Genomic DNA, 113,584 nt, shown 5'->3' with positions numbered 1-113,584 from the left:
CACGCGGGCGCCGCGGCGGCCGCCATGGCCAACCTCGACATCATCGAGCGCGAGAACCTGCTGGATGCCAGCAAGAACCTGGAATCGCTACTGCACGAACACTTCTCGCCACTGGCCGCGCACCCGCGCGTGACCGAGGTCCGCAGCGGCCTCGGCGCGGTCGCCGCGGTGCAGCTCGCCGACCCGGCCGAGGCCCCGGCGATGGTCCGTTCCTTGCGCGCGCAGGGAGTATCCGGCCGCGCCGCGGGACAGGGCGCCCTGCAGATCTCCCCGTCTTTCGTGATCACCGAGGAACAGGTCGCCGAGATGGCGGCGACCTTCACCCGAGCCCTGGGCTGACCCGGCCAGGATGCTGTTCGCCACCGCGGCCGGGCCGATCGGCAGGGGCAGCGGTGGGACAGTCGAGGGGCAGTGGTGGTGGCGGGAGGGCGGTGGCCGGGGGCGGCGTGCGGTGCGAGCATGGAGGGACGGCCGGTCGGAGGTGTGGGCGTGGGCGCTTTCATGGTGGAGTACGGCGCACTGCGCTGGGGCGTGACGGCGGCGTTCGCAGTGACGGCCGTGCTCGTGGCGGCGCGGTTCGTGGCGGCCACCTCGGAGTCGAATTGCCATGGGGAAGTGGCAATTCCGGTATCTCCGGCGGACCGCGAGGCCGACGCCGCCCACCTGCTCATGTGCCTGGTGATGCTGGCGATGCTGATGTTCCCGGTCGCGGCGGCGCCCGCCGCGGTCCAGGGCGTGCTGACGGCGATGCTCGTCGTGTACGGCGCGTTATTGGCCGGGCGAGTGCTGCGGCGCCGCGATGCCGGGTCGCGCGCGGCGGTTCCACCGGCGGCCCCGCTCGTCTACCACGTGATCGCCGCCGGGGCGATGCTGTGGGCCATGTCGGGCCACACCCACGGCGCCCACCACAACGCACCCCAACTGCCGATGATCCTGTTGGCGGCGCTGTTCACCGCCGACGCCGCCCTCATGCTCATCCCGGCCACGAAAAACCTACTGCCGCACGTATTCCCACATCAGCCGGGCCGCTCGGCCGTCATCCCGCACCTCGTCATGGACCTGGGCACGGCCTACATGCTGCTCGCCGCGGCCATCGGCTGAAAGGCTCGCTTACAGCACAACGGGGTGGTCGGCGACCGTGCGGCCGCCGAGGCGGACCCAGCCGTCGGAATCCCATTCGGTGAACAACTGGGAGCCCTGGCCCTGGGTGATGATCAGGCCGCGGCGGAGCTGGGCGGTGAGGGCGATGGCGGCGGCGCCGGTGGCCTCGTCCTCGGCGATGCCCATGGCCGGGGCGAACATGCGGGTGCGGACGGCGCCGCGGGCCTCGTTGGTCCAGGCCCAGACGTAGTGCTGGCCGTCGGGGAAGTCGGCCGGGTCCAGTGTCGCGACCAAGGCGGGATGGTCGAATTCGTGGAAGCGGAATGCCGGGGCCCACTCCGCACGGGCCTGCACCCAGGTCAGCCCCTCGACCGGAGTGACCGCGACCGGTCCGGCCGGCACCTCCAGCACCTTCACCGGCGTGCCCTGCTCCGACAGCCACCACGCGGTGCCGACGGTCGGGTGCCCGGCGAAGGGCAGTTCGATGGCCGGGGTGTAGATGCGCATTCGCGCACTGTCCTGGACAGGCGGCTCGACCACCACCGTCTCGCTGTACCCGGCCCGCGCCGCCAGCGCCTGGTGATCGACGTCGACGACATCGGCCGCGCGGGCGATGCCCAGCGGATTACCGAACCGTCCCGTCGCGTCGGTGAAGACCCGAACCACCTCGACCTGCGTACCGTCGCTTTCGAGTGCGCCCATGGTCGTCCAGCCTACCCGCGGCAAACCCGCCCACCGGGCCCGCGAGTGACGAGCATCTCGATCGGATATCGGCGATCATCGCCGCCGCCGCTCGCCGGGCGCCGGGTGGTTCGCGCAGGCAAAAGTGCCCTGCCCCAAGTGGTTCGGGGCAGGGCACCATGCGTACTGCGTCAGGCGTTGGCGGTGGCCAGGGCCTCGGTGGTCTGGACGGCCTGGCCGACACCGGCGACGATCGCGGCGGCACGCAGTGCCTCGAAGATCGCCTCCCGGGAGACGCCTGCCTCCCGGAGGGTGTGCTCGTGTGCCTCGAGGCAGTGCTGGCACCCGTTGATCGACGAGACCGCGAAGGACCACAGTTCGAAGTCCGCCTTGTCGACCCCGGGGTTGCCGATGATCTGCATGCGCAGGCCCGCGCGCAGGTCGTCGTAGCGACCGTCGAGGAAGGCCTTGCCTCGATAGAACACGTTGTTCATGCCCATGATCGAGGCCGCGCCGAGGGCGGCGTTGTAGGCCTCCGCCGACAGGGTGTCGGCGGCCTCCTCGGCGATCTCGCGCAGCGTGCTCGCCGAGCGGGTGGCCGCGGCGGTGGCGAGCAAGGTGCCCCACAGCTGCTGCTCGTTCAGCACGGTGGACCGCGCGATCGAGGACAGGTTGAGCTTGAGGTCCTTGGCGTACTCGGGAAGCGAGTTCTTCAGGTTCTCGACAGACAAGTAATGCTCCTGGGTCAGACGCTCGCGGCCAGCAGCTCGCCGGCGTCGATGGTCGGGTCGCCCTTCTTCCAGTTGCACGCGCACAGCTCGTCGGACTGCAGCGCGTCGAGGACCCGCAGCACCTCGTCGACGTTGCGGCCGACCGAACCGGCGGTGACCGACACGAACTGGATCTCGTTGTTCGGGTCGACGATGAAGGTGGCACGGTCGGCGACGCCGTCGGCGTTCAGCACGCCGGTCGCGGCGGCCAGTTCACGCTTGATGTCCGACAGCATCGGGAACGGCAGCGTCTTCAGATCCTCGTGCTGCGCCCGCCACTGGAAGTGCACGAACTCGTTGTCGACCGAGGCGCCCAGTACCTGCGCGTCGCGGTCGGCGAATTCGTCGTTCAGCTTGCCGAACGCGGCGATCTCGGTCGGGCAGACGAAGGTGAAGTCCTTCGGCCAGAAGAACACGATCCGCCACTTGCCGGCGTAGTCGTCGCTGGAGACCTGGGTGAAGTAATCGTCGGGCTGCTGAGCATTCACCTTGGACAGATCGCCACCGATCACCGCGGTGAGGTTGTAGGCGGGGAACTGGTCGCCGATGGTCAGCAGGGCCATGCTTGCTCCTTCTTCGTTTGTCGGGAATGCCGTGCGAAGTCTTCGCGGTTGATCTTGCCCGGAGGCCGGTAAAAGGTAAAGGTGATCAGTCGCACTACACTGATAGGCGTGACTGATCAGACTTATCAGCCCACCCTGTCACAGCTGCGTGCGTTCGTGGCGATCGCCGAGTATCGCCATTTCGGCACCGCGGCCGCCCGGCTATCTGTGAGCCAACCCACGTTATCGCAGGCGTTGGCATCACTGGAAAACGGGTTGGGACTGCAGTTGATCGAGCGCAGCACGCGCCGCGTCCTGGTGACCGCCGCGGGCAAAAGGCTACTGCCACAAGCGATGGCGACCTTGGAGGCGGCCGACCGGTTCGTCGCGTCCGCCTCGGGGGACGGCCTCGGCGGCACCCTGCGCCTCGGTCTCATCCCGACCGTCGCGCCGTATGTGCTGCCGCGCCTGCTACCCGAGTTACGCAGGCGGCTACCGGCATTGGTGCCGCACGTGATCGAGGACCAGACCGCGCGGCTGCTCGACGGGCTGCGTACCGGGGTGCTCGACGTGGCGCTGCTGGCGCTGCCGAACGAGGCGACCGGGCTGGTCGAGATCCCGCTCTACACCGAGGAATTCGTGCTGGTCACCCCGCGCGGTCACGAGCTGGCCGGGCAGACCGGCGTGGCCCCGGCCGCCCTGGACAACCTGCCGCTGCTGCTGCTCGACGAGGGACACTGCCTGCGCGACCAGACCCTGGACCTGTGCCGGTCGCAGGACGTGCGCCCGGGCCCGGTCGGCGATACCCGCGCGGCATCGCTGGCGACCGTGGTGCAGTGCGTGGCCGGCGGACTGGGCGTGACGCTGATCCCGGAGATGGCGGTGGCGGCCGAGACCGCCCGGGGCACATTGGATATCGCGCGATTCGCGCAACCCGCGCCGGGGCGCACACTCGGCCTGGTGTTCCGCGGGTCGACCGCCCGCATCGAGGACTACGAGCAACTGGCGGAGATCATTCGCGCGCACCGGCCGGTGTGAGCAGTTTCCGCTGCCAGTGCGATTGACCAGCGGCGGAGCGTCTGACACGCTTCCGACGTGCGGATTCATCATCTCAACTGCGGCAGCATGTCCAAGGGCATGGTCGATCACTGCCTGCTCCTCGAGACCAAAGCGGGTCTGGTCCTGGTGGACACCGGGTTCGGGCTCGACTGCGTGCGCGATCCGCGACGCCTGGTGGGCCCGAGCCGGCATTTCCTGGGCGCGCAGTTCGCCGAGCACGAGACGGCGATACGGCAGATCCAGGGCCTCGGTTACGACCCGGCGGATGTCCGGCACATCGTGCTCACCCACCTCGACCTCGACCACGCCGGCGGGCTGGCCGACTTCCCCGAGGCCACGGTGCATGTGCACGGGCCGGAGTTCCGGGCGGCGACGGCGGGCCGCACCGCGTCGGAGCGGATGCGGTACCGGGCCGCGCAGTGGGCGCACGGACCGCGCTGGATGGTGAACGAATTGGATACCGGTGACGAGTGGTTCGGGTTCCGCGCGGTGCGCGACCTGCCCGGCCTGCCGCCCGACATTCTGGTGGTGCCGCTGGCCGGCCACACGCGCGGGCATGTCGGCGTGGCGGTCGACACCGGCACCGGCTGGCTGCTGCACGCGGGCGACGCGTTCTATCTGGACAGCGAGATCGACCCGGCCGGGCCGCGCACGCCGCTGCTGTGGCAGCTGTACGAACTGGGCTCGATCGTGCGCGGGGCCTACCGCGAGAATCGGCGCCGGCTGGTCGACCTCAATCGCGAGTACGGGCATCAGATCACCATCTTCTGCTCGCACGACCCGCACGCGTTCGCGCGGTTGTCGGGGTCGACGGTGCGTCCGGCGGGCTGATCTCGGCTTCCAGCAATCATGCAGCGTGCGTGAATTGTCCGGTGTGGGCCACGAAGCCCACGCTCATGCGGTTATGTGGCACTATGCGCTGTCGTGAGGGAGGTCACGCCCCTTTCTGCCGCGACGGCCCGCCGGTATTCGGCACAGTGGACGCATGGGATGCAGGCGCGGGACCGGGACTGTGGTGAGAGGTGTGGCAACGAGGCAGCGAACCGCAGGGTTGTCGCGGTGGGCGGCATGACCGCCGCACCACGGGCGCGGCGGTCGCCTCGGCTGGACGGCGTGCGGGATCGGCTGTTCGTCTATGGCACGCTGCAATTCGCCCCGGTGCTGGAGGGATTGCTGGGCCGCACACCGGATCACGATCTCGGCGTGGCGCCCGATCAGCGGGTGGCGGCGCTGCCGGGCCGGTTGTATCCGGGCCTGGTGGCGCAGCCCGGCCGCATGGCGGGCGGGCTGGTCCTCAACGGGCTGACCCCGGCCGAATGGGAGATCATCGACGCGTTCGAGGACGACGAGTACGAACTCCGCACGGTCCCGCTGATCGGATACGACAAGCCGGTGCCGACCTACATCTGGACCGCCGACGTCACCCGAAACGACTGGCACGCCGAGGTTTTCGCCACCGACCATCTCGATCGCTACTTGACCCGGCTCGCCCGCTGGAGTGGCGGCTCCGAATCGGGCCGATGAATCTCGTGCACCCGTGACTTGGCCCGTAAAGCACTGGGGCTCATGCCCCGATGTCGTTTGAAGGCGGCGCTGAAGCCGAAAGCGTCGGCATAGCCCACGTTTTCGGCGATCCGTGCGATGGTGAGATCCGTATCGGAGAGCAGCACCTCGGCCTCGTCCATGCGGCATTCGGTGAGGTAGGTCAGCGGCGGACGGCCCATCACCGCGGTGAAGCGCTTGGCGAAAAGCGCTCGGGAGACGCCGGATTCGGCGGCGAGCGCCGACACCGTCCACCCTTGGGACGGGCGATCGTGGAAGGCCTGTAGCGCGGGCGCCAGCACCGGGTCGGACAGGCCGCGATACCAGCCGGGCGCGTCGGCGCCGGCGCGATCGAACCAGGTGCGCAATGTGCAGACCAGCGCCCAGTCGAGCAGCCGATCCATCAACGCCTGCGAACCCGCCGAGCGCGACGCGGCATCGGCGGCAGCGGACTCGAGCCAGTCGCAGACCTCGGTGTCCTCGGTGACCACCAGCACCGGCGGCAGGGCGCGCAGCAGCCGTTCGTGACGGTGGCCCGAGGCGCGGTAGGCGCCGGCGATCAGGGCCGTCGCCCCGTTCGGGTCGTTGCCCCAGCGGATGCCGCCCAGATCCTGCGCGGTGCAGTCGACATCCGGTGTGAAGCAGGCTATTTCGTACTCGACGGGCGGGCGGTGGGGATCCTCCGGGCAGTCGGCGAGGCGGAAGGGCTCGGGGCCGCGCACGATGGCGGTGTCGCCCACTCCGACCGCGCGCCGGGTGCCGTCGGACAGGATCAGCGTGCCCGCCCCACGCAGCACGCTGATCATCGTGAGCGGCGCGCGATCGGCGAAACGAATGGTCCACGGCGCTTCCAGCACGGCGTGACTGACCACCGAACCCTCGGCCCGGATACCGCCGAGCAGCGAACTCAAAGGATCCACGACCGCCATCGTAGACGATCGTCTATGAATCGAAGCGTTTCTCCCATGGATCATCCACACGAGCGCGGGTGTACTGAAACGGACATATCACCGCGAGTTCAGGAGAAACCGTGCAGCACAACGGTAGTGAGACCACCCGGACGGCCCTCGTGGTCGTCGCGCACCACCGGACCGATTCGCTCACCGCGCACACCGCCCGGCGCACCACCGCGCAACTCGAGTCCGCGGGCTACCGCGTCGACCTGCTCGACCTCGAGTCCGAGGGCTTCGACCCGCGCATGACGGTGGCCGATCAGCCGGACTGGGGCAACCGCGACAAGGAGTACTCGGAGCAGGTGCACGCGCACATGCGGCGGGTGCTCGCCGCCGAGGTCGTCGTCGCGGTCTTCCCGGTGTACTGGCAGGGCCTGCCCGCCCTGCTGAAGGGCTGGATCGATCGGGTGTGGAACTACGGATTCGCCTACGGCCGCAGCAAACCCAGGCTGGCGGGCAAGCGCATGCTGTGGCTCGGCCTGGCGGGCGCCACGTCCGACGATCCCATCATCGAAGGTATGCAGCGCGTCTTGGAGACCGCGCTCAACGAGGGCATCGCCTACTACTGCGGCTTCACCTATTCGGCCGTCGGCCTGCTGCCCGACGCCGAGGAGCGCCCGCAGCGCCTCGACGCCGCGGGCAATCTGCTCGTCGGTGACGCGGTGACGGGCGCCGAGCGCGAGGCCCAGTACGCCGAATTCGACCGCCGCGCAGCGGAATCGGTGCAGAAGTTCCTCGCGGCGGAGGCGGTGGCCGCCTGATCAGGCCGCGACGGCGGGCTTCAGGACCTCCTCGCACCACTGCCGGAAACCGGTGGGTGTGCGGTACTCGGTCAGGGCCGCCTCGGCATCGTAGATGCCCTGGTCCACGGCATTGCCCATATCGAGAAGGCCTTGCGCCCACGCGTCGGAGAGGCCGTTGCGGGTGAGGTTCGCCTTGAACGCCTCGGGGTCGACCTGCTGGTAGCGCACCGGCCGGCCCAGCACCTCGGACACGATCTCGGCCATCTCGTCGGACGACAGGTCCGCCGGGCCCAGGATCGGGACGCTCGACTGCCCGGTCCAGGAATTGTCGAGCAGCAGTTCCGTCGCGACGGCCGCGATGTCGCGGGTGGAACACTGCGGCGCCTTGCGATCCCCGGACGTCGGTCCGAAGAACATGCCCTGGTTCTTGATCGGCTCGACCTGGCGGAGCAGGTTCTCCATGAACCCGGGCGGGCACAGCGACCGGTAGTGCACACCGGTGCTCTCCACCAGGTGGTCCATGGCGAAGATGGCCGAGATCTGTCCGGCGTTGCGCGCGGTGGCGCGGCCCAGGCTGGAGACCGCGACGACGCGCTCGATCCGCTTCGCGGCGATCGCCTCGCACAGGGGACGGGTGAATTCGAGGACGTGGCCCGCGATGCTGTCGGCCCGGGGATTCGGCGGCACCACCCAGAACACGCTGTCGGCGCCGGTGAACGCCTCGGTGACGACGCCGGAATCGGCCATCGAGCCGCGCACTATCTCCGCCTCCGCTCGGGCCCGCGCGGACAGCCGGGCGGGATCGCGAGCGATCACCCGGACCGGTCGCCCGCTGTCGAGGACGGCATCGAGAACCTGGTGGCCGATACTGCCTGTAGGTGTCGTGACGACGATCATGCACATCTCCTGAGTGAGGAACGAAAGTAAACTACACCGTACCGTTTACTTTGCGGGAAGGGAAGAGGCATGGCGAGGCGCGGTAGCGAGCTGCGAGAACACATCCTGTTCACGGCGAAGGAGGTCTTCCTCGAGCTGGGCTACGACCGGGCGTCGATGGATGTGGTGGCCGCGCGCGCGGCGACGTCGAAGCGGTCGGTGTACGCGCACTTCGAGAACAAGGACGCGCTGTTCCGGGCGGTGATCGAGTTCGTGCGCGAACTGCACCTGGACAAGCTGAAGGAGCCCGGCCACTACAGTGCGGACACGGTGGAGGCGGTCACCCTGTTCTGTGGCCGCTTCCTGCAGACCCTGCTGTGGCGGCCCATCGTGCGCACCTGCCGGTTGGTGATCACCGAGGCGGAACGGCTGCCCGACGCGTCGGCGCGGTACCACGAGACGATGTTCACCGACACCGGTGTCCGGCTGGCCGCGTATATCGCGGAGCGGCAGGGTGTTTCGGAGTCGGAGGGGGCGGCGGTCGCGGGCCGGATGCTGGCGCGCGCGGTGTATCCGGCCTTCGTGCGCGCGCTGTTCGGCACCGAGAAACTCACCGACGAGTTTCCTCGCGAGGAGTCGATCGCCGCCGACGTCGATCTGACGCCGATTCGCGATACGGCCGCCGGTTTACTGGGTGAACCCGCTTCCTAGAGTAGTGTTACGGGTCACAACACAGCCCGCACTCTGCATAGTTGGTGCCCATTCGGTAGGGCGCACTTTGCGCATATTGCTTAACTTTTGGTCTGTCTATTGTTCATTCAGCGCTGCAGAGACAGGATGACGGCGACGAATGCTCAACTAGGGAGGCGCCCGATCGGCGCCGAACGGACGGGTGGATCAGATGACCGAACTCGCCGACCGCGAAGTGTTCACAGCACCGTACGACCTCGCCGACCGCTACCGCGTCGGTGCGGGGACGGTCGTCCTGACCGGCGTGCAGGCGATCGCCCGGCAGCTGGTCGAGCAGCATGTGCGCGACCTGCGCGCGGGGCGCCGGGTGGGCACGTTCGTCTCCGGGTATCAGGGTTCGCCGCTGGGCGGGGTGGACCGGATGCTGACGGGGATGCCGGAGGTGCTGGCGGAGCACGACATTCGCTTCGTACCGGGGCTGAACGAGGAACTGGCCGCGACCGCCGTGTGGGGCAGTCAGGGGCGGCTCCCGGCGGGTAACGCCACCCACGACGGCGTGGTGGGGGTCTGGTACGGCAAGGGACCCGGGCTGGACCGGGCGACCGACGCACTGCGGCACGCGAACATGTACGGCGCCGATCCGAACGGCGGGGTGCTGCTGCTGGTCGGTGACGATCCGGCGGCGAAGTCGTCGACCGTGCCCGCCGTCTCGGAGCGGTCGCTGGCGGCGCTGAACATCCCGGTGCTGTTCCCGCGCAACGCCTCCGAGGTCGTCACCATGGGGCTGCACGGAGTCGCGCTGTCGCGGGCGTCGGGATGCCTGGTGGCGTTGAAGATCGTCGCGGATGTGGCCGACGGCGCGTGGACCGTCGACGGTCGGGTGGGCGAGGTCGACACCGTGGTTCCGGAGATCGAATGGGAGGGAAAGCCTTTCAGCTATCGGCAGCGTCCGATGGCGGCGCCCGCGGACAGCGTGCCGGCCGAGGCCGACCTGTACGGTCCGCGCTGGGAGATCGTCAAGGCGTACAGCACGCGCAACGAACTCGACGTCATCGAGGTGAATCCGGCGCGGGCGACGGTCGGGATCGCCGCCACCGGAACCACATTCGACGCCGTCCGGCAGGCATTGCTGGACCTCGGTGTGGACGACGACGCGCTGACGCGGGCCGGAGTGCGACTGCTGCGCATCGGCATGCCCTATCCGCTTGCCCCCGAACGGGTCCGCGAATTCGCCGCCGGACTGTCCCGGATCATCGTGGTCGAGGACAAGACGGCGTTCGTCGAGACCCAGCTCCGCGACATCCTCTACGGCGCCGCCGACGCACCGCAGATCATCGGCAAGCGCGACCGGGCGGGGCGTCCGCTGTTCGCCCAGGACGGCGAGCTGACCGCGGGCCGGATCGCCGACCCGCTGCGCCGGGCGCTGGACGGCTGCGTCGACACGAAACGCCCGCTGCCGCAGCCATTGTCGCTGTCGGTGCTGCCGACGAAGCGGGCCGCCTACTTCTGTAGCGGCTGCCCGCACAACCGGTCCACCGCCGTCCCGGAGGGCTCGCTGGCCGGCGGCGGTATCGGCTGCCACACCCTGGTGACGATGTCGAGCCGCGCGGACAGCCGGGTGACCGGCCTGACCCAGATGGGCGGCGAGGGCGCGCAGTGGATCGGGCAGGCGCCGTTCACCGATGTGCCGCACCTGTTCCAGAACATCGGCGACGGAACGTATTTCCACTCCGGCCAGCTGGCCGTGCAGGCGTGTATCGCGGCGGGGGTGAACATCACCTTCAAGCTGCTCTACAACGATGTGGTCGCGATGACCGGCGCCCAGGACGCCGAGGGCGCGCTCGCGGTGCCGCGGCTCACGCACAAGCTGAATCTGGAAGGCGTCCGGCAGATCATCGTCTGCGCGGACGAACCGAAGAAGTACCGCAAGCGGGATCTCGCGCCGGGCGCCCGGCTCTGGCACCGCGACCGGCTCGACGAGGCACAGCGCATGCTGCGCGAGATCCCGGGCGTGACCGTGCTGATCTATGACCAGCACTGCGCCGCCGACGCGCGCCGCAAGCGCAAGCGCGGCGCCCTGCCGGTGCGGCGCACCCGGGTGATCGTCAACGAGGCGGTGTGCGAGGGCTGCGGCGACTGCGGAACGAGGAGCAACTGCCTGTCGGTGCAGCCGGTGGACACCGAATTCGGCCGCAAGACGCGCATCGACCAGACCTCCTGCAACACCGACTACAGCTGCCTCGACGGCGACTGCCCGTCGTTCGTGACCGTGGAACTGCCCGATCCGGCCCGGGCGCCCCGGCGCGAGCGGGCGCGGCCCGAACCGCCCGAGGTCGACGACATCGCCTGCGCCGCACCATCGTCCACGCAGAACGTCTTCCTGGCGGGGATCGGCGGCACCGGCATCGTCACCGTGAATCAGGTGTTGGCCACCGCCGCGCTGCGCGCCGGGTACGAGGTGGCGAGCCTGGACCAGATCGGACTGAGCCAGAAGGCCGGGCCGGTGGTGTCGCATCTGCGGTTCGCGCCGGGTGCGCTGGAGCCGTCGAACCGGCTCACGCCCGGGTCCGCCGACTGCCTCATCGCCTTCGACCTGCTCACCGCCGCGGACCCGAAGAATCTCGCCTACGGGTCCGCGCGGCACACGCTGTCGGTGGCGTCGACGAGTCGCACGCCCACCGGAGACATGGTGTACGACAAGTCCGTTCGCCATCCGGAGACCGAGGCGCTACTGGCGCGGCTGGACGGGGTATCACGCACGGTGCGTTCGTTCGACGCGCTGGCCGCCGCCCGGACGCTGTTCGGCGACACCGCCGCCGCCAACTTCCTGCTCGTGGGCGCCGCCTACCAGCTCGGCGGGTTGCGGTTGCCCGCGACGGCGATCGAGGAGGCCATCGAGATCAACGGCGTGGCGGTCCGGGCGAATATCGCGGCGTTCCGCTGGGGCCGGGCGGCGGTGGCGCGGCCCGCGGAATTCGCCGCCGCGACCGCGACCCGGAATCCGCGCCGTGCCGCGGGCGATGTCCCGACCGATCTGTTCGACGGGCTCACCGCGACGGGGGAGACGCGACGGCTGGTCGAACTGCGGGCCGTGGAGCTGATCGGCTTCCAGGGCGTGCGGGTCGCCCGCGATTACGTGCGCGTGATGGAGCGGGTCTGGCAGGCACAGCGCCGCGTCACCGAGCGCACCGAGTTCAGCGAGCAGGTGGCGCGCGGACTGTACAAATTCACGGCGTACAAAGACGAGTACGAGGTGGCGCGCCGCCTGGTCGATCCGGCATTCCTGGACGAGGTGCGGGCGCAGGTGCCCGGCGGCGCCCGCCTCACCTACCGCCTGCACCCGCCGGTGCTGCGGGCGCTGGGCCGCACGAAGAAGATCGGCATCGGCCCGCGCGGCCGGGTCGCGCTGCGCGTGCTGGCCGAGGGAAAGCGGCTGCGCGGCACCAGGTTCGACCCGTTCGGCCACACCCGCGTGCGCAAGGTCGAACGTGCTCTGCTGGCGCATTACACCGGGATGGTCACCACGCTCGCGGACACCCTCGCCACCGACTACGACCGCGCGGTCGAGGCGGCCGCCCTGCACGATGTCGTCCGCGGCTACGAGGACATCAAGCTCGCGAATGTCGACATCTACCGGGACCGCCTGCAGGAGTTGGGGATCGAGGGGCCGGACCTGCCGTAGCGGCCTCGGAAAAGCCTGGCCGTGCGCGCGAAAAAGCCACGCCGACAGCGCTTCTCATCGCATACTGAGAGTCGATGCCGGTGCGTGGAGCCGACACCACGCACCGGCCTCGACCTGTGCCCACGGGGGCGCGGCGCACAAGCGAAACGCCCGCCCGGACAAGCTATCCGGGCGGGCGTGCCGCGAATTCCGCGCGACCGCGGAGTCAACCGACGGCGGCGCCGATCCGTAGCGCGTGCGGCTCGATCGCGCCGCGCACCAAGGCCCGCTCGTCGATGGTCGCCGCGCGATACGGCAACCGCGACAACCTCTCGGTCATCACCGCGACCGGATCCGCGACCGGCTGGGCCACACCGAACAGGAAGGTCCACTCGTGCTCGTCGGAGCCGTAGGGCACGACGGTGTCGAACAGTTCGCGGAAGCGCTGCCACGACCGCTTCAGGGTTTCGTTGCGCCACATGGTCGCGCAGCCCGCCTGCGCGGCCAGCACGCCGCCGTCGGACAGCAGCGCCCGACATCGGCCCAGGAACTCCTCCTCGTACAGGCGGTTGTGCTGGGCGTCCTCGACTCGCTCGTCGGGCAGATCGATGACGATCACGTCGTAGCGCACGCCCTCCGCCTCGGCCCGGCCCAGGAAGTCCCAGCCGTCGGCGTAGTGCATCCGGATCGGCCCGGTCGCGGCCACCGCCGTCGCCAGATCGGCCTCGGTGTAGCCGTAGGGCAGGTGCTTCGCGCACAGCTCCACCTCGAGCTGGTCGATGTCGACGTGATCGACGCGCGACGCGCCCGCCGCCACCGACATCTGGCTGGCCACCCCCTCGCCCGAACCGATGATCAGCACGTTGTCCAGCTTCGCCGCCAGTGCGTACGCCGGCACCAGCATGGCCTCGTGGTAGGTCAGCTGGGAGAACTCGGTGGACTGGCGATCGTCGTCGGAGAACAGCGAGACGCCCTGTTCGGTGCGCGCGATCACCATGTGCTGGAACGGAGTTCGGGTATCGACCAGGACATCCTGGAGGTCCCAGACCCGGGTCAGCCCGGCGCCCACCGGTTCGTGGATGCGCCGCGCGCTGTGGCCGCGCTGGATCACCTCGGTGTGCACCGTCCGCGGCGACAGTTCCGCCGCCAGCAGGTCGACCGCCCGCCTGGCCCCGGCGCCGATACTCCCGCAGGTGAACACGTCGACGAAGATGTCGCCGGACTCCGGATAGGTATGGATGGACGCATGCGACTCCGACAGCAGAGCCAGCACCGTGACACCCATCGGCTCGAACTTCTTGTGCACCACATCGCAGATCGTCACGCCCGCGGCGAGCAACGATTTTCGAAGTGCTGCCTCGAGGCGTTCGAGATCGTCGCACAGTGCTACGTCGACACCACCGAACTCGGCCAGCACGTGCCAGCCGGTGAATTCTGCCGTCATGGGCAAACTCACTCTCGCTCAGCGCCGATGACATGAACAGTCAAAGGCGGAAAACCGTTGAAGGACACCGACGAATAGCTCGCCGTATAAGCGCCGGTATCGAGGATCCGAACGGGATCACCGGCACGCAACGTGGTCGGCAGCAGGACCCGTGTGCGTTGATAGAGTACATCGTCTCCGTCGCAGGTCGGACCGGCGATCACGGCCTCGTCGCAGGGGTCACCGTCTCGTAAGGTTTCGATCCGGTAGGCGATGTACTCGTTCTCGGTTTCGGCCATGCCGTTGTAGCGGCCGATATCGAGGTATACCCAGCGCCGCCCGTCCGGCGCGACGCGGACGTTCACGACCTCGGCGTGGATCACGCCGGCATTGCCCACCAGGGCGCGGCCGGGCTCCACCACCAGGTCGGCGTGCTCCGGGAGGTGGCGCGCCGCCGCCGCGGCGATGGTCGCGGCCAGCTCGGACAGCGGCGGGGCCGGATCGGCGTACGAAATCGGCAGTCCGCCACCGATATTCACCGAACGTACCGGAATGTCCTTGACCGCCAACGCTTCCGCGATAGCGCCCGCCTGTTCGATGCCGATCTGCCACGCCGCCGGGTCCAGTTGCTGGGAGCCGACGTGGAAATACGGGCCCACCGGACGTAACCCCAGGTCGCGGGCGCGAACCAGGAGCCGGACGGCCTCACCGGGCGCGCAGCCGAACTTCGCGCCGAACGGTGTCCGCGACTGCGGCGCGGCGGCCAGGAAACGGCACTCCACCTCCGCGCCCGGGGCGTGCGCGGCGATGCGGTCCAGATCGTCCTCGGTGTCGAAGGCGAACCGGCGCACGCCCGCGGCGTGCGCGGTGGCGATGTGGCTCGCCTTCTTGAGCGTGTTGCCGTAGGACAGCGCCGCCGGGTCGATGCCCAGGCTCAGGCCCTGCTCGATCTCGCCGACGCTGGCGACGTCGAACTCCGCGCCCAGGGAATCCAGCAGCCGGATGAGCTCCGGAACCGGAGAAGCCTTGACCGCGAACCGGATTCGCGCCGTGGGCAGTGCCGACCGCAGGGTGTGGAAGTTCTCGCGCACCCGGGCGAGATCGATGACGAGAAAAGGCGACTCGGGCGCGTTTGATCCGAACAATCTAAGGGAACTCTCTTTCTTCTGGGCAGCCTCCCGCCGCGGGCAGCGAGCGAGAGAGTATCAGCGGAGGGCCGGAGAAATCGGGACGGGTCTTCGGAGCGCGGACAGGGTTCCGGCGGGGATCATCCGGCCGTCACCGTCACCTCGTCGAACACCACTTCGCCGGCGGCGTCGGATTCGGCCAGGTCCACGATGGCGTCGACGGACCAGCCGTGGTCGTCGGCCGGATCGTCGAGCACCTGGCGCACATGCCAGAAGCCGGGCCGCTGCTCGACCTGGAACAGCCGCGGTCCGCGCGCGTCGGGGCCGGTGCCGATCTCCCCGTACTCGGCGAAGTAGGGCGCGAGGTCGCGCTCCCAGTCCGGGCCGTCGTCGAGTTCGGCCAGGGTCTGCCAGCGGTGCAGCGCCGCCAGTTCGACGCGGCGGAACACGGCGTTGCGGACGAGCACCCGGAACGAGCGCTCGTTGGCCGAGATCGGCCGTACCGTCTCCGCGCCGAACGCCAGCTGTTCGGCATCGATCTCCGCGCCCGGATCGGTGAGCTGCTCCCACTCGTCGAGCAGGCTCGAATCCACCTGGCGGACCAGTTCGCCGAGCCACTCGGTCAGATCCTCGAGTTCCTCGGTGCGGGCGGTCTCGGGCACGGTGCGGCGCAGCGCGCGATAGGCGTCGGCCAGGTACCGCAGCACCATGCCCTCCGAGCGGGCCAGCTCGTACTCGCTCACGAGTTCGGCGAAAGTCAGTGCGCGCTCGATCATTTCGCGCACCACCGCCTTCGGCGACGGGCTGAACTCGGACATCCACGGATGGCCCGCGCGGTAGGTCTCGAAGGCCGGCTCGATCAGTTCGGCGAGCGGTTTCGGCCAGGTGATGTCCTCGATGAGCTCCATGCGCTCGTCGTACTCGATGCCGTCGGCCTTCATCTCCGCGATGGCCGCGCCGCGCGCCTTGTGCTGCTGGGCGAGCAGCAGCTGACGCGGGTCCTCCAGCGTGGATTCGATGATGGACACCACATCCAGTGTGTAGGTCGGCGCGTCCCTGTCAAGTAGCTCCAGCGCGGCCAGGGCGAACGGTGACAGCGGCTGATCGAGGGCGAAATCGCGCTGCAGGTTGATGGTCAGCCGGGCGCGGCGGCCATACTCGTCGGGCTCGTCGAGTTGCTGGACGACCCCGGCGTCGCGCAGCGCCCGATACAGCCGGATGGTTTTCAGAATATGTTTGCGCTGCGCGGGCCGCGGCTCGTGATTGTCCTCGAGCAGGTGCCGCATCGAGGCGAAGCAGTTGCCAGGGCGCGCGATCACGTTGAGCAGCAACGAATTCGTGACACGGAAGCGCGACACCATCGGCTCGGGCTGCGCGGCGACCAGACGATCGAAGGTCTCCTCGGACCACGACACGAAGCCCTCGGGAGGCTTGCGCCGCTGCACTTTTCGCTGTTTCTTCGGGTCGTCGCCGGCCTTGGCCAGCATCCGGGTGTTCTCGACCTCGTGCTCGGGCGCCTGCACCACGACCGTGCCGGTGGTGTCGTATCCGGCGCGCCCGGCCCGTCCCGCGATCTGATGGAACTCGCGCGCCTTGAGGCGGCGGGTGCGCACGCCGTCGAATTTGGTGAGCCCGGTGAGCAGCACCGTCCGGATCGGCACGTTGATACCGACGCCCAGCGTGTCGGTGCCGCAGACGACCTGCAGCAGCCCCTCCTGGGCGAGGCGTTCCACCAGTCGCCGGTACTTGGGCAGCATGCCGGCGTGGTGGACGCCGATCCCGTGCCGGATCAGCCGCGACAGCGTCTTGCCGAAGCCGCTGGAGAATCGGAACGAGCCGATCGCCTCGGCGATGGCGTCCTTCTGTGCCTTGCTCGCGAAGTTGACGCTGGTGAGAGCCTGCGCGCGTTCCAGGGCGGCGGCCTGGGTGAAATGCACGACGTAGACGGGGGACTGATGGGTGGTCACCAGTTCCTCGAGTGTCTCGGTGATCGGCGTGCGCCGGTAGGAAAAGGTCAGGGGGACAGGGCGTTCCGAACCCGCGACGATGGCGGTGGAGCGGCCGGTGCGGTGTTCCAGGTCGCGGGCGAAGAAGTCGACCTCGCCGAGCGTCGCCGACATCAGCAGGAACTGCGCCTTCGGCAATTCGAGCAGCGGCACCTGCCAGGCCCAGCCGCGGTCCGGATCGGCGTAGAAGTGGAATTCGTCCATCACCACCTGGCCGACGTCGGCGGCCGCGCCCTCGCGCAGCGCCAGGTTGGCCAGGATCTCCGCGGTCGCGCAGATGATCGGGGCGGTCGGGTTCACGGCGGCGTCGCCGGTCACCATGCCGACCCGGTCGGCGCCGAACACCTCGCACAGCGCGAAGAACTTCTCGCTGACCAGCGCCTTGATCGGCGCGGTGTAGTAGCTGCGTTCGCCGCGGTTGAGGGCGGCGAAGTGGGCGCCGACCGCCACCATGGACTTACCCGATCCGGTCGGCGTCGCGAGGATGACGTTCCCGCCGGTCATCAGCTCGAGCAGCGCCTCCTCCTGCGCCGGGTACAGCGTGAGGCCCTGCGCGCTGGTCCAGTCGGCGAAGGTTTCGTACAGCCAGTCCGCGTCCACGTCGGGCACGACACGGTCGGGGATCAGATCGGACAGCTGCACGTGCCGCAACGTTACCGGGACAGCCCCCGGCCTTCGCAAACCGCGTACTTACCGCAGGTCGCCGCCCTCGGAACCGTCGCCGTCGCCGAGACCGGACTGCTCGGCCAGGAAACGCTCGAATTCGGCGCCCAGCTCGTCGCCGGTCGGGAGGTCGGCCTCGCGGGCGAGCAGGCTCGACTGGCGCTCCTGTGCGGTGACGAAGCTGTCGTACTGCCGCTCCAGCGCGTTCACCACCGTCTCGACCTCGGTGTTCCCGGCGATATGCTCGTTGACCTGTTCCCGCACCCGGGCCGCGGCCTCACTGAGCGCCGCCAGCGGCAGCTCCAGGTCGGCGTTCTCCGCGACGTTCTCCAGCAGCGTCTGTGCGGCCTCCGGATAGGCGGTCTGCGCCAAGTAGTGCGGCACGTGCACCGAGAATCCGATGGATTCGTGGCCGTGCTGCGCCATCCGGTACTCCAGCAGTGATGACGCGCTGCCCGGCACCTGCAACTCGCCCGGCCAGCGCTGATGCTCGCCGATCAGGTCCCGGTCGCTGGCGTGGGCGGTGACGCCCAGGGGCCGTGTGTGCGGGATGGCCATCGGGATGGCGGACAGGCCGATGGTGCGGCGCACGCCCAGCTGCTCGGCCAGCAAACGGGTGGCCGTGACGAATTTCTCCCACCGCAAATCCGGTTCCAACCCGGCCAGCAGCAGAAACGGGGTGCCCGCGGTGTCGCGCAGCGCCCACAGATTCAGCTCCGGGTCGGCGTAATCGGAGAAGTGATCGGTCTTGAACGTCATCAGCGGCCGCCGCGACCGGTAGTCGAGCAGTTCGTCCACGTCGAACGAGGCGACCAGCTCCGACTCCAGGCTCTCGCGTAGATGCGTGGTCGCCAGGCGTACCGCGTGACCGGCGTCGGTGAATCCCTCCAACCCGTGCACCAGCACCGGACCAGCGCCGTCGGCGGACGACAGCTGCGGAGCGGGGAACTCCAGCTCGTACATTCGCGACTCGTAGTCCATCGCGTACTCCTTCCTGCGTGGTCCGCCCGCATCCGGCGCGCCGGGGCGACCGTTCCCGACGTGAAATCCGTCGTCACGGGGTGTCGTCCGGGCTTGTCGTCACAACCGACGGCGGATGTGAGGTCGCGGACCACCTTCATTGTCTCTCATGTTCTTCGGAGGCCGCGCCGGGTGGGGGCACCACTGCCTCCAACAACCGGCCGGGGGCGGCTCGCATTCCCGCGCGGGCATCGCGGCGTGGCGGTTCCGGCGAACGGCGAGTGTTGGGCATAGTGAGTCGGGTGATCGTGCCGGACTCGCCTGGCCCGCGGCCGCGTCTCGAGGATTGTGCGGTCGCGCGCGCAGTGGGCGGCGTGCTGCTGGCGGGGCTGCTCGCGGGCTGCGGGTCGACGGTGGCGGGGCATCCGGAAGCACTGCGGCAGACCACCATTACCCGGCACGTCGGCACCGCCCTGCCGGCGCTGCTGCCCCGTCCGGACAGCTTCCCGGCGGGGTATACGGCCGTGGTGCTACCGGCCGACCAAGCCCGCAAGGCGGTCGGCGATGTGGTGGGCATACCCGCGGGCGCCCACGCCGATCCCGAGGACTGCGCTCCCGCGCCGCCGCGGTTCGGCGCCGATCGCACCGCGGTCGTGGTCGGTACGCACGGCGAGACCCGCGCCACACTCACGGTCGAACTGTCCCGCTCCGATCAGCCGCTGACCGCGCTGCGCGAGCAGTTGGGGCGCTGTCACGCCGTGCGCGTGCAGCGCGGGCCGCTCGCGAACGCCGTTGTCACCCAGCTGGATCCGGCTCCGGCCGTGGCCGCCGACGACGCGCTCGCGGTGCGCCGCACGGTGTCCGGGCCGATCGGCGGGCCGGGGCTCACCCAGTCGATGCGCACCCGGCTGGCGCAGATCGGCGACGTGCGCGTCAACGCGACCTATATGACGTTCGGGGACGGCGCACCCGATACGGCCGCGCTGGATCACGTGTTCGGCGTCGCGGTCGGGAACGTCGGGAAGGGCTGAGTGCGGTAGCTGTCGCGGCGTGATCGTGTCGGCCCGTGTACACGGCGCGCCGCGGGGGTACGTTCGTGATCATGGCCCCACTCGGTACGACCGATCTGGACGTATTCCCTCTCTGCCTCGGCGGCAACGTCTTCGGCTGGACCGCGGACCGGGACGGTTCGTTCGCGGTGCTGGACGCCTACGCCGAGGCCGGCGGGAACTTCGTCGACAGCGCCGACGTCTACTCGGCCTGGGCTCCCGGGAACAGCGGCGGCGAGTCCGAGACCGTCCTCGGCGCGTGGGTGGCCGCGCGCGGCAATCGCGACCGCGTCGTGCTCGCCACCAAGGGCGGGCGGCTGGCCCCGTTCGACGGGCTGTCCTCGAAGGCAATCCACGGCGCGGTCGAGGCGTCGCTGCGGCGGCTCGGCACCGAGTACATCGACCTGTATTACGCGCACTACGACGACCCGGAGACCCCGGTGGCCGAGATCGTCGCCGCCCACGACGCGCTGGTGCGCGCGGGCAAGGTGCGGTACGTGGCGGTGTCCAATATGAGTCCCGACCGCATCCGGGAGGCGCTGGCCGTGGCCGATCGGGAGGGTCTGGCCCGGTACGTGGCCGTGCAGCCGCACTACAACCTGATGGAGCGGACCGGCTTCGAACACGACGTGCTGCCGCTGGCCGAGGCCGAGAATCTCGCGACCGTGCCCTACTACGCGCTGGCCAAGGGCTTTCTGACCGGGAAGTACCGTCCGGGCGCGGAGGTGGACAGTCCACGCGCTCAGGGCGCCGCGGCCTATCTCGACGAGCGGGGCGCGCGGGTACTGACCGAGCTGGATCTCATCGCCGCCGCCCACGGTGTCTCGGTCGCCGCGGTCGCGCTGGCCTGGCTGGCCGCGCAGCCCACCGTCGCCGCTCCGATCGCGAGCGCCCGCACGCCGGAACAGCTGGCCGATCTGCTGCCGGTGGGGGAGTTGCGGTTGTCGGAGGAGGAGTTGGCCGCGCTGAACGCCGTGTCGGACTGACATCTCGGCACCGTCTTCCGCCCCGGTCTGCGAATGTGGTTGCCCGCGTGGACTATAGCAAGGACGGATGACAGAACGGCGTGTGCTCGGGCCTCGGCAGCCGTGTCCTCCACAGGCCGCGGGTTGTCCCCAGAGCGAATGAAAGCCCAGTTCGGCGCTCTGGAGGCGGGGCGGGGCCGGAGCACGCTGGGCCACATGACATCTCCCGCCGATCCCGCATCAGCAGGCAACGACTCCGCCTCCGGTGCCGAACGCCGCAGTTCCCCTCACCCGCCCCGAGGCCACTCCGGATCGGGCGCGAAGACTCCGTCTGCCGGGCCGGATGCCGTGACGGCACCGCTGTGGGAATGTCCACGGCTGCGGATAGACGAGGCGGGCGAGTTCGTCGCGGCCGTCCCCGCGCTTCTCGGATTCGTGCCGCGGCGGTCGCTGGTGGCGTGCCTGCTGCAGGAGGATCCCGATCGGCCCGGTGTGGTCCACCTCGGCGCACTGGCGCGGCACGATCTGGATGTGCCAGGCTGCGGGGCCTGGCTGCGGGTGGCCGGGCAATTGGCCGCGATCTGCGCGCAGGAGCGCGCGGCCGGTGTGCTCGCGCTGATCGTGGACGACCGCGCCGCCCCGCCGCTGGCCGGGCGGCCCGGTCCGCGCGCGGCACGGCATCGCGACCTGGTGCGCCTGCTCGCCGGTGCGCTGCACGCCGAGGACATCGAATTGGCCGACGCCTGGGCGGTGCGCGAGATCGCCGCCGAAAGTCCGTGGTGGAGCCTGCTCGATCCCGCCGGCACCGGAGTGCAGGCCGATCCGGCGGCGTCGCCGATCACCCTGGCGCACGTGCTCGACGGCCGCCCGATCCGGTCGTCACGGGAGGAGATGACCGCCGTCGTCGCGCTCGACCCGCAGTCCCGGGACGCGGTGGCCGAAGTACTCGGTGAGGTCAGCGGGACCGCGCGGGAGCGCTACCGGCAGGCGGTGTGCCGGTGCGAACCGGCCTCGTATACCCGTTCTGCCCTGGACCTGGTGCTGCGGCGGATCTCGGACATCGACGACCCCGACGGCGGGATCGGCCCGGCCGAGATCGCGGAAGTCGCTGTCGCCCTGCGGGACCGCGCGGTCCGCGACGCGACCTTCGCGCTCGCCCTGGGCGACCGGGCTCCCGCGGCCGAGGTGTTGTGGTCGATGGTGTGCCGGTCGCTGACCGGTCCGGACAGGGCCGAGGCGGCCACCCTCCTCGGATACAGCGCGTATGTCAACGGCGACGGTCCGTTCGCCGGGGTCGCGCTGGAGGCGGCGCTGGACGCCGACCCGCAACACGGTCTCGCGCAATTGCTCGACACCGCGCTGCGAACCGGCATGCGCCCGAGCGAGATACGCAAACTCGCCCTGTCCGGGCTGGCCAAGGCCGCCGAACTCGGCGTCGAACTCCCCGTCGACCCGTCCCGGTGCGGGCCGTGACAATGGTTGTGCGCCAGGGGATTACCGCGCGCTGTGGGCACGGTCGCCGAGGGCGCGCAGGAATTCCCAGGCGTCGGCGACGATTTCGTCGAGATCATTGTGCCGCGGCATCCAGCCCAGTTCGGCGATGGCGCGTTCGCTGGAGGCGATCAGCACGGCCGGATCACCCGGCCGGCGCGGGGAGTCCACCGCGGCGATCGGGCGTCCGGTGACCTGCTCGCACGCCGAGATCACCTGGCGGACCGAGAAACCGGTGCCACTGCCCAGATTGAAGATGCGGTGTTCGCCCGGCCGCGAATCGGCCAGCGCCAGCAGGTGCGCCTGTGCCAGATCGCGGATGTGGATGTAGTCGCGGATGGCGGTGCCGTCGGGGGTCGGGTAGTCGGTGCCGAACACCGAGATCGACTTCCGATGGCCCAGCGCCGTCTGCAACACGAGGGGGATGAGATGCGTTTCCACCACCCGGTTCTCGCCGAGCCCGCCGTAGGCGCCGGCGACATTGAAATAGCGCAGGCTGGTCGCGCCCAGCCCGTGCGCCACCGCATAGGAGGTGATGGCGTGATCGATGGCCAGCTTCGACGCCCCGTACGGGTTGGTCGGCCGGGTGGGCGAATCCTCGGTGATCGGCACCTGTTCCGGCTCGCCGTACACCGCCGCCGTGGAGGAGAACACCAGCCGCGGAGTTCCGGCGCGGCGTATCGCTTCCAGCAGGGCCAGCGTCTTCACCACGTTGCCGTGCCAGTACTTCTCCGGCTGCTGTACCGATTCGCCGACCAGCGACTGCGCGGCGAAATGCAGTACGCCGTCGAAGGATTCGGACTCGATCAGCTCCACGCCGACGGTCGCGATATCGCCGTCGACGAACTTCGCTCCACTGGGCACCCCGTCCGCGTTGCCGGTGGACAGATCGTCGACCACCACCACCTCGTGGCCGTCCTCGATCAGGACCTGCGCGCACACTCCGCCGACGTAGCCGGCGCCGCCGGTTACCAGAAGTTTCATGCCTCAGACCAGCCTTACCTGGACGGCGTGCGCCATCTCGTCGGACAGTTCGTAACCCTCGTGGCCCGGCACCGAGATGATCACCACACCCGGCTTGGTCTCTACCGTCACGCGCGCGTCGGGCACCACGCCGGCCTCGCGCAGCTGGCCGATGACATCGGGGTCGGTCTGGATGTGCTCGGACAGCCGCCGCACCACCACCGCCGACACCTGGCCCGCGGGCAGGTCCGAGAGCCGGATCAGCTTCTCCTCGTCGGAGGAGTTCGGGATGACGCCGAGTTCGTCCAGGCCGGGGATGGGGTTGCCGTAGGGGGAGGTGGTGGGGTTGTTGAGCACCTCGACGAGGCGGCGCTCGACGTCCTCGCTCATCACATGTTCCCAGCGACAGGCCTCGGCGTGCACGTTCTGCCAGTCCAGGCCGATCACGTCGACGAGGAGCCGCTCGGCGAGCCGGTGCTTGCGCATCACCGCGACGGCCATGGCACGGCCCTTGTCGGTGAGTTCCAGGTGCCGGTCACCCGCCACGGTCAGCAAACCGTCGCGCTCCATCCGAGCGACCGTCTGACTCACCGTCGGGCCGCTCTGCTCGAGGCGTTCGGCGATCCGCGCGCGCAGCGGTGTGACGCCTTCCTCCTCGAGGTCGTAGATGGTACGGAGATACATCTCCGTGGTGTCGACCAGATCCTTCACCTGTTACCCCTTCGTCGGCACGAATTCTACCTACGCGCGGCTGCGATCCCGCGCGTCAGCGTATTTCGCGGGTTCCGCGGCAACCCGGAGGGCTCCGGCGTGCCCTCGGTGCGCGCCCGCCGCGGCACACGTCCGCGCTGTCTTGCATTTCTACTGCATGACAACGACAAATTGGGTCCGCTGCTTCCCCGTGTTCGGCTCGGGCCCGCGACCGACCCGGACCGGGCCGGGGCGTGCATTAGCGTGGCAATCATGGCAAGCGACGCCACCGTGGTGTGGACCGACCGGTTCCTGGACTACAGCTGGACCCCGGCGCACCCCATGAAGCCCGCTCGCCTGCGCTTCACCATGGCCCTCGCCCACGGGCTCGGACTGCTGGAGGGCATCGAGACGCTGTCGCCCGATCCGGCGGCCGAGGCCGACCTGCTGCGCGTCCACGTGCCCGCCTACCTCGACGCCGTCCGCCGGGCCCGGCCGGTCCCGCCCGGCAGCGGGCCGCCGGTGTCGCCGCCGTTCGGGCTGGGGTCCGACGACAACCCGGTGTTCCCGCGCATGCACGAGGCGGCCTCGGTGATCGTCGGCGGCACCCTCGCGGCCGCGGGCGAGATCGCCGCGGGGCGCACCCGGCGGGCGGTGAGCATCGGCGGCGGCATGCACCACGCGATGCCGGACGCAGCGGCGGGGTTCTGCATCTACAACGATGTCGCCGTGGCCATCTCGTGGTTGCTGGACCACGGGTTCGACCGCATCGCCTATGTCGATGTCGACGTCCACCACGGCGATGGCGTGCAGCGAGTGTTCTACGGCGATCCACGGGTGCTGACCGTCTCGATCCACCAGCATCCGGCCACGCTGTGGCCCAACACCGGCTGGCCCGAGGAGTCCGGCGGCGGCGCCGCCGAGGGCACCGCGCTCAATCTGGCGATGCTGCCCGGCACCCGGGATTCCCAGTGGCTGCGCGGTTTTCACGCCGTCGTGCCGGGCGCGCTGGCGGCGTTCCGGCCGCAGATCCTGATCAGCCAGTGCGGTGTCGACACCCACCGCGAGGACCCACTGGCCGACCTGGACCTGACCGTCGACGGCCAGCGCGCGGCGTTCGCGGCCATGCGCGACCTCGCCGACCGGTATGCCGATGGCCGCTGGCTCGCCGTCGGCGGGGGCGGCTACGGGCTGATCCGCGTGGTGCCGCGGGCGTGGACGCATCTGCTCGCGACCGCCCTGGACCGGGACATCGACCCTGGCACCGAGATTCCGGACGACTGGCTGGAACAGGTGCGCGCCTACGCACCGGCCGTGCGGCCGCCGCACACCATGAGTGACGGCGGTGACACCGCCTTCGCGCGCTGGGACGGCCCGGGCGGCGCCCCCGAGACCGGCGACGCCCGGGTGGACCGCGCCCAGCGCGCCGTCGACACGGCCGTGCTGGCCACCCGCCGAGCGACATTCGGACTGCTGGGCCTGGACCCGGAGGATCCTCGTGACTGAACCCGACCGACCCGACACACCACGGGAACCGCCGCCTCCGCCGCAGCACTGGGTGGCCGACGTGCTCGCGGCCGACGGCGGCGTCGTGCGTCTGCGCCCGATCACCCCGGGCGACGCCGAGGCGTTGCAGCGGTTCCACTCCGGTCTCTCCGACCGCACGCGTTACCTGCGGTACTTCGGCCCGTACCCGCGCATGACGCCGAAGGACCTGTACCGCACGACCCACGTCGACTACCGCGATCGGGTCGGTCTGGTGGTCGAACTGGGCGAGACCATCATCGCGGTCGGGCGCTACGAACTGCTGTCGGATCGGGACGGGCCGCGCGCGGCCGAGGTGGCGTTCGTGGTGGCCGACGGCCATCAGGGCCGCGGGCTGGGCTCGATCCTGCTGGAGCACCTGGCCGGTGCGGCCGCCGAGAACGACATCGCGACCTTCGTCGCCGAGGTGCTGGCGGAGAACAACGCGATGGTGACGGTGTTCCGCGACGCGGGCTACCAGGTGCAGCGCAGCCGTGACGGTTCGGTGCTGCATCTGGAATTCGCGATCGATCCGACCGAGGCGCTGCTGTCGGTGCGGGATTCGCGCGAGCGGGCCTCCGAGGCGCGCAGCGTCGGCAATCTGCTCAGCCCGGGATCGGTGGCGGTCATCGGCGCCACTCCGTCCGCGGGGCGAGTCGGCGGCGCGGTGCTGGCGAATCTGCTGTCGGGGGTGTTCCAAGGGCCGGTGTACCCGGTTAATCCGAATCGCGGTTCGGTGCGCGGGGTGCGCGCTTACGCGACGGTGCGCGACATCCCCGACGAGGTCGACCTGGCCGTCGTGGCCGTGCCCGCCACCGAGATCCAGTCGGTCCTCGACGACTGTATGGCCAAGGGGGTCAAGGGCCTGGTCGTGCTCACCGCCGGATTCTCCGAGACCGGCCCGGCCGGATTCGCCGCGGAACGCGATCTGGTCGACGCGGTGCGCGGGCACGGCATGCGCGTCGTGGGCCCGAGCGCGCTGGGCATCGCCAACACCGATCCCGCGGTGTCGCTGAACGCCACGCTGGCCTCGGTGCTGCCCGGCCGCGGCCGGGTCGGGTTCTTCTGCCAGTCCGGCCCGCTGGGCGCGGCCATCCTGGGCGAGGCGGCCGCCCGCAAACTGGGCCTGTCGACCTTCGTCTCCGCCGGCAACCGCGCCGACGTCTCCGGCAACGACCTGCTGCAGTACTGGGATACCGACCCGGACACCGATGTGGTGCTGCTGTATCTGGAGACCTTCGGCAATCCGCGCAAATTCTCCCGGATCGCGCGGCGGGTGGCGCGCAGCAAACCCATCGTGGCCGTCAGCAGCGGCCGCAACGCCACTCGCACGGTCCCGGTCAGCGCGCTGGAACGCTCGGTGGAACGCGACCTGTTCGCCCAGGCGGGAATCGTGCAGGTGGACACCATCTCCGAACTGTTCGACTGCGCGATGCTGCTGGCCTACCAGCCGCTGCCGAGCGGTCCGCGGCTCGCGGTGATCGGCAACAGCGCCGCGCTGGGCTGGCTGGCGGTCGACGCGGCCCGCGGCGAGGGGCTGGCCGTGCGCGCCCCGACCGATCTGGGACCGCAGGCCGCGCCCGCCGATTTCCTGACGGCGGTGGCGGCGGCGATGGATTCGCCCGATACCGACGCGGTGATCGTGATCTTCGCCCCGCCGGTCCCGGTCTCGGTGACGGCCTACGCGGAGGCGATCCGCACCGGCGCGCAGACGGGCACGAAACCGGTGCTCACCACGTTCGTCGCCGATCACGGCATGCCGAATCTGCTCACGGTCCGGGGCGCGGGCGGCACCGTGGAGCACGGGTCGATCCCGTCGTATCCGGATCCCGAGCGGGCCGCGCGGGCACTGGCGCGGGTGCGCCGCTACGCCGACTGGCGCACCCGGCCTGCCTCGCTCATTGTGCGACCCGCCGACGTGGACACCGAACGCGCCCGGAATCTGGTGGGGGAGTGGATGTCCCGCGCGCCCGAGGGTCATTGGCTCGGCGACCTCGAGGCGGTCGACCTGCTGGCCTGCTACGGCATCCGGGTGGTCGAATTCCGCGAGGTGCGCGACGAGGACGGTGCCGAGCACGCGGCCGCGGAGCTGGGATATCCGGTGGCGGCGAAGGCGACCGGCGAGCTGTGGCGCAACCGCCCCGACCTGACCGGCGTGCGCCTGGACCTGTGGCGGCCCTCCGCGGTGCGGCGCGGCTACACCGACCTGGCCGAGGTCTCCGGCAACGAGGTGGTGCACATCCAGCGCATGGCGACCAAGGGCGTGGGGTGTGTCCTGCGGGTACAGGACGATCCGTCGTTCGGCTCGGTGATCAGCTTCGGCCTCTCGGGCACCATCATCGACCTACTCGGCGACCGGGTCTACCGCGCCCTCCCGCTCACCGAGGCCGAGTCGGTCGCCCTGATAGACGCGCCGCGTGCCGCCCCCCTGCTGGACGGACAGACCGGAGTCCCGGGCAAGACCATCGGCGAACCGGTCGACAAACCAGCCCTCGCCGAACTGGCCCAACGCATCTCAGCACTCTGCGACGACCACCCCGAAATCCGCGAACTCTCCGTAGAACCAATCCTCGCCTCCCCCGAGGCGCCGAAATCCTCTACGCCCGAGCCAGAATCGGCCCCGAACCCAGCCGCTTCGACATAGGCCCGCGCCGCCTGGCCTAACCCGCACCGAACCCCGCCCGCACTGAAACCAAGGGCGCCGACGCCGGCCGAATAGCTGCGAACAATGAGGACTCGCACGCTTGCGGAACTCGCGGGTCGGCACCGGCTATTGCGGGGCATACCGGTGATCGAGTCCACAGCGCGCGGCCCCCGCCATCCCGGCGTGACCGGTGCCACCCTGGTGCCCGGGCGCCGATGGTCGATACTGGCCCTATGCGCGAAGATCAGATCGAGGCTGCCACCGCGCCACTGCGGGACGACATCCGTTTCCTGGGTGCCGTCCTGGGCGAGACGATTCGCGACCACGAGGGGCCCGAGGTGTTCGACCTCATCGAACGGGTCCGGGTGGAGGCGTTCCGGGTGCGCCGGTCCGAAGTGGAGCGCAGTGCAGTCGCGGATATGTTGCGCGACACCGACATTCGCGTGGCCCTGCCATTGATCCGGGCCTTCAGTCACTTCCTCCTGCTGGCCAATCTGGCCGAAGACCTGCAGCGCGACCGCCGGCGCGCGGTGCACGTCGCGGCGGGGGAGCCGCCGCAGGAGTCCAGCCTCGCCGCCACCTACCGCAAGCTCGACGCCGCCCGGCCCGACGGCGACGCGGTGGCCGAGCTGCTGTCCGACGCGCTGATGTCGCCCGTGATCACCGCCCATCCCACCGAGACGCGCCGCCGCACGGTCTTCGATGTGCAGGCCCGCATCACCGAACTGATGCGCCGCCGCCAGCGCTACACCGCGGCGGAGCCGGAGTACGCCGAGATCGACACCCAGCTCCGCCGCCAGATCCTGCTGCTGTGGCGCACCGCCCTGATCCGGTTGGCGCGTCTGCGTATTCAGGACGAGATCGAGGTGGGCCTGCGCTACTACGACCTGACCCTGCTCGAGGTCATCCCGCGTATCAACGCCGAGGTCCGCGACGCGCTGCGCGCCCGCTGGCCCGGCCGCGACCTGCTCGGCCGCCCCATCTTGCGCCCGGGCTCCTGGATCGGCGGCGACCGCGACGGGAATCCCAACGTCACCGCCGAGGTGGTACACCGCGCTACCCATCGCGCGGGTGCTGTCGCGATCGGTCACTATTTGAAAGAGCTTGTGGGACTGGAGAAATCGCTGTCACAGTCGGCGCGTCTGGTGCCGATCACCCCCGAGCTGGCGGAACTGACCGACGCCGGTTTCGACGATTCCCCGCAGCGCGCCGACGAACCGTACCGGCGGGCGCTGCGCGGCATCCGGGCGCGGCTGACGGCCACCGCGCTCCGGGCGCTGGGCGAGGTACCGGGCGAAGGCGTCGGTCCGGTGGACGACCGGGCCGCGCAACGCACAGCCCGTCCCTACACCCTCCCACAGGAACTGCTCGACGACCTGAACACCGTCGACGCCTCGATGCGAGCCTCCGGCGACGGGCTGCTCGCCGACGACCGCCTCGCCGGATTACGCGGCGCGGTCGAGACTTTCGGCTTCCACCTCCAGGGCCTGGACATGCGCCAGAACTCCGAGGTGCACGAACAGGTGGTCGCGGAACTGCTCGCCTGGGCGGGAGTGCATCCGGACTACGCGAGCCTGCCCGAGCCGCAGCGCGTCGAACTGCTGGCCGCGGAACTGAGCACCCGCCGCCCGCTCCTCGGACCGACGGCACGACTCAGCGAGCTGGCCGCAAAGGAACTCGGCGTCCTGCGCGCGGCGAAAGCGGCCCTCGACGATCTCGGTCCCGACACCGTGCCCAATTCGATCATCAGCATGTGCACCTCGGTCAGCGACGTACTGGAGGCCGCGCTGCTGCTGAAGGAAGCCGGCATCCTCGACCCGGGCGACGCGGACGCTCCGCCGACCAGCCCGACCGGCGTGGTGCCGCTGTTCGAAACCATCGACGACCTGCGGCAGGGCGCCGACACCCTGGTCGCCGCGCTGGAGGTGCCGGCCTACCACCGGCTGGTCGCGGCGCGCGGCATGCAGCAGGAGGTCATGCTCGGATACTCCGATTCCAACAAGGACGGCGGCTACCTCGCCGCCAACTGGGCGCTGTACCGCGCCGAACTCGATCTGGTGGAGGCGGCGCGCAAGACCGGTATCCGGTTGCGGCTGTTCCACGGTCGCGGCGGCACGGTCGGTCGCGGCGGTGGCCGCAGTTACGACGCCATCCTCGCCCAACCGGCCGGCGCCGTGCGGGGCTCGCTGCGCCTCACCGAGCAGGGCGAGGTGATCTCCACCAAGTACGCCGAGCGCGGCACCGCGCATCGCAACCTGGAGGCCCTGGTCGCGGGCACACTGGAATCCACGCTGCTGGACGTCGAGGGCTTGGGCGCGGACGCCGAACCGGCCTACGACCTGTTCGACGAGCTGGCCGAGCTGGCGCGGCAGGCGTACGCCCGGCTGGTGCACGACACACCCGGTTTCGTCGACTATTTCCGCGCGTCCACCCCGATCGCCGAGGTGGCCGACCTCAATCTGGGCAGTCGCCCCGCCTCCAGAAAGCCGACCAGTTCGGTCAGTGACCTGCGCGCGATCCCGTGGGTGATGGCCTGGAGTCAGTCGCGAGTGATGCTGCCCGGCTGGTACGGCACGGGTTCGGCGATCGAGCAGTGGGTGGGCGACGACCCGCAGCGCCTCGCCACGCTGTCCGACCTGTATCGGCGGTGGCCGTTCTTCCGCACGGTGATGTCGAACCTGGCGCAGGTGATGGCCAAGGCCGACCTGGACATCGCCGCCCGCTACGCAGAGCTGGTGGAGGATACGGCGTTGCGCGCCACCATCTTCGGCATGATCCGCGACGAATTCGACCGCACCGCCCGCATGCATGCCGCCGTCACCGGCAGCGATCAGCTGCTCGCCGACAATCCCGCTTTGGCCGAGTCGATCCGAAACCGCTTCCCCTATCTGGAACCGCTGAACCAGATGCAGGTCGAGCTGCTACGGCGTCGCCGCGCGGGCGACGACTCGGAACTGGTGGAACGCGGCATCCTGCTCACCATGAACGGCCTGGCCACGGCGCTGCGGAACTCGGGATAGACCAAATCCACTGAGTAAGCGCCGACCGGTTCGCGCTGTGCCCGGAGGGGACGGGCCGCGCGGCCGCCGGTCGGCGCTCGTGATGATCACCAACCCACGTGATCATCGCGGGGGTGCTGGGCCGGATTCCGGACGGCCCAGCGTCTGTGGGGGGCTGTCATCGCCCCGGTTCGCTCAGCTGGCGTAGGCACGCAGGCGATCGGCGCGCTCGCCCTTGCGCAGCTTCGCCATGACCTCGCGCTCTATCTGGCGCACTCGCTCGCGGGACAGGCCGAACAGCTTGCCGATCTGGTCCAGCGTGCGCGGCTGGCCGTCGTCCAGGCCGAACCGCAGCCGGATGACCTGCTGCTCACGCTCGTCCAGGGTGGCCAGCACGCTGCGCACATCGCGGTGCATCAGCCCGGCGATGACGGCGCTCTCGGCCGAGGTGGCCTCGGAGTCCTCGATGAAATCGCCGAGCGGGGCTTCTTCGTCACTGCCGACGGGCATGTCCAGGCTTACCGGGTCGCGGCTGTGGTCGAGCAGATCGGCGATCTTCTCCTCCGGGATGCCCGACTCGGCGGCCAGTTCGGCGTCGGTGGCCTCGCGGCCGAGCTGCTGGTGCAGTTCGCGCTTGATCCGGGCGAGCTTGTTGACCTGCTCGACCAGGTGCACGGGCAGCCGGATGGTGCGGCTCTGATCCGCCATGCCGCGGGTGATGGCCTGCCGGATCCACCAGGTGGCGTAGGTGGAGAACTTGAAGCCCTTGGTGTAATCGAACTTCTCCATCGCGCGGATCAGGCCCAGGTTGCCCTCCTGGATCAGATCCAGCAGCGGCATGCCGCGACCGGTGTAGCGCTTGGCCAGCGACACGACCAGGCGCAGGTTCGCCTCGAGGAGATGCTGGCGCGCGGCTTGACCGTCGCGAACCAGGATCGCCAGGTCCCGCTTGCGGGTGGCGGACAATCGCTTGCCCGTTTCCAACAGGTGCTGGGCATAGAGGCCCGCCTCGATGCGCTTGGCCAGCTCGACCTCGTCGGCGGCCGTGAGCAGCGCCGTCTTGCCGATCCCGTTCAGGTACACCCGTACCAGGTCGGCGGCGGGGCTCTGGGCGTCGAGGTCCTGTTCGCTGGCGCGCACTCCAGTGGTGGCGGGGCTTGTCATGACTTGCCTCCTGTCGGTGGTGTCTCACTCCGAACAACGGACCCGACACTGGGAAAGTTCCCCGCCACAGTCCCGGTAAACCGCAGCTGAGCTGCGGGTTTCACCGCTTCCATCTGAGAAGTTCCTAAGAAGCAAGTGGTCCGGGAACGTCGGGTGCGCGCTGTTGCCCGACGGCTACCCCCGAGGCCCGTGACTACACGGGGCGGATCAGGCCGTGCCGCACCAATCCGGTCGTGATGGAGAGGGCCGCGGCGCGCAATTCCGATGTGGCTGTGGTGCCGGTGTGGCCGATTGCCAGCAATTCGACCAGTTCTTCCAACGGCAGGCCGTCCGCGCGCATTCCCGCCAGCAGGGCGGCGGCGGTGTCGTCGATCTCGTGCTGCCAGCGGGGTCCGTTGCCGCGGTGCAGCCGGACCACGGCCGGTTCCCAGCCCTCGGTCCCGGGCAGGAAGACGCGTTCCAGCGCGGTGGCGGGGTCGACCTCGAATCGTGAAGTCCAGGCACGGTTTTCGTCCGCAGCGACCGCGCGCAGCCAGGCCGATCGCCGGAAGTACGCGGTGGCCTCGGCGCCCAGCGGGTCGTCGAAGCCGTGGGTCAGGTCCTCGGCGAGCACCTCGGTGGGCCCGTCGACCGCGCGCAGGTAGACGAATCCGAATCCGATGCCCTCGACCTCCGCCGCCGCGAACGCGTCCAGCCAGCGCTCGGCTCGCCGTTGGGCCTGCGGGTCGCGTGGATCCAGCCCGGCATCGCGCAGCCAGGTTCCGACGTAGAGGGCGGGGTCGGCGACGTCGCGCTGCACGATCCAGGCGTCGACGCCGTGGTCGGGCAGCCAGGATGCCACCCGGGTGCGCCAGTCCTCGCCGGCCACGTGCACCCACGAGGCCAGCATGGCCGCGGTGCCGCCCGGGTTCAGCAGTTCGGGCGCGCGGGAGACGACCAATTCACTGGCGCCGTCGAGCGCCAGCCCGGAGTCGCGGTAGGTGTGCTCGACGCGGGCCGGGCCGACCACGAACGGGGGATTCGCGACGATCTGGTCGAAGCGCCGCCCGGCGACCGGCTCGAACCAGGCCCCTTCCAGCAATTCGATATCGAGGCCGTTGAGCGCGGCGGTCGCCCCGGCCAGCCACAACGCGCGCCTGCTGACGTCGGTGCCGGTGACCGTGTCCGCGTACGCGGCGGCGTGCACGGCCTGCACGCCGCAGCCGGTGCCCAGGTCCAGGACGGTGCCGACCGGCGCGGTAGGGGTGGCGCGCAGCAGCGACAGCGAGGCCTGCCCGACGCCGAGTACGTGGTCGGCGCTCAGCGTGCGCCGCCGCATACTGTCGTCCAGGTCCGACAGCACCCAGCGGGGGCCGGCGCCGAGATCGAGCGGACGCAGGTCGAGGGCGGCGCGGATCTCGTCGCCGTCGCGGTCTAGTAGTCCCGCGGCGATCGCGCGGTCGATTCCGACGGGTGCGAGGGCCGCACTCGCCTCGTATTCCGGGACCGGATCGCCGAGCAGCAGCAGCCGCACCAGCGTGCCCAACTCACCGGCGTCACGGGCGGCCCGGCGCACCGGTACCGGCTCGGAACGTCCGAGCGCGGTGTGCGCGTCCTCGCCCAAGACCTCGAGCAACGTGTCGGCGTCGTAGCGGACGCGGGACAGAGCGGTGCACAGATCCGGGGCGAGGTGGGCGAGCGCGGATCCGGTGCCCGTTGCGCGGTCCTCCCGGGCAACCTCGTGGAACACACCTGTCGGATTCGTCGGCATGACCGAAAACTCTGCCATCGACCCAGCCAGGACTCCGTGCTGGCCCGCGTTCCCGCCTGTGTCGGCCGCTTGTCAGTTCGGCACGCGTCCGCCTGGCACCGCAGATCGCGGCTGTCATCTGAACCGCTCATCACCCCGGCAGGTTTGTGGCCGGGGCCGTGATTCGCTCCGGCTGCGGGCCGGATCGGAAGGTCTTGCGGTAGGCGAGCGGGGGGACGCCCAGTTCGGCGCGCATGTGGTGGCGTAGGGACGCGGCGGTGCCCAGACCGGCCGCGCGGGCGACCTCGTCGATCGGGAGGTCGGTGGATTCGAGCAGGTGGCGGGCGTGGCGCAGGCGTTGTTGAAGGAGCCAGGCCCCGGGGGCCAGGCCGGTTTCGGCTTTGAAGCGGCGGGTGAAGGTACGGACGCTCATCCGGGCGTGCGCGGACAGGGCGGACAGGTCCAGGTCGTGGTCGAGATGACGCAGCGCCCAGGCTCGAGTAGGTGCCGTGCCGTCGGAGCCATCCTCGGGCACGTGGCGGTCGATGTACTGCGACTGGCCGCCCTCGCGCCATGGCGGCACCACGCAGTAGCGCGCCACCCGGTTGGCGACCTCGCTGCCGTGATCGGTGCGCACCAGGTGCAGGCACAGATCCAGCCCGGCCGCCAAACCCGCTGAGGTGCACAGGTTTCCGTCCTCGACGAACAGCAGGTTCTCGTCCAGCCGCACCCGCGGGAACAGTCGCCGGAAGTCGTCGGCGAACGACCAGTGCGAGGTCGCCCGCCGGCCGTCGAGCAGTCCCGCGGCGGCGAGGACGAACGCGCCGGTGCAGATGGAGACGATCCGCGCGCCGGGCCGGATCGTCGCGAGAACCCCTGCCAACTCCGGCGAAAGCGTTCCGTGCCGACGCGGGCCCGGCATTTGCGTACCGGGCACGATCACCGTGTCGGCAGCCGCCACCCAGTCCGGACCGGCCTGCGGGACGATCGCATAACCCATCGTGGTGGGCACCGCGTCGGTGCTCAATCCGCAGATCCGCACGTCGTACAGCTTGGTCCCGTCGGCGGTCGCCGCATTGCCCAGCACGGTCGGGGGGATCGTCATATCGAACCCGACCACCGGTGCCAGCGCGAGCACCGCCACCCGATGCTTGCCGGTCATGGCTGCGCCACCTTCGCACCGCGCCGATGTATCCGAGTCGGCGCTGGTGTCGAACTCGGGATTGTCCGGGCAGGTGGTGCACGGTGGGCGGGGATGTGTGGTTGCGGGAGGTTGCTCACTGCGGCAACCGCCCCGTGACCGGATGACGGCCGGTGAGGCAGTAGACACCGCCCGTCGGGTCGTGCATCACCGCCCAGTGCGCGCCGCGGGACACCCGGCGAGCGCCGAGCGTCTCGTGCCAGGCGGCCGTGGCGTCGATATCCGCGCAGGCGATGTCGATGTGCCCGGTGGACGGACCCTCGGTGTCCTTGCGCTGCAGCAGGATTCGGATAGGCAGCGGCTCCGGCACGGTGATGCCGGTGAACTCCCGTAGGGCGCTGGGTCGCGCCGGCCAGCCGGTCAGCGCGGTCCAGAACCCGACCTCGCGATCGAACGCGCTGGGTGGGATATCCAGGCACACCTGGTCGAGGCGGCTGAGTACGCCGTCGTTCCCGGTGATCGGGGCGGGCGCCGCGCTGCCGTCGCCGGTGGTCAGGCAGAACGCCGCGCCGCTCGGTGAGCGCATCGACAGGAAATGGCCGCGATCGGCGACGAGCACCGCGCCCACGCCGAGCGCGTGCCGGCGGGCGGCGTCGAGATCCTCGACATCGAGATCGAGGTGAGCACCGCCGGGACCGCCGACACGCTGGCCGCGCACACACGGGTCGCCCTGGGACGGCAGCAGCGTGACGAATTCACCGTCCACGCCGTGCGGCTCGGACAATCGCGTGCCCGTCACGGCGGTCCAGAAGGCCATCGCGGTCTCGAAGCGATCGGTCGGCCGATCGATGAAGGCACAGTTCCAGCGAATCATTCGGTCCTCCCAGAGAGTGGCCAGATATTGACGGATTGTGGCATTCAGGCCACTCGTCGGGCAACCGGTCGTACCGCAGGATCTTTGGGTGACCGAATTGCGAGACCCCGCCGACGCGGTTACCCCCGTGCGGCGCAAGCGTTTTCCTCTCCCGCATCCGGCCTGGGCGGTCGCGGCGGCCGGATTCGTGGCACTGATCGGCGCGGCCGGATTCCGGTCGGTGCCGAGCGTGCTGATGGATCCGCTGCACGAGGAGTTCGGCTGGTCGCACGGCGCCATCGGCTCGGCGGTTTCGCTGAATGTCCTGCTGTACGGCCTGATTTCGCCGTTCGCGGCGGCGCTGATGGACCGGTTCGGCATCCGCCGCGTGGTCGCGAGCGCCCTGCTGCTGGTGGCGGCGGGCAGCGGCCTGACCGTGTTCATGACCGAATCGTGGCAACTGCTGGCGACCTGGGGTCTGCTGGTGGGAATCGGGGTGGGCTCGATGTCCATGCCGTTCGTCGCCACGATCACCGGCCGGTGGTTCGTGCGTCACCGCGGGCTGGTCACCGGCGTACTGACCGCGGCCGGGGCGACCGGGCAGCTGGTCTTCCTGCCGCTGATCTCCGCGCTGGCACAGGCCCACGGCTGGCGGGTGCCGTCACTGGTGGTGGCGGGAACCGCGCTGGCGGTCGTCCCGCTGGTGCTGCTGTTCATCCGCGACTTCCCGAGCGACGTGGGCGCGCGAGCGTACGGCGCTGAACCAGGCAGCGCCGCGGGGGTGCGGACGGCGGTGTCCGGCGGCGCGGGACGCGCGCTGACGGTGCTCGCGAGGGTCGCCCGGACGCCCCAATTCTGGCTGCTGGCAGGCGGTTTCGCGGTGTGCGGGGCGTCCACCAACGGACTCGTCGGCACCCATTTCGTCAGCGCCGCACACGATCACGGCATGCCGCCGACCACCGCGGCGGGCCTGCTGGCCGTCGTCGGAATCTTCGACGTGGCCGGGACCATCGCCTCCGGCTGGTTCACCGACCGGGTCGACTCGCGCTATCTGCTGGTCGCCTACTACTCGCTGCGGGGGCTGTCGCTGTTGATCCTGCCCGCGCTGTTCGCGCCCGACACCCGCCCGAGCATGTGGGTTTTCATCATCTTCTACGGCCTCGACTGGATCGCCACGGTCCCGCCCACGGTGGCCCTGTGCCGCAAGCACTTCGGTGAGGACGGGCCCATCGCCTTCGGCTGGGTGTTCGCCTCCCATCAGGTCGGCGCCGCGCTCGCCGCGACCGGCGCGGGCGTCATCCGTGACCTGCAGGGCAGCTACGATCTGGCCTGGTATCTCGCCGGTGCGCTGTGCGGCGCCGCGGCCGTGATGTCGGCGGTGATCCGGCGCGGCTCAGCCGTCGATCGACCGGTGGCTGCCTGACTCGAGGGCCTTGGCGGCGCGGCGGCCGTCCCAGCGACTGGGTTCGTCCTTGCGGCGCGGCGGGCGGTCGTTGGCGATCAGCACGGCGATCCACGGCAGCGGGATGGACACCCCGATGATGGCCAGCGATATCAACGGGTTGGCCCACAGTCCGTAGGCGATCGCCGCGAGCACCAGGCACGGTATGCGGAACGCCATGATGATCGTGTACCGGCGCACCCGGTCACGATGCTGTTGCTCCAGCGACGGAGCGGCCTCGGTGATCAGGGCAGGGCGCTGGTCCTCGCCCGGGAAATAGCCGCCGGACGGGCGCGACGGGCGGGGGACCGAACCGGGTGGACGCATCTCGAACTCGGGGCGAACCTCATCGTCGCGGTCTTCGGCTTCAGGGGATTCGCCGTCACGCTGCATACCTCGAGTCTTCCACTCGACGCCACCGATTGCACACACGGACCGGCGCGGCTGGCATCATGGACCACGTGAGCACTGACACCCTCGTGCGTCCGGATACGACCACCGACGAGTCGACCACCGACGACACCCCCAAGTACTTCCACTACGTGAAAAAGGAAAAGATCGCCGAGAGTGCCGTCATGGGCACCCACGTGGTAGCCCTCTGCGGCGAAGTCTTCCCCGTCACCCGCTCCGCCAAGCCCGGCTCTCCCGTCTGCCCGGAGTGCAAGCGGATCTACGAGCTGATGAAGAAGGACTAGGTTTTTTCGCTCGTCAGGGGCCCTGGTTGGTTGACCAGGGTTGGCCCAAAGCGTCACTTGGTGCCACTTCGCTCACATGCGGTTGATGGTGGCCACCCCGCGCCCGGATCGCCCTCGCTGCCCTGCAACTCGCAGCCATCGACGGCTTGACGGCGCCCTAGGACACGGGGTGGGGGCGTGGGCTACTTGTCGAAGGCGTCCTTGATCTTCTCGCCGGCGTCCTTGATGTTGGACTTCGCCTGGTCGGCCTTGCCCTCGTTCTCCGTGTCGGCATCGCCGGCCGCTTGGCCGAACTTCTCCTTCGCCTGTCCGGTCAGATCGTCGAGCTTGTTCTTGGCCTTGTCCGTGGCGCCCATTGCGGTCTCCCTTCGTGCGGAGTCCGGTGGCAGTTGCCGCCGGCCTGCAACCGTCATTGCCCGGGGAGCCGTCGTCAAACACCGCGGCGGCGATCGGCTCACCCCGCACGGCGAGTAATCGTGATCGACACTTTCATGTCGCCTCACCGCAGTCGGCGGTGGACTGATTGTCGGTGTGGCTGGCTAGGATTCGCGTCGTGTCCCGGACCTTCGATGGCGGTTGTCTCTGCGGCAATATCCGGTTTTCCGCGACCGGCGACCCGGACTTCCCGCATCTGTGCTCGTGTTCGCACTGCCAGCGGCTCTCGGGCGCGCCGGTGCGCTGGTCAGCGACCGATGCTGTCGAGTTCGGCCACATCCTCGTCGGAGAGGCGGAGCCCGGCTCCGGCGATGTTCTCGCGCAGGTGAGCGGTGGACGAAGTGCCGGGGATGAGCAGGATGTTCGGCGAGCGCTGCATCAGCCAAGCCAGCGCGATCGACATGGGCGTCGCCGCCAGTCGGTTCGCGACCTGTGAGAGAGCCTCGGACTGCAGCGGCGTGAAGCCTCCCAGTGGGAAGAACGGCACGTAGGCGATGCCCTCGGCGGCGAGGTGGTCTACGAGGTCGTCGTCGTGGCGGTGGGCGAGGTTGTACATGTTCTGCACGCACACGATCGGGGCGATGCTGCGCGCCTGGGCGACCTGCGTGCCGGTGACGTTACTGACACCGAGGTGGCGGATGAGTCCCTCTTGCTGAAGGTCGGCAAGCGTCTCGAATGCTTCGGTGATCGAGCCGGGTTGGGGGCCCTGAGCGTCGCCCATGCGCATGTTGACCAGGTCGAGGATCTCGACTCCGAGTGATTGGAGGTTCTCATGGACCTGCTTGCGCAGCTCTTCGGGGCGCCGGGCAGTGGGCCAGGCGCCCTGGGCGTCGCGGGTGGCACCCACCTTGGTGGCGATGAACAGCGGTTCCGGGTAGGGGTGCAGCGCTTCGCGGATCAGCTCGTTCGTGATGCGCGGCCCGTAGGCATCGCTGGTGTCGATGTGGGTGATCCCGAGGCTGATCGCCTCGCGCAGCACAGCCAGGGCGCCGTCGTGGTCGGCGGGCGGGCCCATGACCCACGGGCCGGCGAGTTGCATCGCGCCGTAGCCGAACCGGGTGACGGGCGAGTCACCCAGCGTCCAGGTTCCGCCGGGAAGAGGTGCGGAGGGCGTGTTCATCGTGGCGCCTTTCATTTCATGCCGGGGGTGGTGTCTCCAGCCCCCTTGCATCAGTATTGGAGAGGAACTTCCTGCCGGGAAGTAGGCACTCTGAAGTGCGTAACAACCCAGAAGGCGAGAGGCGAGATCAGTGGCAACGACGAAGGCCGACAAACAAGCGCAAGCCAAGTCGGAGTACAACGCGTTTCTGGCGGTGTGTCCCAGCCGTCAGCTCCTCGACCGGATCTCGGACAAGTGGGTCGTGCTGATCCTGTGTGCACTGGGCGGTGACACACCCGGTGGATCGAACACTCCGAAGGCGATGCGCTACTCCGAGCTGGCCCGGCTACTGGCCGGCGTCAGCCAGAAGATGCTGACCCAGACCCTGCGGGCGCTCGAACGCGACGGCTTGCTCATCCGAACCGTGACACCCACCGTCCCTGTCACCGTCACCTACGAGCTGACCGACCTCGGCCTCTCACTCCACCACCTGACACGCGGGCTCAGACAGTGGGCCCAGACCCATATGGAACACGTCCTCGCCCATCGCGAGAGCCACGACACACGAGCCTCCTAGCATGGCAGCCCTGTCTCCGCCACCGGCCCGACCATGCGTGTGGTGCAGCGGACGCGGGTCAAGTCGAGCCCGCATTCACCGCGGAACCGTCCTGATCCCCGACCAGAAGCACGACGACAACGCCGCGGCCCGGCTGTTCGAACGCCTGCAGCGCGCCGCGCGCCCTCGTCGCCCACGCCTACGAAACCGGGTCCGCCGACGCCACAGCATCGACACCGTTGACGGGGGCCGGAAGCCACCGAGCAACTCCACGCCGAGTCGGATGCCAAGGCTTGGCAAGCCGCTCGACCCCGTGCTGGATCTGTGGAACCAGCACACGATCTCGTTCACCGCTGCCCGAACTCGCCGCTGACACACGCGGGAGTTCATTGACAGTTTTCGTGGCGAAAAGCTACTGACATCTCAGTCGCGAGGCGCGGCAGCACGGTGGCCGGTGAGAGGCGCTGTCCATGATTTGGGACTATTGACGCCTTAATAGTTCCGCGGAACTATTACAGGGGCGGTAGTTCCATTGTGTCAGGATTGGACGGTGACCAGACCAGGTGCCCCGCTGTCCCACTTGCTGACGCGCGCTGTCGGCTCCATAGCGCACGCCGCGCCGGCCGGTGACGAGACCGAGGCCCGGGTGCTGGACGCGGCCATCGCGGTGCTGGCCCGCAAGGGCACCCGTGAGGCGACCATGGATGACGTCGCGGCCGAATCGGGGGTGGGCCGTACCACATTGTTCCGGCGATTCGCCGGTAAGGACCAGTTGTTCGAGCGTGCTCTGGCTCGTGAGTTCAGCCGCATGCTGGATGGGCTGACCGAACGAATCGCGCTGGTCACCGACCCCACCGACCAACTGGTCGAGGGATTCGCCGCCTTCCTCCACCTGGTCCACCGCCATCCGCTGTTCGGCGTCGGGGACCCCGAGCGCCGCGCCGAGTTGGTGCAGGCGCTCGATCACGGCGACCCGTCCCTGATGCGGTGGGGTCATACCGCGGTACGGACCCACCTCGCCGCCGCCCAGTCCGCCGGTGCGCTGCCCCCCGGCGATCCCGATCGCCAAGCCGACGCCGTGGTCCACCTGACCCTCGGTTACGTCGCGGCCCCCAGCCTCGTCGACGACCTCGCCGACCTCGCCGCGATCGAGCGCCTCGCGCGTATCGCCATCACCCCGATCCTCACCGGCACACCACCACCAGCGTCGCCCCGCACCCGCAAACGCCAACGCGCTCAACCGAACTGACCGCCGGCACCTGTCGGCCCGGCCCGGCCGGTGAGGACCACATCACCGACAGTCCGTCGGTGATGCGCGGACACGCGCTAGTTCGTACCCCCGATCGAAGGAGCAACAATGAGTGGAAACTCGTCCGGAACAAGGGCGTTCCGGCACGGCCTCCTTGCCGCTGCCGCGGTGCTGACCGCCGTCCTCGGTGCCGTGGTACCCGCACACGCCGATCCACTTCCCGCGCAGCCGTATCCGGTGTCGAACCAGTTCCTGCTCGACGCGATCCGGGCCGCGCTGCAAGGCGGCGGAGCGGCCAGCCCGCCGGGGACCAACAACTGGGCGTGCACGCCCACAGCGCAACACCCGGAGCCGGTCGTCCTGGTCCACGGAATTCTGGCCAACCGCAACAACAACTGGCAGACCTACGGTCCTTTGCTGGCCAACGCGGGTTACTGCGTGTACGCGCTGACCTACGGTGGCCCGGGCGGCGATCCCGACGGGTTCATCGGGGGACTGGGATCAATGCGTGACGGTGCGGCGACTCTCGACGCCTTCGTCGACCGCGTCCGCCGAGCTACCGGCGCGCCGACGGTCGCGATCGTCGGGCACTCGCTCGGCGCGACCATGCCCTACTGGTACCTCAAAGCCGGTGGCGGCGCCGGGAAAGTGTCGAAGATGATCGGGCTCGCCGGCGCGGTACAGGGCTTCGACCGCAACATCGTGACCACCGGCTCGGCCGACATCGTCCAAGGAGAGGGGCAACCGGACTCGACGTTCATGCGGGAGCTGCACGACGGCGGAATCGCGGTACCCGGAATCGCCTACACCCAGATCGTCACCAGGTACGACGAAATCCTGCCCTACACAGCGGGTCTGATCGAGGAACCCGGCGTCGCGAACCACATCGTGCAGGACCTGTGCCCCCAGGACTACGCCGACCACCTGTCCATCAACTCCGACCCCGTCACCGCCCGACTGGTCCTCAACGCCCTCGACCCCGGACATCCGCAACCGGTGGAATGCACCCTGGTCCTGCCCGCGATCGGAGTTCCCCCACCGGCCCCGGGCAATAAAACCGGGCAAACACCGACGAACGCGGCTCGCACGACAGCGTCCATCCAGCTTCACCACCGCATCGCTCATGCGTGACCGCGCGAGCTACAACCCGTTCACCCTGATCCGCAGCCTGGTCGCGCTGCGGAACTCGCCGTTCGTGGAACCCGCTGTCCGCCAACGACTCCGCGCCTACAACAGGCCCGGGTTTCATCCAGACGATTTCGACAACAGCGAGTTGCTCCGACACTGGACAGCCGAATTGTTCAGTGAGAGAGGCACACTCGTCGACCACCTCGTCACCAACAACCCTCTCGCCGGGCGACACCGTGACGTCGCCGACGACAGCGCCCGCAACCCCTAGAAACAGCGTCAGCATACGTCTGCACGAACGGTGGTTCGAGACACCGAACGAAGAACGCCGAAGGCTAAACTCGGATAACTCTCCCTCACCGGCGAAGGATCCAACATCGGCCGCGACCGCGGCCAAGCCGTGAGCTCGGACTACGCGAGCCCCTTCCCGATCATCGCCGCGCTACTCAGCAGTGTCGTGCTCACCGCAGGCGACGACGTATCCATGGACTACGAACGAGAACTGGCCGCCATCTACGAACGCGACTGACTTCCACACCACCACACGAGGTGTGGACTTCGGTGATCTCCCTGCGAGGCGCGGCCCGCACAAGACACAATGGGACTGCGCTCAAACCGCACCCGGCCAGTGCTGTCCGGAAAGCGTTGGCCCGGTGGGTTTCTCGCCCACCTTCGGTATTCGAAGGAGTTCGGGTATGGATGTCGCGACGGTGGACTTGTCCCGCGATGATCCCGCGGCACGGCGCGAGTCGCGGGCTCAGTTCCACGGCTATTCGCGGGTGGGTGGTGAGCACACCCGTGGTCGACCGGACTGGCGGGAGCAGTTCGATGCCGGCCCGGAACGACCACCGCTGGAACTCGGACCCGGAGATCCTCGGTATCTGCGTTTGATCGGGCCCAATCAATGGCCGACCGCACTGCCGGAACTGCAGGCCGGGGTGCATCGCGTGCTCAGCCCGCCCGGTGGCCGGGACCGCTTCAGTGCGGCATTCTTCCTCGCACCACGATTGGACGCAGTGGTCGATCGCTGGTGCCGGGCGGTGTCATGAACACGACCGCGTTGCTGACCGCGCATCTCGCCGGCCTTGCCGAAACGGGAGAGCTGCCACACGCCTACCGCGAGTTCCGTGAATCCGGTTTCACCACAACGGGTTTCCTGGGCCTCGAGACGGTCACAGCGGCCGTCCGCGCGGAAGCCGAAGCGCTGATCACCTCGCACGGAACTCGTCGCGAGCTACGATTCGCCGAAACCGGACATACGCCACGCCGCATGCGTAATGTGCGCCGCAGCGAAATCCATCGACACGGCGCCGTGATTCCCGCCCTCTACGAATCCGAGAGCCTGCGCCAGGCCCTGGCCGTAATCACCGGTGAACCGGTATGCGCTGCCCCTACGAGCCCGAGCAATTCGTGATCACCGAGCTGACCGAATCCGGCGATACCCACGGATGGCATTGGGACGACTACAGTTTCGCCCTTGTCTGGGTCCTGGACTGCCCACCCGTCGAGGACGGCGGATTCGTGCAATACGTGCCGAATACGGTGTGGGACAAGGAAAGGCCGCGTCTGCACCGCCAGTTCATCGGTCGGCCGATCCTGTCCGCGGAGTTGCGCCCGGGCGACCTCTACCTCATGCGCACCGACACCTCCCTGCACCGGGTCTATCCGCTGTCCGGCGGGCGCCGACTGATCCTCAACATGGCCTTCGCCGCCCACCGAGACCTCACCAAAACCCTCAGTCACGAAACAATGGACACGTTGTGGGCGACGCCATGAGGATCCCCGAATTCGGCGGACTCGGCGAGGGTCACGTCGCCACGCTCGCACACCCGCACGGTGTTCGCCGACGATCTGGCCACCGCACCCGCGGTGGCCCGAGCGCTCGCCGCGCCCGAGGTGCTCTCGGCCAACTGGCGTACCCGCGTACCGAGGACGTGCTCGCCATACCCTCGTTGTGCCCGCACAACATTCACGACGCCCTACCGCCCGACTACGCCGGATTCGGCTCGGTGAACTGACTGCTGAAAGAATATCCACACGCGGTGCTCACTACGTCCGCCCCACCTCGGCCTCTACTGTGGTCGCATGCGTTCACCGATCACGGGCACCGCCGCCGGGGTGCCGTTCACCGCGTTACCGCCTTCCCGCGAAAGTGCCACGGCATTGATCATCACCTGGCACATGCTGGACGCGCCGAGGTCGGATGCCGCCTTCGCCGCCGCGTTGCCGATGAACGACGTGCCGGCGTGGCGAGTGCATCTCGGTATGCCCATGTGCGGGCCGCGCATGGTCGACGGTAGTACCGACGCCATCGTGGAGTTGGCCACCAAGGACCCGTTGATGCTGTATCTACATCCGTTCGTCCGGCAGGCGGTCGAGGAATTCCCGGCAGCGCTGGAATCGCTGCGCGCTCAGTTGCCGGTCGACAACGGGCCGATCGGTGTGCTCGGCGGCTCCCTCGGCGGTGCGGTCGCGCTGCGGATTCTCGCCGACAGCGAGATTCCGATCTTCGCCGGCGCCCTCGTGAATGCCGCCATCCGGATGCGGTCGGTCGTCGACCTCTTCGGCGACTATCCCTACGACGCCGAGTCCGAAAAGATTGTCGACACACTGGATTTCATTCCCCGGGCCGAAGCCATCGCCGAGCGCGCACCACTGCTGATCGTCAGCGGCGAGGACGACCACCCGGCACTGCGCGCCGACGCGTTACAGCTGGCGGACGCACTGGGCAACCGGGCCGAGTTGCTGTCCATTCCCGGATTGGCACACCCACTCGCCGACGAGCCGGGCATCGAGCCCGCACCCCAGTCGCCGCCGGCCCGCGAGGTGGACGCGAGCCTGACCGAATGGTTCCGGCGCCGGCTCGCAGCGGCCACCTAGGCGACGGCCGTCCCCATGCCGGGTCGCCCTGGCATATTGCGGAACTGCGAAGCGCTGCGGACGCGCCGGGCGGGCTGATGGTGCTCGATCCCGGGGTCGACGACGCCACGAATTGGTATGTAGCACAAGCCGGTGGACGCGGCACGCCCTCGACGCCGACAGCGGCGCGTGGGGTCCGGTGTTCATCTTCTGGGACTCCAGCGACACTGTGCGCCTTGCCGAGTCGCTGCCGGACTTGCTCATGGAGCTCGCCGGCGACTCGCTGGCGGCATGGACCGAGTCGGGTGGTGACGCGAGCAAGTTCGCCGACGTCTATGCCGATCGAGCGGGCATGCGGCACGACCACGAAAACGACATCGAGCCCGTGGCGGCCGCCGCGCTGCGGAGCGGGTCGGATGCGGCACTGGCGGCCATTGCCGGAGGGCTGCCGGATGATGCCGTGATCGCCGATCTGCGCGGTGTGTCAGGAAAGGCCCGAGTCGATGTCTACCCACTCGACTCGCACTTCGAGTTCCGACGCGCGGCATTAGGCCGGGTGCTCATGGGCGTGCCCTGGGACGAGCGAACCATCCGCACTCTCGAAGGCGAGTAGGCGGCGTGCGGATTCGGGTAGCCCTGGAACCCGAACCGTTCACCGTACGACTGCCGGTTGCGCGACCAGCGCTTATCGTGTGTGTCTGCACGAGCCCGTCTATGGTCTTTCCGGCGGGGGTATGAGGAGCGGGGACTTCAGCGGTGGACGAACAGCGACGTTCGGAATGGGTCGCCCAGTGGCACGACGCCCTGGGCATCCTCGGCGCGGCCATGCGGCGGCCGCGGTTACCGATGATGTTGGGTCGCTTGGTCGACGAGTTCACCGCGGCGGTGGATGCCGAGCCGTTCGACGGTGCCGCCGGTGCCGGTATCGGGCGCGCGCTGGCTCGGGCGCTGCCGTGGGATCCCGCGGTGCCGGTGTTGTCGGCACCGCTGCTGGCACAGATCGCTGTCGCGGCCCGTCGCCGGGATGGGGCGGTGCGGGCCGCGGGCGTTCTCGCCGCGCTGGCACGCGGATACGAGCAGGCCCGAGCGGCAGCGCCGCCGGAAGACGCCGGTGCCGTGGAGGCGGACCGGGCCGCCGCCGACCGGTTCCGGGTCGTATTCGACAACACCGCGGTCGCGATCGGTATCGCCGACACTCGCGGTGTCCTGATCGACGCGAACCAGTGTCTGGCGGCGATGCTCGGAGCGCCGGTCGAGACGCTGCGGGGGATGCCGGTGCATCATTTCGCGCATCCGGACGATCTCGAAGACATCCATGCGCGGGTGTTCGGTGAACTCGTCGCGGCGCGCAAAGGATCGGTCCGGATCGAGGGCCGGGGCCTCGCACCCGCCGGGGACACCCGATGGGCCGCGTTCACCGTCACCTACGTGCCCGGCGGCGACGGGCAGGACGACTATCTGCTGGCTGTCGGCGAGGATGTCACCGAACGCCGCCTGCTGCAGGACGAACTGCGCTGGCAGGCCCTGCACGACCCGCTCACCGGTTTGCCCAACCGGCGGCATCTGCTCGAACTCCTACACGCAGCCGCGGGTGCGGCGACCGATAACGCTTGTGCGGGATTGTGTTTCGCCGATCTCGACGACTTCAAACAGGTCAACGACACCCACGGTCACCGTGCCGGCGACGAGGTATTGCGCGCGGTCGCCGCCCGGTTGCGCCGGCATCTGCGCCACCACGGCTGCACCCTCGCCCGGTTCGGTGGCGACGAGTTCGTGGTGTTCCTGCCGCCACCGGTCGACGAGGCGCGGCTCGCGGCCATCGCCGCCACCCTGCGGTCCGCGCTGACCGTTCCGGTCGTCATCGACGAACTCCGGATCGCTTTGTCGCTCAGCGTCGGTGCCGTCCTTGCGCCGGTGGCGCACACCGCGGCCGACGCGCTCCTCGACGCGGCGGACCGACGGCTCTACCTCGCCAAGACCCGCCGTCGGCACCGTCTCCAACACGCACCGACCTGACCCTTCGCTCGAAACACGGCAGGCCCGGTCACCATCGAAACATACGCCGGATGTGCCCGATCATGGTGAATATGGTTGGAAGGGAGTGCTATTCGCTGTATCGCAACCTGGGACGCGTCAACTTCGCGTGCTGCGCACCCCGAAACCCGCGCGGCGGGACCGCGCAATCCAGCCTCGACGCCCGGCAACCGCAGTTCGCGATACCACGCAAGGTCATCAAAGGCGGGTCGTTCCTGTGCGCTGACAGTTACTGCCGCCGGTACCGCCCCGCAGCGCGTCGCCCTCAGATGATCGACACCGGTATGAGCCACATCGGATTTCGATGCGTCAGCACCAGCTGAGAAGTTGTCATGGTCGCTTCTCGGCTCAGCGGATGCGCAGTGGCAGGCTGTGATGGCGGCGCACGAAGATGCTGGGCACCCACACCGGCGGGTCATCGTCGATCAGGCTGATGGAGGTGCTGCGTTCCAGCAGCGCCGTGATGGCGATGGTGGCCTCCAGCTTGGCCAGCGCCGAGCCGACGCAGAAGTGGATGCCCTTGCCGAACGCCAGCTGAAAGCGGGCAGCGTTGCGGTCGATATCGACGAGGTCCGGCTCGGTGAACACGGCGGGATCCCGGTTGGCCGCGCCCCACAGCAGCAGCAGGTGGCTCCCGGCGGGCAGCGCCACACCACCGAGTTCGGTGTCGGCGGTGACGTGGCGGTGATGAGCGCGGAACGGGGACTCCAACCGCAGCGCCTCGTCCAGGAACGCCCCGATCCGGTGTGGCTGTTCGCGCAGCAGTCCCGCCAGCTCCGGATCGGTGGCGAGGATGCGTGCCGCGCCGGCGAGCAGTCCCGCGGTGGATTCCCCGCCCGCGCCGACCAACTGCACCAGAATCAATACCCCGGCCTCGTGCGGCAACTCCCCGGCCTCGACCGCGGCGGCCAGGACACCCAGCAGGTCATCGGTCGAGTTCGCCCGCGCCGCAGCGGTTTTCGCCGTGGTCAGCTGTTCGTTCAGATAGGCGGTCAGCTCCGCGGCCGACATGACCACGGTGGCCAGCCGGTCGGCCGCCAGTACCCCGCCCAGCATCTCGGTGCTGTCGTAGGCCCAGTCCAGCAGTTTGGCGACATCGGTGGCGGGTAGGCCGATCGCGGCCGCCACCAGGGCGAGGGGGAGTTTGTCGGCCATGCCGGTGGCCCAGTCGATACGGCCGTCGCGCAGGTGTTCGGCCCACAACTGGTCGACCAGCCCTTCCACGGTCGGCCGCATCGCGCGAATTCGCTTGGACAGCACCGCCGAGACGAGCCTGCGGTGCAGCTTGTGGTCCGGGTCGTCGGCGGTGGCCAGCACATGAACGGCCCGCCTGCCGTGGTCCATATCGAAAACCGCCGCGCCGCCACCGGGCTGCTGGATCAGCGCCGCGGTCAGATTCGAGGAGAACTCCGCGCTGCGCGCCGTCACCTCCGACACCAATTCCCAGGTGGAAATCAGATAGAAATCGGTGCCCGGCACCCGATACACCGGCGCCTGCGTTCGCAGGCGGCGATACATCGGATACGGGTTCTCGAGATATGCCGGATCGAAGATGTCGATCTCGCTCGCCGAGCGCACTGCCATACACACTCTCCCTGCCGGAAACCTGTTGCCGACGCCACGCTCGCAACCCCTGGCACGACTGTCAACAGCCATATCGGGCTGAGACATCGAGAGCCCGCTACCGATCGAGGCATGTGGGTGGCCGGAGAACAAAACTGCCTTGATCTCGGGTTATCGTCCCACATCGGATGAGACATATAATCCGCAGTGTCTCGAGCTGAGACTGTTGATCGGCATTATGCGATTCCGGGAGTTCATATGGCAGACCGACGTACCGATTGGCTCGCCGGTGGCGACCGGCGTTCGATCGCCCGCGAGCGGATCCGCGCCGCCGCCGCGGAACTGTTCGTCGAACGCGGCATCGCCGATGTCGGGCTCGATGAGATCGCCGCCCGCGCCGGATGCTCGCGCGCTACCGTCTACCGCCACGCCGGCGGCAAGGGCGACCTCGTGCGAGCCGTCATCAACACCTCTGCCCGCACCATCGCCGACCGGGTCGCCGCGCACGTCGCGACACTGCACGGTCGCGAGCGCATCGTCGAGGGCATCATCGCCTCGATCCGCGCCATCCGCGCAGACCCCACCCTCGCCCACTGGCTGGCCAACATCCGCGCCGGCGGCGCCGACGAATACCTCTCCACCGCACCCGAACTCGGCCACATCGCCATCGCGCTCACCGCAACCACCCCCGACGAAGAAGCCGCCCGATGGATCGTACGAGTCGTACTCGCACTACTCGCCTGGCCACTTCCCGACCCCGCCGCCGAACGCCACCTGATCGAACGCTTCGTCGCCCCCACCCTCGACTCGCGACCCGAGGCAACCACGCACCCGGTTTCATCCGCCAGGGACATCGATCGTTGAGACCGGGACCAGCGGCACGGGGTCACGACGACCCCCTCCACCACTCTTTCCACGATTGCGGTGTGTGGTTGGGCGCGGTATATATGTGGACATAAGTTAATGATCATTCTCATGACATCCGGGTTCGGACAAGGGGGTTCGTGGCGGGTCGCCATCGCACGCGAACGCGAGGAGACGTCAGTAACATGTCTACGAAACCCTCATGGCCGTCGGCTGCTCCCGGAGTGATCGTCGGTGAACACCGGATCGGGCGGCGCTCGTTTCTGCAGGCGGCGGGCGGCGCGGTGAGTGCGGCCGGGTTGGATGTGATGCTCGGCGCGCCGTCCGCGGCTGCCCGGCCGGGTGGCGGGCGGAATACCGTCGCTGTGTTCGGCGGCGGGGTGGCTGGTCTTACGGTCGCACACGAGCTTGCCGAGCGGGGCTTCTCCGTCACGGTGTACGAGCGAAGGCGCTGGGAGGTAAGGCGATAAGCACGGCGGTGCCCGGCACGGGGCAGTCCGGTCGCCGTGACCTTCCCGGTGAGCACGGCCACCGTGGTTACTTCGGGTTCTATCGGCACCTGCCGGATACCCTGCGCCGCATACCATTTCCGGGTAATCCGCGTGGTGTGTACGACAACCTCACGGTGGTCGATTACGTGATGCTGGCCCGGGACGGTGGTCGATTCGGCCTCGGGGTGCCCGCCGGGATCTCCAATACGTTCGCCGACCTCGACGGGTTTCGGCAGGCTGTCCTCGGATCGCTGCAGGTTCTCATCGACATCCCGCCGCACGAGCAGGCATACCTGGCCGAGCGCATGCTGATGTATTTCACCAGTTGCGACGAACGCCGCTTCGAACAATGGGAGTTCCTCACGTGGTGGGATTACCTGCGTGCCGAGACCAAATCGCTTGACTATCAGCGGCTTTTCGCGGCACAGTCGCAGATCATCGAAGCACTGAAGGCCGAGGTCGGCAGCGCGCGCACCGTCGGCTCGGGCCTCGAGGCGCTGTTCTATTCCGAGCTCGACTATCCCGGTAGCGATGGTCAGCTGAACCGAATCATGAACGCGCCCACCAACGACGCGTGGATAGACCCGTGGGAGCGGTACCTGCGAAGCCAAGGTGTCGAGTTTCGGCTGCCCGCGGAGATCACCGGGCTCGCGGTTGAGGGTAACCGGATCGCCGCTGCCCGCATCAACGGTCCGCGCGGACCGGAAACGATCAGTGCAGACTGGTTCGTTCTCGCCGTGCCGCTCGAGCGCGCTCAGCCGATTGTTTCCACGCCGAACCTGCTGGCCGCGGACCCCGCGCTCGCGAAACTGGCGCAGTTGCAGACGACCTGGTCGGCGGGCATACAGTTCTATCTCGATAGGGAACTCCCCGGTACCGCTGGGCACATCGCCTACATCGACTCGCCCTGGAGGCTGGTATCGATCTCCCAATCACAGTTCTGGCGCGAGGATTTCGCCTCGAACTGGGGGAGTGGCGCCCAGCGGGAGTCCTTCTCCGTGGTGATCTCGGACTGGACCGATACGCCCGGCATGCTGTACGGCAAACCCGCCAAAGACTGCACGCCCCAGCAGATCGCCGAGGAAACGTGGGCGCAGATGAAGACGCACCTCAACGGCGCCGGCGCCCCGATCCTGACCGACGACCTGATCGAGTCGTACTCCCTCGCACATTCCATCGTCGACCCGGGCACCCCGCAGGCTCGCAACGACGAGCCCTTCTTCCTCAATACCGTTGGCTCATGGCACAATCGGCCGACTGCCCGGACCGCGATCCCGAACCTGTTCCTGGCGTCGGACTACGTGCAGGCGCCGAGAAACATCGATTTCGCATCGATGGAGACGGCCAGTGAAGCCGCTCGCCATGCGGTGAACGCCCTGCTCGACGAAGCGGGATCGCGCGAGCATCGCGCGACCCTGTTCGACGGTTACCGGCCGCGGGAAGTGGAGGCATTCAAACGAGCCGACCTCGCCCGCTACCGAGCCGGCCGGCCTCACGTACTCGATCTGGAATAACCCGATACCCACCCGGCGACCGTGCCGTCGGCGGAATAATCCCGGCGTCGGACCAGAACCGGATCGTGCGGGCCGACAATCCGGTACGTCGTGCCAGCTGTCCGATCGTGTACCGCTCGGTGTCGTCGTGCATGGCACCAACCTGCACCTTCCACCCACTGCAAGGTCAAGTCGACATCGGCGGTCAGGTCAGAACCAGGTGGCGCTGAACGGCCGGGCGACGGTGACGAAGAGGTCGTCGGCGGCGTCGATCGCGCCGGGCCGGTGCTCGGTGACGCGACCGGCCGAGGCCAGCTGCCGCCAGGTGGAGCCGCCGAGATAGACGGCGGCCAGCGCCGCGACATCGGTGGTGAGGTCGGCGGGCAGGTCGACGCGGCGGGCGCCGTCGCCCGCGATGCGGTAGGTCCCGGTGTTCGCGGTGAGCAGGTCGTCGTCGACGGTGAGGACGATCGGGTCGGCATCGCGATAGGTGCGGCGGGACAGGGCGACCGGCACATCGACCAGCCGCAGCCAGGTCTCGTCCCGCACCTCCGACACCGTCACCGCGCGTTCGTCGGTCAACAGGTGACGCAGCGGATCGTCCGATGCCACGGCCGACAACACGATCCTGTCGATGATGTCGCCGGCCAGTAGATGCCGGATCAGTCCCGCGTACGACTGCGGTGTGGTGGCGACCAGATCGTCCACGACGACAACGCGTTCGGAACTGCCGCGCGCCCAGCCCGGTGTGTGGAGCGTGTGGTAGCGGGCGAAACCGTCCTCGCTGCCGGGACCTCCGTGCACGACGGCGTAACCGGTTGTGCCGGAGAACAATTCCTGCAGCCGCCACCAGTACGGTGGCCGGTCGATCGCGCCGGGCCACGAAATCGCTGCGTTCGCATAGATTTTCGGCAGCGAATCCCACATCCGGCCGGGATCGAGGAACCGCACCGGTCCGGACGGGGGCACGGTGTCGCGCAGCTGTGCCCGGCGGCGATCGATCTCCACCCGCGCGGCCGAACTCGCCACGCCGTAGCCGAAGCGCTCGTAGATACCGCCCTGGGAAGCGCGCAGGGTGGCGACCGCCTCGCCGCGTGCCGCGAGATCGGCGAGCTGATGGCGGAGCAGAGCGCTCACGACGCCGCGCCGGGTATGGGTCGGCAGCACTCCGATGTGGGTGACGGCCGCGTGCGGAATCCGATCTCCGCCTCCGCGGAGAGCACGGTGATATCGATCGTCATGGCGTAGTCCCCTGGCTCACGTGGTGACAGCCCTTGCCGAGGTCAGATGCCCGCGCAGCGTGGTGGGTTCGTACTCCTCGCGGAACAGTCCGCGCGACCGCAGGAGTGGGACGAGTTCGTCGGCGATCACCTCGAGGCTGTCCACCAGGATGTCGGGTTGCAGGTTGAATCCGTCGCAGGCGTAGCTGTGATACCACTCCTCGATTCGGTCGGCGAGCTGCTCCGGCGTACCGACGAAACCGCCGTGGCCCGAACCGGAATAGCGGGTTTGGCGCAAATATTCGCGCACCGTGGGCCGGGTCTGGCGGATCTGTTCCAAGATGGAATCGCGGAAACCGATGCTGCCGGTGAAGAATTCCGGATCGGCGGGGCCGCGCAGCACCTCGGGCGGGAACGGCTCATCCAGTTCCAAGGCGCCGACGTCGACGCCGATGGCGTGCGAGAGCCACCCCGCCGCGTACCGGCTCGGGCTGGTCTCGTACAACTCGTCGACCCGGCGGCGGGCCTCCTCCTCGGTGGAACCCAGGGTGAGCAGCAGCCCGGGCATGATCGCGACGTCACGGGGGTCACGCCCGGCGCGAGCCGCGCCCCGCTTGACCGTCCGGTAATGCTCGCGCGCGGTCTCCGGGGTGATCTCGGCGGTGAAGACGCCGTCGGCATAACGAGACGCGAGGTCGCGGCCGCCGGGTGACCCGCCGGCCTGGAACAGCACGGGCAGCCCCTGCGGGGAGGCCGGGGCGCGGAACTCGCCGTCGTAGTGAAAATGCTCGCCCTCGTGCCGGATTCGCCGGCCGGTGCCCGCCGCGGACCAGAGTTTCCGCGCCAGGTCGGCGAATTCCGCGGCGCGCTCGTAGCGACGGCTGCGGGCCACCACCCGGTCGAGGCCGAAATTGGCGGCCGAACGGTCGTCGCGGGTGGTCACGAGATTCCAGCCCGCCCGACCGGCCGAGAGATGGTCGAGGGTGAGCAGGCGCGCGGACAGTTCGACCGGATCGTTGAATGTGGTCGAGGCGGTGGCGATCAGCCCGATGTGCTCGGTGGCGCGGGCGACGTGGGCCCAGACGACGGTCGGATCGAGCCGGATCGGGTTGGCGTCGTAGGCGGGGTCGCCGAGAGCGAGTGCGTCGGCCAGGAACACGGCGTCGAGGCGGGCGCGTTCGGCGAGGGTGCCGATCCGCTCCCAGTACTCCGGAGCGAGGAAGTCGTCGGTTCCCAGCAGCGGAGAGCGCCATGCCGACGGAATGTAGCCGTAGACAAGGACATTGAGCCCGAGCAGAACGTGGCCGGAGCGCGTGCCGGACATCGTCACGCCCCCTGGCCCTGTGGCCTCAGGAACGCGTTCGATCCTCCCGGCGGGGGTGTGCCGTTGACGTAGTAGTCGCCGAGCACGCGTTCCTTGAAGACCCGCGGGTTGTGCGAAGCGAGTGTGCGCGCGTTGCGCCAGTGCCGGTCCAGGCCCGCGGAGATCGCGGTCGCGGAGGCGCCGAGGGCGTCGAAGACGGTGCCGGTGACCTCGAGTGCGGCCTCGATGACGACGGTTTGCGCTTCGTGGGTGCGCACCGTGGCCTCTACCAGCGCGGCGTCCTGGTCCCCACCCTCGAAGCGGGCGAGGGCGACGGCGTCCAGGGTCGCCGATTGCTTCTCGAGGGCAGCGTCGGCGGCGAACACCCGGGTGGCGAGCAACCCGATCCGCTGCTGCAGCAGAACGTCCTGTGCCGGAACATCATTCGTGCCCAGCGGATAGTTCCTGGTGCGCTTGCCCAGCGCCGCGGCACCGTCACGGAACGCCGACCGCGCGATGCCGGTCAGCACCGCCAGCAATGCCGTCTGATAGAAGAGACCCTGGTAGGCGAAGCGCTCCTCGGCGGGGAAGAGGCCGTGCTCGTCGACGACGGCGTCCCGGTATCGTGCCGATCCGCTGGCGGTGGTCTGCTGTCCGAAACCCTCCCAGTCGTCGACCAGCGTGACGCCGGGCTGCTCCCGTGCGACGAGTGCGGTGATCAACCGGTCGTCCTGGTCGCGGCCGATGACGTCGAGCCAGTCGGCGTACAAACTGCCGGTGGCGTAGTACTTGTCGCCGCTGAGGCGCGTGACGCCGTCGGCGGTGCTGATCCGGGTGCCGATGTCGGTGAACCGGGCATTGTTGGCCTCGGTCCAACCGCCGCCGACGAATTCGCCGCGCCGGAAACGCTCCAGCCAGACCTCGGTGGCCGGGTGCTCGGGGGAGTTCAGCCGATCTTCGACGAAGGCGAGATGGTTGCGAAAGACATGCGCGACATTGGGATCCGCGGACCCGAGCTCGGCGAGCAGGAGGAACAGCTGCCGCAGGCTCGCGCCGTCGCCGCCGTGTTCGCGCGGTACCCGCAGCCGGGAGAAGCCGGCGTCCACCAGCCAGCGGACCTGGTCGTACGGGAATTCCCGGGCGCGCTCGCGGGCGGGGTTGCCCGCGGCGATCCGGTCGAACAGGGGCCGGTAGGTGGCGGTGAGCGCGGCGTAGTCGGCGTCGGGGCGGGTCAGCAGCGATCGCAGATCGGCTGATGCGGGTGCTGCCATCGGGTGGTCCCTTCGGGTCGGGTCGGTCAGCGGTAGGCGGCCGGTGTGGGAGCGGGGAATGCGGGCTCGGCGGTCGGCAACGGGTCCGCGGGCGCGGCGAGGCCGAGCGCGTCCCGCAGGGTGATCCGGTCGCCGTTCGCCCGATCGGGACGGCCGATCAGATCGACGGTGGTGCGCAGCAGTCGTTCGGCGGACCGGCCGGGCGGCAGGGGATCCGCGGTGCGCAGCAGGATCCCGTCGGCCCCGGCGGCGAGCAGGTGCGCCGCGTCGCCGGGCGCGTCGGCGGAGACCTCGACCAGCGTACGAGGACCGTGAGCCGTTGCGGCGGTGGCGATCTCGGGACGGTGAAGTCCACCGAGCACGACGAGATCGGCGAGGTCCGCGGGTCGGTCCGCGCCGGTCGGGTCGGTGCTGTACCAGCCGAGCACCGGCGCGCCCTGCACCGAGGCCGGAATGCTCATCGGCCCCGCCGTGGTGGCGGCGCCACGGTGGTCGACCCGGCGAATCCGGTGGGACCGCACCAGGATTCCGGACTTCTTGTCGCCGACGATGCTGTCCCGCGGCCAGCTGTGCCACAGTTCGGTCAGCGCGCGGGCGGTGTCGGCGGCGGTCTCGGGGCCCAGCGCGGCCCGGTGCCCGAGCCCGGCTCCGCTCCACGCGTCCGGGGTGCGTCCGCGTGGATCGTGCGTGCCGAGCAGGAGTCCGGCCCGGCCCCGGCTGAGCTGGTCCAGCGACAGCACGCGGCGGGCGAGGTTGTAGGGCAGGTCGATGTGCGCGGCGGCGGCCACCACCACCGCGGGCCCGCCCGTCGCGGCGAGCGCGGTGGCCAGCAGGCTGGGATCGAGATCGCCGGCGGGTGCGCTGGGGTCGGGCACACCGAGCCGATCGATCCCGATCACCGCGAAGACGGCTGGATGGCGTCGCCAGGCCGCCAGCAATGTCGGGTCGGTGAGGATCGCGGACGCCTCGGCGGTGGTGGGCGCGGGCACGACGAGCGGGTGGGCGCCGGGAACTGTCATGGGACCTGTGCCTTTCCACGGCCGAGATCGGCGGCGAGCAGTGCCTTGGTCGCGGCGGAACGCGTGCTGTGGGTGAGATCGTCGGTATCGAACTCGTCGGCGAGCTTGCCGTCGGCGAGCACCCCGATCCGGTCGCTGACCCACTCCACGAGCCCGAGCCCGTGGCCGATGAATACGCAGGTGAGCTGGAGCCGCGCGCGCAGTTCCAGCAACAGGTCGATGATCTCGGCCTGGGTCGACACGTCCAGGGAGGAGGTCGGTTCGTCCAGGATCAGCAGTTCCGGCTCGAGGGCCAGTGCCCGTGCGATGCAGACGCGCTGGGCCTGCCCGCCGGAGAGTTCGTGGGGGTGGCGCTCGGCGAATGCCGCTGGGAGGCCGACCAATTCGAGCGACCGCGCTACCGCCTCCGCCGCCGTTCGGCGGTCCCGTCCGTACCGGCGCAGCGGTCGCGCGATCTGTTCACCCACGCGCACACTGGGATTGAGGGAGCCGACCGGATCCTGGAACACGTACTGCAATCGCGCGCGCAGCGGCCGTAGGGCCGCCGGTGACGCGCCGGCGATGCGATGGCCGTCGAAGACCACCGTGCCCTCGGTCGCGGGCAACAGCCCGCCCATCACCCGCCCCAGGGTCGATTTGCCGGACCCGGACGGCCCGATCAACCCGTAGACCTCGCCGCGCCGCACCGCGATCGAGACGTCGGTCAGCGCTGGAACCTCCCGTTTCGGCAGCCCGGTGCCCAGCCCGCCCACGCTGAAGCGCTTCGACACCGACTCGAGTACCAGCAGCGGCTCGGTGGCGATCGGCGGTGGAGCCCAATCATGCTGTGCTGGTGCGGTTTCGGCGGACAGTCGCCGTGGCCCGGTCCGGTTCGAGAGAGCGGCCCGTTTACCGAGCCGCGGCACCGCCGCGAGCAGCCGCCGGGTGTAGGGGTGTTCCGGCGCGGTGAGCACGGCTTCCCGAGTCCCCTGCTCCACGACCCGGCCGCCGGAGAGCACGACCACGCTGTCGGCCATATGCGCGACGACATCGAAATCGTGGGTGATCAGCAACAGCGACGACCCCGTCGCGCGCACGACATCGTGCAGCAGATCCAGGATCTGGCGCTGCACCACGGTGTCGAGCGCCGTGGTGGGTTCGTCGGCGATGAGCAGGGCCGGTTCGCCGAGCGCCGCCAGCGCGATCGCCACCCGCTGCCGCATGCCGCCGCTCAGCTGGTGCGGGTAGGAGGCCAGCACCCGTTGCGGGGCATCGAATCCCACCCGCTCCAGCCACGCGGCCGCTAGTTCTCGTCGCGCACTGCGGGATTCACCCGGCCGGTGCCGGACGATCACCTCGTCCAGTTGCGCGGCGATCCGGTGCGCGGGATCCAATGCGCCCAGCGAATTCTGGAACACCATGCCGATGCCGGTGCCGCGATACGCCGCCCGTCTGCGCTCCGCGAGCGGAACGAGGTCGACCGGTTCCCCGGTGCGCCCGTGGAACCGGACGGTGCCCGCGGTGACCTTCGCCGCCCGCGGCAGCAGGCCGATGATCGCGGCGGCGGTGAGGCTCTTACCGGATCCGGACTCTCCGACCAGCGTGAGAACCTCGCCGGAGCGCAACGCGAAGGAGACCCCGGAGACCGTGGGGGCGTCGAGATCGTCACGGGGAAAAGCGATATCGAGCCCGTCGACCTCCAGCACGGTGGTGGCCGTCGGGCCGGCGACGGTGTCGGGTTCGGTGAGGGTCATCGGCCGGCCCGCCCGAGACGCGGGCTCCACAGGTCGTGCAACCCGTCGCCGAGCCAGTTGCAGGCCAGGGCCACCACCATGACCGTCAGCCCGGGAATCACGGCCACGTACATGTGCCCGGACAACACCACTTTCGCGCCGGAGGCGATCATCTGCCCCCAGTCGGGCGTGGGTGGCTGCACGCCGATACCCACCGCGCTCAGACTCGCGGAGAACACCACCATGGTGGCCACCAGACCCGTCGCGTAGACGACGATCGCACCGGCCACGTTCGGCAGCACTTCGCGCACCATCAGCGTCGCACGCGTGGCGCCCAAGGCGATCGCGGCTTCCACGTACTCCCGGCCGGTGTGCTGTTTGACCTCGGTGAACACCACGCGGGTGACGTACGGGACGACGGCGAAGACGATGGCGACCACCACGACCGCGGGACCCGGGCTCAGCACCGCGGCCAGCGCGACGGCGACCAGGATAACGGGAAAGGCGAACAGCATGTCGACGATCCGCATCACCACGCCGCTCACCCGCGGGCCGGAGAAGCCGGCGAACAGCGCGGCGGTCGAGCCGAGCACCGTCGCCGTGGCCACCGCGGCGGCGGCGAGCAGCAGGGAGGTGCGGCCGCCCCAGAGCAGCCGGCTGAGCAGATCACGGCCCAGCTCGTCCGTGCCGAGCAGATGCCCGGCGCTGCCGGGGGACAGGAACTTCGCGGCCGGATCGGTGGCGAGCGGATCGTAGGGAGCCAGCACCGGGGCGAGCAGTGATACCACCACCACCGAACCGATCAGGACGGCCCCGATCACCAGTTGCGCACCGTATCGCCGTCCGCCGCGGCGCTGGGACCGCGCGGTGCGCGGGGTGAGAGCGAATGTCATCGGGCACCACGCAATTTCGGATCGAGCGAGTCGACGATCACATCGGTGATCAGGTTGACCAGCAGGTAGCACAGCGCCACCAGTACTATCCCGCCCTGGATCACCGGATAGTCCTTGCCGTTCACGGCATTGACCAGCTGGGTGCCGATACCGGGCCAGTTGAAGACGATCTCGACGAAGAAGACGCCGGCGATCAGGGTGCCGATCTCGAGACCGGTGATGTTGACGATGCTGGGCAGAATATTGCGAACGACGTTCTTGCCGTAGATCGTTCGCAGCGGGACGCCCTGCGACCGGAACGTGCGGACGTAATCGGTGACCGTCTCCCGGATGACACCGATCCGCACGAATCGAGCCAGCACCAGCATGGAGATCAGCGCCGCCGACACCGCGGGCAGCACCAGATGCTGTACCAGATCCGGGAATCCGCCGCCGCCGCGCGAGCGCATCCCGCTGACCGGGAACCACCCCAGGTGCAGTGCGAACACGCTGATGAGGACGAGGCCGAACCAATAGACCGACAGATTGCTGCCGATCTGGACCAGCAGCATGACGCCACGATCGATCCAGGTGCCGTGGAAGAAGCCGGCCAGCATGCCGATCAGGGAGCCGAGCACCACGCACACCAGGGTGCCGGCCGCCGTGAGGATCAGGGTGTTGCGGAACGGCGGGATCAGCATGTCGAACACCGGTGTGCCCAGCGCCAGCGACAATCCGCCGCCGTCGGCGAACAGGTTCTTCACCCAGACGAAATACTGTTCCCACAGCGGCAGATTCAGCCCGTAGGTGGCGCGTAACTCGTCGAGCTGCGCGGGGGTGTAGCGCGAGGCGAACTGGGATTCGACCGGGTCGCCGGGGGTGAGCACGCCGAGCAGGAACGCCAGCACGGAGACCAGTATCAGGATCGGCACCATGTTCAGCAGCCGGAAACCGATGTGGCGCAACAGCTTCATCGTGAATCCGTAAGCCGGACCGGGGCCAGGTCGTACCAGTTCGTGGCAGGGAAGACGAAGCCCTCGACGTTCGGGCCGGTGGCGTAGAAGCGGTTCTGGTTGACCACGGGGATCACCAGGGCATTACCGCGGAACTGCTGTTCGGCCCGGCGCCACAACCCGATTCGCGCATTCGCGTCGGAGGTGTGCAGCGCGGTCCGGATCGCCGCGGTGACGTCCGGGTACCGGGCGGGATCGAGGCCGCGGTTCTGTAAACCGTTGTAGGCGTTGTGCAGCCACTCCGCGTCGGTCTCGCCGAACTCGTCGATGCTCAGTCCGTCGCCGGGCTGCGGGCTGTAGATGCGGGCCGAGTAGTTGACCCGGTCCAAGCTGACGATGTCCAGCTCGACCCCGATCTTCTTCAGACTCGCCTGCAACCACTGGGCCAGATTGTTGTTCGCCACGTCGATGACCAGGTTGAAGCGTAGCTGTCCCGGCCCGAACCCGGCCTCCGCCAGCAACTTTCGGGCCAGATCCGGGTCGTACGGGAAATCCCGGACGGCCGGATCATAGGCCTCGTTGCCGGGCGGGAGGATCGAGTACTGCGGGGTCGCGTAACCGTTGTAGACCTCCCGCGCCAGCGCTTCCCGGTCGATGCCGTGGGTCAGGGCACGGCGGACCCGGTCGTCGCCGAACACGGGATTGCGGAGGTTGAAGGTGAAGTACATGACCTCGGCGCCGGTGCCGCGCGGCACCCGGAATCCGGCGTCCTCGAGGGGGCGCACGTCGTCGGGTGGCACATAGCTGATCAGGTCGACTTCGCCGTTGCGCAGCGAGGCGACGCGGGTCTGGTTGTTCGGGATGATCCGGAAGGTCAGCGTGTCCGGGTTCGGTCGCTGCGCCCAGTATTTCTCATAGCGCTGCAATACGATTCGGTCGCCGATCGCCCGGGAGACGAAGCGGTACGGCCCGGTGCCCTCCGGATGGTCGGCGAATCCGTTGTTGCCGTACTTCTCCCACACCGCCGGATTGCCGATGGCGAGGGTATACATCGACTGCGCCAGAATCCGCGGGAATCCGAGGAACGGCTCGGCGAATTCGAAGGTGTAGGAATGGTCGCCGGTCGGGTGCGCCGCGCGCAGGGTGTCGAACCACACCTTGACCCGGCCCGCGCCCTCCTGGTCGAAGAACTCGTAGTTGCGGTCCCAGACCCGGCGCACATTCTTGTCCAGCGCCGCCGCGTCGAACGGGCTGCCGTCGTGGAAGGTGACGCCCTGGCGCAGCCGGAAGTTCCACACGCGGCCGTCCGGGCTGTGGTCCCAGTCGGTGGCCAGCACCGGCACCAGTCCCGAGGTGCCTGTCGTCGCGGTGAGGTCCTCGCCGACCAGCGGCTCGAAGATGTGGCGGGAGACACGGTAGGTCTCCCAATACACCTGCCGGTGCGGATCGAGGCCGCGCGGTTCCAAATACAGGCCGGTGATGAATTCACCGCCCGACCCGCCGCCGTTTCCGCCGGATGTGCACCCGGTGAGCAGCACCAGCGCCGCGAGCCCGGCCGCGATCACCGCGATCCCTTTGTTTCTACGCACGGGTTTGCACACTCTCCTCGACCGGTATCGCCCCTCCGGCCGAGTACCATAACCTCGCCGGCGAGCGGTATCACGGCATCGAATCAGCGTGATTCGTTCTCTCTCCGCAACATTCGCGTCCGCCCCGCACTCGATCGGGAGATGGCAGGCTTCCGATACTCGATCAGATTCCCCCTTCCCCTAACGTGCCGGGTGCCGGCCGGGTGATTTCCGGCCGCAGGGCCGGGACTTCCGGAGCCAGGCGCCGGGACTTTCGCCCTCTACCATGCGGTAAGCCGGACGACCGTGGCTGTTCGGCCGCTACTCTGGGGGAACTGTTGAGGTGCAGGGGAACTCGCAGCAATTGCCGGTCTTTCGAACTTTCGAGGGGTGCGCTGATGCGCTGTCCGAGATGCCATTACGAGAATCCCGACGGTTACGCCTATTGCGGCGGCTGCGGGCGCAAACCTTCCGATATCACTGCGGCGCGGCCGGAGCCCGAGACGGCTGAAAGGAATGTGGAGGCGACGAGATACCTTTGTGCGGCAATGCATTTCGATAGTGCGCTGGCGCGGATCGTGGTCGAGAACGTGTTGGAGGAGCCCCGCCGCGCCGTGGCGCAGTCACCGGCCGTCGATCTGGACGCGGTGTGCCGCCACGCGGTGGCGGCGCGGCGGCGCCACACCGTGCGCGACATCGCGCTCGCGGGGCTGCTGATCGGGTTCATCGTCTATACGGTCGTGGGCCCCGGGCTGTCACTGGGTTTGGGCGTGGTGTTCGAGCTCTTCGACGCGGTCTTGGGTGGAGTGGTGTATCTGGCGGTACTGGGCTGGGGCATCGTGTTCGCCGAAGGCTATCTGGCGCGGTGGGGTGCTACGGCAAGCAGCTTGCGGCACAAAGCATTCGGATCTGCCGGCACCCCACCTGTGCGTGGCGCCCTGGCTCGCGGCCAGATGCCGCACGTATCGCGCAATGCCGACGGCAACATCACGATCTATCAGGGCTACAACCCGTTCCTGGGCCACGGCTGGAGTGTGCGCGGCTGGTCGTTCGCCATCGACATCACCAAGCCCGGCCGTGCCGACGACCCGGTGGACACGTTCACCGTCGCCGACCTGTACCAGCGACTGAACAAGTCGATCACCGACCTGGATGTCCCCGGGATCCGGGTCTACGACCGGCTGTTCGTCAACGGCGCCGACGCCCACCACGACGACCGGTTCGTGCCCGACCCCGAGGACTGCCCGGTGGATTCGATCGACGAAGCCACCATGACAGCACTTATGGCGCATCCCGAAGACCACGCGCGCCCGTACCTGGCGACCGAAATCATCGGCTGGAACGGCGAATTCGTGTGGTCGGCGTTCATCCGCCTGGTGATCTCCGATACCTCGCTGTTCGTCGAGGTCAACTACTGTGTCCTGCCACCGCTGCGCGAGATCTACCACGAAATCGACGATCTGCTGCTGCGGCCGGCGCTGAAGCCGGTGCTGCGGCTGATGTGGGGCAGCCTGCGCGCACTGCCGCGGCTGGCTCTGCGATGCATCCCGAACTCTCTGCACTATGTGTTGGGGCCGTGGCGTTTCCGGCGCAAGCTGCGCCGCCAGCTCGACGAGATCGAGCAGTCGTTTACCTTCGACCACGGGGCTGTCATCAGCATCCGGGAAGCCGCCAGCGACCTGCGCCGCCACAAAGGGCAGCTTTCCTTGGGATACCAGCGGCACTTCCAACTCCTCGACGAACAGATGTACACGAAGACGGTGGAGAAGCGAGTCATCGACACCCTCGGCGACTACCTCGCCGAACACAACATCGCTACCGCGGAGCTGCGCCGTCGGGCCGAACAGATCGTGAATTCGAACGTCTCCATCGGCGGTGATGTGAACCTCGTGAACTCGGCTATCGGCGGCCAATCGGCGGTCGTGAGCATGGCGGCCACTCACAGCGGCCGTAAACCCACGGAGTCCTAGGAGGATTCGATGAACACCAACGACGGAGTCCACATCGACGGCGACGTAACCGCAACCGGCTCGGTGATCGCGGGCCGCGACGGATCGGTAATCGCGCACAACACGGTCTCCCACACCGCGGCACCGGCCACACTCGATGACCTACGCGCCGGGCTCACCGAATTGCTGGCTCAGGTCCGTGCATCGGAGAACCTCGAGGACCGCGAGACGATCGTGACCACCATCGAGCATGCGGCCGAAGAAGCGGGGAAACCACGGCCCGAACGGCGTCTGCTGGCTGCATTTCTCGACGTGATCGGGGACGCGGTCGCCGGACTCGGCGCCGCCTCCGAACTCGCCGGCGCCCTGCGCACAGCGGTCGACACCGTGTTCGGCAGCTGACAGCACTGCGAGCGGACGGGGGAGCGCCGATGCCGACCTGCTGGAACTGCGGACACGAACTCACCGGCTCACGGCAGCGCCATTGCACCGCCTGCGGTTCACCGCTGTGCTGGCACTGCGGCCACGCCGTCGACGACCTCGATCGCCGATACTGCACCGACTGTGGTTCGCTCCTGCCACGCACCGCACCACCGGGCAAGACGCCGCGGCGGCGCCGGACCGCACGGCTACCCACCGCGGCCCTGGTACCGGCAATACTCGCCCTCCTCGTCCTGGCCGTGGTCACCGGCGCGATCCTCGCGCGACATAAGTCCGGCTCGCAGCCCACGGCAGATGTCGATCGCCCGGCGAGCACGACGATCTGGCGCTACCCCTCCAGCATCCGACCGCAGCCGGTGACCACCACTCTCACGTCCATCACTCCCGCCCTGTCGGGTCCCGCCGCGGTGGTGTGGAACTACTTCGACGCAGCGAACCGCCACGACTACCTGGCCGCATGGAACCTCGGCGGCCACAACCTCGACACCAGCTACGAGCACTTCGCCGCCGGATTCGCCACCACCGCCCGCGACAAGATCACCATCGGCACTGTCACCGGCAACCAGGTCGACGTGATTCTCGAAGCCACCCAGACCGACGGCAGCCACCGCGGCTACACCGGCTATTACCTCGTAGACAACGGCGAAATCGTCGGTGCCCGTATGAGTGAACAGTAGGGACGCGGCACCCGGGTTGGTGTCGTAGATCTTTCAGTGTGGTGGGTTGTGCCGAATGTGTCGGTGCCACAGCGCATTCTGGTCCGACACATCTCAGGTAAGGCACCGTGCGCGGGTCACGGCTAAGGAACGGCGATTTCGATGTCAGCGACTGGAAGATGCGGGCGGTCTGTCGTGAGAGACAGGACTACCCTGCCGGGACCGGTCGGCAAATCGAGTTCCTGCGATCCCGTCTGGAATGTCGCATTGCCTCGCACCACACTTGTAAAGGATCCGGTCTCACCGCTGTCCAGGTTGCGCCAACCCACCGTGACGCCGACCGTGCACGGCTGACCGAATGTGGGTGTCCAGAGGACGAATTCGACGTTGCCGCCCAGCACTCCATTGCGGTTGTAAGGCGTCGATACGTAGCTGTTGACCTGACCCAGGCAAATACTGCCTACGGTCATGAGGTTGGCGAAGTTCGCCGATGTTGCCGAGGCTTGCCCGGCCGCACCGACACTCAGCGTGGTGACCGTGGCGAGTGCCATCACCACACCCACTACCTTCCTCCGAATATGCATCTACTTCCCTTCTGTGCGCGATCGCCTTTTCGGTCTCTGTCGCGGTCGCATAGGTGTGGTGGTTGAGCTGTTCCCGTGACGCCGGAAGGCCAGACATCCCCTCCCTCCAGCAATCGTGATTGCTTACGTACCTGCCCACGCATCGGTATTGCGTACAACCAAGTTGGCCGGACTCCGGAGGCAAGGCGCACCCGGTGGGCGGTGCTGCCGATGATCCGGCGGTCATCACCTCTTCGCCACCACGCGGGGATGAACGCAGCGCATAGCCGAGTTCGTCGATCGGGTCGCCGCGCAGGGTCGAATCGGCCCGGCGGTGTCGCGCGGGGTTACCCGGCCGCCTGGGTCATTGTTCTGCGTCGCGGACCAAGAGCGCGATCTGTACCCGATTGTCGACGCCCAGCTTGGTGAACAGATTGCCGGTGTGCGCCTTGACGGTGGCGACGGTGACCTGCAACCGCGCGGCGATCTCCGGGTTGGCCAGTCCGTCCGCGATGGCCCGCGCGGTGTCGAGTTCGCGTTCGGACAGGGCGGCCAGCCGTTTCCGCGCGGCGAGGCGGGAGGCGCTGCGGGCTTCGGCGGAACCCGGTCCGGTGGCCGCGGCGATCACCCGCGCCGTGACCGTGGGGGACAGCACGGGGTTGCCGGCCGCGACGGTGCGCACGGCGTCGGCGATCCGGGCGGGCGGGGTGTCCTTGAGGACGAAGCCGAGTGCCCCGGCGCGCAGGGCGCCGAGTACCAGCTCGTCGGAGTCGAAGGTGGTCAGCATGAGCACCGCCGGCGCGGCCGGTGCGGCGCGGAGATACCGGGTGGTGTCGACACCGTCGCGGCCGGGCATCCGCACATCCATCAGCACGACGTCCGGGCGCTGTTCTTCCACCACCGTGATCGCGGCGTCCCCGTCGGCGGCCTCCGCGACGACGGTCAGATCCGGCTCGCCGTCGATGACAAGTCGTAGCGCCATCCGCACCAGCTGGTCGTCGTCGACGATGACGACGCGCACCGGCTCCTGTTCATTGTGCACTCATGCTCTTTTCTCGTAATCGCGCTCCGCCCAAGGGAGTTGCGCGGTGAGAACGTACCCGTTGTCGGATGTGCGATGGTGGTCCAGGGTTCCGCCGGCGAGGGTGATTCGTTCGGCGAGGCCGAGGAGACCGAAGCCCGAGACCGGTGGCCGGGCAACGGCGGTGGCGGCCGCCGAATTGCGGACGCTGACGTGCAACTCGCCGCCGGGCGTCCCGTCGACGGTGATGTGGACCCTTGCGGCCGGGGCATGTTTCGCGGCGTTGGTCAGCCCTTCCTGAACTACCCGATAGCCGGTCCGTCCTATGGTCTCGGGTGGGGTCGCGGTCACCGTGGTGGCGAGCGTGACGTCCAGGCCCGACGACCGGGCGTCGGCCACCAGCTCCGGGATCCGGTCCAGGGTGGGTTGCGGTGGTTCGGTGCGGTCGGGGTCGGCGCGGAGGACGCCGAGGACGTCGCGGAGTTCTTCCAGCGCTTGGCGGGAGCCCTCGGCGATACCGCGGACCAGCGTGCGCTTCTCCTCGGCGGAGAGGTCGTCACGGTGGTCCAGGACGCCGGCTTGCATGGCGACCAGCGAGATCCGATGCGCGAGCACATCGTGCATCTCGCGGGCGATCCGGTTGCGTTCCATGGCCCGTGCCTGTGCCGCCCGGGCGGCCTGTTCGCGTTCCGCGCTGTCGGCGCGGTCCCGCAGCGACCGCACTTCGGCGCGGCGGGCGTCGATGGCCACACCGGTTGCCACCGCGATCCCCGCGCTCAATACCGGCAGCGCGAGTTGCAACCAGACCGGTGCGGGCAGCGTGCCCTTCGGGTAGAAGTCTTCGGTGAACTGCGCCGCGGTCACATACGCCACGACGACCACCCCGATCTCGACGGGACGGCGGCGAGTGGCCAGCGAACACAGTGCCAGCAGCGCGGCACCGGTGGCGAGCGCCGACGCGGCCGAAGCGACCGCGACCACCAGGGCGACGGTGAACGGAAACCGCCGCCGCCACAACAGCACCGTCAGGCAGCCGAGTGCGATCAGTGGATCACCGATGACGAACCAGGAACACGTGTCGGCCGCGCAGCCCGCCGGCAGCGCTGCGGCGACGGAGATCCACAGGGGTATGCCGATTGTCGTGGCCGCCGCCAGCCGCCAGGCCTGCTGCCATGCCCCGAGTCGTGCGGCGCCGTCGGTGTTCACCCGGCCATTATCGCGACACCGATCGGCCGGAAGCAGCAGCCCAGCGGCTGAGGTGCGCTCGACCCGGGTCGAATCGCCGCCTCGACTTTCGTCGAACACGATTGCCGCCGTCGGAGCGATGTGCGGGTGAAGCGGGCCCGACAGACTCGTTCGTGTACCAGCCGGCCACGAGCCTCCAGCGGACGGTGTGCTCGTGGTCGGCGCCAGTTCGTCGGGGAGTAGCAGCGTATGAATCGACAACGGATCCGGAATCTGAGCCTGCCGACCGTGCTCTGTCTTACCGGAGTTCTTATCTGGGCGTCCACCACGGCCGCGGAGGCCGACGGTCCTGCGGTACAGGTGCGGTGGGGCGCGTGTCCGGAGGGGGTCGAAGATCCTGCGGCCGGGCCGGCCCAATTGCAGTGCGCCACAGTGCCGGTGCCCTTGAATTACCGCGAGCCCGAGGGCGCGCGGATCGAGATCATGATCTCCCGGCTGGCGAGTAAGACCCCGGACAAGCGTCGCGGAGTGCTGTTGCTCAACCCCGGCGGCCCGGGTGGTGCGGGATTGGACCAGCCCAAGTTCCTGGCTGCTCAGGGGCTGCCGGCCGATGTGCTGGACAGCTACGATGTGATCGGTATCGATACCCGCGGTGTGGGGCATTCTGCGCCGGTGAGCTGCGGGTTCACCGATGATCAGGCGTACTTCGGCAATATCCCGCCCTATGCGGTGAACGATGCGGCGGTCACCGAGCAGGCCACGGTCGCCCAGGGGGTCGCCGAGCAGTGCGCGGCCAACGACCACGAGGGCCGGTTGCGGTCCCTGTCCACGGCGAATATGGCCCGTGACCTCGACCGGATCCGGGCTGCGCTGGGTGAGGACAAGGCCAGCTACCTCGGGTACTCCTACGGCACCGCGCTGGGCGCCGCCTACGCGTCGATGTTCCCGCAGCAGGCCGACCGCATCGTGCTCGACAGCAATATCGGCGACACCTACCTCGACCACGACGGGATGCGCCTGTACGGCCTCGGAATGGAAGAGACGTTCCCCGACTTCGCCGAATGGACCGCCGCCCGCCACGACACCTACGGTCTCGGCCGCACACCGGACGAGGTGCGCCGGACGTACCTCGCCCTCGCCGAGCGACTCGACGCGAACCCGGTGGACGGGTTGGACGGCAGCCTCTTCCGGTTCGGCGCCTTCTTCACGCTCTATCGCCCGGCGTTGTACGCGTCGACGGCCGAGAGCTGGAAATCGCTGCTCGAAACCGGACATCCCGGGCCTGCGGGCGGCCGCCCGCAGGGTACCGGCGCGCCTTCGCCGAACGATAACGGCTGGTCGGTCTTTCTGGCGGTGACCTGCAACGATGTCGAATGGCCCGAGGACCTCCAGACCTATCGCCGTGCCGTCGCCGAGGACCGGGAGCGGTACCCGCTCTACGGCGCGGCCGCCGCGAACGTCATGCCCTGCGCCTACTGGAAACTCGGGCCGTCCGAGCCACCGGTGCGGATCGACAACACCGGCCCGGCCGATGTGCTGATCGTGCAGAACCAGCGTGACCCGGTCACCCCGCTACGCGGCGGCGAACTGCTCGACGAGAAGTTCGGTCAGCGGTCCCGGTTGGTCACCGTCGACGGGAGTGGGCACGGGGTCTATGTTCTCGGCACCAACCTCTGCGCATCCGGCGTGGTCACCGGCTACCTGGTGAATGGCACTATGCCAGAACACGATATGACCTGCGGGGCGGGCTAATCCGTCTCCGCGGTCGCCTTGCGGAGACGGATATAAGTGAACGCTCCCAGCACTAGGGCCGCAACCGCCAATGACGGCAGCAGCCGACCCGGCGCTATCCCGAGTGCGGCGAGGATTCCGTAGAGGGCGACGGCCAGCGCTGTCGGCAGTGCTGCGGCGACGGCGATTCGGCGCCGAGTTCGGTGATTCATGATGCTTGCCTTTCAGTGCCGATCGGTGGGTCAGGAAGAGTCAGGTGGGACTGTCGCGTGCGTGATCGAGGAACTCGGCCAGTTCCGGCCACCGATCGGACGCCGCAGCGGGATCGCCGGACAAGGCGGCCGGATCTTCTCGCCAGGCATCGCGCACGCCGGCCGAGATATCGGCACGGTCGCCGGAAAAAATCGCGCTCAACTCGTCCATCCGCCGCACCAGCCGCTGAACCCGCTCGTCCCCGGGGCTGACTCCGGTGCGGCGCAACCGGTCGGCCCGGCGGTACAGCTCCGGCCATTCGATCTCGAGCAGGTAGTGTCCGGCCGGCCCCATGGCCGCTGCCCGGGCGCCGAGTTGGCGAACCTGCTCAGCGTCCAGATGCCGCCGCAATACGTGCTCGCCATCCGGACCTGCGCCACCGATCGCTCGCAGCGCGTCCAGCAATGTCGTGGGCGCCGGACCACCCGAGGTCGTCAGTTCGTCACCGAGCCGAACCAGCCGCTGCCGCACGGCGTCGAGCGCGGCGAGAGATGCTTCGACACCGCGCAAATGGTCCCGCACAACTCGCGCCGGGTCGACCCCGACATCCAGACAGGTGGCGATCGTCTGCAAACTCAGTCCCAAGCTGCGCAGCGCCAGCACTTGATACAACCGAACGAGGTCCGCCTCGGTGTACTCACGGTGACCGCTCGCCGTACGCCGAGAAGGTGTGAGCAGTCCGATCTCGTCCCAGTGGTGCAGAGTCCGCACCGTCACTCCGCTTGCCTCCGCAAGCGGACCCACCTTCCAACCCTCCGAGCCGGCCATTGCACCACCATGCACCCTCACGCCGCGTGAGGTGCAACCCCTCGTGCCCTCGCTCGGCTCAAATATTGGATGCCCAGCGCTGGACAACTCCGATGTCGGTCGCAACCGCGAACTCTCCGTTTGCGGAGGGCGAGAACACAATCGACACAACGTTACCCGTCTTGAGAATCTCCGGCGACCGTCCTCGAATCAGAATTATCGCTCCGTCGGCCCCGCCGACTGCGATCATGTGGTTATCCGGACTGTAGGCTATGGAGGTAACCGGCCCTCGAATCAATGGAAATAACTCGTTCGAAGTAGGCATAACGCTCGGCTGTGGCTCCCCCGGGATTACATTGATTTGATAGAAGTATCCATCGTCCACGCCGTAGGATATCGATTTAGAATCGGGAGAAAAAGCGAATGCAGTAATCGACTTCGATGGATAAATACCCATGAGGAACACTTGTGACGGATCGAAAGCATTCGTGTTCCACAGTAGGAGAGAACCGTGGTTGCTGCTGGCGGCAAGATAGCGTCCGTCGGGACTGAACGCAATCACATTGGCCTTGCTCCCGAGTTCCCCAGTCGTCGCGACCTCACGTGGTCGACGAGGATCGGCGATATCCCATACATGAATCGCTCCACTCGTCGTACCAGCGGCGAGTAGCCTCCCGTCTGCGTTCACTGCCACTCCCGTAACTGCGTCGCTTCCGTTCGCCAGGCGAATACGAGCAATGGTTGTACCCGGCAATGCCGGATCCACCAGTAGCAATTGGCCGTTCGACGCAGCTATCACCAGGCCGCTCGGGGTTGTCGTCGCTGCTTCGATCGGCTTGTCCGACGTCAATATCTTCTCGGACCCCAGACGAACAGTCCCGTCTCGACTACCTGTGGCGATCGATCCGCGCGCATCGAACGCTACTGTCGTTACGCCCGGGACCTTTTGGCTGGCGACTTTCTGAAATGGCGCGGTAGGGGAATCACTGCGGATGTGTGCAATCAGCGTGATAGCGCATACCGCCGAGATAATCGCTGCCAGCGCAAGACCGGCTCGTCTCCTCGTTTTCTTCCGTGAATACGCCGTACGCCGCGTCCGGTGAGGCTTCGAGCGTTGTTCTCGAGGCTTTCGCGATGCGCTACTGCTGCCTCGGCTACTGCGCGGATAATCGAGTGTCAAGACTCGCTCGCCGGTAGCTGGATTCGTCCGGGGGCCCAGGCGAGGAGCGGTTTCGTCAGGAGTAGTTGGAAGGGGGCGGTTGGACATCGCAACGGCGATCCGGTCCAGCAAGGTTGCCGGCCGTGGAACGGTGCGCCCGGCCACCGGAACCCATGTTCCCATGATCGAGTTCATTGGCCCTCTTCGGGAAGTTCTTCATAACCAGTATCCCTGCTGGCGGCTGTGGCGCTGAGTGTGAAGGTCGATCCGGCGCCGATCACAACGGCCGCACCGATGTTCACAATCCAGCCGGCGGCGGCCTGCAAGCCGACCACTGTCGCGGCGATCACCGCGCGCAATATCAGGTTGCTTACGAGCCAGAACTGGAACGACACGTAGCGAGGTACACCCTTGCGCTGCTTCTCGCCCTTCGCGCGCCAGGGCCATCTTCGTTGCTTCCGGGCGAACTGCAACAATTCGACACCAGATGCTGTCACTGCAGCCACCCCGCCGATTGCGGCGTACTCGGCGACCGCAAGCGCATCCATGAGGTGCATTCTGACGCAGTTCTGTTGCCGGCGTGGAAGATCCGCGCGTATACGATCTTGGGCGCGAAAGCTTCTCGGCGGTGTCGGTTTCGGTGCTGGCGCCGGTAGCCTTGCCCGGGTCTTCTGCTCCTTTCCCATACCGTGACCGGGACGGCGTGCGGCCCTCGACCGTGCCCGAGGCCGGGCTCCCTCAGCCCTCGGCGTCGAGGCGGCGGAGGTTGCGGCGGATCTTGGTCGAGAGATCGATCAGGGTGTCGACCTCCTCGGGGCTTAGTGCGTCGAGGAGAGCCTCCCGAATGTGCCTGGCGCGGTGGGTTTGTGCCCGACGGAAACAGTCCAATCCCAAGGGAGTGAGACCGAAGACCGTTCCGCGCTCGTCCTCGCGCGACGGTTGCTGTTGCAGCAGACCACGTTTGATCATCCGCGCCGCATGCTGATGCAGGCGGGGCTTGCTGAAGCTGATGCGCTTGGCGAGTTCGAATGCCCGCAGCGAATGGCCAGGGGTGTTGCCGAGCATGTCGAGCACCTGCCAATCGGCCTCCGACAGGTCCGCGTCGGTACGCAGCCGCCGGCTGAGCCACTGCCACAGTTCGCCTTCCATCGGGAAGAACGACGTCCACAGCGCCCACTCCCGCGGTGACGCTACCGGCGCCCGAGGGCGCGGGCGAGCGCCCGGTGGCGGCTCGGTCATGCGGTGACCGGCAGATCGGCGCCATCCGACGGCGAATCCCACAGCGCGGTGGGAACTTCGGCGCGCAGTACCGGGGCGACCTCCCCGAAGAACCGTTCGAGGTACCCCTTGGTAGTCGCGAGATCTGTGGTGTACGTGGAGAAGAACCCCTCGACACCGACACCGAAGACCTGATTGCCGAATTGTGCCTGCATGCGCAGCAGCTTCTCGGTGATCTGACCGGCCGTCCCGACGAGCGCCGAGCCGTTCGCCACGAAGTCCTCGAGCGAGTCGAACGGGAACCTGCTCCGGTCGGAGAAGTGCTGGCGCACAGAGGCTTCGAAGATCGGCCGGGCGATCGCCAGCGCATCCTGCGACCGGTCGGTGACGATCGGGGAATGGACGCCGACCGCGACCACCGCCGCGGCGGCGTCGTGCCCGTGGTGCGCCAGTCGTTCGCGGTAGTGCCGGACCAGTTCGAGATAGGTGTCCGTCCGGTCCAGCCCGTTCGCGGAGTAGAGCGGATCGCCCCAGCGGGCCGCCAGTTCGGTGGAGCGGCGACTGGTGGCCGAGCCGTGCCAGACCCGCGGCAGTTCGTAGGCCTCCTCGAGCCGGTCCCACAACTCCGCTTCCGGAACCTGGAAGACGGAGGGCGCGACCCGGTCGCCGCCCTTGCCGATGATCAGGTCGAGCCGCCCGTCGCTGAGGTGGTCGAGGGTCGCGTAGTCCTCCGCGGCCCGCACCGGATCGGTGAGCGACAGCACGGCGACCGTGGTGACCAGGCGGATGCGCCGAGTCTTCGCGGCGATATGGGCGAGGATCACCGCCGGCGAGGAGGACAGCAGGTCCGGGTTGTGCCGTTCGCCGACGCCGAACGCGTCGTAGCCGACGTCCTCGGCCCAGCGCGCCGGCTCGACGAGTTCGCGGAACCGTTCCCGGCGGCTCAACGACCGCTGCGCCAAGCCGGTGCTGTGCTTCGGGCCCGCACTCCGGCGTCAACCGTCAGTTCTTCGGGAAGTGCCGCCGCCAGTTGGTCCAGTCCCGGCAGGTCGACACCGCCACCTCGGGCCGCGGCCTGCCCCAGGAGGTGCTGTAGTCGCGTGTTCAGCGGTGCGGAGCGGCCGGAAGCCCTTGCGAGCAAGGCTATTTCGCCGTTGAGATAGTCGACTTCGTGGGTGGCCCCGCCGCGGGCGAAGCTCTGCCAGGTGGACGGGCGGCGGCCGACGACGCCGGCGCGGGCGCTCGTATGCTGTTGCGCCGGATCGAGAATCAGATCGTCGGTGTCGCGGTATGCGATACCGGCGGCGGTGAGGACGTCGCGGGCCTCCGCGGTGAGCGCTGAGCCGACGGCGTCCTTCACCGCGCGATCACCGGCGAGCACCTCGACACCGTTGCGCACGCTGTGTAAGAGCTTGGCCGCCTTGTAGGGGCCGATGTCGTCGACCTCGGCGGCGCGGAACCCCGCGTCGCGCGCATCGTCGATGAGCGTCTTCGCGGCCCGCCCGGTCGCCGCGCGGTCACCGGCGGCGTGGCCCGCGATCACGCTGCCCACGTGGGGATGTCCGCCGACGCGAACCTCCCCGATCGTGGCGTAGCGGGCGGAGATCATCATGACCGCACCCACCACCGTGTCGAACCAGCGGGCGGCGCTGCGCTCGGCGTCCAGCCCGTTCTGCACCGTCACGACGGGGAGCAACCCCGCGGCGACACCGAGCACCTCCCCGTCCGGACCGCGCACCTCGCGCCACGCCAGCGCGGGCAGGGCGGCGTCCACGTCCTGAGTTTTCACCGCGAGAACCAGAATATCGTCCGGCCCCAGGCCGAGATCGTCTGCCGGGCCCGCCACCGGCAGCCGCACCGCGCGCGAGCCGCGGTGGGTATGGTACGAGAGCGGTTCGCGCGCAAGGTGTTCCAGTGCCGACCCGCGCGCGACCAGCCGAATATCGTGCCCGCGTTCGCCCAGTTCGACGGCCAGCGCTACGCCGACGGCGCCCGCACCGACGATCACATACCGCGTCACCGGGCGGCCCCCGGTGCGCGTCGCAGCCGGGATTCGCCCGCGCGGACGGGGAATTCGAGGCGATTCCCGGCCGGGGGCAGCGGGCACAGGAAGTGGTCGGAGAAGGCGCACGGCGGCAGGTAGGCGCGGTTGAAGTCGACCTCGACCCGGCCCTGCGCGTCCGGCGCGGGCACGGTGAGGAACCGGAAGCGTTGTGTCTCGGCGCCGTTCGTACTGTCGGCGAAGGTGAGCTGTAGTCCGCCCGAGGTGGTCACGGTGCCGCGCAGGGTGAGGTCCTGTCCGCCGACCGTCAGTCGCACGGCGCCACCGGGGTTGTCGCTGACGAAACCGTCGATGTGGTTGAGACGCAAGCCATCCGAACCGATCTCGGCGACGGCCGGCACCACCCACGCCGGGTCGAAGTCGAAGGTGTCGATGCCGAGCAGACCGGCGCGGGTGGACGCCTGCGGATCGAACACCCGCAGCGCCACCTGCCCCGCGCGCACGAGCGCCTGCAGGAGCAACTGTCCGTGGTGGCGCCGGTCGCCGGGAGCGAGGTCGACATGGAAGTCGGGACCCGTGCCCACCGCGCGGCCGCCGGAGGTGGTCCACGCGCCGGGCAGGCCGTCGATGCGCAGCGGCTCGTCACCGAGCCAGTGGGTGCCGGTGAGCGCGGCCGGGCCGTGGACGTCGACGGCTTGGGCCTCGCGGTCGGCGTGCCAGCGCTGCCAGTCCGACCGCCGGGTCTCGAGGGAAGTGGTCATGAGATTGTCCTTTCGGTGCGGCGGGAGCGGGAGCGGCGGCCCGGGATCGCCAGGAGCAGACGCCGGGTGTAGTCGTCGGCCGGGTCGCGGAAAATGGTTGCGGTGGCGCCGGATTCGACCACGCGCCCCTGCTCGAACACCGATACGGTGTGCGCGACACGGGCCACCACGGCCAGGTCGTGGGAGACGAACAGGTAGGTGAGCCCGAGCCGCTGCTGCAGGTCGGTGAGCAGGTCGAGAATTTGTTCCTGCACCGACACGTCCAGCGCCGATACCGGTTCGTCGAGCAGCACCACGTCGGGTTCGAGCGCCAGCGCCCGCGCGATCGCCACCCGCTGCCGTTGCCCGCCGGACAGCTCGGCGGGCCGGCGCTCCAGGAACGTCCGCGGGAGAGCCACCTGGTCGAGCAACTCGGCCGCACGGGCGCGCCGGTCCGAGCGGCTGCCCACGCCGAAGGACACCAAGGGCTCGATGACGCTGTCCCGCACCGTGAATCGAGGATCCAGCGACGCGAACGGATTCTGGTGCACCAGCTGGAATCGCCGTCGCAGCGGGCGCAGCCGCCGCCACGACAGCCCGGTGATGTCGATCCCGTCGAACCGCACCGCGCCGCTCGTGGGCTTGGCCAGACCCATGGCGATGCGTAGCGCCGTGGTCTTACCGGAACCGGATTCGCCGACCACGGCATGTGTGCGCCCGGGCGCGACGCGCAGCGAAACCGCGTCCAATGCCACCACTCGGCCACCGCGACGGGACTCGAAACGCTTTGTCACCGCGTCGAGTTCGATGATCGGCGCGGGCGGATCGACCTCATCGGGCGGTACGTCGAAGCGCGGCCGGACGACTCCGCCGTGTGCCAGAGCGGGCGCGGCGGCGAGGAGGCGGCGCGTGTAGGCGTTCTCCGAATCGACGAGAATGTCGGCGCTGGCCCCGGATTCGACGATCCGCCCCTGCCGCATGACCGCCACCCGGTCCGCGCGGTCGGCCGCGACCGCCAAGTCGTGGGTGATGATCAGCAAGGCCGTGCCGCTGTCGCGGACCAGCGACTCCAGGTGGTCGAGGATGCGGGCCTGCACGGTCACGTCGAGCGCGCTGGTGGGTTCGTCGGCGATGATCAGGTCGGGTTCGCCCGCCAGCGCGATCGCGATCAGCACCCGCTGCCGCTGACCACCCGACAGTTCGTGCGGATATCGGTCGACCCGCTGCTCGGCGTTGTCGAGCCCGGCCCTGCGCAGGATTCGTACGACCTCCGCGGCCACCTGCGGCCCGCGCACGCCCCGCAACCGCACCGCCTCCGCGACCTGGACGCCGATGCGCTGGGTCGGATTGCGCCCGACCATCGGGTCCTGCGGGATCAGTCCGACCGTCGAGCCCCGCAGTGGACGCACGACTTTCTCTGCGGCTCCGGCGATCTCGACGCCCGCGACCCGGATCGAGCCGCCGGTGACGCGCCCGCTCTCGGGCAGCAGGCCGATGACGGCGTGCGCCGTCGTGGATTTGCCGGAGCCGGATTCGCCTACCAGCGCGACGATCTCGCCGGGGTACACGCGCAGCGACACCTCCCGGACCGCGGGCGCTACCACGCCGTCACGGAGGTACCCGGCCGTGAGCGCGGAGATCTCGACGATCGGCGTGCCGGTGCGCTCGCGGTCCACGGCCGTCGCGCGGGTCATCGCCGCACCTCCTGCAGCGTCTTGGCAATGTGGTTGAGCGACAACACCGTCAGCACCACGACGGCGCCGGGCAGCAACGAGACCCAGGGCGCGGTCACCAGGAAGTTGCGGCCCCCGGCGACGAGCGAACCCCATTCGGCGCGCGGCGGCGTGGCACCGAATCCGAGGAAGCTCAGCGCGGCCACCGAGATGATCGCCGTCCCGAAGTCCAGCACCGCCAGGCCCAGGACCGGGCTCCAGGAATTCGGCAGGATGTGCCGGATCAGCACCCGCGGCCAGCTCGCGCCTCCCGCACGGGCGGCCTCGATGTACGGAAAAGTCTTCACCCGCAACACTTCCGCGCGTGTGGTGCGGGCGAACCCGGGAATCGTCGCGATCCCGACCGCCACCGCCACCGGCGCCGTGCCGAATCCGAGCGCCGTCACGATCGACAGCGCCAGCAGCAAACCGGGAATCGCCAACTGCACATCGATGCCGCGCATGACGACGACATCGACGCGCCCGCCGAAGAATCCGGACACCACTCCCAGCACCAGCCCGGCGCACAGCGCGATCCCGATGGCGATCAGCGCCGCCTTGACCGTGAGGTCCGAACCGTACAGCGTGCGCGCCCACAGATCCCGTCCCACGTCGTCGGTGCCGAAAAGGTGTGCGGCGCTGGGCGCGCGCAGGCGCTCGGCCGGCGCGGTGGCGTAGGGATCGTAGGAGGTGAACAAGGCCGGTGCGAAGGCGGCGACGATCACGAAGACGACGAACACGGTCGCCAGCGTGAACCCGGGACGCCGCGCCGCCCACGAGAGCGACAGGGCCCGGCGGCCGCCGCGCGCCGGGGCGTCTTCCTCCGGGGCGGCGCTCACCGGGGTCTCGGCGGTGGTCACGGTCTGGACCATCTCAGTCCCCCTCGGCTGTCGCGGTGTGCGTGATCCGCGGATCCAGCAGCGGATACAGCAGATCGACGATCAGGTTCACCAGCACGAACCCGGTAGCGGCGAGCACGACGATGGCCTGCACCACCGGAACGTCCTTGACCAGTACCGACTCCTGCGCCAGGCGGCCGATACCGTTGCGGTTGAACACCGTCTCCACGACGATCGCGCTGGTCACGGTCACGCCGACGAGCACGCCGACGATGGTCAGCGCGGGCAGCGCGGCATTGCGGAACGCGTGCCGCAGTTGCACCTGCCCGCGCGAGAGACCCTTTGCGCGGGCCGTCACGATGTACTGCTCGCGCAGGGTGTCGTGGAAGCTGCGGCCGAGGACCTGGGCGAGCTGCGCGGCGGCGGGCAACGCCATCGTAATCACCGGCAGCACAAGGTATTTCCAGCCGCCCGTGCCCGCCGACGGCAGCCAGCCCAGCTGGAAGGAGAAGTACTGGATCAGCGCCAGCCCGACCAGGAAGGTCGGCACGGCCACCCCGAGCGCGGGCAGCCGGTCGAGCAGCAGTCGCAGCGGCCGCAGGCGGACGAACGCGGCCAGGTAGGCCACCGTCGTGCCGAGCAGCACGGCCAGCAGGCCCGCGATCGCGCTGAGCACCAGCGTGCCGCCGATCCGGTCGCCGATGAGCTGGGTGACCGGCACGTGCTTGGCGATCGAGGTGCCGAAGTCGCCGTGCAGGACGCCGGTCAACAACGTCCAATACTGCTCGAGCACCGGGCGGTCCAGCCCGTACTGTGCCTTGGCCGCGGTGAGCTGTTGCGGTGTGAGGGAATCGGTTTCGATCCCGGCCGCACCCAGCTGGATCGCCACCGGGTCACTGGGCAGCAGGTACAGCACCGCGAAGGTGACCGTGAACGCCGCCCACAGCACCACCACCGCCTGCGCGCACCGCCCGGCGAGGTAGCCGATCACGGCTGGACCCAGACGTCGCGCAGATCCAGGAAGCTCTCCGAGGTGAACCGGAAGCCGTTGACCCGGTTGCGGATACCGGCGTACTGCACCCGTTCGAACAGCGGGAAGGTGACCCCTTCGTCGAGCAGCGCGCTCTGCAACCGGCCGTAGATCTCTTGGCGCTGTGCGGGATCGGTGGTCTGCACCGCCCGGCTGAACAGGTCCGCGATCCGGGTGGCGGTTTCCGGCCGCTGCGCGTTGCGCGCCAGCGCCTTGGAGTTCGCCAGGCGCTCCACCAGAATGAATTGCAGCGCACCGGGATCCGCCCGCGTGAAGTAGGAACCGAGCAGATCGTACTGGCCGTTGGCGACGACGGCCTGCCGTTCGGCCTGGGTGATCACCTTCAGCTGCACCTCGATCCCGACCTTGCGCAGCTGATCCTGGAACAGCTCCTGCCCGATGCTGCTGGGCTCGACCGCGAGCGTCAGCGACAACCGCCTGCCGTCCTTGGCGCGGTACTGCTCGCCCGGCGCGAGCCGCCAGCCCGCGGCGTCGAGAATGCGACCGGCCTCGGCCGGGTCGTAGGCCAGCCTGGCGTCCTGCGCCGCGAAATACGGTGTGGTGCTGTCGAACGCGCCCGCGACGGCGGGATAGTCGGAGCCGAATACGGTGGTGCCGAGCGTCTTCACGTCCAGCGCCCGGTACAGCGCCCGCCGCACCTGATCGTCGGCGAGCGGTCGGCCCTCGCTGACGTTCGGGTACAGCGTGTAGGACACCCCGGGCAGCGACCGCGACCGCAGATAGGCGCCCGAGCGGCCGATGAGCGCGCGATCCTCGACGGTGAACGGGTTGCGCGGCCACGCGATATCGATCTGCCCGCTCACCAGGTTGCCGGTGCGCACGCTGTCCTCCGCGACGTAGCTCACCCGGATCTGGTCGAGGTGGGCGTCGCCGGTGTTCTTCGTCAACGAGGACGGCCACCGGTAGCCCACGCGGCGGCTGAGCGTGACTCCTTGCCCGGGCGTGTAGTTGTCGAGTGTGAACGGCCCGGTCCCGGCGATACCGCCGAGGCAACGCTGCTGCGGCGTCTTCCGCAGTGACGCGGGGGAGAGCAGTGCCAGGTTGGTCGTCGACGTCGCCTGCAGGAACGAGGAATTCGGCTGCTCGAAGTGGAACCGGACCGTCGCCGGGTCCACCACGTCCGTGGACTGCAGGCCCTGGATGTAGCTGGCGCCGTAGGCGGTGCCGCCCGAGCCGCGGGCGAGGTCCACGAAGGCGTCGAAGTTCGCCTTGACCGCGGCCGCGTCCAGGGGCGCGCCGTCGGCGAAGGTGACACCGTCGCGCAGGACGAAGGTGTAGTCGCGGCCGTCGGGCGAGATCTGCCAGCCGGTGGCCAGCCACGGCACGATCTCGCCGGTGTCCGGGTTCTGGTCGGTGAGCGAGTCGGCGAAGTTGCGGATCAGCGTGCGGTGCTCGATCCAGTAGGTCTGGAACGGATCCAGGCAGGAGAAGGCGGCGTTGTCGGGGAAGAACGCGAGATTCAGGGTCCCGCCGCGAACGGGTTCCTGCCCTTCCCCCGTGGGCCCACTGGGCTGGTCGGCACCGCCGCAGGCGGTGACCAGCAGGGTGAGCGCGGCGGCAGCGGCAGCGGCGGTCCGGCGCAGCAGGCGGGTCGTGGTCGGCATAGCGCGGTCGGTTCCTCAGGGACAGGCCGGAACTCGGGTCCCGGCGGGGACGGAAGGCGGTTCAGTCCGCGGGGCGGTCGGTCAGCGCGGCCCGCCCGGCGGCGAGCAAAGCGGTGTCTTCCTGTGGCGGGTGCACCCGCACACACAGCACGTCGCGCAGGTGCCGTTCCAGGGGATGGCGTCGCGTGAGGGCCGCGTTGCCGAGTGCCGCCACCGCGGTCTGCACGGCCGCGACGACCGATCGGGCGATGAGGGTCTTGATCAGCGACAGGTGGTGTGCGGCAAGGTCTTCCCCTGCTTCCAGACGGCGCAAGGTGCCGTACAGCAGGGTTTCGGCCTGCACGATCTGTGCCTCGATCTCGCCGGCCACGGTCTGGATGCGCTCGGTATCGGCGATGGGATGGCCGAGCGCGGACGGGACGCGCGTGCGGGCGAAATCGGCGAACGCGCGCCGCGCCGCCCGGGCCACCCCGACGTACAGGGCGACATGGCCGAACGAGGTCGGTCCGGCCGCGGCGGCCGGATCGCGGTAGACGCCGTCGCGGAGCGGGATCTCGAGGAAATTGCCTTGCGGCACCGTCACATTCGCGTAGGTGACGTCGTGGGTGTTCGACGCGCGCAGGCCGAGATGATCCCAGGTCTCGTGCCATGTGATGCCGGGCGCGTCGGCGGGGACTATGACATGCCCTATCCGGGCCGCGGTGTCGTCGGTCGAAGCCCATACGAGGTGGTAGGCCAGCGCGGTCCCGCCGGTCGCGAACGTCTTGCGCCCGTTGAGGATCCAGCCGTCGGCGGTGCGCCGAGCGGTAGTCGCGGGCAGGCCGCCGCGGGCGGGCGCGCCCAGTTCGGGCTCGGCGCGCACCACGTTCACCAGCGTCGGCCGTTCGGCGGAGCGGCGCAGCACCTCGGTGTAGACGTCCCCGGGCCAGCTGTCGGCGAGCGCCTGTGCCTGGTGGGCGGCCAGGTTGTTGGCGGCGATCAGCGCCACCGAGGGATCGCCCTCGCCGATCGCCGCCAGGATCCGCGCCACGTCGCGATGGGCGAGTTCCGGTCCGCCGTAGCGCCGCGCCACGCTCGCGGTCAGGTATCCGCCGCGATGCGCGGCACGCAGCCCGGCTTCGGGTATCGCCGCGCTGCGGTCGTATTCCGCTGCGGTGGAGCCGATCTCGTCGGTGAGAGCGGCCAGTGCGGCCGGCGAGATGTCGGGTGTGGCGAGCACCTGCTGCCCGGTGGACATCACGGGCGGCCCGCCGTCGCCAGCGCGCCCGGATGGTCGGCCTGCAGGGTGCCGCGCCGGCCGGTCGCCTTGCGATGCGCCAGCTCCTGGCGGACCAGCGGCAGCACCGAACGGCCGTAGTCGACGACGTCGTTGTAGGTGTCGTAGCCGCGGATCGACACTAGCCCGGCCCCCAGATCGATGTAGTCCACGATCGCCGCGGCCACCGTCTCCGGGCTGCCCACCAGCGCCGTCGACGCGCCCTGCGCGTTCGTGGCCGCCGCGGTCCGGGTCCACAGCGCGCGGTCGTACACCTCCTGGCGGCGCGCGAATTCGAGCGCCCGCTGCGAGCCCACGTTCTGCGGGGCCGTCTTGGTGCTCAGCCGGTGCACGCCCGACTCGAAGGTGCGGGCGACACGGTCGACATAGTCGCGCGCCTTCGCCCATGCCAGCTCGTCGGTGCGGTCGATGATGGGGCGGAAGGTCACCCAGATGCGCGGCCGGTCGACGCGACCGGCCGCCGCGGCGATGCCGTGCACCCGCTCGATCTGACTCCTGATGTCCGCCAACGGTTCTCCCCAGAACGAGAAGATGTCCGCCTTGGCGCCACCGATCTCGAACGCGGCGTCGGACTGGCCCCCGATGGAGATCGGGATCGACCCGGCGTACGGCGGAAACCCGGGCCCGAATTCGTCGAAGCGGTAGTGGGCGCCCTGATGGGAGAACGGCTCGGTCTCGGTCCACGAGCGCCGCAGCACGTCGACGAATTCGCTGGTGCGCGCGTACCTTTCGGCCTTCGGCAGATAGTCGCCCTGGCGCGCCTGCTCGGTGTCGTTGCCGCCGGAAATCAGATGTACCACCGCGCGGCCCTCGGTCAGCTGGTCCAGGGTGGCCAGTTGCTGGCCTGCGACCGTGGGGAAGACCGTGTTCGGGCGCACCGCGACGATCGGCTTGAGCCGATCACTGAGCTGGCCGACCGCGGAGGCCAGCACGAACGAATCCGCGCTGTTCGACCCGTACGGCAGCAGTGTCAGGTCGAAGCCGCCCTCCTCGAGCGCCCGCACGTACCGGCGCACGAACGGCAGGTCGATACCGCGCGAGGGGATCGGGTCGAGTTCGGTCGAGGCGTTGGTGTGGGTGAGGCTGATGAACTCAACCTCCGCGGCGGCGGTGGCGGGCACCGCGTCCGGTCCGGATGCGACGGTCATGACATTCCTCTCGGGCTCGATGCGTCGCAATAGTAGGGAGAACGCGCCGCCGGAAACCAGGGTTCGATTCAGTGATTTCAATTCGTATAGCCGATAGCAACCGATAGCCGAAACTCGTTCTGGTGATTCCGATCTCGCAGATTCAAACGGTATTCACGCGGTGGCGAATGCGTTTGACTCACGCTGATGATTCGTGTCGATGCGAGGCGGCGAGGAACATGGCGGAACCCCTGGACCTGACGCATCTGCGCACGCTGGTCACCATCGCCGACACCGGCGGGTTCCGGCGGGCCGCCGCCGCTCTGCACCTGAGCCAGCCGACCATCAGCCAGCACATCCGGCTGCTGGAACGGCGGCTGAAATTATCGCTGGTGGAAAAGGACGGGCGGAGTTCGCGTTTCACCGCCGACGGTGAGCGACTGGTTGTCGAGGCGCGCAAATTGCTCGCGGCGCACGACGAAATGCTGGCGCGATTCACGCCGTCGGACCCGAAGCGCATCACCGTCGGTTCGACCGAACACGCCGCCGACGGCCTGCTGCCGGAATTGCTCGGCGTGCTGCGCGCCGCCTATCCCGATGTGTACTTGCATTTCCGGATCGACCGTTCCACCACGCTTACCGAATCGGTCGGGAAGGGCATCCTCGATCTGGCCGTGGTGCTGGGCGGCAACGGCGATCCCGCGGGGGTGGAGGTGGGCGAGCTGGACCTGCGCTGGGTCGCCGGTCCGGGCTGGCAGCTGCCCCGGGTGCCCGAGCCGATCTCGCTGGTGGCGTTCGAGGAGCCGTGCGGGCTGCGGCGGCGTGCCGTGCATCAGCTGACGGAGTTGGGGTTCGAGGTCGCGGTGACGGCCGAGTCCGGGAATCTCGACGGCGTTCTCGCCGCGGCCAAGGCCGGACTGGGAATCGCGTTGCTGCCCTTCCATTCCGCGGTTCCGGCCGGTGTGGCGGAGGTGCGCGGACTGCCCGCGATGGGCGCGGTGGACGTGCGGCTCGTGGCCCGGCGCGGACTCGCGACCGATCTCGAGACCACCGCCGTGGAGGCCGTTACCGCCCACTACCGCACGGTGGCGGGCAGGCGCTTGCGCGGCGTCGCGTAAAGCGTTGGCGGGCAGGAGTTCTCACACCGCCTTGCCCGGATTGAACAGCCCGTCCGGGTCCAGCGCGCGGCGGATCGCGCGTTGTGTCGCGAGGGCTTCCGACGGGAGTTCGCGTTCCAGCCAGTGCCGCTTGAGCACGCCGATGCCGTGCTCGCCGGTGATCGTGCCGCCCAATTCCAATGCGGTGGCGAAGATTTCGTCGGCCGCCGCGGCGGCGCGCGCCGCGGCGCCGGGATCGTCGGCGGGGACCACGATGATCGGGTGCAGATTGCCGTCGCCCGCGTGGCCGAAGGTGTAGATGCGGCTGTCGTGGCGGGCGGCGATCTCGGTGATGCGGTGCACCGCGGCCGCGATGCGCGAGCGGGGAACCGCGATGTCCTCGATCAGCACCCGGCCGTGCCGCTCCAGCGCGGGCAGGGCCGCGCGCCGCACGGCCAGCAGTTCGTTCGCCGTCTCCGGGTCGTCGCTGACCCGCACCCGCGTGGTGTGGTCCCGGAAGACCTCCGCGACGACCTCGGCCTCCGCGCGGGCGCCGAAGCCGTCGGTCTGCGCGACCACGAACGCGCCCGCCGCGTGCGCGCGGAGGCCGAGCAGATCTTGTGCCTCGCGCAGCGAGGATTCGTCCATGAGTTCGAGCATCGCCGGGCGGACCCGCGCGGCGAGTGTCGCGGCCGTCGCGGCGGCCGCCTGGTCGATGTCGTCGAAGTACGCGGCGACGGTGACGGTGTCGACGGGCACCGGCTGCAGCCGGACGGTGGCCGCCACGATGACGCCGAGGGTGCCTTCGGAGCCGGTGAACAGGCTGGTGAGGTCCAGTCCCGCAACGCCTTTCGCGGTGCGCCGTCCGGTGTGCAGCAGGGTGCCGTCGGCCAGGACGATGTCCAGACCCAGGGTCGCGTCGCCGGTGACGCCGTACTTCACGCACCGTAGCCCGCCGGCGTTGGTCGCGATATTGCCGCCGATGGTCGACAGAGCCGTGCTGGCGGGGTCCGGCGCGTACCGCAGCCCGTGCCGGTGCGCCGCGGTGTCGAGGGCCGCCGCGCTCACCCCGGCCTCCACCACCGCCAGTTCGTCGGCCGGCGCGATCTCCAGAATGCGGTTCAGCCCGCTGACGTCCAGGACCAGTGATCCGGCGCCCGCCGCCGCGCCCCCGGCGAGCCCGCTCCCGGCTCCCCGCACGACCACGGACAAGCCCGCGTTCGCCGCGAACGTCACCGCGCGCCGGACATCGTCCACATCGGCCGCCAGCACCAGCACCTCCGGCGCCCCGGACGGGAGGTAGCCGGACCGGTCGGCGCGATAGGCCGCCGGAATGTCCGAGCCCAGCAGCACCGTCCCGGTGAGGGTTCCGAGTGCGGTAGGGGACGGGGGCATGGGAACGCTCCTGGATCGTGGTCGGCCGCGAGTTTTCATCCTCGCGCACCGCACCCGCCGCCGACAGGGCGCGAGTGATCGGAATATCCGATGTGTCAGGTGAATTCGGGAATCGACGGTCAGTTCCCGAACTGTGTCGATCCGACGATGCGGAGCAGGTCGAGCTTGCTCGCGGCGTCGGTTCCCGGGCGCGTGCTGTACACCATTATTCGGAGGTCCGAGTCCAGTGTCGTGAGCACGTCGCAGTCCAGGGTGACGAGGCCGACCGCCGGGCTGTCGATGGTCTTGGGCTGCGATCTGCGGGGCGCAAGAGTGAATGTGTCGTACTGTTCGGCGAACGCGGGACTCGTTTCGCGGAGGTCTCGGATCAGCTCGGCGAGGGCGCGGTCGTTCGGGTACACGGCGGTGGCACGCCGGAGGTCGGCGGCGAGTTCCCGTCCGAGCTGCCGGTGTTCGTCCTCGGTGTGCACCACGTGATTCGGCAGGCCTCGGAAGTGGCGCCAGACCAAGTTCCGTTCTCGAGCCGGTAGCCGTTCGCTCAGCTCGAACAGGCAGGCCCACAGCGTGTTTGCCACGACCAGGTCCCAGCTCGCGGTGAACACCGCCACCGGTGTGTGAGCGAGACCGTCCATGATTCGTGCGACGCCCGGGCCGATGTGCTGCGGGACGCATCCGGACGCCGAGGTCTGGGCGCCGGCCGCGCGCCAGAGCAGCTCACGTTCCGCATCGGACAACCGCAAGGCCCGGGCCAGCGACCCCAGTACCTGTGGTGAGGGATGTCGCGCGCGCCCCTGTTCGAGCCGGACGAGGTAGTCGACCGAGATCCCGGCGAGCGATGCCAACTCCTCGCGGCGCAGCCCGGGCGTCCGTCGCAGCCCGTCCGCGGGCAGCCCCGCCTCGGCCGGTGTCACCCGTTCGCGCCAGGAGCGCAACGCGCGGGACAGGTCGGGACTCATGTTCCCACTGTCGCACCGACGCTCGATCGCCGGGTGGTACTGGTAGTGCCTGGAACGAGGCGGCCGCCGCGCGGACGCTGAGGGCATGTCGAACGCGGTCGCGGTAGTCACAGGAGCAAGCGGAGGCATCGGGGAGCAGATCGCTGTCGGTCTGGCTGCTTCGGGTGCCACGGTCATCATGGTCGCGCGCAGTTACGAGCGCCTGAGCCGGGCGGCGGAGCGGGTCGGGCACGCCTTCCCCGGGGCCGGTGTCGAGATCGATCCGGTCGATCTCGGCGACCTGCCCCAAGTGCGCGCGCTGGCCGAGCGACTGATCGCGCGGCGACCGAGTGTGGTGGTCAGCAATGCGGCGGTGATCGCCCCGCTGGACGACCGCACCCCTGCCGGTCTGCACCGAACTCTCGCGGTGAACCACCTGGCGCCGTACCTCCTGTTGCGCCTGCTCGCAGCGAGTCCGCCGGACTGTGCCCGGCGATTCGTCGTCGTGGGCGCGTCGCCACGCGGGCTCGCACGGGTACCGGTAGATCTGGACGATTTGAATGCCGAGACTCGACGGGGACTCGGCTGGCCACCCAGCTTCCGGCCGTTCGTAGCGTACGGCCGGACCAAGAACATGAACGCGATGTTCGTCTATGCGATGGCCTCGCGCCTGGCCGGAACCTCCACGACCATCAACGGAGCCCACCCGGGCATCATCAAGGGAACCGGATTGGGCAGGCATAGTCGGGGCGCGCTGAAGCTTTTCGGCTCGACGCTCAACCTGTTTACCCCGGCCAGTGACGTCGGTGCCGAGACCCCGCTCTGGCTTGCCACGGACCCCGCGATCGAGGGCGTCACCGGTTCGTTCTTCGTCGATCGCACGGCTACCGGCACCGCACCGCACACAACCGATCCTGTTCGCATCGAATCCCTGTGGCGCGCAAGCGCACGCCTTGTGGGCATGCCCGCCGACGACGTAGCGCCGGGCGCGGACTATCGAGGACGATAAGCGTCAAAACTCTCCATCCCGAGTCCCAGCCTGATGGCCTTCTCGATCGGTGAGTAGGCGCTGTCGGTGCGGTCGAGTTCCAGCGGCACGGCCGGTTCCAGTGTGGGCGTGGCGATCACGCGGGGTGTGGTGCCTCGATGTGCCTGGGCGGCATGAATCAAGAACGGGTGGCACAAATAGATATCGCCCGCGCGACCGGTGGCCTCGGTGACCGGTAATTCGGCGGTGGCTTCCAGGATTCCGGTTTCGTCGATGCGGGTGGCGTCGATGCCCTCGTCGCCGTATGCGAGCAGGCGGCTCGGTACCGCCAGATGGGATCCGACCCGAATTCGGGTGGGCGCGTCCACCTCGGTGACATCGGTGAACAAGACGAACATGAACAAGGCCCGAGCGTGGGAACGGTAGTTGGTGAACGAGTGACCGGTCCATCCCTCGGGCAGGTAGCTCCCTTCGAAGTGCCAGTAGTCATCGCTCGGTGGATCGGGGTGCGGGAAGCGGGCCGCAATGCCGCCGAGCCCGGACTTGCGCACCCACCGGCCCGGCCCTGCCAGTTGGTCGAAAGTCTGTTCCAGGACCGGCATTCGAGCGGCGGTGCGAAAGGGCTCGCCGTCGTAGCCGGGCAAACGCATCAGTGGCTTCGTCCACGACCGTGGATCATCCGGTTCGCAGCCCATGTCCGGCCACATGATTCGCAGGCACTGCTGCACGATCGAGGGAGAAAAAACCGCCCTGATGCGGACGAACCCGTCCTGAATAAACCCGGTGATTTGTCCTTGGTCGAGCATCGCCATCCCGCCCTTCGCGTACTCGAGGCGGTCCCTGCATCGCGCTCAGCCGGGACCGCGCCGCGTGCCTGAATATCGAAGACGTACCCGAGTGAGGACGTACCCGCGCAACTCGATGCCATGCGGCATTCAGCGCTTCGGCCGCCGCGAGCTCCACCACTGGGCGCCGGATACGACTGCCGCCCCGAGCGAGGTGGCCGCGGCGACGAGCACAGCCCACATACCGCTGATGCTCGCGGTGAACGGCGACGGTTTCGACCATGCTCCCAGATAACTCGTGGTCGCCTCGACCCGGCCGAACGCATCGGCACGCGCCTTGCCATCCACACCGTCACCGGCAGAATATGACGACTCACCATTCGGGCATCGTAGGTACGTCACCGGCGCCGGTTCCGCGTTCCATACGCGCCTTTGACGCCCGAGCCGCCGAAAAACGCGATCCCCGCACGGATTTCTTACGGCCGGGGGCCCGGTGACACCGCCGATGTGGATCACTTCGTTCTCGGGGTCGCTTCTCTCGCGGCCGCCTGGTAGATGTCGGCATAGGTCGGCGAGTCTTTGATCAGGTCGTCGCAGAAGGCCGCGACGTCATCGCCGATGAGTTCCATGACGCCTTTACCGTCCGCGACCCCTTCCTCGAAGAAATCGACAACGCCCGACAGCAGGCTGCCGTCGGCCAGCTCGACCGGGCCGACCTTGAAAAAGTACTTCTGCATCTCCTGATAGACGATCTGATAATCGGATGGGAGCGACTTGACCCGCGCCATGTGCGCTCGCCATTCCCGCTTGCCTTCGACGATGTCGCGAATACCCACTGCTATGCTCCTAGCCGGCTCAGTTTCCGTGCGACGTTCCTGTTCAACTGCTCACGCCATGTGTCGCGATAATTCTTGGCTCCTTCCTCGCCGGCGATCGCCGCGCAGAAGCCTTTGATGTCCTCGCCCAGCGCCTCCTGGACGCTCTGGCCATCCGACGCGGTGTCGCCGCTCGATACTCGGCCGGGAGGGCTTCGGCGCGCGCCTCGAAGGCCTTGTATTCCCGGGTGAGATCGCTGCCGGTGATTGTCTCCCAGAAGTTCATTTCTTGCTTCCCTTGAGATCGTTGATACGCGACGAGACGTATTCCCATTTCGCCCAGAATCTCGCGAGTTCTTCGCGTACCGCATTGTTGAGTGTGTAGAACTTGCGAGGCGGGCCGACCTCGGACGGCCGTTTGGAAACATCGACCAGCTTGTTCTTCTCCAGCCGCACCAGAATGGTGTAGACCGTGCCCTCGATGACATCGGAGAACCCGAGTTCGTTGAGCCGCCGCGTAATCGCGTACCCATACGTCTCCTCGGCCCCGATGATCTCGAGAACGCACCCCTCGAGCGTCCCTTTCAGCATTTCCGTCAAGTTGTCCGTAGGGTCGCCCGACCGACAGCGGACTACCGGAATTCACCGGCCGAAGCCGGGGGTTGCGCGCGGTCGCACAGCAACTCGATGAGCAGTTGCGCGGTGGCGGTGTCGCCCTCGATACGTAGTCGCGTGGCGAGTTCGTCGGGTCGGGGTGCGCGCCAGGCGAATTCGGCGAGCGTCGGCAGATCGGTGATGACCAGCAGATCGGGGCTGTCCATCTCGCCCGCCGCCACCCGGACGCGGCCGTTGTCGATGATCAATGCCGCGGCGGAATCCTCGAGCCGGAATTGCACGACCGAGCGCACGCCCGCGACGGCCGCAGGATCGATCAGGGCCGCCACGAATACCAGCGTCCACTCCGCGCGGTAATGTTCCGTCGCCTGCCGCGGCTCGTCGAACCGATGCCGCAGCCCCCACATTGCCAGTGGGACAAGGGCTTGCGCGAGTTCGCGGCCTGCGGCGGACAGCTCATAGACCTGGGAGGCGGCGGGCGGCGGGAGTTGCTCGCGCACGATCAGCCCCTCGCGTTCGAGCTGCTGGACGCGGGCGGCGAGCAAGTTGGTGCCGATACCCGCAAGGGCGGTCGCCAGATCGGAATAGCGTTTCGGCCCGCTCATCAACTCGCGCACGATCAGCAGCGTCCAGCGCTCACCGACGAGATCGAGGCTGCGTGACAGGCCGCAGTACTGGTTGTAGGAGCGCTTCGCCATCCGCTTCCTTCCATTCTAAAAACTATAGTGACTGCTATCAAATTATATAGTAACGTGGCGCCGAGAGAGACGACTGATCGGAGGGTGCGATGACTACCACGGATGTGGAAGATGCTGTGCTGCACCAGCTCTCGGCAAAAATCGAGCCGCAGGTGCGGCACCGTTTCGTGCGGATCGACGGCCTGCGCATCCATTACGCCGAGGCGGGCGAGGGGGAGCCGCTGATCTTGCTGCACGGATGGCCCCAGCACTGGTGGGAATGGCGCCACCTGCTCGGCCCGCTGGCCCGCCGGTACCGCGTCATCTGCCCCGATATCCGCGGACTGGGTTGGTCGGAGGGCAATGGCCGGGGCTACACGTTCGAGCGGCTGGCGCGAGATCTGATCGAACTGATGGACCGGCTGCAACTGCCACGTGCCCGGATCGTCGGACGGGACTGGGGATTGGTGACCGGATACCGGGCCTGCCTCAACTGGCCCGACCGAATCGAGCGATTCGTGGCCATGGCCGGCGTGCACCCGTGGACCGCCGACGGTATTCGGCCGTCGGCGGTGTGGAGCCCCTGGCATGTGTATCTGCTTGCCGCGCAAGGCCGTTCGCGCAACCTCCAGGACTGGATCAGCCGACGAAGCCTGGATGCGTGGCGGTATCAGGGCAACTTCAGCGCCGCGGAGGTCGAGATCTACCAGCAGCGTATGCGCACTCCCGCGGCCTACGCCGCCACCGTGGCATTCAACCGCAATGTAGTCCTGCACGAAGTGCCGCATTTCCTGCGGCACTACCGTCTACTCCGGCTGCGAGTGCCGACGCTGCATCTCAACGGCGCCCAGGACCCGCTCTCGCGCGGAATCCCGTCCAGCTACCCGGACTACGCCGACGCCATGCGCCGGGACTGTCGGAACAACGGCGGATCTTGATCTCGGTCCGATCGGCCGGACCTGATGGTTCGGCAGGAAGGACCGACTGATGTCGGAGACACTGGCTGCCGTGGCGAAAGACGCGGTGGACACCAAGAAGCTGGCCGAGCAGCTGCTCGCGCAGGCCAAGGAACAGGGTATCGACCTGGTCGGGCCGGGCGGGCTGCTCAACCAGCTGACCAAGACCGTGCTCGAAACCGCGTTGGAGGCAGAGATGACCGAGCATGTCGGCTATGAGAAACACGACCCGTCCGGCCGTGGAACGGGCAACTCCCGCAACGGAACCCGAACGAAAACCGTGATCACCGAGATCGGCCCGGTCGGCATCGACGTGCCGCGCGACACCAATTCCTCGTTCGAACCCAAGATCGTCAAAAAGCGGCAGCGGCGCCTGTCTGGGGTCGACGAGATCGTGTTGTCGCTGACCGCGAAAGGCCTGACCACGGGCGAGGTTTCGGCGCATCTCGCCGAGATCTATGGGGCTTCGGTGTCGAAGGACACGATCTCGACGATCACCGAGAAGGTGGTCGCGGAGATGACCGATTGGTGCAACCGGCCCCTCGACGCCGTCTATCCGGTCTTGTTCATCGATGCCATCCACGTGAAGATCCGCGATGGTCAGGTGGCCAATCGACCGGTCTATGTGGTCATCGGTGTCACCACCGCCGGGGAACGTGACATTCTGGGGTTGTGGGCCGGCGATGGCGGTGAGGGAGCCAAGTTCTGGCTGCAGGTGTTGACCGAGCTGAAGAATCGTGGCGTGGCCGATGTCTGCATCGCGGTCTGCGACGGACTCAAAGGACTGCCCGAGGCGATCAACACCGTCTGGGCGCAGACGATCGTGCAGACCTGCGTTATCCATCTGCTGCGCAACAGTTTCCGTTATGCGGGCCGTCAGCATTGGGCCGAGATGAGCCGCGATCTCAACCCGGTCTACACCGCTGCGACCGAGGCTGCGGCTCGCGAACGGTTCGGCGAGTTCGCGGCGAAATGGGGCGAGCGTTACCCCGCGATCGTCAAACTCTGGGACAACGCCTGGCCCGAGTTCGTGCCGTTCCTCGACTACGACGTCGAGATCCGGCGAATCATCTGCTCCACCAACGCGATCGAGTCCCTGAACGCTCGCTACCGGCGCGCGATCCGCGCCCGTGGCCACTTCCCCAGCGAGCAGGCCGCGTTGAAATGCCTGTATCTGGTGACCCGTTCCCTGGACCCGACCGGGAAGGGTCGGGCACGATGGGCGATGCGGTGGAAACCAGCATTGAACGCCTTCGCCATCACCTTCGAAGGCCGGATCCACCCGACCGGGAACTAACCCACACCGAGGTCGGATCCGCCGTTAAACCGACAGTCCCCATGCGCCTCGAAACCATCCCGGACTGCGGCCATTTCGCCCCCGAAGAACAACCGGAATGGCTGACGACCAGATTGCTGAGCTTCCTCGACGAGCGCGTCGGAGCCTGAGTCACACGAGAGACGTGCAAGGCCGGGCGGCTACGGCCCAGGCTCTCGGTGCAGTGACGGCTGTGCCGCCGATGTGTCAGCGGTGGAGTCCGTAGGAGCGGGCGGTAACGCGTTCCATCAGGCCGCGGGGGAGTAGACGGTGGAGCGCGAAGGCGGCGGGTGCGTTGCTGCCGACGGCATAGAGCGGGCGGGGGCGTGGGGCCGAGACGGCGGTGAGGATTGTGCGTGCGACCCGGTCCGGCGCGATGCCCGCGGCCTGCTTGCGGTCGAGCGCGGTCATGAAGCGCTCGAATTCCGCGGTGTGTGGCGAGCCGTCGGCGAGATATTTCGTGCGTCGTTCGCGGAGTCCGGAATCGACCTGTCCCGGTTCGACAGTGGTGAGCCAGACGCCGTAGGGCGATTCCTCGAACCGGGCCGCGGTGGCGAATCCGCGCAGTGCGGCTTTGGTGGCGACGTAGGAGGAGCGGTAGGGCAGCGGGAAACTGGCCAGCATCGAGCCGACCATCACCACTCGCCCGGCGCCGCGCTCGCGCATGCCGGGCAGCACCGCTCGGGTCAGTGCGATCGGGCCCAGCACGTTGAGCTGGAACAGCCGGGCCACCGCGTCGCCGGGCAATTCGGCCAGCGGTCCGGCTTGGCTCTCGCCGGCATTGTTGACCAGGACGTCGACGGTGTCCAGCGTCGAGACGAACCGTTGGACGGAGTCGTCGTCGGTCAGGTCCAGTGCCCGAAAGTCGATGCCCGGCAGGCGGTCTCCGTCCGGGATCGTGTCCGGATTGCGGCTGGTCCCGATCACCCGGAACCCGTGGTCGGCCAGGGCCGCGGCGGTGGCCCGCCCTATTCCCGACGAGGCGCCGGTGACGACGGCGATGCGTGTGGTGGGCATATCTCTCCTGACGATTCGCTGTTCGGCCGAGGGCCGCGTACGGCGGCGCGACGCGCACAGGCGGAATGTTCAGCAATGATGAGTTGTCTGTCAATGAGATTCAGAGTTGGAATGACCTTCAAAGCTGAAGAGGCCTGGTTCGTGAATTCTCGCTTCAGCGTTTCCCGGCGAGCCGCCACCGGCGTCGGTGTGCGTCGGCGGTCGCGAGGGCGGTGCGCAGGCCGCGTCGCACACCGGTGGCCGAGTCGGCCGGGGAGAGCGGCGGGCGCTGGAATTTCCGTTCGGATCGTGTTTCTCGCGCGTCATCGCTTGTGTCGCGGAGCAATCGGTCGGGCAGTGCGAGGGTGCAGACGGTGCGGGCGGTCTGCCAGAACTGGGCGGGGAGCGAGCCGGTGGTGTAGGGGAGGTCGTAGGCGTGGCACAGCGCGCGAACCCGTTCGGCGATTTCCGGATAGCGGTTGCTGGGGAGGTCCGGAAACAGGTGGTGCTCGATCTGGTAGCAGAGGTTGCCGGTCATGAACGCCAGCGCCGGTCCGGCGGTGAAGTTCGCGCTTCCCAGCACCTGCCGCAGATACCATTCGCCCCGGGATTCGTTCTCCAGTTGCGCGACCGTGAATTTCTCGGCGCCATCGGGAAAATGCCCGCACATGATCACCAGATAGGACCAAAGATTCCGCAGCAGCAGCGCCGTCGCGTTCGCCGCGAGCGTGTGCCGGAAACCGCGGCCACTCAACATCGGAAACAGCAGTAGATCCTTGCCCAGCTGGCGGCCGATCTTGCGCGCGAACTCGATATTCGGCCGCGACCGCAATGCGCGGCGAGAGACACCGGTATGACGCCGCTCGAGCGCCCAGTCGTGCACGGCGATGGCCCATTCGAAGCCGGCCGCGACAACCACACTCGCCACCGGCTGTATCAGATGGATCGGGCGCCACGGTTCGTCGCGGGTCATCCGCAGCACCACGAAGCCGAGGTCCGCATCCATCCCGTAGACGTTGGTGTAGGTGTGATGCACATGGTTGTGCGCGCGCTGCCAGTGCCTCGAGGGGCCGGCGAAATCCCACTCCCAGGTCGTGGAATGAATTTCCGGATCGTTCATCCAATCCCATTGGCCGTGACTGATGTTGTGGCCGAGTTCCATCATCTCGATGATCTTGGCCGCGGCCAGTAGCCCGGTCCCCGCCAGGCGCGGCACCCGATACCGTCCGGCCAGCAACAGCATTCGCGCCGTCGCCTCGAGGCCGCGGTGGACGCGGATCGCCCGCCGAATGTAGTCCGCGTCACGTTCCCCGAGCGACTGCTCGATATCTCGCCGGATGCGGTCGAGTTCGGCGCCGAACGCCGCCACATCGTTTTCGGTGAGGTGAGCGAATTCCTTGATATCGGTGATAGCCACACAATTCCTATGCATCTGATCGGAAGCATCCGTCGACGTGCGGACCACTGTGTCCGGCACGGGGATCGACGCGTCAGAATTTAGCGGCGTCTCGTCGATTCTCCAGCAATGGGAGGATTTCCTCGTCGCCCGCCCGGTATTGTGCATCGAGAACAAAGGACGCGCACCGGTATGTGAGCCGTGCACACGCGGCCGGGAAATGACAGGTGTTACCCCACCGAATTCTTCGACGGAGAAATGGTTTTCGGTCAGGAAGGCGGTCTGAGGACGTTGGCGCCGAGGAAGTGGCAGATCCGCAGGGCCAGTGCGATATCCAGCTTCTCGGGTGCGGTTCCGTCGGCCCGGATGGCGGCGAGGGCCTTGGTGATGCGGTATTTGACGGTGTTGCGGTGCAGGGTCATTCGCTGCGCCGTGTGCACGTGGCTTTCGCCGATCTCGTAGAAGGTGTTCAGGGTGTCGCGCAGGGTCGCGGCCTGATCGGTGTCGTCGGCGAGCGCGCCCAGCACCTCGCGTACCCACGCGCGCGTGGAGTCCAGATCCTTGGCCAGCAGCGAGACCACGGCCACGCCGGGATCGGCGAATCCGATCGCCCGATGGTCGGCCGGAGTGCCCGGCACGGTGGCGACGAAGTAGGCGGCCGCGGCCTGCTGATGCGAGCGACGGAATCCCTCGAGACCGCGGCCGGGCAACCCGATCGCCAGTCGCGCGCCCTGCGGCAGGTCGGCGGCCGAGCGCAGCTCGCGGGGGTCGACCGCGGTCTGGGGCGCGTGGGGGAACCATGCCCACGCCGTGCGCCGATCGATGGCCGTCACGAGTGGCGGTCCGTCGGTATTCAGGGCAGCTGCCAGCGCCCGGGCGCCGGAATCCAGCAGCTCCGGCGCGTCGGCCTCATCGCCGTCGGTGCACCACAGGATCGCCGCCAGATGGGTCCGTTCGAGCGTGTAACCGGTCTCGATCTCGAACCCGATCGGATCCGGCGGTGTGGCGGACAGCAGCGGGTGCACGGTGGCGGCGTGCACGGTGCCGCGGGCGTTCACCGATCGGGCGCGCTCGGCTTCATAGGTTTCCAAGACGGACAGGATGATCCAGTCGGCGTACGAGTAGACGATCTCGGTGAGCCGTTCGACCACGGCCAAGCCCAGCGCCGGCGGCAGATTTCGCTGCCCGACCTCGCCGTAGCAGATGCGCATCATGACGTTCTGGCCCATATGGTACGAGCGCACCAGGAAGTTGGACGGAATCCCGCGCTGCGCCACGCGCCGTGCGTATTCGACCGCCGCCATCGGCGGTTGCAGGTGGCCGACCGGGATATCGTTGGCCAGGATCTCGATCATGGTCACCACGTTGGCGTGGATACTGGCGGCGCGCAGGGCCGCCAGGCGCGGATCGCCTCGGGTGTGGGTGATCTCGTGGGTTATCCGCCGGGTCATCGTTTCGGCGATCTCCACATCGCGTGCGCGCAGCCCCGCCCCGATCTCGAGTACGAGGGCGGCCACCTCGGATGGCGGTAGCGCGGGCACGGTCATCTCCGGACACAACCCCTCGTCGACGTTCGGTGGTCAGCGCATCCGAGGTTAACCAGGAGCACAAGGCACGGGAATGGGTCCGGGAGCCACAATCGGCGGGCGGTTTGGTGCACAGTGCACAATTCGGCGTGAGATCTGCGTGATGCAGGCGGTTCCACCGCGCTCGAGCGCCAGTGCGTGTCGATCTCCGATGTTCCCGTTCGACCTAAGGATGAGAGGGGCCACGAAGGCCCGACGACCTATTCGAACGAGGAAGAACATGACTATCGACGCTCTCGATGTACTGGTCGGCTCCTGGAAGCTCACCGGGCGCACCAAGAAGGCCGATCATGACGACATCAGCGGAGAACTCACCGCTACCCCGATTCTGGGCGGCGGCCTCCTGCACCTCAGCGGCAGTATGCGGATCGGCGACACGGAGATTCAGAGCCTCGAGTTGATCTGGCCCGACGAAACCGGCTCCGGTTTCGGCGCGCACGTGTATTCGGGATCCGGCGCCCCGCTGGACTACCGGTGGAGCCGAGACGGCGACACCCTCATCCATGCCGGTCTCGGCATGACCTACACCGGCACGATCAGCCCCGACCGCGCCACGATCACCGGCTCCTGGGTGCCCGACCCGGACCGCCCGGACATGGCCGAGGCCGCCTACGACGCCACCATGCGCCGGGTCTGACCAGCGACCGGCTCCGGCCACGCGCAGTTGTTGCGGCGCCACGCGCCCGGTGCTCGCAGCTCTGCGCGAGGTCGCCGGTTCGATTGTCCGCCACCCGCTTTCGAAGGGGGTCCCGTGAGAGGCCGGGTTGTGTTACTGTTCGCGCATTCGACAATGACAATCGTTTTCGGAGAGAATTGTCGCTGTCGATGACGTGACGGACAGGAGCCGGGATTATGGGTGGTGCCGGGGCGGCGCTCCAGGTGGACGAGGCAGTGCCGGAAGTCGAGGAGGGGGCGACGAAGCCCGGTAGTGCCCTGTTCCGGGTGACCGAGCCGGTGCGCGGGCGGCTCGGCGCGGCGCTGGCGACGGCCGCGCTGGGTGCGGTCGCCGGGGTGATCGGTTTCGTGGGTATCGCGCTGGCGCTGCGGGAGCTGTTCGCCGCCGACGCCGATACCTCCACGGTGGTGGCTCTACTGGTGCTCGCCACGGTCGGGTTCCTGGTCCGATTCGCCTTGCGCGCCTGGTCTTTCCTGCTCTCACACCTCGCCTCGTTCGACCTCGAGCAGCGCTTGCGGACCGATCTCGCGGCGCATCTGGGCCGGGTTCCGCTGGGCGAGGCGCAGCGCCTGGGTTCGGGCGCGGTGAAGAAGGTCGTGCAGGACGATGTTCGCGGCCTGCACATGGCGGTGGCCGACGCGGTGCCGCTGGCCGGTTTCACGGTGGCCCAGCCCATTGCGGCGTTGCTGGCGCTGGGTTTCGTGGATTGGCGATTGCTGCTGGCGGTCCTGTTGTTCCTGCCCGTGGTGTTCATCGGGATGCAGCTGACACTGCGGGACTACGCCGAGACCCGGCGGCGCTACGACGAGGCCAACGAGGCCATCAACGCGGCGGTGGTCGAATTCGTGCAGGGCATGCCGGTGGTGCGGACCTTCGACGACGGCACGGTGTCGTTCCGGCGCTTCGTGGATCGGGTCCGGAACTTCAACGTGGCAACCACCGCCTGGCAGAACAACAATCGCAGCGCGATGATCTTCGCCAACCTGACGGTGGCGCCGCTGCCCACGATTCTGATCGTGCTCGTGGTGGGCGCCTGGCTGACCTCGGCGGGGTCGATGTCACCGGCACAGCTGCTGGCGGCGATCCTCATCGGGACGCTGCCGGTGGAATCGGTGGTGCCGCTGATGAATCTGTCCAATCTGGTCAACCAATCCAAGGCCGGCGCCGCGCGCATTGTCGAACTCCTCGACATCGCTCCCTTGCCGGAACCCGACCAGCCGCAGTCCCCGGCCGACGGATCGATCGAGTTCCGTTCCGTCCGTTTCGGTTACGCGGGCACCGACCGGGTCGCGTTGGACGGAGTGGATCTGACGGTGCCCACCGGTACCGTGTGCGCGCTGGTCGGGCCGTCGGGCTCGGGCAAATCGACTGTCGCGCGGCTGATTCCGCGGTTCTGGGATGTGGACGAGGGCCAAGTGCTCGTCGGCGGGATCGATGTCCGCCGGATCGCGTCGGAGGATCTGCTCCGGCACGTCGCGCTGGTCTTCCAGGATCCGTTCCTGCTGTCGGACACCATCGCGGAGAACATCCGCCTCGCCCGCCCGTCGGCCACCGACGCCGAGGTCGAGGCGGCGGCGCGGGCCGCCCAGGCGCACGACTTCATCGTCTCGGAACTGCCGCGGGGCTACGCCACTCCGGTGGGTGAGCGCGGCGCCCGGTTGTCCGGCGGACAGCGCCAGCGCATCACCATCGCCCGCGCACTGCTGGCCGACGCCCCGATCGTGATCCTCGACGAGGCAACCTCTTTCGCCGATCCGGAGAACGAGGCGGCCATCCAGGACGCGATCGCCGCGCTGACCCGCGGCCGCACCGTGCTCGTGGTCGCGCACCGACTGTCCACGATCGTCGACGCCGACCAGATCGTGGTCCTCGAATCCGGCCGGGTGTCCGAATCCGGCACGCACACCGAACTACTCGCGTCCGGCGGCCGCTACGCCCGGCTCTGGGAGCACCACCAGCGCGCCCGCGGATGGGGTCTCGGCAGCGGCAAGAACAAGGAGGCCACGAACCGATGAGAAGAATCCTGCGGCTGATGCTGCTCGCCGCCGGGGATTATCGGGACGAATTCCGCCGCACGCTGTGGTGGGCGTTTCTCGGTTCGGTCACCCAGGCCGCGGCCTACGCCACGCTGATTCCGCTGCTGTACGAGCTGAGCCGGCCGGAAGTGAACACCACGGCCGCGTGGACCTGGTTCGGTATCCTGGTGGCCTGCTATGTGATTCAGGCCGTATTCCATTACGGGCAACTGCGATTCGAGTTCGGCCGGTGGGCCGATGTGCTCGCCGGCGCGCGCCTGCGGCTGGGCGAGAAACTGCGGACCATGCCGCAGGCCGAACTCGAGCGCCGTGCCGCGGGCGACCTCACCACGGTGATCGGCGGCAACGTCGCCAACGCGACGATGGGCTCGTCCTCGATGGCGCTGTTGTTCATTCAGATGGTGACGGTCCCGGCGGTCATCGGAGTGGTCATCGCCTGTGTCGACTGGCGCCTGGGTGTTGTTCTGGCCGTGTCGATTCCGTTCGCGGTGTTGTTCGTCCGGCGCATCCAGCAGATCTCGGGTGCGGGGTCGCGCCGGCTCGACGCCGCCGACGCCGCGGCCGCGAACCGAGTGGTCGAATACGTCCAGGGTCTGCCGGTGCTGCGCGCGACCGGGCAGATCGGCAGTTCGTCGCAACGGCTGGTCGAGACCCTCGAAGAGCAGAACGAGGCCATGTCCGCCATGCAGAAGCGGCTGACCTGGCCGGGTCTGCTGGCGTCCAGCGTCGTGCAGTTGTGTCTGGTGGGGATGGTGGCGCTCGGCGCGGCGCTGGTGCTCGATCTGCGGATGTCCGCGGCGTTGCTGATCGCGGTGGTGGCCGCGGCGGTGCGATTCGCCGAACCGATGTCGACCATGTCCAATCTGTCGGCGATCTTCGAGATCACGGACGCGGCGCTGGAACGTGTCGGCGAGGTACTGGACACTCCGGCGCTGCCGGTGGGCGACTCGTCGGCCCGAATCACCCGCTACGACATCGAGTTCGACGACGTGCGTTTCGGCTATTCCGAGGGCTCCGCGGTCCTGCGCGGCGTGTCGTTCACAGCTCCGGCGCGCTCGCTCACGGCGCTGGTGGGCCCGTCGGGATCGGGCAAGACGACGGTGACCAGGATGCTCACCCGCTACGCCGACCCGGACGGCGGCAGTGTCCGCATCGGCGGCCTGGACCTGCGGCAGGTCGACCCGGTGGAGATCTACCGGCATATCGCGGTGGTCTTCCAGGACGTATACCTGTTCGACGACACTATCCGCGCGAATATCGCGATCGCCGCGCCCGAGGCGACCCAGGCCGAGATCGAGGCCGCGGCCCGCGCGGCCAATGTCCACACCTTCGTCGAACGGCTGCCGCACGGCTACGACACCCGGGTCGGCGAGATCGGCGGGGCGCTGTCCGGCGGTGAGCGCCAGCGCATTTCGATCGCCCGCGCCATCCTGAAGAACGCGCCGATCGTCCTGCTGGACGAACCGACCGCCGCACTCGACACCGAGAGCGAGGTCTACGTCCAGGACGCCATCGACGCGCTGGTCGCGGAGAAGACGGTGATCGTGATCGCGCACCGGCTCTCCACCGTGGTGGCGGCGGACCAGATCCTGGTGCTCGAGGACGGCGGCGTGACCGAGAGAGGCACCCACGACGAACTGCTGGCACTCGACGGCCGCTACAGCGCCATGTGGTCCGCGCAGACCAAGGCGCGGCATTGGCGGGTCGCCGCGTCGGCTTAGCGCGGCGGAGGCGTCAGCTTTCGGAGCGTGCGGGGATCAGATAGGGCGCGATGCAGGCGAGTTTCTCGCAGGTCTCCTCGTGTTCGCGTTCGGGCGTGGAACCCGTGACCACGCCCGCTCCGGCTCGTAACCAGCTCCGGCCGTCGCGTTGGTAGACGGCGCGCAGAACCAGTGCGGCATCTAGGGTTCCGGTGCTGTCGGCCCGCACGACGGCGCCGCTGTAGAGGCCGCGGGCGTCGGGCTCGAGGTCGCCGATCGCGGCGCAGGCGGCCGCCTTGGGGATACCGGAGGCGGTGATGGCGGGGTAGACGGCGGCGAGCGCGTCCCAGCAGGTTCGATCGGCGCGCAGCAGCGTCTCCACGCGCGACGCGAGGTGCTGCACGCTGCCGCGCTCCTTGACGGTGAGGAATTCGCCGACCCGCGTGGCACTGCCGACGCTGTCGAGTTCGGCGTAGGCCAGCCGCACGGAGGTGGCGTGCTCGTAGATCTCCTTCGGATCGGTGAGCAGATCGGTCCGCAGAACGTCGTCGCGGGCGGCGTCGCCGGTGCGGGCGCGAGTACCGGCCAGTGGCTGGGTGGTGACCAGTCCGGCGCCGTCGGCCTCGAGAACGGTCTCCGGACTGACCCCGGCGGCCTGCCAGCCGCCGAGGTCCAGCAGGAAGGAGCGGGCCGGGGTGTTCCGTCTGCGGACCGCCGCGTAGGTGGCCGGCATGTCCACCGCGAACGGCAGATCCACCCGGCGGGACATGATCACCTTGTCGAACTCGCCGCGGTGAATCCGGTCCAGGGCATATCGCACGCGCCGGAGGTAATCGGGGTCGATCGCGTCCACCGGCACCGCCGTGGGCGTGGGCGCGGTGGCCGCGACATCGGGCAGCTCCAGGTCGAACGGCGCGCCGAAACTGCGTGTGAGCACTGTGGTTTCGGTGATCTCCAGTTCCACGCCGGGCACCATGAAATGCGCGAGGACATCGTCCGGGCCCGCGGTGTCCGGGCGGTACAACTCGAAGCTCGCCCAGCCGTAGGCCCGCCACCGGGGCACCGGCGCCCGGTCGAGCGCCGCCTGAATCCGCGGCCACGGTGTGCCACTCCAGGTTTCGGTGCGCTCGCCGCCGAGGGTGCTGTGCACACGGTCGCGGCGGACGGTCACCGCGCCGATCGGATTTCCGGCCACATACCAGCGTCCCGGCTGTTCGTAGACGACGTAGTCGGTGAGCTGCCCGGAGGCCGCGATGGCGGCCGCCAGTGCCAGCGGGTCGGCGTGGTGTCGGCGCACGGTCTGCACAGAGTCGTCGGCGTCGACCGTGGTGGGCGGGTTCATCGCGCTTCCTTCCGGATCAGGCGAAGGACTCGGTGATCCAGCGGGGCGCCTCGGTGCGGGACCACCGCATGAACTCCATCGCCTTGTCCTGGCTGATATCGACGTACCTGAGTTCCGGTTTCCCGTGGGGCAGATAGTCGGGGAAGAACCGCTCGCTGTTGATCCGGTCGATGATCGCTGCCGCGGCGGCCGCGGTGGTCAACTCTCCCCGCTCGACCGCTTCGCAGGTCTCCCGCGCGGTGGTCAGCAGGCCCCGCACGGTCCGGGCCAGCGCGGAGTCACCGCGTTCCAGGGCGCGGAACACCTGATCGTCCTTACCCGCGACATACCTGGACAGCGCGTGCTCCAGGGCGGCGTCGGAGTAGAAGCTGTAGGTGTGCCACACCCGGAAGATCGCGTCCCACAGGGTGTAGTCGCGGAATCCGACGTACGACGAGTAGGCGAGATCGTCGTGCACGTCGAACATCCGCTGCTGTAGCGCGTCGACACCGGCGAACCGCGCTGTCGACCAGTCGTTCTCGCGGGCCGCCTCGATGATCCGCCAGGCCAGCGCGTTCACGGTCTGGAAGGAGTTGGCGAGCCCGCGGGAGAACAGCGCGTCGATCGCTCCGGCGGACTGTGCGGTCAGGCAGAAGCGGTCACCGACCGTGCCGGACGCGGAGTACTGCAGCCGCCCGGTGCTCACCCACGGCCGCACGGCCGTCGCGGACCGGAATTGCTTCGCGACGGCCGGGAACCGCTCGAGGAAAGCGGCGAACTCCCGCTCCGGCGCGTCACGGTCCTCGGAAACCGCGTCCCCGGTGAGGGTCAGCCCCACGCTGCACAGCGGGTTCGTGGAGCGGTCGTTGTTGTCGAACGGAATCACCCACAGCCAGCCCCCGTCGAAGACATGGTGCAGGGTGCCGTTGTGCCACCGGCTCGGCTGGTCGTATCGAACGGGCGCGACATCGTCGAAGGGCTCGACGCCGATCATGTGGGTGAACAGCGAACGCGAGTGGGTCCGCGCCCGGGTGGGTAGCTCCCGCAGCCCGAACCGCTCGGCCAGTACGGAGCGAAAACCGGTGGCGTCCACCAGGTATCGGGCGTTGAACGTCTCCCCGGAGGCCGTGCGCAGCTCGGCGCCGCGGTCCGCGTCGATGTCGATGTCCTGGATTCGGGTGTTCAACCGGGGCACGGCGCCGTAACGCACGGCGAGATGGAACACGTACGAGTCGATGTCCTGACGGAACCAATGCGATTCGGCGCGGCGGTATCCGGAGGCCAGCACGATCTGGTTGGCCTTGGCCGGGTCGGCGGGGCGCCCCTGCTCGTGGTAGACGAAGCCGAAGTTCTGCTTCTGCCCGCAGGTCTTGGCGACATGCTCGGCGGTGTCCTCGAAGTTGGCCAGCGCCTTGAACTCCGGGATGTCGTAGCGCTCGGCCAGCACGTGCATCGTGGCCGTCGCGTGCGGAATGGTGGACTCTCCGACCACGAATCGCGGATGCACCCCGGCGTCGATGAGCAGCACCTCGAGGCCGTGGCGGGCCAGGATTGTCGCCAGGGTGCTACCCGCGATCCCGGCTCCGAGGATGGCGACGTCGTACGGGGTGTCGGTCGGGGGTGTCATGGTCGAACTCCTAGTGCGGTTGTGTGCGAGAGACGAGATGTGCGGATCACGGCCGCACCGGCAGGCGGCGCAGGCCGCGCAGTCCCATGCCGGGGCGCCAGCGCAATTCGGCGGGGTCGGCGGCCAAGCGCAGCTCCGGCCACCGGGCGACCAGCGTGGTGAGCGCGATCCCGACCTCCGTGCGCGCGAGGGCGGCGCCGAGGCAGTTGTGGATGCCGCCGCTGAATCCGAGATGGGGGCGGGGCTCGCGGTGGATATCGAAACTGTGGGGAGCGGGGACGTGGGCGGGGTCGCGGTTGGCGGCGGCGGGAAACACCAGAACCCGGTCGCCCGTGTCGATGTGGCGGCCCGCGAGTGGGAACGGCTCCGTCGCGTAGCGGGCTGTCGCCGATTCCACCGGCCCCCAGTAGCGCATGGTCTCTTCCACCGCGGCCGCGGACAGTTCGGGGTCGGCGCGCAGCGCGGCCCACTGCTCGGGATGGGAGATCAAAGTCAGTGTCGCGCTGGCGATCAGGCTCGCCGAGGTCTCGAAACCGGCGGCCATGAGCAGGCCGATCATGGCCATCAGTTCGCCGTTCGACAGCTTGTCCCCGGACGCGGGATGCACCAGCCTGCTGACCAGATCGTCGCCGGGGTCGTCGCGTTTGAGCAGGACGAGATCGCGGGCGTAGCCCTCGAGTTGGGCGCGCAATTCGGGATCGGGCGCCGACAGCGGGGTGGAGGCGGTCGCCGCCCGCACCGCGAGAACGTGCAGGCCGGGATGCCATGCCTCGGGGAATCCGAGAATTTCGCCGAGCACGGTGAGCGACAGCGGATAGGCGTAGGCGTGCAGCAAGTCCACGGTGCCGTCACCGGCTGCGGCCGCCCGCTCGGCCTCGCCGAGCAGTCGTTCGGCGTGCCGAATCACGGTGGGGCGCAACGCGGTGACCGACCTGGACGTGAACGCCTGCTGTGCGGCGCGGCGCAGGCGGGTGTGCTCCGGCGGGTCGGACAGCAGCATGGTGTGCGGAGCGCCGGGAAGCCGGGCCGCGGCCCGGGCGGCGCGCTGGGCGGGGGACAGCAGGCTGCGCGGATCATTGGCCAGGCGGGTGTCGCGCAGCGCGGCCTGGGCCGCCGCGTATCCGGTGACCATCCAGAATCCCCGGCCCGGTTGCTCGGGCAGTTCGACGAGGGTTACCGGGGACTGCGCGCGCAGTCGGTCGTAGATGGTGTGGGCTCGTTCGTGGAAATCCTCGGCCAGCAGGTCCACCACGATCGGGCGGGCATTGTCGAGCATCGGGTGACGTTCCGTTCAGGCCGGTGTTGCCTCGATCAGCGAGTACGAGGTGGGCAGGATGGTCGGATGGATCGCGGTGACCGTGAAACCCGCACGGCGGCAGAGGGTCTCGTATTCGGCGCGGGTGCGTTCCTGACCGCCCATATTGACGAGCATGCTGATATCGGTGAGATAGGGGGCGGGGTTCGAGGTGTCGACCACCTCGGGCAGCACGGATTCCACGATGAGCAGCCGCCCGTGCTCCGGCATCGCCGCGCGGCACCGGTCGAGGATGGTCACGCAGCGTTCGTCGTCCCAGTCGTGCAGGATGTTCTTGAGTACGTAGGCATCTCCGCCCGTGGGGACGGCCGCGAAGAAGTCACCGGCCTCGACGCGGCAGCGTTCGGCAACGCCCGCGGCGCCGAGAGTGCCGGCGGCCTCGGCGACGCCGGTCGCCGAATCGAAGAGTATGCCGCGCAAAGTGGTTGTGCCGCGCAGGATTTCGGCCAGCAGGGTGCCGTCGCCGCCGCCGATGTCGACGACGGTGTGATGCCGGGTGAAGTCGTAGCTCACCGGTATCAGTTGCGCGATGGGCAGGCTGACCTGCCGCATCGTCGCGTTGAACCGTTCGGACAGTTCGGGTTTCGTGGCGAGGAAGCCGAAGAAGTCGATGCCGTACAGCCCCTCGAAGGTCGGCTGCCCCGTGCGAACCGCCTCCTCGGTCAGCTTCCAGGAGTCCAGCAGGGCCGGATCGGTGAACAGCAGTACCGCCGCCGCCTGGGAGTCCGGCCGGTCGGTGCGCAGCGGCTGGCCCGCTTCGCCCAAACGGAATGTGCCCGGCCGGGTTTCGACCACCAGCTCCAAGGCCGCCAGGGCGCGCAGTAGCCGGGCGAGCGAGGCGGGGTGGGTGCCGGTGGCCTCGGCCAGTTCGGTGTAGCCGCGTTCGGAGTCGGCCAAGTGATCGGCGAGCCCGAGGCGGGCAGCGGTTCCGACCACCTGGGAGCAGATCGTCCCGAACATCATGTTCATCAATCGCAGATGAGCTGCCATGCCTGTCTTCCTGTGCCGCGCGGAAGGCGTTTGCCGCGTGTGTGTTTCGTGTCTCCGGACCGGAGGGCCTGTCTTGACCGGCCTGGTGGGACGTCGTAGATTGTAGCACTAATGAAAATGGTTATCGTTTGCTGGTTGGGATTGTGATGCGGGAACAGGTCCGTTTGCCACTCGTACGCACGACGAAAAGGGTGGATTGGTCCCACGGTGTAGACGAATTGCGGCAGCAGGTCAGTGAGCTGACCGGCGTGCCGGTGGAAGAGTTGACCGACGACGCCGACCTGCTCGAGCTGGGGCTCGATTCGGTGACCGTGATGCGCATCTCCGGGCTCATGCGGCGCGCGGGCAGCCGCGTGGAATACCGGGATCTCGTGCGGAACCCGACGCTCGGCGCGTGGTGGAAGCTGCTGCGCCACAGCGAAACCGGCGCCGCCACGGAAGTCGTCGTGGTGGACCGTTCGGGCCCGTTTCCGCTGGCGGTGATGCAGCACGCCTTCTGGATCGGGCGGTCGCCGGCACACGAACTCGGCGGTGTCGCCGCGCACTTCTACAGCGAGTTCGACCATGCGGGCGGTGTCGAACCGGAACGGCTGGAACATGCGGTGCGCGCCTTGACGGCGCGGCATCCGATGTTGCGGGTGGCGATCGACGCCGAGGGGATGCAGCGCGTGACCGACGGTGGGTCCTGGTCCGGCCTGATGGTCCATGACCTGCGGGAATTGCCTGAGCTCGAACGTCTTCGGCGATTGGCGCGGATTCGCGACACACTCTCGCATCGGAGTATGGACGTGGCGGCGGGGGAGGTGTTCGATCTCCAGGTCTCGCTGCTGCCCGACGGCCGCACCAGGGTGCACCTCGACCTGGACATGATCGCCGGGGACGCGTTGAGTCTGCGTAATCTCCTCGCCGACCTGACCACACTGTACGAGCGCGGCCCCACGGCGCTGCCGCCGCTGGGGTACAGCTACCGGCAATATCTCACCGATCGCGGCCTGGCCCGCGCGGCAGCGCGTGAACAGGCTCGCGAGTGGTGGCGGGCGCGGCTGCCGGAACTGCCTGCGGCGCCGGAACTTCCGCTGCTGACCTCCGAGGAGACGACCGGCGCGCGAGTCGACCGCCGCCGGTACCGGCTGTCGCCGGAGCGCGCGGGGCGGCTGCGCGAACAGGCCCGCCGTGCCGGGCTGACTCCCGCGAGCGTGCTCGCCACCGTCTTCGCGGAGACGATCGGCGCCTGGAGCAGTACCGACCGATTCCTGCTGAATCTGCCGGTATTCGACCGGGAACCCCTGCACGACGACGTGGACCGCCTCGTCGGCGACTTCTCCAGCTCGGTCCTGCTCGACGTGGACCTGTCCGCCTCGATGTCGGTGACCCGGCGGGCGCGGGTGCTCACCGAGCGGTTGCGGGAAGTCCTCGGCTATGCCGCCTACAGCGGCGTCGAGGTGCTGCGGGATCTGGGCCGGGCCGGTGGCGGGGAGCGGGTTCTCGCGCCGGTGGTGTACACGAGCGCGCTGAGCCTGGGTGAGTTGTACGCCCCCGAGGTGCGGCAGTGCCTGGGCGAGCCGAGCTGGACGGTGTCCCAGGGACCGCAGGTCTGGCTGGACGCGCAGGTGACCGAGTTCGAGGGCGGCATTCTGCTCAATTGGGATGCCCGGGTCTCGCTGTTCCCGGCCGGAATGCTGGACGCGATGTTCGACGCCTACGTGCGTTTCGTCGAGCTGTTGCTGGACGACGACGCCGCGTGGGACCGCGAGGCGCCGTGGCCGGTCGCCGGGCGCCGCCACGGCGAGGTCGCCCTCGCTCCGGCTGTACCTCTGCATCAGCGGTTCTTCCGCCGGGCCGCCGCCGATCCGCAACGGACGGCCCTGCTCGCCGATGGCGCGGAGATCTCTTACGGCGAACTCGCGTTACGCGCCCGTCGCATGGCTCGGGTGTTGGTGGACAAGGGAATTCGCCGCGGCGACAGCGTGGCCATCACATTGCCCAAGGGGGTCGAGCAGATCGTGGCGGCACTGGGTGTGCTCGCCGCGGGCGCGACCTACGTGCCCTCGGGTATCGATCTTCCGCTCGCGCGGCGGGAACGGGTCTATCGCACGGCGGGGGCGCGGCTGGTCGTCACCGACCCGCGGACCGCGGCCGCGTGGCCCGGCGATATCGAAGCGGTCTTCCCGGAGCAGTCCCGCGACGTGGACCCGCTGGCCGAGATCGTCGAGGTGGATCCCGAGGACGTGATGTATGTGATCTTCACGTCGGGCTCCACCGGCGCGCCCAAGGGCGTCGAGGTGCCTCATCGGGCTGTCGCCCACACCGTCGACGCGGTCAACGGCCGGTTCGGTATCGGCGCGGACGACCGCACGATCGCGTTGTCCGCCTTGGACTTCGACCTGTCGGCGTATGACCTGTTCGCTTTCCTGGCGTTCGGTGGCTCGGTGGTGGTGGTCGAGGAGGCGCGGCGTCGCGATGCCGCCGCCTGGGCGGAGCTGATCCGCCGGTGGGATGTGACGGTCGTCAGCGCCGTTCCCGCGCTGCTGGACATGTTGTTGATCGCCGCCGCGGACGCCGGGCTGGGAACCGCGCTGCGGGTGGTCATGCTGGGCGGTGACCGGGTCACCGTCGATCTGCCCGAGCGGCTGCGCCGGCTCGTGCCCGGCTGCCGGTTCGCCGGGCTCGGCGGCATGACCGAGGCCGCCATTCATGCCACCGTCTGCGAGGTCGGCACGGTCGACCCGGACTGGTCGAGCGTGCCGTACGGGGTTCCGTTGCCGCACGCCGACTGCCGGGTGGTCGACGCGCACGGTCGGGACCGCCCGGAGTGGGCGCCCGGTGAGCTGTGGGTCACGGGCGGCGGGCTGGCGCACGGTTACCGCGGCGACCCGGCGCGCACCGCCGAGAAGTTCGTCGAGCGGGCCGGAGTCCGGTGGTACCGCACCGGCGACCTGGTGCGATACCGGCCCGGCGGGACACTGGAATTCCTCGGCCGCACCGATCATCAGGTCAAGATCCGCGGGCATCGGATCGAATTGGGGGAGATCGAGGCCGTCCTGGCGGAGCATCCGGAGATCGTCGCGGCCGCGGCCGCGGTGGTCGAGCAGCCGGCGCGGGCGCTCGGCGCGGTCGTCGTCGGGGACGGCCCCGAGGACGCGGCGCTGCGTGCCTGGCTGGGTGAACGCTTGCCCCGCTACATGATTCCCCGTCTCTTCCTCCGCAGGACGGGACTGCCGATCACTCGCAACGGCAAGATCGACCGCGCCGCCGTCCAGGCCGCACTCGTCGCGGGAGACGGTGGCGCTGCCGGAACCGGCTCTGCGGCAACGGAAGAACCGGCACGCGGCGGAGTGCCGTCGGGACGGGCCGAGCGCCTGGTGGCCGAGGCGTGGGCCGCGCTGCTGGACTCCGGTGAGATCCGGCGTGACGACGACTTCTTCGCACTCGGCGGTGACAGCCTGCTCGCCACCCGGCTGATCCGGCGACTCGCCGCCGACGGTGTGGCGGGCGCCGACTTGGCGGCGCTGTTCGCCAACCCCACGCTCGGCGCGTTCGCCGCGACCCTGACATTCGGCACAGCCGCGACAACTCCGGCTCTCGCCTCCGATCCCGAACATCGGTACGAACCGTTCCCGCTCACCGATATTCAGACCGCGTACTGGCTGGGCCGGTCGGAGGATTTCGACCTGGGCGGTATCGGCGCGCATCTGTATATCGAGTACGACTGGCCCGACCTGGATCCGGAGCGGTTGGAGCGCGCCTGGAACCGGCTGATCGACCGGCACGCCATGCTGCGTGCGGTGGTCGGCGGCGACGGCATGCAGCGGGTGCTGGAAGTGGTTCCCACATATCGGATTCCGTTGGCCGAGGGGGATGTGGCCGCCGTGCGGGACGAGCTCTCGGACAGCGTCCTCGACGCCGGTACCTGGCCGTTGTTCGATATCCGGGTCGTTCGCGACGGCCCGAATACCCGCGTCTGCGCGGTGTTCGACACGCTGATCGCCGACGGCCTGAGCGCTGTGGTGCTCCTGTCCGAGTGGACGCGGCTCTACGCGGACCCGGACAGCGAGTTGCCCGCGTTGGGCCTGGAGTTTCGCGATTACGTCATCGGCAGCGCCCCTTCGGAAGAACAGATTCAGGCGGCTTCGGCGTATTGGCGTTCGCGGTCCGCGGAGCTGCCGCCGGGGCCACAGTTGCCGTTGCGGGTTGCTCCGGCCGCGGTGCGGCGTCCTCGCTTCACTCGTCGAGAAGTACGAGTGGACCCAGCGGTCTGGCATCGAATCGTGCAGCGGGCCAGAGGTTTCGGTGTGACGCCGAGTGTGGCGCTGCTGGCGTGTTACACGTGGGTGCTGGGCGCGTGGAGCGCCCAGCGTGACCTGACCGTCACGCTGACCCGTTTCGACCGGCGTGAGGTGCATCCCGACATCATGCGGGTGGTGGGGGATTTCAGTTCGCTGCTGCTGGTGGCGGATCGCCCGGCCGCCCAGGAGAGCTGGCTCGGGCGGGCGCGGCGGTTGCAGCGGCAATTGTGGAGTGACCTGGACCATCAGCAGGTTTCGGCGGTGCGGGTGCTGCGGGAACTGGCCCGGGAGAACGAGGCGGTCGCCGAGCCGGTCCCGGTGGTTTTCACGTCGATGCTGGGTGTGGACGACGAGCTGGCTCGCTCGGTGCGGTGGCCGGACTACACGCGGACCCAGACTCCGCAGGTGTGGCTGGACCATCAAGTCATCGAATTGCCGGAAGGCCTTGTGCTGAGCTGGGATTCGGTGGACGAGCTGTTCCCGGCGGGGATGGTCGACGATATGTTCGCCACCTACCACCGGCTCGTCCGCCAGTGGGGTGAGGCGGAGTGGGAACGGCCGCTGAGCGAGGCGTTGTCGCTGCTGCCGCCCCATCAGCGGGCCGTCCGCGACCAGGTCAACGACACCGCGGGGCCGGACGATCTTCCTGTCGGCGGGTTGTTGCATACGGCGATGTTCGATGTCGCGGCGGCGGATCCGGAACGAGTAGCGGTGATCGATGGGGACACTGTTGTCGGCTTCGGTGAATTGGCCGAACACAGTAGGCGGGTCGCGGCGCTGTTGATCGCGCACGGGGTGCGTCCTGGGGACGCGGTGGCGGTGTCGGTGGCCCGCGCTGCGGGGCAGGCGGCGGCGTTGTACGGCGTTCTCGCTGCGGGTGCGGCGTATGTTCCGGTCGCCAAAGACCAACCGGCGCAGCGTCGTCACGCGATTCTCGGGCAGGCGGGGGTGGCGGTCGTGCTGACCGACGACATTGCTTGCTACGCCGACGCCGAAGCCGCACCACCTCTTCGCCACCTGTCGGTGGTAGGGATCGGTGATGCTCGAGGCCACGATCCGGCCCCGGTGTATCGGGGTGTGGCAACCGATCTCGCGTATGTCATCTTCACCTCCGGTTCGACGGGAGTGCCGAAGGGTGTCGAAATCGAGCACGGCAGCGCGGTGAACACACTTGATGATTTGCGTTCCCGGTATGAGATCGGTGCGCGGGATCGTGTGTTGGCTGTTGCGGCAGTCGATTTCGATTTGTCGGTGTTCGACTTGTTCGGTGTGTTGGGTGCCGGTGGCAGTGTGGTGGTCGTCGCGGAGGAGGACCGGCGCGACGCGGGGCGCTGGCTGGCTCTGGCGCGGGAGCATGGTGTGACGCTGTGGAACAGCGTTCCGGCCATGCTCGATATGTTGCTTACGGTCGCTGAGGCCGGGCCGGGTTTGCCGCCTACGCTGCGGTTGGCTCTCGTGTCGGGGGATTGGGTGGGATTGGATCTGCCCGGTCGTCTCTCGGCGCTGTCGAACGTCTGCCGTCTGGTCGCTTTGGGTGGTGCGACGGAGGCTTCGATCTGGTCGAATTTCTTCGAGGTCGAGGCTGTGGATCCGGAGTGGACGTCGATTCCTTACGGTCGTCCGTTGCGTAATCAGCGTTTTCGGGTGGTGGACGAGTCCGGCAGAGATCGGCCCGATTGGGTGCCGGGGGAGTTGTTGATCGGCGGCGCGGGGGTGGCGCGCGGCTATCGGGGCGAGCCGGAGCGGAGCGCGTCCAGCTTCTTCGAGGACGGAGGCCTGCGCTGGTATCGCACGGGGGATCTGGGCAGGTATCGCCCAGACGGCGTCCTGGAATTCCTCGGCCGAGCCGATAGACAGGTGAAAATCCGTGGACACCGCGTGGAATTGGGGGAAGTCGAGCACGCGATCAGCGCGCATTCGGAGGTCCGTCGGGCAATCGCGCTCGCGGTGGGTGAGCGTGCGCGGGCACGGCTGGTGGCCTTCGTAGAACCCGATGTGCCCCCAGACATGCGGAGCTTTCTGGCCGACCGGTTGCCGTCGGGGTGGACGCCCGAACTGATCGCATTGCCGGACCCGCCATTGACCGGGAACGGGAAAATAGATCACGCCGATCTGGTGCGCCGTGCCGAAAAGGCCATCGCCACAAGTACAACCGGGCCCCTGGAACGGAAACTGTTGCGGCCGGGCCTGGAAACGCGGATCGGGTCGATCTGGCAACAGGTACTCGGCGGCGACCTGCCCGACCGGGATACCAATTTCTTCGGCGCGGGCGGAGATTCGCTGTCGGCCACCCGGCTCGTGAGCCGTCTCGGCCGGGAACTCGCCCGCACCGTGACCCTCCGCGAATTCTTCACCAGCCCGACCATCGCCGGACTCACCCGGAATGGGCCGCACACCGAAGACTCCACGCCCGGCGAACCGCCGCAGGGGTCGGCTCCGGTGCGGTCGCTGACGACCGATGCGGCCCACCGGCTGGAACCGTTCGCGCTGACCGATATTCAGGTCGCGTACTGGCTGGGCCGGTCGAGAGAATTCGACCTGGGCGGTATCGGTGCGCAGTTGTATTTCGAGTACGACTGGACCGATCTGGACCCGGACCGGTTGGCGCGCGCCTGGAATCGGGTGATCGATCGGCACGCGATGTTGCGCGTGGTGGTCGGTGCGGAGGGTATGCAGCGGGTACTGCCCGACGTCGCGGAGTATCGGATCCCCGTGATCGACGCCGGCGCCGATTTCGACGGCGTGGCCGCGGCGGTGCGGGCGGACATGGCGGACGGGGCCCTCGATTCGTCGGCGTGGCCACTGTTCGACGTGCGAATCGTGCGCGACGGTGAAAAGGCCCGAGTGTGCACGGTTTTCGACAGCCTGGTCGTCGACGGCCTGAGCGCTCTGGTGCTCATTTCCGAATGGCTGCGATGGTATGCCGATCCGGATATCGAACTGACGCGGCCGGCCATCGAGTTCCGTGAC

General features: G+C 68.7%; 100 protein-coding genes and 5 pseudogenes (2 of these 105 cut by a window edge). 44 read left to right on the top strand and 61 right to left on the bottom strand.

What is annotated here, in order from left to right:
- Together ACFMRZ_RS10830 and ACFMRZ_RS10825 are read left to right on the top strand one after the other, a co-directional pair.
- Window positions 1–339, top strand: the end of a protein-coding gene (locus ACFMRZ_RS10830) for an aspartate aminotransferase family protein (protein ID WP_400179014.1). The gene continues 885 nt to the left of window position 1, outside the view; 339 of the gene's 1,224 nt are visible here — the last part of the coding sequence; its start codon lies beyond the left edge, outside the window; the stop codon is at window positions 337–339.
- A 150-nt stretch (window positions 340–489) separates the two neighbouring features.
- Window positions 490–1,101, top strand: a complete 612-nt coding sequence (locus ACFMRZ_RS10825; RefSeq protein WP_400179013.1) for a DUF5134 domain-containing protein — start codon at window positions 490–492, stop codon at window positions 1,099–1,101.
- A gap of 9 nt (window positions 1,102–1,110) precedes the next feature.
- Here the strand turns inward: ACFMRZ_RS10825 and ACFMRZ_RS10820 are convergent, their stop codons facing one another.
- From ACFMRZ_RS10820 to ACFMRZ_RS10810, 3 genes are all read right to left on the bottom strand, one after another.
- Complete coding sequence (locus ACFMRZ_RS10820; RefSeq protein ID WP_400179012.1) at window positions 1,111–1,803, bottom strand: PhzF family phenazine biosynthesis protein; 693 nt, start codon at window positions 1,801–1,803, stop codon at window positions 1,111–1,113.
- A gap of 170 nt (window positions 1,804–1,973) precedes the next feature.
- Complete coding sequence (locus tag ACFMRZ_RS10815; RefSeq protein WP_280270664.1) at window positions 1,974–2,513, bottom strand: carboxymuconolactone decarboxylase family protein; 540 nt, start codon at window positions 2,511–2,513, stop codon at window positions 1,974–1,976.
- Window positions 2,514–2,527: 14 nt separating this feature from the next.
- Window positions 2,528–3,115 (bottom strand): peroxiredoxin, encoded by a 588-nt coding sequence (locus tag ACFMRZ_RS10810; RefSeq protein WP_280270665.1) that lies wholly within the window; start codon window positions 3,113–3,115, stop codon window positions 2,528–2,530.
- A gap of 108 nt (window positions 3,116–3,223) precedes the next feature.
- On the opposite strand from ACFMRZ_RS10810, the gene ACFMRZ_RS10805 reads away from it, so the two are divergent.
- The 3 genes from ACFMRZ_RS10805 (at window position 3,224) to ACFMRZ_RS10795 (ending at window position 5,677) form a co-directional block, all read left to right on the top strand.
- Window positions 3,224–4,132 (top strand): hydrogen peroxide-inducible genes activator, encoded by a 909-nt coding sequence (locus ACFMRZ_RS10805; RefSeq protein ID WP_280270666.1) that lies wholly within the window; start codon window positions 3,224–3,226, stop codon window positions 4,130–4,132.
- 57 nt (window positions 4,133–4,189) lie between these two features.
- Window positions 4,190–4,984, top strand: coding sequence for an MBL fold metallo-hydrolase (locus ACFMRZ_RS10800; protein WP_280270667.1), 795 nt, complete (start codon window positions 4,190–4,192; stop codon window positions 4,982–4,984).
- A 237-nt stretch (window positions 4,985–5,221) separates the two neighbouring features.
- Entirely contained in the window at window positions 5,222–5,677 is a 456-nt protein-coding gene (locus tag ACFMRZ_RS10795) for a gamma-glutamylcyclotransferase family protein (RefSeq protein ID WP_400179011.1), read from the top strand.
- On the opposite strand, the gene ACFMRZ_RS10790 is transcribed toward ACFMRZ_RS10795, so the two are convergent.
- The gene (locus ACFMRZ_RS10790) at window positions 5,626–6,615 is read right to left on the bottom strand and encodes an AraC family transcriptional regulator (RefSeq protein WP_400179010.1); all 990 of its coding nucleotides are present in this window, start codon (window positions 6,613–6,615) and stop codon (window positions 5,626–5,628) included. The genes ACFMRZ_RS10795 and ACFMRZ_RS10790 overlap by 52 nt on opposite strands.
- A gap of 110 nt (window positions 6,616–6,725) precedes the next feature.
- On the opposite strand from ACFMRZ_RS10790, the gene ACFMRZ_RS10785 reads away from it, so the two are divergent.
- A complete protein-coding gene (locus ACFMRZ_RS10785) occupies window positions 6,726–7,409 on the top strand; it encodes an NAD(P)H oxidoreductase (protein WP_400179009.1) in 684 nt (227 codons plus the stop codon).
- Here ACFMRZ_RS10785 and ACFMRZ_RS10780 read toward each other — a convergent pair whose 3' ends face one another.
- A complete protein-coding gene (locus tag ACFMRZ_RS10780) occupies window positions 7,410–8,288 on the bottom strand; it encodes an NmrA family NAD(P)-binding protein (RefSeq protein WP_400179008.1) in 879 nt (292 codons plus the stop codon).
- 69 nt (window positions 8,289–8,357) lie between these two features.
- Between ACFMRZ_RS10780 and ACFMRZ_RS10775 the strand changes: the two genes are divergently transcribed.
- On the top strand, window positions 8,358–8,978 hold the full coding sequence (locus ACFMRZ_RS10775; protein ID WP_400179007.1) for a TetR/AcrR family transcriptional regulator: 621 nt from the start codon (window positions 8,358–8,360) through the stop codon (window positions 8,976–8,978).
- A 190-nt stretch (window positions 8,979–9,168) separates the two neighbouring features.
- Window positions 9,169–12,639 (top strand): indolepyruvate ferredoxin oxidoreductase family protein, encoded by a 3,471-nt coding sequence (locus ACFMRZ_RS10770; RefSeq protein ID WP_400179006.1) that lies wholly within the window; start codon window positions 9,169–9,171, stop codon window positions 12,637–12,639.
- A gap of 205 nt (window positions 12,640–12,844) precedes the next feature.
- Here the strand turns inward: ACFMRZ_RS10770 and speD are convergent, their stop codons facing one another.
- From speD to ACFMRZ_RS10750, 4 genes are all read right to left on the bottom strand, one after another.
- Window positions 12,845–14,062 carry an adenosylmethionine decarboxylase gene (speD, locus tag ACFMRZ_RS10765; RefSeq protein WP_400179005.1) on the bottom strand — a complete coding sequence of 406 codons (1,218 nt, stop codon included), beginning with the start codon at window positions 14,060–14,062 and terminating at the stop codon, window positions 12,845–12,847.
- Between the two features lie 8 nt (window positions 14,063–14,070).
- The gene (locus ACFMRZ_RS10760; protein ID WP_400179004.1) at window positions 14,071–15,186 is read right to left on the bottom strand and encodes a type III PLP-dependent enzyme; all 1,116 of its coding nucleotides are present in this window, start codon (window positions 15,184–15,186) and stop codon (window positions 14,071–14,073) included.
- Window positions 15,187–15,308: 122 nt separating this feature from the next.
- A complete protein-coding gene (locus tag ACFMRZ_RS10755; RefSeq protein ID WP_400179003.1) occupies window positions 15,309–17,816 on the bottom strand; it encodes a DEAD/DEAH box helicase in 2,508 nt (835 codons plus the stop codon).
- A gap of 48 nt (window positions 17,817–17,864) precedes the next feature.
- Complete coding sequence (locus tag ACFMRZ_RS10750) at window positions 17,865–18,818, bottom strand: PAC2 family protein (protein WP_400179002.1); 954 nt, start codon at window positions 18,816–18,818, stop codon at window positions 17,865–17,867.
- A gap of 281 nt (window positions 18,819–19,099) precedes the next feature.
- Here ACFMRZ_RS10750 and ACFMRZ_RS10745 point away from each other — a divergent pair, with 281 nt between their 5' ends.
- The 3 genes from ACFMRZ_RS10745 (at window position 19,100) to ACFMRZ_RS10735 (ending at window position 22,284) form a co-directional block, all read left to right on the top strand.
- On the top strand, window positions 19,100–19,828 hold the full coding sequence (locus tag ACFMRZ_RS10745; RefSeq protein WP_400179001.1) for a DUF5642 family protein: 729 nt from the start codon (window positions 19,100–19,102) through the stop codon (window positions 19,826–19,828).
- Window positions 19,829–19,899: 71 nt separating this feature from the next.
- A complete protein-coding gene (locus tag ACFMRZ_RS10740) occupies window positions 19,900–20,832 on the top strand; it encodes an aldo/keto reductase (protein ID WP_400179000.1) in 933 nt (310 codons plus the stop codon).
- A gap of 327 nt (window positions 20,833–21,159) precedes the next feature.
- A complete protein-coding gene (locus tag ACFMRZ_RS10735; protein ID WP_400178999.1) occupies window positions 21,160–22,284 on the top strand; it encodes a DUF4192 domain-containing protein in 1,125 nt (374 codons plus the stop codon).
- Between the two features lie 21 nt (window positions 22,285–22,305).
- Here ACFMRZ_RS10735 and galE read toward each other — a convergent pair whose 3' ends face one another.
- Both galE and ACFMRZ_RS10725 read right to left on the bottom strand, forming a co-directional pair.
- Window positions 22,306–23,286, bottom strand: a complete 981-nt coding sequence (galE, locus tag ACFMRZ_RS10730; protein ID WP_400178998.1) for a UDP-glucose 4-epimerase GalE — start codon at window positions 23,284–23,286, stop codon at window positions 22,306–22,308.
- A 3-nt stretch (window positions 23,287–23,289) separates the two neighbouring features.
- Window positions 23,290–23,976, bottom strand: coding sequence for a metal-dependent transcriptional regulator (locus ACFMRZ_RS10725; RefSeq protein ID WP_280276793.1), 687 nt, complete (start codon window positions 23,974–23,976; stop codon window positions 23,290–23,292).
- A gap of 252 nt (window positions 23,977–24,228) precedes the next feature.
- On the opposite strand from ACFMRZ_RS10725, the gene ACFMRZ_RS10720 reads away from it, so the two are divergent.
- The 3 genes and pseudogenes from ACFMRZ_RS10720 to ppc all read left to right on the top strand — a co-directional run bounded on the left by ACFMRZ_RS10720 (window position 24,229) and on the right by ppc (window position 31,143).
- Window positions 24,229–25,461: an acetoin utilization protein AcuC gene (locus tag ACFMRZ_RS10720; protein ID WP_400178997.1), complete on the top strand. Its 1,233-nt coding sequence runs from the start codon at window positions 24,229–24,231 to the stop codon at window positions 25,459–25,461.
- Window positions 25,454–28,143: pseudogene (locus ACFMRZ_RS10715) on the top strand (GNAT family N-acetyltransferase). Before ACFMRZ_RS10720 ends, ACFMRZ_RS10715 begins: the two are co-directional and overlap by 8 nt.
- 213 nt (window positions 28,144–28,356) lie before the next feature.
- Window positions 28,357–31,143: a phosphoenolpyruvate carboxylase gene (gene ppc, locus ACFMRZ_RS10710; protein ID WP_400178995.1), complete on the top strand. Its 2,787-nt coding sequence runs from the start codon at window positions 28,357–28,359 to the stop codon at window positions 31,141–31,143.
- Window positions 31,144–31,317: 174 nt separating this feature from the next.
- Here the strand turns inward: ppc and ACFMRZ_RS10705 are convergent, their stop codons facing one another.
- The 4 genes from ACFMRZ_RS10705 to ACFMRZ_RS10690 all read right to left on the bottom strand — a co-directional run bounded on the left by ACFMRZ_RS10705 (window position 31,318) and on the right by ACFMRZ_RS10690 (window position 36,030).
- Window positions 31,318–32,286, bottom strand: a complete 969-nt coding sequence (locus tag ACFMRZ_RS10705; RefSeq protein ID WP_187687864.1) for a sigma-70 family RNA polymerase sigma factor — start codon at window positions 32,284–32,286, stop codon at window positions 31,318–31,320.
- A 193-nt stretch (window positions 32,287–32,479) separates the two neighbouring features.
- Window positions 32,480–34,036 carry a methyltransferase gene (locus ACFMRZ_RS10700; protein WP_400178994.1) on the bottom strand — a complete coding sequence of 519 codons (1,557 nt, stop codon included), beginning with the start codon at window positions 34,034–34,036 and terminating at the stop codon, window positions 32,480–32,482.
- A gap of 130 nt (window positions 34,037–34,166) precedes the next feature.
- Window positions 34,167–35,177, bottom strand: coding sequence for a GlxA family transcriptional regulator (locus ACFMRZ_RS10695; protein WP_400178992.1), 1,011 nt, complete (start codon window positions 35,175–35,177; stop codon window positions 34,167–34,169).
- A 115-nt stretch (window positions 35,178–35,292) separates the two neighbouring features.
- Window positions 35,293–36,030, bottom strand: coding sequence for a VOC family protein (locus ACFMRZ_RS10690; RefSeq protein WP_400178991.1), 738 nt, complete (start codon window positions 36,028–36,030; stop codon window positions 35,293–35,295).
- A gap of 97 nt (window positions 36,031–36,127) precedes the next feature.
- On the opposite strand from ACFMRZ_RS10690, the gene ACFMRZ_RS10685 reads away from it, so the two are divergent.
- A complete protein-coding gene (locus tag ACFMRZ_RS10685) occupies window positions 36,128–37,432 on the top strand; it encodes an MFS transporter (protein WP_400182822.1) in 1,305 nt (434 codons plus the stop codon).
- Here ACFMRZ_RS10685 and ACFMRZ_RS10680 read toward each other — a convergent pair.
- Complete coding sequence (locus ACFMRZ_RS10680) at window positions 37,403–37,843, bottom strand: DUF3099 domain-containing protein (RefSeq protein WP_400178989.1); 441 nt, start codon at window positions 37,841–37,843, stop codon at window positions 37,403–37,405. The genes ACFMRZ_RS10685 and ACFMRZ_RS10680 overlap by 30 nt on opposite strands.
- 68 nt (window positions 37,844–37,911) lie before the next feature.
- Here ACFMRZ_RS10680 and ACFMRZ_RS10675 point away from each other — a divergent pair, with 68 nt between their 5' ends.
- On the top strand, window positions 37,912–38,145 hold the full coding sequence (locus ACFMRZ_RS10675; protein WP_280276785.1) for a DUF3039 domain-containing protein: 234 nt from the start codon (window positions 37,912–37,914) through the stop codon (window positions 38,143–38,145).
- A gap of 182 nt (window positions 38,146–38,327) precedes the next feature.
- Here ACFMRZ_RS10675 and ACFMRZ_RS10670 read toward each other — a convergent pair whose 3' ends face one another.
- Entirely contained in the window at window positions 38,328–38,501 is a 174-nt protein-coding gene (locus ACFMRZ_RS10670; protein ID WP_280363601.1) for a CsbD family protein, read from the bottom strand.
- A 326-nt stretch (window positions 38,502–38,827) separates the two neighbouring features.
- On the bottom strand, window positions 38,828–39,715 hold the full coding sequence (locus ACFMRZ_RS10665) for an aldo/keto reductase family oxidoreductase (protein ID WP_400178986.1): 888 nt from the start codon (window positions 39,713–39,715) through the stop codon (window positions 38,828–38,830).
- A 115-nt stretch (window positions 39,716–39,830) separates the two neighbouring features.
- Between ACFMRZ_RS10665 and ACFMRZ_RS10660 the strand changes: the two genes are divergently transcribed.
- From ACFMRZ_RS10660 to ACFMRZ_RS10605, 12 genes and pseudogenes are all read left to right on the top strand, one after another.
- Entirely contained in the window at window positions 39,831–40,256 is a 426-nt protein-coding gene (locus ACFMRZ_RS10660) for a winged helix-turn-helix transcriptional regulator (RefSeq protein ID WP_400178984.1), read from the top strand.
- Between the two features lie 529 nt (window positions 40,257–40,785).
- Window positions 40,786–41,484: a TetR/AcrR family transcriptional regulator gene (locus ACFMRZ_RS10655; RefSeq protein ID WP_400178983.1), complete on the top strand. Its 699-nt coding sequence runs from the start codon at window positions 40,786–40,788 to the stop codon at window positions 41,482–41,484.
- A 108-nt stretch (window positions 41,485–41,592) separates the two neighbouring features.
- Window positions 41,593–42,615 carry an esterase/lipase family protein gene (locus ACFMRZ_RS10650; protein ID WP_400178982.1) on the top strand — a complete coding sequence of 341 codons (1,023 nt, stop codon included), beginning with the start codon at window positions 41,593–41,595 and terminating at the stop codon, window positions 42,613–42,615.
- A complete protein-coding gene (locus ACFMRZ_RS10645) occupies window positions 42,608–42,883 on the top strand; it encodes a hypothetical protein (RefSeq protein ID WP_400178980.1) in 276 nt (91 codons plus the stop codon). Before ACFMRZ_RS10650 ends, ACFMRZ_RS10645 begins: the two co-directional genes overlap by 8 nt.
- A gap of 129 nt (window positions 42,884–43,012) precedes the next feature.
- Window positions 43,013–43,141: a hypothetical protein gene (locus tag ACFMRZ_RS10640; RefSeq protein ID WP_280276777.1), complete on the top strand. Its 129-nt coding sequence runs from the start codon at window positions 43,013–43,015 to the stop codon at window positions 43,139–43,141.
- Between the two features lie 232 nt (window positions 43,142–43,373).
- Window positions 43,374–43,544 (top strand): annotated as a pseudogene (locus ACFMRZ_RS10635) (2-oxoglutarate and iron-dependent oxygenase domain-containing protein); the annotation flags it as partial.
- A 113-nt stretch (window positions 43,545–43,657) separates the two neighbouring features.
- A complete protein-coding gene (locus ACFMRZ_RS10630; protein ID WP_400178978.1) occupies window positions 43,658–44,026 on the top strand; it encodes a hypothetical protein in 369 nt (122 codons plus the stop codon).
- Window positions 43,993–44,388 carry a hypothetical protein gene (locus ACFMRZ_RS10625; RefSeq protein ID WP_400178977.1) on the top strand — a complete coding sequence of 132 codons (396 nt, stop codon included), beginning with the start codon at window positions 43,993–43,995 and terminating at the stop codon, window positions 44,386–44,388. Before ACFMRZ_RS10630 ends, ACFMRZ_RS10625 begins: the two co-directional genes overlap by 34 nt.
- Before the next feature lie 309 nt (window positions 44,389–44,697).
- Complete coding sequence (locus tag ACFMRZ_RS10620) at window positions 44,698–45,492, top strand: alpha/beta hydrolase family protein (RefSeq protein ID WP_400178976.1); 795 nt, start codon at window positions 44,698–44,700, stop codon at window positions 45,490–45,492.
- A gap of 112 nt (window positions 45,493–45,604) precedes the next feature.
- A complete protein-coding gene (locus ACFMRZ_RS10615; protein ID WP_400178974.1) occupies window positions 45,605–46,084 on the top strand; it encodes a hypothetical protein in 480 nt (159 codons plus the stop codon).
- A 143-nt stretch (window positions 46,085–46,227) separates the two neighbouring features.
- Complete coding sequence (locus ACFMRZ_RS10610; protein WP_400178972.1) at window positions 46,228–47,487, top strand: diguanylate cyclase domain-containing protein; 1,260 nt, start codon at window positions 46,228–46,230, stop codon at window positions 47,485–47,487.
- A 152-nt stretch (window positions 47,488–47,639) separates the two neighbouring features.
- Window positions 47,640–47,828, top strand: a pseudogene (locus tag ACFMRZ_RS10605) (SUMF1/EgtB/PvdO family nonheme iron enzyme); the annotation flags it as partial.
- Window positions 47,829–47,853: 25 nt separating this feature from the next.
- Here ACFMRZ_RS10605 and ACFMRZ_RS10600 read toward each other — a convergent pair.
- Window positions 47,854–49,089 (bottom strand): cytochrome P450, encoded by a 1,236-nt coding sequence (locus ACFMRZ_RS10600; protein WP_400178971.1) that lies wholly within the window; start codon window positions 49,087–49,089, stop codon window positions 47,854–47,856.
- Window positions 49,090–49,326: 237 nt separating this feature from the next.
- On the opposite strand from ACFMRZ_RS10600, the gene ACFMRZ_RS10595 reads away from it, so the two are divergent.
- The 3 genes from ACFMRZ_RS10595 (at window position 49,327) to ACFMRZ_RS10585 (ending at window position 51,937) form a co-directional block, all read left to right on the top strand.
- Window positions 49,327–49,932, top strand: a complete 606-nt coding sequence (locus ACFMRZ_RS10595; protein ID WP_400178969.1) for a TetR/AcrR family transcriptional regulator — start codon at window positions 49,327–49,329, stop codon at window positions 49,930–49,932.
- Window positions 49,933–50,117: 185 nt separating this feature from the next.
- Window positions 50,118–50,402, top strand: a complete 285-nt coding sequence (locus ACFMRZ_RS10590) for an FAD-dependent oxidoreductase (protein WP_400178967.1) — start codon at window positions 50,118–50,120, stop codon at window positions 50,400–50,402.
- A 137-nt stretch (window positions 50,403–50,539) separates the two neighbouring features.
- Window positions 50,540–51,937, top strand: coding sequence for an FAD-dependent oxidoreductase (locus ACFMRZ_RS10585; protein ID WP_400178964.1), 1,398 nt, complete (start codon window positions 50,540–50,542; stop codon window positions 51,935–51,937).
- Here the strand turns inward: ACFMRZ_RS10585 and ACFMRZ_RS10580 are convergent.
- The 9 genes and pseudogenes from ACFMRZ_RS10580 to ACFMRZ_RS10540 form a co-directional block, all read right to left on the bottom strand.
- Window positions 51,876–52,070, bottom strand: a complete 195-nt coding sequence (locus tag ACFMRZ_RS10580; protein WP_400178962.1) for a MerR family transcriptional regulator — start codon at window positions 52,068–52,070, stop codon at window positions 51,876–51,878. The two genes, ACFMRZ_RS10585 and ACFMRZ_RS10580, sit on opposite strands and share 62 nt — an antisense overlap.
- 56 nt (window positions 52,071–52,126) lie before the next feature.
- Window positions 52,127–53,125 (bottom strand): annotated as a pseudogene (locus ACFMRZ_RS10575) (GNAT family N-acetyltransferase); the annotation flags it as partial.
- Window positions 53,126–53,173: 48 nt separating this feature from the next.
- Window positions 53,174–54,460, bottom strand: coding sequence for an NtaA/DmoA family FMN-dependent monooxygenase (locus ACFMRZ_RS10570; RefSeq protein WP_400178960.1), 1,287 nt, complete (start codon window positions 54,458–54,460; stop codon window positions 53,174–53,176).
- 2 nt (window positions 54,461–54,462) lie between these two features.
- Window positions 54,463–55,710: an acyl-CoA dehydrogenase family protein gene (locus tag ACFMRZ_RS10565; protein WP_400178959.1), complete on the bottom strand. Its 1,248-nt coding sequence runs from the start codon at window positions 55,708–55,710 to the stop codon at window positions 54,463–54,465.
- Window positions 55,711–55,736: 26 nt separating this feature from the next.
- On the bottom strand, window positions 55,737–56,729 hold the full coding sequence (locus ACFMRZ_RS10560) for a hypothetical protein (protein WP_400178958.1): 993 nt from the start codon (window positions 56,727–56,729) through the stop codon (window positions 55,737–55,739).
- A complete protein-coding gene (locus ACFMRZ_RS10555; protein WP_400178956.1) occupies window positions 56,726–58,462 on the bottom strand; it encodes an ATP-binding cassette domain-containing protein in 1,737 nt (578 codons plus the stop codon). The genes ACFMRZ_RS10560 and ACFMRZ_RS10555 overlap by 4 nt, the downstream gene beginning before the upstream one ends.
- Window positions 58,459–59,334 carry an ABC transporter permease gene (locus ACFMRZ_RS10550; RefSeq protein WP_400178955.1) on the bottom strand — a complete coding sequence of 292 codons (876 nt, stop codon included), beginning with the start codon at window positions 59,332–59,334 and terminating at the stop codon, window positions 58,459–58,461. Before ACFMRZ_RS10550 ends, ACFMRZ_RS10555 begins: the two co-directional genes overlap by 4 nt.
- Window positions 59,331–60,287, bottom strand: coding sequence for an ABC transporter permease (locus tag ACFMRZ_RS10545; RefSeq protein ID WP_400178954.1), 957 nt, complete (start codon window positions 60,285–60,287; stop codon window positions 59,331–59,333). The genes ACFMRZ_RS10550 and ACFMRZ_RS10545 overlap by 4 nt, the downstream gene beginning before the upstream one ends.
- Window positions 60,284–61,855: an ABC transporter substrate-binding protein gene (locus tag ACFMRZ_RS10540; RefSeq protein WP_400178953.1), complete on the bottom strand. Its 1,572-nt coding sequence runs from the start codon at window positions 61,853–61,855 to the stop codon at window positions 60,284–60,286. The genes ACFMRZ_RS10545 and ACFMRZ_RS10540 overlap by 4 nt, the downstream gene beginning before the upstream one ends.
- 203 nt (window positions 61,856–62,058) lie before the next feature.
- Here ACFMRZ_RS10540 and ACFMRZ_RS10535 point away from each other — a divergent pair, with 203 nt between their 5' ends.
- Genes ACFMRZ_RS10535 through ACFMRZ_RS10525 form a run of 3 tightly spaced genes read left to right on the top strand, consistent with a single transcriptional unit; the run spans window position 62,059 to window position 64,901 of the window.
- A complete protein-coding gene (locus tag ACFMRZ_RS10535; RefSeq protein ID WP_400178952.1) occupies window positions 62,059–63,804 on the top strand; it encodes a hypothetical protein in 1,746 nt (581 codons plus the stop codon).
- Between the two features lie 9 nt (window positions 63,805–63,813).
- Window positions 63,814–64,185: a hypothetical protein gene (locus ACFMRZ_RS10530; protein ID WP_400178951.1), complete on the top strand. Its 372-nt coding sequence runs from the start codon at window positions 63,814–63,816 to the stop codon at window positions 64,183–64,185.
- Between the two features lie 29 nt (window positions 64,186–64,214).
- The gene (locus ACFMRZ_RS10525; protein WP_400178950.1) at window positions 64,215–64,901 is read left to right on the top strand and encodes a zinc ribbon domain-containing protein; all 687 of its coding nucleotides are present in this window, start codon (window positions 64,215–64,217) and stop codon (window positions 64,899–64,901) included.
- Window positions 64,902–65,023: 122 nt separating this feature from the next.
- Here the strand turns inward: ACFMRZ_RS10525 and ACFMRZ_RS10520 are convergent, their stop codons facing one another.
- The 3 genes from ACFMRZ_RS10520 to ACFMRZ_RS10510 form a co-directional block, all read right to left on the bottom strand.
- Window positions 65,024–65,437 carry a hypothetical protein gene (locus ACFMRZ_RS10520; protein WP_400178949.1) on the bottom strand — a complete coding sequence of 138 codons (414 nt, stop codon included), beginning with the start codon at window positions 65,435–65,437 and terminating at the stop codon, window positions 65,024–65,026.
- Between the two features lie 370 nt (window positions 65,438–65,807).
- A complete protein-coding gene (locus ACFMRZ_RS10515; protein WP_400178948.1) occupies window positions 65,808–66,485 on the bottom strand; it encodes a response regulator in 678 nt (225 codons plus the stop codon).
- Window positions 66,486–67,670: a sensor histidine kinase gene (locus ACFMRZ_RS10510; protein ID WP_400178947.1), complete on the bottom strand. Its 1,185-nt coding sequence runs from the start codon at window positions 67,668–67,670 to the stop codon at window positions 66,486–66,488. It lies immediately after the preceding gene.
- A 228-nt stretch (window positions 67,671–67,898) separates the two neighbouring features.
- Between ACFMRZ_RS10510 and ACFMRZ_RS10505 the strand changes: the two genes are divergently transcribed.
- Entirely contained in the window at window positions 67,899–69,401 is a 1,503-nt protein-coding gene (locus tag ACFMRZ_RS10505) for an alpha/beta hydrolase (protein ID WP_400178946.1), read from the top strand.
- Here the strand turns inward: ACFMRZ_RS10505 and ACFMRZ_RS10500 are convergent.
- The 15 genes and pseudogenes from ACFMRZ_RS10500 to ACFMRZ_RS10430 all read right to left on the bottom strand — a co-directional run bounded on the left by ACFMRZ_RS10500 (window position 69,398) and on the right by ACFMRZ_RS10430 (window position 83,128).
- Entirely contained in the window at window positions 69,398–69,592 is a 195-nt protein-coding gene (locus tag ACFMRZ_RS10500) for a hypothetical protein (protein ID WP_400178945.1), read from the bottom strand. The two genes, ACFMRZ_RS10505 and ACFMRZ_RS10500, sit on opposite strands and share 4 nt — an antisense overlap.
- Before the next feature lie 40 nt (window positions 69,593–69,632).
- Entirely contained in the window at window positions 69,633–70,400 is a 768-nt protein-coding gene (locus tag ACFMRZ_RS10495; RefSeq protein ID WP_400178944.1) for a MerR family transcriptional regulator, read from the bottom strand.
- A gap of 58 nt (window positions 70,401–70,458) precedes the next feature.
- Complete coding sequence (locus ACFMRZ_RS10490) at window positions 70,459–71,229, bottom strand: WD40 repeat domain-containing protein (RefSeq protein ID WP_400182821.1); 771 nt, start codon at window positions 71,227–71,229, stop codon at window positions 70,459–70,461.
- Between the two features lie 24 nt (window positions 71,230–71,253).
- Window positions 71,254–71,646: pseudogene (locus tag ACFMRZ_RS10485) on the bottom strand (hypothetical protein); the annotation flags it as partial.
- An 83-nt stretch (window positions 71,647–71,729) separates the two neighbouring features.
- Window positions 71,730–72,086: a hypothetical protein gene (locus ACFMRZ_RS10480; RefSeq protein ID WP_400178943.1), complete on the bottom strand. Its 357-nt coding sequence runs from the start codon at window positions 72,084–72,086 to the stop codon at window positions 71,730–71,732.
- A 190-nt stretch (window positions 72,087–72,276) separates the two neighbouring features.
- The gene (locus ACFMRZ_RS10475; RefSeq protein WP_400178942.1) at window positions 72,277–72,687 is read right to left on the bottom strand and encodes a MarR family winged helix-turn-helix transcriptional regulator; all 411 of its coding nucleotides are present in this window, start codon (window positions 72,685–72,687) and stop codon (window positions 72,277–72,279) included.
- 86 nt (window positions 72,688–72,773) lie between these two features.
- Window positions 72,774–73,718, bottom strand: a complete 945-nt coding sequence (locus ACFMRZ_RS10470; RefSeq protein ID WP_400178941.1) for an LLM class flavin-dependent oxidoreductase — start codon at window positions 73,716–73,718, stop codon at window positions 72,774–72,776.
- On the bottom strand, window positions 73,700–74,776 hold the full coding sequence (locus tag ACFMRZ_RS10465; protein ID WP_400178940.1) for a ketopantoate reductase family protein: 1,077 nt from the start codon (window positions 74,774–74,776) through the stop codon (window positions 73,700–73,702). Before ACFMRZ_RS10465 ends, ACFMRZ_RS10470 begins: the two co-directional genes overlap by 19 nt.
- Window positions 74,773–75,519: a DUF1684 domain-containing protein gene (locus tag ACFMRZ_RS10460; protein WP_400178939.1), complete on the bottom strand. Its 747-nt coding sequence runs from the start codon at window positions 75,517–75,519 to the stop codon at window positions 74,773–74,775. The genes ACFMRZ_RS10465 and ACFMRZ_RS10460 overlap by 4 nt, the downstream gene beginning before the upstream one ends.
- A complete protein-coding gene (locus ACFMRZ_RS10455) occupies window positions 75,516–77,192 on the bottom strand; it encodes a dipeptide ABC transporter ATP-binding protein (protein ID WP_400178938.1) in 1,677 nt (558 codons plus the stop codon). The genes ACFMRZ_RS10460 and ACFMRZ_RS10455 overlap by 4 nt, the downstream gene beginning before the upstream one ends.
- The gene (locus tag ACFMRZ_RS10450; RefSeq protein ID WP_400178937.1) at window positions 77,189–78,082 is read right to left on the bottom strand and encodes an ABC transporter permease; all 894 of its coding nucleotides are present in this window, start codon (window positions 78,080–78,082) and stop codon (window positions 77,189–77,191) included. Before ACFMRZ_RS10450 ends, ACFMRZ_RS10455 begins: the two co-directional genes overlap by 4 nt.
- Before the next feature lies 1 nt (window position 78,083).
- A complete protein-coding gene (locus ACFMRZ_RS10445) occupies window positions 78,084–79,040 on the bottom strand; it encodes an ABC transporter permease (protein ID WP_400178936.1) in 957 nt (318 codons plus the stop codon).
- Complete coding sequence (locus tag ACFMRZ_RS10440; protein ID WP_400178935.1) at window positions 79,037–80,704, bottom strand: ABC transporter substrate-binding protein; 1,668 nt, start codon at window positions 80,702–80,704, stop codon at window positions 79,037–79,039. The genes ACFMRZ_RS10445 and ACFMRZ_RS10440 overlap by 4 nt, the downstream gene beginning before the upstream one ends.
- Window positions 80,705–80,765: 61 nt before the next feature.
- A complete protein-coding gene (locus ACFMRZ_RS10435; protein WP_400178934.1) occupies window positions 80,766–81,941 on the bottom strand; it encodes an acyl-CoA dehydrogenase family protein in 1,176 nt (391 codons plus the stop codon).
- A complete protein-coding gene (locus ACFMRZ_RS10430; protein WP_400178933.1) occupies window positions 81,941–83,128 on the bottom strand; it encodes an LLM class flavin-dependent oxidoreductase in 1,188 nt (395 codons plus the stop codon). The genes ACFMRZ_RS10435 and ACFMRZ_RS10430 overlap by 1 nt, the downstream gene beginning before the upstream one ends.
- A 218-nt stretch (window positions 83,129–83,346) precedes the next feature.
- Here ACFMRZ_RS10430 and ACFMRZ_RS10425 point away from each other — a divergent pair, with 218 nt between their 5' ends.
- Window positions 83,347–84,225 (top strand): LysR family transcriptional regulator, encoded by an 879-nt coding sequence (locus ACFMRZ_RS10425; protein ID WP_400178932.1) that lies wholly within the window; start codon window positions 83,347–83,349, stop codon window positions 84,223–84,225.
- A gap of 21 nt (window positions 84,226–84,246) precedes the next feature.
- Here the strand turns inward: ACFMRZ_RS10425 and ACFMRZ_RS10420 are convergent, their stop codons facing one another.
- On the bottom strand, window positions 84,247–85,599 hold the full coding sequence (locus ACFMRZ_RS10420) for an FAD-binding oxidoreductase (RefSeq protein ID WP_400178931.1): 1,353 nt from the start codon (window positions 85,597–85,599) through the stop codon (window positions 84,247–84,249).
- Between the two features lie 119 nt (window positions 85,600–85,718).
- Entirely contained in the window at window positions 85,719–86,555 is an 837-nt protein-coding gene (locus tag ACFMRZ_RS10415; protein WP_400178930.1) for a helix-turn-helix transcriptional regulator, read from the bottom strand.
- Between the two features lie 85 nt (window positions 86,556–86,640).
- Between ACFMRZ_RS10415 and ACFMRZ_RS10410 the strand changes: the two genes are divergently transcribed.
- Window positions 86,641–87,543 carry an SDR family NAD(P)-dependent oxidoreductase gene (locus ACFMRZ_RS10410; RefSeq protein WP_400178929.1) on the top strand — a complete coding sequence of 301 codons (903 nt, stop codon included), beginning with the start codon at window positions 86,641–86,643 and terminating at the stop codon, window positions 87,541–87,543.
- Here ACFMRZ_RS10410 and ACFMRZ_RS10405 read toward each other — a convergent pair.
- The 6 genes from ACFMRZ_RS10405 to ACFMRZ_RS10380 all read right to left on the bottom strand — a co-directional run bounded on the left by ACFMRZ_RS10405 (window position 87,528) and on the right by ACFMRZ_RS10380 (window position 90,435).
- A complete protein-coding gene (locus ACFMRZ_RS10405) occupies window positions 87,528–88,334 on the bottom strand; it encodes a phytanoyl-CoA dioxygenase family protein (protein ID WP_400178928.1) in 807 nt (268 codons plus the stop codon). The two genes, ACFMRZ_RS10410 and ACFMRZ_RS10405, sit on opposite strands and share 16 nt — an antisense overlap.
- A 123-nt stretch (window positions 88,335–88,457) precedes the next feature.
- Window positions 88,458–88,655 carry a hypothetical protein gene (locus ACFMRZ_RS10400; protein WP_400178927.1) on the bottom strand — a complete coding sequence of 66 codons (198 nt, stop codon included), beginning with the start codon at window positions 88,653–88,655 and terminating at the stop codon, window positions 88,458–88,460.
- A gap of 164 nt (window positions 88,656–88,819) precedes the next feature.
- A complete protein-coding gene (locus tag ACFMRZ_RS10395; RefSeq protein WP_400178925.1) occupies window positions 88,820–89,143 on the bottom strand; it encodes a DUF1048 domain-containing protein in 324 nt (107 codons plus the stop codon).
- A gap of 2 nt (window positions 89,144–89,145) precedes the next feature.
- Window positions 89,146–89,493, bottom strand: coding sequence for a DUF1048 domain-containing protein (locus ACFMRZ_RS10390; protein ID WP_400178924.1), 348 nt, complete (start codon window positions 89,491–89,493; stop codon window positions 89,146–89,148).
- Window positions 89,405–89,713 carry a PadR family transcriptional regulator gene (locus ACFMRZ_RS10385; RefSeq protein ID WP_400178923.1) on the bottom strand — a complete coding sequence of 103 codons (309 nt, stop codon included), beginning with the start codon at window positions 89,711–89,713 and terminating at the stop codon, window positions 89,405–89,407. Before ACFMRZ_RS10385 ends, ACFMRZ_RS10390 begins: the two co-directional genes overlap by 89 nt.
- A 41-nt stretch (window positions 89,714–89,754) precedes the next feature.
- Complete coding sequence (locus ACFMRZ_RS10380) at window positions 89,755–90,435, bottom strand: winged helix-turn-helix transcriptional regulator (protein ID WP_400178922.1); 681 nt, start codon at window positions 90,433–90,435, stop codon at window positions 89,755–89,757.
- Window positions 90,436–90,524: 89 nt separating this feature from the next.
- Between ACFMRZ_RS10380 and ACFMRZ_RS10375 the strand changes: the two genes are divergently transcribed.
- Genes ACFMRZ_RS10375 through ACFMRZ_RS10365 form a run of 3 tightly spaced genes read left to right on the top strand, consistent with a single transcriptional unit; the run spans window position 90,525 to window position 92,816 of the window.
- Complete coding sequence (locus ACFMRZ_RS10375; protein ID WP_400178921.1) at window positions 90,525–91,352, top strand: alpha/beta fold hydrolase; 828 nt, start codon at window positions 90,525–90,527, stop codon at window positions 91,350–91,352.
- Window positions 91,353–91,401: 49 nt separating this feature from the next.
- Window positions 91,402–92,667 carry an IS256 family transposase gene (locus tag ACFMRZ_RS10370; protein ID WP_400177628.1) on the top strand — a complete coding sequence of 422 codons (1,266 nt, stop codon included), beginning with the start codon at window positions 91,402–91,404 and terminating at the stop codon, window positions 92,665–92,667.
- Between the two features lie 41 nt (window positions 92,668–92,708).
- Window positions 92,709–92,816 (top strand): alpha/beta fold hydrolase, encoded by a 108-nt coding sequence (locus ACFMRZ_RS10365; RefSeq protein WP_400178920.1) that lies wholly within the window; start codon window positions 92,709–92,711, stop codon window positions 92,814–92,816.
- 76 nt (window positions 92,817–92,892) lie between these two features.
- Here the strand turns inward: ACFMRZ_RS10365 and ACFMRZ_RS10360 are convergent, their stop codons facing one another.
- The 3 genes from ACFMRZ_RS10360 to ACFMRZ_RS10350 form a co-directional block, all read right to left on the bottom strand.
- Window positions 92,893–93,702, bottom strand: coding sequence for an SDR family oxidoreductase (locus ACFMRZ_RS10360; protein ID WP_400178919.1), 810 nt, complete (start codon window positions 93,700–93,702; stop codon window positions 92,893–92,895).
- Window positions 93,703–93,856: 154 nt separating this feature from the next.
- Window positions 93,857–95,098, bottom strand: coding sequence for a fatty acid desaturase family protein (locus tag ACFMRZ_RS10355; RefSeq protein WP_400178918.1), 1,242 nt, complete (start codon window positions 95,096–95,098; stop codon window positions 93,857–93,859).
- 248 nt (window positions 95,099–95,346) lie between these two features.
- On the bottom strand, window positions 95,347–96,624 hold the full coding sequence (locus tag ACFMRZ_RS10350) for a PucR family transcriptional regulator (protein WP_400178917.1): 1,278 nt from the start codon (window positions 96,622–96,624) through the stop codon (window positions 95,347–95,349).
- A 259-nt stretch (window positions 96,625–96,883) separates the two neighbouring features.
- Between ACFMRZ_RS10350 and ACFMRZ_RS10345 the strand changes: the two genes are divergently transcribed.
- The 3 genes from ACFMRZ_RS10345 to ACFMRZ_RS10335 all read left to right on the top strand — a co-directional run bounded on the left by ACFMRZ_RS10345 (window position 96,884) and on the right by ACFMRZ_RS10335 (window position 101,096).
- Window positions 96,884–97,300, top strand: a complete 417-nt coding sequence (locus ACFMRZ_RS10345) for a hypothetical protein (protein ID WP_400178915.1) — start codon at window positions 96,884–96,886, stop codon at window positions 97,298–97,300.
- A gap of 215 nt (window positions 97,301–97,515) precedes the next feature.
- Window positions 97,516–99,354 carry an ABC transporter ATP-binding protein gene (locus tag ACFMRZ_RS10340; protein WP_400178914.1) on the top strand — a complete coding sequence of 613 codons (1,839 nt, stop codon included), beginning with the start codon at window positions 97,516–97,518 and terminating at the stop codon, window positions 99,352–99,354.
- Window positions 99,351–101,096 carry an ABC transporter ATP-binding protein gene (locus ACFMRZ_RS10335; RefSeq protein ID WP_400178913.1) on the top strand — a complete coding sequence of 582 codons (1,746 nt, stop codon included), beginning with the start codon at window positions 99,351–99,353 and terminating at the stop codon, window positions 101,094–101,096. The genes ACFMRZ_RS10340 and ACFMRZ_RS10335 overlap by 4 nt, the downstream gene beginning before the upstream one ends.
- Before the next feature lie 13 nt (window positions 101,097–101,109).
- Here ACFMRZ_RS10335 and ACFMRZ_RS10330 read toward each other — a convergent pair whose 3' ends face one another.
- The 4 genes from ACFMRZ_RS10330 to ACFMRZ_RS10315 are packed head-to-tail and all read right to left on the bottom strand — an operon-like array spanning window position 101,110 to window position 106,328.
- Complete coding sequence (locus ACFMRZ_RS10330; protein WP_400178912.1) at window positions 101,110–102,417, bottom strand: salicylate synthase; 1,308 nt, start codon at window positions 102,415–102,417, stop codon at window positions 101,110–101,112.
- A 16-nt stretch (window positions 102,418–102,433) separates the two neighbouring features.
- Entirely contained in the window at window positions 102,434–104,023 is a 1,590-nt protein-coding gene (locus ACFMRZ_RS10325; RefSeq protein WP_400178911.1) for an NAD(P)/FAD-dependent oxidoreductase, read from the bottom strand.
- A 46-nt stretch (window positions 104,024–104,069) separates the two neighbouring features.
- Window positions 104,070–105,299, bottom strand: coding sequence for a cytochrome P450 (locus tag ACFMRZ_RS10320; protein ID WP_400178909.1), 1,230 nt, complete (start codon window positions 105,297–105,299; stop codon window positions 104,070–104,072).
- A gap of 15 nt (window positions 105,300–105,314) precedes the next feature.
- Window positions 105,315–106,328, bottom strand: a complete 1,014-nt coding sequence (locus tag ACFMRZ_RS10315) for a methyltransferase (RefSeq protein WP_400178908.1) — start codon at window positions 106,326–106,328, stop codon at window positions 105,315–105,317.
- Window positions 106,329–106,519: 191 nt separating this feature from the next.
- Between ACFMRZ_RS10315 and ACFMRZ_RS10310 the strand changes: the two genes are divergently transcribed.
- Window positions 106,520–113,584: the 5' portion of an amino acid adenylation domain-containing protein gene (locus ACFMRZ_RS10310; RefSeq protein ID WP_400178907.1), read on the top strand. 2,607 nt of this gene lie beyond the right edge of the window; the window shows 7,065 of its 9,672 coding nt (coding positions 1–7,065); the start codon lies at window positions 106,520–106,522; its stop codon lies off the right edge, out of view.

This window comes from Nocardia sp. N2S4-5, assembly GCF_044628355.1.
Taxonomy (GTDB): Bacteria; Actinomycetota; Actinomycetes; order Mycobacteriales; family Mycobacteriaceae; genus Nocardia; species Nocardia wallacei_B.
The sequence above is the reverse complement of the archived record's forward strand: the minus strand, read 5'-3'. Positions and strand labels throughout refer to the sequence as shown.

Bases quoted from the DNA above. Each gene is read 5' to 3' on its own strand.
- ACFMRZ_RS10720 (WP_400178997.1), top strand. From the start codon at position 24,229: ATGGCAAGCGACGCCACCGTGGTGTGGACCGACCGGTTCCTGGACTAC.
- ACFMRZ_RS10740 (WP_400179000.1), top strand. From the start codon at position 19,900: ATGGCCCCACTCGGTACGACCGATCTGGACGTATTCCCTCTCTGCCTC.
- ACFMRZ_RS10440 (WP_400178935.1), bottom strand. From the start codon at position 80,704: ATGCCGACCACGACCCGCCTGCTGCGCCGGACCGCCGCTGCCGCTGCC.
- ACFMRZ_RS10325 (WP_400178911.1), bottom strand. From the start codon at position 104,023: ATGACACCCCCGACCGACACCCCGTACGACGTCGCCATCCTCGGAGCC.
- ACFMRZ_RS10480 (WP_400178943.1), bottom strand. From the start codon at position 72,086: ATGGATGCGCTTGCGGTCGCCGAGTACGCCGCAATCGGCGGGGTGGCT.
- ACFMRZ_RS10620 (WP_400178976.1), top strand. From the start codon at position 44,698: ATGCGTTCACCGATCACGGGCACCGCCGCCGGGGTGCCGTTCACCGCG.
- ACFMRZ_RS10570 (WP_400178960.1), bottom strand. From the start codon at position 54,460: ATGTCCGGCACGCGCTCCGGCCACGTTCTGCTCGGGCTCAATGTCCTT.
- ACFMRZ_RS10795 (WP_400179011.1), top strand. From the start codon at position 5,222: ATGACCGCCGCACCACGGGCGCGGCGGTCGCCTCGGCTGGACGGCGTG.
- ACFMRZ_RS10345 (WP_400178915.1), top strand. From the start codon at position 96,884: ATGACTATCGACGCTCTCGATGTACTGGTCGGCTCCTGGAAGCTCACC.
- ACFMRZ_RS10410 (WP_400178929.1), top strand. From the start codon at position 86,641: ATGTCGAACGCGGTCGCGGTAGTCACAGGAGCAAGCGGAGGCATCGGG.
- ACFMRZ_RS10645 (WP_400178980.1), top strand. From the start codon at position 42,608: ATGCGTGACCGCGCGAGCTACAACCCGTTCACCCTGATCCGCAGCCTG.
- ACFMRZ_RS10650 (WP_400178982.1), top strand. From the start codon at position 41,593: ATGAGTGGAAACTCGTCCGGAACAAGGGCGTTCCGGCACGGCCTCCTT.
- ACFMRZ_RS10385 (WP_400178923.1), bottom strand. From the start codon at position 89,713: ATGCTGAAAGGGACGCTCGAGGGGTGCGTTCTCGAGATCATCGGGGCC.
- ACFMRZ_RS10590 (WP_400178967.1), top strand. From the start codon at position 50,118: ATGTCTACGAAACCCTCATGGCCGTCGGCTGCTCCCGGAGTGATCGTC.
- ACFMRZ_RS10405 (WP_400178928.1), bottom strand. From the start codon at position 88,334: ATGGCGATGCTCGACCAAGGACAAATCACCGGGTTTATTCAGGACGGG.
- ACFMRZ_RS10495 (WP_400178944.1), bottom strand. From the start codon at position 70,400: ATGGCCGGCTCGGAGGGTTGGAAGGTGGGTCCGCTTGCGGAGGCAAGC.
- ACFMRZ_RS10550 (WP_400178955.1), bottom strand. From the start codon at position 59,334: ATGACATTCGCTCTCACCCCGCGCACCGCGCGGTCCCAGCGCCGCGGC.
- ACFMRZ_RS10350 (WP_400178917.1), bottom strand. From the start codon at position 96,624: ATGACCGTGCCCGCGCTACCGCCATCCGAGGTGGCCGCCCTCGTACTC.
- ACFMRZ_RS10505 (WP_400178946.1), top strand. From the start codon at position 67,899: ATGAATCGACAACGGATCCGGAATCTGAGCCTGCCGACCGTGCTCTGT.
- ACFMRZ_RS10780 (WP_400179008.1), bottom strand. From the start codon at position 8,288: ATGATCGTCGTCACGACACCTACAGGCAGTATCGGCCACCAGGTTCTC.
- ACFMRZ_RS10335 (WP_400178913.1), top strand. From the start codon at position 99,351: ATGAGAAGAATCCTGCGGCTGATGCTGCTCGCCGCCGGGGATTATCGG.
- ACFMRZ_RS10595 (WP_400178969.1), top strand. From the start codon at position 49,327: ATGGCAGACCGACGTACCGATTGGCTCGCCGGTGGCGACCGGCGTTCG.
- ppc (WP_400178995.1), top strand. From the start codon at position 28,357: ATGCGCGAAGATCAGATCGAGGCTGCCACCGCGCCACTGCGGGACGAC.
- ACFMRZ_RS10545 (WP_400178954.1), bottom strand. From the start codon at position 60,287: ATGAAGCTGTTGCGCCACATCGGTTTCCGGCTGCTGAACATGGTGCCG.
- ACFMRZ_RS10775 (WP_400179007.1), top strand. From the start codon at position 8,358: ATGGCGAGGCGCGGTAGCGAGCTGCGAGAACACATCCTGTTCACGGCG.
- ACFMRZ_RS10700 (WP_400178994.1), bottom strand. From the start codon at position 34,036: ATGCCGACGAATCCGACAGGTGTGTTCCACGAGGTTGCCCGGGAGGAC.
- ACFMRZ_RS10420 (WP_400178931.1), bottom strand. From the start codon at position 85,599: ATGCCCCCGTCCCCTACCGCACTCGGAACCCTCACCGGGACGGTGCTG.
- ACFMRZ_RS10625 (WP_400178977.1), top strand. From the start codon at position 43,993: ATGCGCTGCCCCTACGAGCCCGAGCAATTCGTGATCACCGAGCTGACC.
- ACFMRZ_RS10525 (WP_400178950.1), top strand. From the start codon at position 64,215: ATGCCGACCTGCTGGAACTGCGGACACGAACTCACCGGCTCACGGCAG.
- ACFMRZ_RS10460 (WP_400178939.1), bottom strand. From the start codon at position 75,519: ATGACCACTTCCCTCGAGACCCGGCGGTCGGACTGGCAGCGCTGGCAC.
- ACFMRZ_RS10330 (WP_400178912.1), bottom strand. From the start codon at position 102,417: ATGAACCCGCCCACCACGGTCGACGCCGACGACTCTGTGCAGACCGTG.
- ACFMRZ_RS10425 (WP_400178932.1), top strand. From the start codon at position 83,347: ATGGCGGAACCCCTGGACCTGACGCATCTGCGCACGCTGGTCACCATC.
- ACFMRZ_RS10600 (WP_400178971.1), bottom strand. From the start codon at position 49,089: ATGGCAGTGCGCTCGGCGAGCGAGATCGACATCTTCGATCCGGCATAT.
- ACFMRZ_RS10415 (WP_400178930.1), bottom strand. From the start codon at position 86,555: ATGAGTCCCGACCTGTCCCGCGCGTTGCGCTCCTGGCGCGAACGGGTG.
- ACFMRZ_RS10370 (WP_400177628.1), top strand. From the start codon at position 91,402: ATGTCGGAGACACTGGCTGCCGTGGCGAAAGACGCGGTGGACACCAAG.
- ACFMRZ_RS10380 (WP_400178922.1), bottom strand. From the start codon at position 90,435: ATGGCGAAGCGCTCCTACAACCAGTACTGCGGCCTGTCACGCAGCCTC.
- ACFMRZ_RS10315 (WP_400178908.1), bottom strand. From the start codon at position 106,328: ATGGCAGCTCATCTGCGATTGATGAACATGATGTTCGGGACGATCTGC.
- ACFMRZ_RS10365 (WP_400178920.1), top strand. From the start codon at position 92,709: ATGCGCCTCGAAACCATCCCGGACTGCGGCCATTTCGCCCCCGAAGAA.
- ACFMRZ_RS10450 (WP_400178937.1), bottom strand. From the start codon at position 78,082: ATGGTCCAGACCGTGACCACCGCCGAGACCCCGGTGAGCGCCGCCCCG.
- ACFMRZ_RS10500 (WP_400178945.1), bottom strand. From the start codon at position 69,592: ATGAATCACCGAACTCGGCGCCGAATCGCCGTCGCCGCAGCACTGCCG.
- ACFMRZ_RS10430 (WP_400178933.1), bottom strand. From the start codon at position 83,128: ATGACCGTCGCATCCGGACCGGACGCGGTGCCCGCCACCGCCGCCGCG.
- ACFMRZ_RS10695 (WP_400178992.1), bottom strand. From the start codon at position 35,177: ATGACCGGCAAGCATCGGGTGGCGGTGCTCGCGCTGGCACCGGTGGTC.
- ACFMRZ_RS10475 (WP_400178942.1), bottom strand. From the start codon at position 72,687: ATGGAAGGCGAACTGTGGCAGTGGCTCAGCCGGCGGCTGCGTACCGAC.
- ACFMRZ_RS10580 (WP_400178962.1), bottom strand. From the start codon at position 52,070: ATGCACGACGACACCGAGCGGTACACGATCGGACAGCTGGCACGACGT.
- ACFMRZ_RS10690 (WP_400178991.1), bottom strand. From the start codon at position 36,030: ATGATTCGCTGGAACTGTGCCTTCATCGATCGGCCGACCGATCGCTTC.
- galE (WP_400178998.1), bottom strand. From the start codon at position 23,286: ATGAAACTTCTGGTAACCGGCGGCGCCGGCTACGTCGGCGGAGTGTGC.
- ACFMRZ_RS10565 (WP_400178959.1), bottom strand. From the start codon at position 55,710: ATGGCAGCACCCGCATCAGCCGATCTGCGATCGCTGCTGACCCGCCCC.
- ACFMRZ_RS10770 (WP_400179006.1), top strand. From the start codon at position 9,169: ATGACCGAACTCGCCGACCGCGAAGTGTTCACAGCACCGTACGACCTC.
- ACFMRZ_RS10435 (WP_400178934.1), bottom strand. From the start codon at position 81,941: ATGTCCACCGGGCAGCAGGTGCTCGCCACACCCGACATCTCGCCGGCC.
- ACFMRZ_RS10630 (WP_400178978.1), top strand. From the start codon at position 43,658: ATGAACACGACCGCGTTGCTGACCGCGCATCTCGCCGGCCTTGCCGAA.
- ACFMRZ_RS10555 (WP_400178956.1), bottom strand. From the start codon at position 58,462: ATGACCCTCACCGAACCCGACACCGTCGCCGGCCCGACGGCCACCACC.
- ACFMRZ_RS10680 (WP_400178989.1), bottom strand. From the start codon at position 37,843: ATGCAGCGTGACGGCGAATCCCCTGAAGCCGAAGACCGCGACGATGAG.
- ACFMRZ_RS10820 (WP_400179012.1), bottom strand. From the start codon at position 1,803: ATGGGCGCACTCGAAAGCGACGGTACGCAGGTCGAGGTGGTTCGGGTC.
- ACFMRZ_RS10750 (WP_400179002.1), bottom strand. From the start codon at position 18,818: ATGGACTACGAGTCGCGAATGTACGAGCTGGAGTTCCCCGCTCCGCAG.
- ACFMRZ_RS10530 (WP_400178951.1), top strand. From the start codon at position 63,814: ATGAACACCAACGACGGAGTCCACATCGACGGCGACGTAACCGCAACC.
- ACFMRZ_RS10810 (WP_280270665.1), bottom strand. From the start codon at position 3,115: ATGGCCCTGCTGACCATCGGCGACCAGTTCCCCGCCTACAACCTCACC.
- ACFMRZ_RS10455 (WP_400178938.1), bottom strand. From the start codon at position 77,192: ATGACCCGCGCGACGGCCGTGGACCGCGAGCGCACCGGCACGCCGATC.
- ACFMRZ_RS10665 (WP_400178986.1), bottom strand. From the start codon at position 39,715: ATGAAAGGCGCCACGATGAACACGCCCTCCGCACCTCTTCCCGGCGGA.
- ACFMRZ_RS10390 (WP_400178924.1), bottom strand. From the start codon at position 89,493: ATGCGGTACGCGAAGAACTCGCGAGATTCTGGGCGAAATGGGAATACG.
- ACFMRZ_RS10670 (WP_280363601.1), bottom strand. From the start codon at position 38,501: ATGGGCGCCACGGACAAGGCCAAGAACAAGCTCGACGATCTGACCGGA.
- ACFMRZ_RS10705 (WP_187687864.1), bottom strand. From the start codon at position 32,286: ATGACAAGCCCCGCCACCACTGGAGTGCGCGCCAGCGAACAGGACCTC.
- ACFMRZ_RS10560 (WP_400178958.1), bottom strand. From the start codon at position 56,729: ATGACAGTTCCCGGCGCCCACCCGCTCGTCGTGCCCGCGCCCACCACC.
- ACFMRZ_RS10340 (WP_400178914.1), top strand. From the start codon at position 97,516: ATGGGTGGTGCCGGGGCGGCGCTCCAGGTGGACGAGGCAGTGCCGGAA.
- ACFMRZ_RS10320 (WP_400178909.1), bottom strand. From the start codon at position 105,299: ATGCTCGACAATGCCCGCCCGATCGTGGTGGACCTGCTGGCCGAGGAT.
- speD (WP_400179005.1), bottom strand. From the start codon at position 14,062: ATGACGGCAGAATTCACCGGCTGGCACGTGCTGGCCGAGTTCGGTGGT.
- ACFMRZ_RS10375 (WP_400178921.1), top strand. From the start codon at position 90,525: ATGACTACCACGGATGTGGAAGATGCTGTGCTGCACCAGCTCTCGGCA.
- ACFMRZ_RS10360 (WP_400178919.1), bottom strand. From the start codon at position 93,702: ATGCCCACCACACGCATCGCCGTCGTCACCGGCGCCTCGTCGGGAATA.